Source organism: Nocardia cyriacigeorgica NBRC 100375 (assembly GCF_000308555.1).
Lineage (GTDB): Bacteria > Actinomycetota > Actinomycetes > Mycobacteriales > Mycobacteriaceae > Nocardia > Nocardia cyriacigeorgica.
This window is the reverse complement of sequence record NZ_BAFY01000132.1, coordinates 1-89,280: the sequence shown is the minus strand read 5'-3', so window position 1 is coordinate 89,280 and position 89,280 is coordinate 1. Positions and strand designations below refer to the sequence as shown.

Sequence of the window (89,280 nt, the reverse complement as noted above, 5' to 3'; positions counted from 1 at the left end):
CAGGTCGGCGATGGCGGCGTCGACGGCGTCGGCGGCCATGACGCGGTAGGTGGTGTATTTGCCGCCGGCGACGAGGACGAGTCCGGGGACGGGGGTGACCACGGCGTGTTCGCGCGAGAGTGCGGTGGTCTGGTCGGTGTTGCCTGCGAGCAGCGGGCGGAGTCCGGTGTAGACGCCGACGATGTCGTCGTGGCCGATGGGGGTTTCCAGCAGCCGGTTGACCTGGCCGAGGATGTAGTCGATGTCGGCGCGGGTGGCGGCGGGATGGGCCAGGTCGTGGTCCCAGGGGGTGTCGGTGGTGCCGATGACCCAGTGCTGGTCGCTCCACGGGCAGGGGATGACGAACAGCAGGCTTTTCTCGGTTTCGGTGATGAGTCCGGTGGTGGCGTCGATGCGGTCGCGCGGGACGACGATGTGGACGCCTTTGGAGGTGCGGATCCGGAACTGCGGGGTGGCGTCGAGCATGGCTTGGATTTCATCGGTCCAGGGGCCTGCGGCGTTGATGACGCGGGTGGCGCGGATGTCGAAGCGGTGGCCGGTTTCGAGGTCTTCGACGGTGGCGCCGGTGATGCGCTCGCCGTCGCGGAGGAAGCCGATGACGCGGGTGCTGGAGGCGCAGAGGGCGCCGTGGGTGGCGGCGGTGCGGGCCAGCATCATGGTGTGACGGGCGTCGTCGATCTGGCCTTCGTAGAAGCTGACGCCGCCGCGGATGCGGTCGCGTTTGGCGCCGGGGAATCGGTCGAGGGTGGCGCGGCGGCCGAGGTGGCGGTGGTGGGCGGGGACGCCGCGGCCGGCGCCGAGGAGGTCGTAGACGCCGATACCGGCTCCGGCCCAGGCACGATCCAGCAGCGGACGTTCGAGCGGGTAGACGAATTCGACGGGTGTGGCCAGGTGCGGGGCGAGGGTGTCGAGGATGAGGGAGCGTTCCCGCAGCGCTTCGAAGACCAGGCCGAAGTCGAGTTGTTTGAGGTAGCGCAGGCCGCCGTGGATGAGTTTGGAGGAGCGGCTCGAGGTTCCGGAGGCGTAGTCGCGGGCTTCGACGAGGCCGACGCGCAGGCCGCGGGTGACGGCGTCGAGGGCGGTGCCCGCGCCGACGACGCCCGCGCCGATGACCAGGACGTCGAGTTCGGTGGTGGCCATGGTGTGCAGGGCGTGGGCGCGGGAGGTGGGGTTGAGCGGCAGTGGTGCGGTCAGCGTGCGGCCGGTCATGCGGTGTCCTTGTGATCGGAGGTGGGTGGTCAGGCGGTGGCCCAGTCGAGGGTGCGGCCGAGAGCTTTGGTCCAGCCGGTGTAGCCGTGGGCGCGTTGGTGTTCGGTCCAGGTGGGGTGCCAGCGGGTGTCTTCGCGCCAGTGGCGGCGCAGTTCGTCGGTCGTGCCAGTAGCCGGTGGCCAGGCCGGCGGCGTAGGCGGCGCCGAGGGCGGTGGTTTCGGTGATGACGGGGCGGCTGACGGGGACGCCGAGGATGTCGGCCTGGATCTGCATGCACAGGTTGTTGGCGGTGACGCCGCCGTCGACGCGCAGCACGTGCAGGTCGACGCCGGAGTCGCTGATCATGGCGTCGATGACGTCGCGGGTTTGATAGCAGATGGCTTCGAGGGTGGCGCGGGCGATGTGGGCGTTGGTGGTGTAGCGGGTGAGGCCGACGATGGCGCCGCGGGCGTCGGAGCGCCAGTGCGGTGCGAACAGCCCGGAGAAGGCGGGCACGAAGTAGACGCCGCCGTTGTCGCTGACTTCGGCGGCCAGGGTTTCGCTGTGGGCGGCGCCGGAGATGATGCCGAGTTGGTCGCGCAGCCATTGGACGGCGGATCCGGTGACGGCGATGGAGCCTTCGAGGGCGTAGACGGGTGGTTGGTCGCCGAGCCGATAGCAGACGGTGGTGAGTAGGCCGTTGGCGGAGCGCACGGGGGTGGTGCCGGTGTTGAGGAGCAGGAAGTTGCCGGTGCCGTAGGTGTTTTTGGCTTGGCCGGGGTCGAAGCAGACCTGGCCGATCATGGCGGCTTGCTGGTCTCCCACTGCCGCGGTGATGGGGACGGCGGCGGCGAAGGGGCCTTCGGCGCTGGTGTGGCCGTAGTGGGTGGGGTGGGCGGAGGCGGTGATGGCGGGCAGCATGGCGCGTGGGATGTCGAACAGGGTGAGCAGTTCGTCGTCCCAGTCGAGGGTGTCGAGGTCCATGAGCATGGTGCGGGCGGCGTTGGTGACGTCGGTGCGGTGGATGCCGCCGCGGGTGCCGCCGGTGAGGTTCCACAGCAGCCAGGTGTCGATGGTGCCGAACAGGGCGTCGCCGCGTTCGGCGGCGGCGCGCAGCCCGGGTTGGTTGTCGAGCAGCCAGCGGATTTTGCCGCCGGCGAAGTAGGTGGCCGGTGGGAGTCCGGTGCGGTGGCGGATGAGCGGGCCCGCGGTGGCGTCGAGGTCGGCGGCGATGCGGTCGGTGCGGGTGTCTTGCCAGACGATGGCGTTGTGGTGTGGGCGGCCGGTGTGGCGGTCCCAGATGACGGTGGTTTCGCGCTGGTTGGTGAGGCCGATGGCGGCGAGGTCGCGGGCGCGCAGGCCATGGCGGCCGAGGGCGGTCTGGATGACCGCGCAGCTGCGTTCCCAGATCTCGACGGGGTTGTGTTCGACCCAGCCGGGGCGCGGCAGGATCTGCTGGTGTTCGAGCTGGTGGCCGGCGACGACGGCTCCGGTGTGGTCGAAGACCAGGAATCGGGTGCTGGTGGTGCCTTGGTCGAGGGCACCGATGAGGTCGGTCATCTGTTTCTCCGCGGTCGGGGCTCGCTGCCCCGTCGCAGGAGCGGCCACTGCCGAACCTAGGAACCGTCGCGGCCGCCGACAACGGGGTGCGTTCGACAATGTCGAACGGTTTCCGGCGTACCGTGGTGCGGTGCCCGGAGCGATTCAGTCGATCGAACGTGCCGCCGCGATCATGGCGTTGGTGGCGCAGGCGCCGTTCGGGATCGGGGTCAGCGAGGTGGCGGGCGCGTTGGGGCTGCCGAAAGCCACCGTGCACGGGTTGCTGCGCACGCTGCACGGGGTGGGATACGTGCGCCAGGATGCGCGCACCGGGAAGTACCGGATGGGCGAAGGGCCCTCCGGGGCGGGCATGGACACCAATGTGCTGCGCTCGTATGCGATGAACTGGGCCGACACCGTCGCGGCGCGGACAGGGGAATCGGTGCGCATGGGTGCGGTGCACGCCGACGGTGTGCAGATCGTGCATCACGTGTTCCGGCCCGATCGAACCCGGCAGCGGGTGCGGGTGGGTGTGGTGCTGCCGTTGCATGCGACTGCGCTGGGCAAAGTGCTGCTCGCCTACACTCCCGGCCTGGCCGAACGCGGTGGCGAACTACCCGCTTACACCCACCGCACGATCACCGCACCGCGCGCGCTGCACGCGCAGCTGACACAGGTGCGTGCACACGGGTTCGCCACCGATATCGGTGAATTCGCCGCCGAGCGGGCGTCGGTGGCGGCGCCGGTGCGTGATCCCGGCGGTCGCGTCGTCGGCGCCATCGCAGTGGTCGGGGCGGTGGACCGGGTGTGCGGTGCTGCGGCGGCGCGGGCGGGGCTGGTGGAGTCGGTGCGGTCGGCGGCGGCGGCGATTTCGGCCGATATCGCCGCGGACCGGGCGCGGGTGCGGCGATGAGAGCGGCCGGTCGGGCGAGCAATCGGTTCGTGCTGGCTATCGATCAGGGCACGACGTCGAGTCGCGCCATCGTCTACGACGCGGCCGGGCAGCTGGTGTCGGTGGTGCAGCGTGAGCATCGTCAGCTGTATCCGGCGGCCGGTCGGGTCGAACACGACGCGAACGAGGTGCGGCGCACTGTGGAAGCGCTGATCGGGCGGGCGATCACCGCGGCCGGGATCGACGCCGGGCAGGTGGTGGGGATCGGGATCGCCAACCAACGCGAGACCACGGTGCTGTGGGATCGCCGCACCGGCCGCCCGGTGGGCAACGCCATCGTCTGGCAGGACACCAGGACCGACGACCTCGTGGCCCGGTTGGCGGCGCGGCCGGAGGTCGAGCAGGTGGGTGAGCTCAGCGGGTTGCCGCTGCTCGGCTATTTCGCCGCCCCGCGTATCCGCTGGTTGCTCGACCGTGACGAACGCCTGCGTGCGGGTGCCGAACGCGGCGACATCCTGTTCGGCACCATGGACAGCTGGCTGATCTGGAACCTCACCGGCGGGGTGCACGTCACCGATGTCGGCAATGCCGGGCGCACCATGCTGATGAACCTGCACACCCTCGACTGGGATCGACGGCTGCTGGAGTTCTTCGATATCCCGCCTGCCATGCTGCCCGAAATCCGTTCCAGTGCCGAGGTTTACGGCCATACGGTCATCGAGCCGTCCGGTATTCCGATCGCGGCCGCGCTGGGTGATCAGCAGGCGGCGCTGTTCGGGCAGACGTGTTTCGCGGCCGGGGAAACCAAATGCACCTACGGCACCGGTGCGTTCCTGCTGTCGAACACCGGGACCGCGCCGGTCCGGTCGCGGCACGGGCTGCTCACCACCGTGGCTTTCCGGCTCGGCGACCAGCCGGCCCACTATGCGCTGGAAGGGTCCATCGCCGCCACCGGTTCGCTGGTGCAGTGGCTGCGCGACCGCCTCGGACTCATCGATTCCGCGCCCGAGATCGAAACCCTCGCCGACACCGTCACCGATAACGGCGGATGTTCGGTGGTGCCCGCGTTTTCCGGCTTGTTCGCGCCGCGCTGGCAGGCCGAAGCACGCGGCGTGATCGCCGGCCTGACCTCCTACATCACCCGTGGGCATCTGGCGCGGGCAGTGCTCGAGGCCACGGCGTGGCAGACCCGGGAAGTGGTCGACGCGCTCGACGCCGACACCGGGCATCGGTTGTCCGAGTTGCGTGTCGACGGCGGCATGACCTCGAACAATCTGCTGATGCAGCAGATCTCCGATGCGCTCGGGGTGCCGGTGCAGCGGCCGCTGTTCGCCGAAACCGTGTCCCTGGGCGCGGCGTACGCGGCCGGGCTGGCGGTCGGGATGTGGCCGGATATGGAAGGGCTGCGCCGCAACCGCCACATCGCCGGCCGCTGGGAGCCCTCCGTCTCGGCCGCCGACCGCGACCGCGGGTACCGGCAGTGGAGCCGGGCGGCGGCGATGAGCTACGACTTGGCCGGTGGCCGGTGAGGGCTGCCGGCAGGCGCGGTCGCAGTCATTGGCCGCACTGTGCCGTCCATGGATCGACTGTGCGCGGTTGACACACCCCACCCACGGCAATATCTTTGCTTGCAAAGCTATATCGGTGAGCGGGGCCTGCCGCCCCGAGCAGACAGGTGATCGCACCCTTCACGGAGGTATCGACGAATGTCCGAACCACACCCACGCCTGCGGGCCTTGACCATCGGATTGCATCCGCATGCCTTGGACTACGGTCGTTTCCCCGACCTGGACGAGCAACAACTCACGGCCAGAGTCGACGCCGCCAACGCCGGCCTGCGCGACACCGAATTCGATATCACCACGTGCATGGTCCAGGCCTCGCCCGCGCACGCCGAAGCCGAAATCCGCGCAGTGCTGGCCGGCCAATCGTTCGACCTGGTCATGGTGGGCGGTGCGGTGCGGGCCTTCCCCGAGCACACGGAGCTGTTCGAACGCATCGTCAACGCCATCGCCGACGCGGCACCGGGAATCCGGTTCTGCTTCAACACCTCACCCGAGACCACCCTCGACGCCCTCCGCAGAGCAGCCGCGTTCGCCTGACCACCACAGTCGCCGGTCGCGCTCGGTCAGAGGCTGCCGCCACCGCCGACCAGCCAGGGATTGAACGCGCACACCAGCTCCGGATATGCGGCGGGATCGAGGGCGCGCAACACCATCGACGCCGCGCGCGGGGAGTACATCATCGTCAGATGATCGGACAGATCCTGTTCACAGCCATCTTGCAAGGTCAGGTTGGTGACGGTGGCGTCCGGGCCGGGCCGCAGGAACGTCAGATCGTAGGGGTTGACGATTTCGTCCCAGCGCGAGCCGATGACGGTGTAGTCGACACCGGCGACGGTGTCGCCGCCGGCATTGAGCGCGGTCAGAAACGGTGACCCGATGACCTGTTCGATATTGGCGGGGCCGACGAACAGCTGATTGAACCCGAGGATGTCCAGGCCCAAATTGTTGATGGCGCGCCCCAGCGCGGCGATGCCGAGCAGGCTGGTGCCGTGGTGGGTGGCGCCGAGCGTGACCAGCTGCGACACCTTCGCGTCGCCGCCGTCGAATTTCAGGTAGTGGTTCGACACGGTGCCGCCTTGGGAGTGGGCGACGATATCGACCGATTCCGCACCCGTCTCCGCCAGCACCCGGTCCACGAAATCGGCGAGCTGGCGCGAGGATTGCGCCATCGGCCCGACGGCGTTGCGGCCCGGCAGCAGCGGCCCGAGACCGCCACCGTCGAGCACACCGGCCTGACCGTAATTGAGGGCGAATACGCAGAAACCCGCGCGCGTCAACCGCGGTGACAGATAGGCGAAATTGTCGTAGGCGTTCATCCACGACCCGTGCATCAACACCACAGGACGCGGATGCTGCGGTGTGGGACGGCAATTCCAGTCATTGGCGCCGGGCGGTGCGGCATTCGGATGCAGCAGACCGTAGGCGAATGCGGCGAGCGCGGCCGTCATCTCCGGGCCGGGCCCGGCCGCGACCGTCGAACGGCTGGCCGGGGCACCCGCGCTTCCGGACGACACCGCGGTGGCCTGCGATGCGCGCGGGTGCGCTGCGTTGATCTGATCGGCCAGCTGCTGTTCGGTCACCGCTGTCTCCGGTGCCGCGCTCACCTGGGGTGGTGCTCCCCCGGCCGCCATGATGGCCGATCCCGCAAGCACCGCCGCGGCACGTCGTATTGCCCAACCCATCCTCGGTCCTCTCACACACTCCGGCGAGCCGGCGCGCAAGGTTCGCGCCCACCGCACCGGTTCTGATTCGAAATTCGAAATTCGTGGCGACGCTATGAGTTCCGGTGACCGGTGCGGACCGCATCGACGGTGAAACCGAGCATTCCCACCGCAACACGGGGCGCCGATTGGAGAAATACACAACCGCGCCCGGCCCGGCGCGGAAGTCCGGGGCGCGGGCCACGCGGGGCCGGTAGCCTCGGCGGAGGAAGCGTTGTCACGACGAACCAGGGGGCGTGCATGAGCGCGGACACGGCACACATCGTCGGCAAAGTCTTGCTGAAGCTCGCCGAGCCCGACGGCCGCGCCGACCCCTACCCGCTCTATGAGCAGCTGCGCGCCTGTGGGCCCGCGGTTGCCGCTCCCGACGGAACGATCGTGGTCACCGGATACCGCCTGGTGTCGGCGCTGGCCCGGGACCATCGACTGCGCAAACGGCCGGAAACGTCGCTTGCCGCCAACGGGTTCCCGCACTGGCGTCAGCGGCCCGGGCTGCGGTTGATCTTCGGCAGCATGCTGGTGGCCAACCCACCCGAACACACCCGGCTGCGGCGGCTGGTGTCCGGCGCGTTCACCAGCCGCCGGGTGGCCGGGATGCGGGCGGCGATCGAGGGCCTGGTCACCGGGTTACTCGACCGAATGGAAGCCGCGGGCGCGCACGGCCCGATCGACTTCATCGACGAATTCGCATTCCCGTTGCCGGTCACCGTGATCGGTGAACTGCTCGGCATCCCCGACACCGACCGCATGCGCTTCCAGCCGCTGGTCCGGGACTGGACCGCGGTCCTGGACCGGCTCGACGAACCCACCGTCGCCGCCGCCGACACCGCGGCCGACACCATCATCGACTACCTCGGCGAACTGATCGCGCGCCGCCGCCGCGCGCCCGCCGACGACCTGCTGTCGGCGCTGGCCACCCCCGGCGACGGGCTGCCCGACGACGAACTGATCACCATGGCCGCGCTGCTGTTCGCCGCTGGCTTCGAAACCACCACCGGCCTGCTCGCCAACGGCCTTCACGCCCTGCTCGACCATCCCGGCCAAGCCGACCAGCTGCGGCAACGGTCCGAACTCGCCGGCCCCGCGGTCGAAGAACTACTGCGCTACAACTCCCCGGTGCAACTGCTCACCTCACGCACCGCGCCCGAAGCGATGACCGTCGGAGGGCTGGAATTGGCCGCCGGGCAACGCGTCATCATGCTGCTCGGCGCCGCCAACCACGACCCCGAAGTTTTCGACGACCCCGCCCGCCTCCGCCTCGACCGCGACGGCGAACCGCCCCTGTCCTTCGGCGGCGGCATCCATTACTGCCTCGGCGCTCCCCTGGCCCGCCTCGAAGCCCAGATCGCCGTCCCCGCGCTGCTGCGCCGCTTCCCCGGACTGGCCCGCGCCGCCGACCCCGTCCCGCGCGACGGGCTGGCCCTGCACGGGCTGGTGCACATGCCGATTCAGCTGCACTAGCCGTTGCGTCGCCCAGGCTGTTTCGGCCGAGTTTCGGCGTCCGTCGTTCGGCCGGCGCAGGCGAGCCCGCATGTCTGCTGCGGCAACCAGGCGCGGCGATAGCTGCACCACTCGCGGCCGGACCGGCGATCACCGCGTTCGCCTCCGCAGGCCCGCGGCAGCTACGCCGGCCTGCGCGGTGCACCGTCGCTGGGGCGGGTAAGCCTGCCGAGTGCGTTATCGGGTGAGGGTTTTCTCCACCAGGTCCAAGAAGGCGTCGACTTCGCGTTCGTCGTATCCGCGGTGACCGAAGCGTGGACGCCGGAACGCGATGTCGCGCACGTCGGTCGCGGTCAGCCGGTCGGCGCCGCGCAGGGTCGCTTCGACCCGGTCGAGGAATTGGTCGACGTCGTCTTCGCGATAGCCGCGCGCACCGAATGGCGGGCTGCTGAACGTGACCGCGCGTACGTCGTCTGCGCTGAGACCCATCGTTGCCTCCTCGACCCGCTGATCGGTCCATTGTCCTCGCACCAGCGCTGGTGCGCGGCGCGAACGAGATGATCGGCCCTGCCCTGAGCCGGCGGCGGGGCGAACGGGTGATCGGCGCTGCTATCGCGCACCGGCCGGTCGGCCGGATCAATCGAAGACGATCTCGGCCCCTGCCGGGCCCGCGGCGTCGGTCACCACCTCGGCGGCATGTTCGATCCGCCGCCGCAGGCCGGCCCCCAGCACCTCGAACCCGGTCACCGTGACCAGGTTCTCGCCACGTCGATAACGCCAGATGCCCACCACCTCACCGGCGTCGAGGACCGCACCCGGCGCCGACACCGGTCGCCAGATCAGCTTGCGCCGCTCCGCATCCGGGACCAGCAGCACGCGGTCGGTGTGGCGCAGATACGGGTCGTGCGCCGGCACGAGGACCGTGCCGGCGGCCGCCGGTGCGGCGAGCAGGCCATCGACCACGGCGGCGGGCAGACTATAGCGGCGGTCCTCGACATGCACCGGCACCGGATCGGCGGCCTGCCACACCGAGGCGATATCCGCGGGCTCGACGCCCAGCCATTCGGCGAACAAGGGCCGGGTGATCGGTCCGTTCACGCGGAAGAACGTGTCGAGCACGGTGGCGCGGGGCCGACGTGGACGTTCGCGCGGGTGTGCGGGAGCCGGGTACAGCAGGGTGCCGCGCCGCTCGTCGGAACCCACCAGGATCTGGGCACGGCAACCCGCGGTCCGGAACAACCCGTCCGGGACGTGGTGGGCGCGGCAGCGTTCACACCACGACACCAACTCGCCCGGGGCCCGGTGGGTGACAGCGCTACTGGCCTCGGATTTGGTGATCGGGCCGGTCACCACCGCGCGCAGGGCCTCGGCGACGGTGTCGACCGCGCGCACTCTGGCTGTCCCACCGGAATCGGCCGGGATCGGGGTGTTGGCCGCGGTGACGAAGTCGAGCCGATCGAGGCGATGCGCATGCGGGGCGCCGCGCACCGACCACATGGTCACCAGCGGCTCGTCGGGGCCGATCTGCGCGGATACCGACCGGGCCCGCAGTGACCGCAGCGCGCCGTCGGGCCTGCCGTCCTGGATCCCGAGCAGCAGCAGCCGGTCCAGCCAGCCGTCGGCGGCATCGCCGAAACCGTGGTTGTGCCAGCGGTGACCGAGCCACCGCCTCCGGTCGACGACGAGCGTGCCCGCCATGACCCCACTTTACGAGCCGGCACCCACCCGGCGGGCGTGGGTGTAGATGAGGCGGGCGTATTCGGTGAGCAGCCGGTCCAGCCCGATGGGTTGTTCACCGGTGGCGGTCTGCTGGAAGCCGATCAACATCGCCATCCCCAGTTCGGTGACCACGGCCGCGGTCTCGTCATCACCGACTACCCCCTTGATCGCCTTGTGCACGGTGCGCCTGCGGGATTCGTCAACCCGCTTGACGGCGAGATTCACCGACTCGTCGTTGGCCGCCCACGCGCGGATGGCGGCTTCGGCGGCATGATGCAGGCCGAGCGCCAGATCCGACATGGCGCGAATGTCGTCGTCGGGATGGCCCTGGTTGAAGTTGAGGGTGCGCAGGATCAGGACCTGGCGGTTCTCCCAATGGTCGAGCAGGGCGTCGACGAAACCCTGCCAACTGCCGAAATGATGGTAGAAAGAGCCGCTGGTGACACCGAGGCGCCGGCACAGCACACCGATGTTGAGGTTTTTGAAGCCGAGTTCGGCCAGCACTTCCAGTCCGGTGTGAAAGTACTGCTCCTTGGTGACCACTCGTGACATACGGCACCGTTCTTCTGGTGTGGGCTGGGTGGAAGGACCGAACGGTACCCCATCGTGTCGTCGGCTGGCCCGAGGGTAGCCGAGTCACGACGCCGATTACAGAGTGTCATCCGGTATCAGTTACCCACTGAAACATTCAGTGCGGGAACTAAACAGGACACCGCGTGCCCGATGGCTGTGCAGGATTCGGCAGCGTATCGACCGCGACACCCGCACGCGCCCACCTGTACGTCGGCTTCACTGCCGCTGGCCACCAGGCTCGTATAACAGAGCACTTGCTCTGTTATAGTGGCCGCATGCCTCGCCCGCGCATCCACGACCTCGACGCCGTCCTCGACGCCGCCGAACACCTGGCCGCGCGTTCCGGCCCCGCCGCGGTCACCATCCGGGCCGTCGCCGCCGCCACCGGCGTCTCCAACGGCGCGATCTACCACAGCTTCGGCTCCCGGGCCGAACTGCTGGCACGGGCGTGGTTGCGAGCGGCGCACCGGTTTCTGGAACTGCAGACCATCCACATCGACGCCGCCCTCCCGGCCGCACCACAGCCCGGTTCCCCCGCATGCGTGGACGCGGTGGTCGCGGCCGCCCGCACACCTGCGGTCTTCGCCCGCGCGCACCCGGACTCCTCGGCCCTGCTGCTGACCATCTCGCGCGAACAACTGCTCGGCCACGACCTGCCCGAAACCCTCGCCACCGAACTCACCGGCACCGACCGGGCCCTGGTGGGATTGATGATTCGGCTGGCGCAGGTGATGTGGGATCGCCGCGACGGGCCCGCCGTCGCCGTCATCACCACCTGCCTGGTCGATCTACCCACAGCAATTCTGTTGCGCCGCAACCAGATCAGGGCGCCCCATGCCCAACGCCAACTGGAGGCGGCGGTACGCGCCGTCCTCGACGTCGGACCCCCCGACTGATCCCGGCAAAACCCCGAAAACAACCCGAAAACAAGGAGCCCCATGCCCACCCTCGACTACCACGATAAGATCGCCGTCCTCGACCTCGGCGACGGCGAGAACCGGTTCTCCCCCGCCTTCCTCGACGAGCTGAACACCCACCTCGACACCGTCACGGCCGACGGCGCGCACGCCCTCATCACCACCGCGAGCGGCAAGTTCTACTCCAATGGCCTCGACCTGGAATGGCTTTCGGCCAACGGCGAGCGCGCCGACTGGTACGTCGGCCGGGTCCAGGGCCTCTTCGCGCGCGTGCTCACCCTCGGTGTGCCCACCGTCGCGGCCATGCCGGGCCACGCCTTCGGCGCCGGTGCGATGCTCGCCATCGCCCACGACTACCGCATCATGCGCGCCGACCGCGGCTACTTCTGCTTCCCCGAAGTCGACATCCGCATCCCGTTCACCCCCGGAATGGCAGCGCTCATCCAGGCCAAGCTCACCCCGCAGGCCGCGGTCGCCTCGATGACCACCGGCCGCCGCTACGGCGGCGTCGACGCAGCCGCGGCCGGCATCGTCGACGCCACCGCACCCGAAGGCGAACTCGTCTCCGCCGCGACCCAGCTGCTGGCCCCGCTGGGCGCCAAGGACCCGGGCACCCTGGCCGCCATCAAGCAGACGATGTTCGCCACCGCCATCGACGCGCTCACCTGATCGCGGACGGGGCCGTCAGCAGATACCGGCCTCACTCACGGCCTGTCCCGGCGCGCGTGCCGGCCACAAGTGTTGCGGTGAACCCTTTGCCGCCGCGTGGCACCCGGCTAGGGTGAGGCGATGACGCAGTCGACGAGACCCCCTGGGGTCCTGGGCTTTTGGAAGCTGTCCGGGCCCGGCGCGCGATTGCTGGCCCCGATCGTGCCGTTCTGGGTGGTGCTGGAAACCACCGGCCGGCAGTCCGGGCAGCCGCGGCGCAAACCGCTGGCGCGCGGCATCACCGAAGGCACGCAGATGTTGCTGGTGTCGGTGCATGGGCGGCGCGCGGACTGGGTGCGCAACATCGAGGCCGATCCGCGGGTTCGGCTGCGGACCGGGCTGCGCTGGCGAAGCGGGATCGCCTCCATCGAACCACTGACTCCACAGCAGCTGGCCCGCTTCAGCAGCTATATCCGCTCGGTGGCCGGCCGATTCGCGATGGACGGCACCGAACAGGTACTGGTGCGCATCGACACCGCGGCCTCATCACGCTGACATGACGCCGGTTCGGGGAGATCACCCGATTCGCGCGCGGCTCCGCCGCACCGGCGACCACCGATAGGTCAGCACCGCGACAGGCCCGAGTGCCGGATCGGCGCCGACGCGATCGGGCCCGCGGTTTCCCGGACCGGCATCGCACGTTCCGGCCCGGGACAGGTGGGTTCAGCGGTTCACAGCCGCACGCCGAGCAGGGCGTCCACCGCGGTCGCGATCGCGGCCGGCGCATCGGTGTCGGTGCCGCCGTAGGTGAGCGCTTCATCGGCCCAGTTGTCGACCGCGGCCAGCGCCTTCGGGGTGTCGAGATCGTCGGCCAGGTGCTGGCGCAGGCGGGCGATGGTGTCGGTGGCGGCGCCGGCGGCGGGCAGGGCCGTGGCGCAGCGCCAGCGATCCAGCCGGGCACCAGCCTCGTCGAGTACGGCGTCGGTCCACATGCGGTCCTGGCGGTAGTGCCCGGCCAGCAGGCCCAGCCGGATCGCGGCCGGATCCACCCCGGCGCGGCGCAGCGTCGACACCAGCACCAGGTTGCCCTTGGATTTCGACATCTTCTCCCCGTCCAAACCGATCAGCCCCGCATGGACGTAGTGGCGGGCGAAGCGGCGTCCGGCGACCAGCGCCTCGGCGTGTGCGGCGGAGTACTCGTGGTGCGGGTAGATCAGGTCGCTGCCGCCGCCCTGGATGTCGAACTCGGTGCCGAGCCGGTTCACCGCGATCGCGGCGCATTCGATATGCCAGCCCGGGCGTCCCGGCCCGAACGGCGACGGCCACGACGGTTCGCCGGGGCGGGCAGCGCGCCACAGCAGCGCGTCGATGGTGTCGCGTTTGCCGGGACGGTCGGGGTCGCCGCCGCGTTCGGCGAACAACCGCTCCATGGTCGCCCGGTCGTAGCCGGATTCGTAGCCGAACTGTTCGGTAGCGTCGGCGCGGAAGTAGATGTCGGGGAATTCGGCATCGTCGACGGTGTAGGCGGCGCCGGAAGCGACGAGTTTGCCGACGAACTCCACCACCTCGTCGACCGATTCGATGGCGCCGATGTAGTCGCGCGGCGGGACGATCCGCAGTGCGGCCATGTCCTCGCGGTACAGCTCGATCTCGCTGGTGCCCAGCTCGCGCCAGTCGACGCCGTCGCGGGCGGCGCGCTCGAACAGCGGATCGTCGACGTCGGTGACGTTCTGCACGTAGTGCACCTCATGGCCGCCGTCGCGCCAGATCCGGTTGATCAGATCGAAGGTGAGGTAGGTCGCGGCGTGGCCGAGGTGGGTGGCGTCGTAGGGGGTGATGCCACACACGTACATGCTGGCGGTGGCGCCGGCAGTCACGGGGCGCACCTGCCGGTCGGCGGTGTCGTACAACCGCAACGGGGGTCCTGCTCCGGGGACCGTCGGGATCGGGGTATCGGACCAGGACTGCATTCTTCGAGGGTAAAGGTGTCGTGGAGACCGTCGGCGCCCACCCCGGCACACACGCCTGACACGGCATGCGATACGCGGGCGCGGACCTGCACGGAACCGGCGTCGCCGTGGTGTCAAGGGTTTGGCTCAGGCAGAACCGATGACCGGCGCAGGGCTCAGAACGCCGGCCACGGAATGGGGCGTGCGGTGGACGGCAGCGGCATCGTCGGCTCGTCGAGCAGCCGTTTGGCGCGGTCGAGCAACGCGTCGATCTCGGCATCGGCGATATGCGCGGACAGGGTGTCGGCCAGCTCGCCCGGCAGCGCGTTGGTGAACGATTCGATATCGGCGAGCAGGGTGGCATCGATGGGCCGACCGGCCCACCCCCACAGCACGGTGCGCAATTTGTGCTCGCTGTGCAGGCAGATGCCGTGGTCGACGCCGTACACCTGGCCGTCGATGCCTTCCAAGGCGTGCCCGCCCTTGCGGTCGGCGTTGTTGAGCAGCACATCCAGCACCGCCATCCGGTGCAGGCGAGGGTCGTCGGCGTGGATGAGCGAGACCTCGTTGCCTTCGGGATCCAGCGCGCGCAGCACCTCGCAGAACCCCTCCGGAACCGCGCCCGGCGGGCACAGGTCGACCAGGTCGAGGCGGTGGCCGCGGTCGGTGTGGTTGTCGGCTGCGGTGATCCAGCGTTGCACCATGCCCGGCCCGAACGGGCCGTCGCGCAGGATCGTCTCGGGGATCACCGACCAGCCCAGTGCCTCGGAGATCAGATAGGAGGCGACTTCGCGGCCGGCGAGGGTGCCGTCGGGGAAATCCCACAGCGGCTGTTCCCCGCGCACCGGCTTGTACACCACCCGCAGTGGTGCTTCGCCGTCGCCGATATCGCAGACCAGGGTGAGGTTGCTCGCGGTGGTCACGCGCCCGATCACCGTCAGCTCGCCGGTGGTGAACTCGTCACCTGCCGCGGGCACCGCTCACTCCTCCAGCTCGGTGGCGCCGAAGATGTCACCGCGCTTGTAGCCGTTGGTGCGCACGCACATGTGCCCGCGCGCCGACAGCGGCTCCCCGCACAGCGGGCACGGTGGGCGTCCGGCCGCGATCACCCGCGCCGAGCGCAGCGCGAACTCGCGAGCCTGCATCGGGGTGAGAAACACCCGCACCGCATCGGGGCCTTCTTCGGTGTCGTCGAGCACCACCGATTCGTCGACCTCGGTTTCGGTGATCGCCAGCAGTTCCACCACAACCGCGCCGGCGTCGGCGTCCCAGCCCAGGCCCATGGTGCCCACCCGGAATTCGGCGTCGATCGGGGTGAGCAGCGGTGCGTTGTCGCTGACGTCGTCGGCTTGCGGCGGCACCTCGGCGCCGAAGCGGCGCGCCACCTCGTCCAGCAGCAGACCCATCCGGTCGGCGAGCACCTTCACCTGCTGCTTTTCCAGCAGCACGCTCACCACCCGGGGCTCTTGCACGGCCTGCAGGTAGAACGCGCGATCGCCCGGTTCACCGACAGTTCCGGCGACGAAACGTTCGGGGGTGCGAAATACATGGATTGCTCGTGACACATGCACCTCCTGATACGTGATCATGTTCGGCCCGCGGCGCCCGTATCGGGGTCGACGCGGCCGCGATTGCCCGGTTCGGCCGACTACTCATGACAAGGAATCGCTGGGCCGCGTATTCCCATTATCCGTGTTCCCGGCCGCACCGATCTCACCCCCGGGCACCGGACCCGACTGGGCGGAGCTTTGTGCGGGCGCGGGGACCAGGCCGTCGAGATCGGGGCCGGTGTCGTTGATCCGGGTGACATACGGGGCGGTCGGGGTGTAGCGGACCACGCTGATGGAGGCCGGTTCGACCACGATGCGCTGGAAGCCGTCCAGGTGCAGGCCGAGCGCGTCGGCGAGGACCGATTTGATGACGTCGCCGTGGGTGCACGCCACCCACAGCACATCACCGCCGTGCTTCTCGGCCAGCGTGCGGTCGTGTTCGCGGACCGCCGCGACCGCGCGCGTCTGCACGTCGGCGAGGCCTTCGCCGCTGGGGAACACCGCGCCGGAGGCATGCCGTTGCACGACCTTCCACAGCGGTTCTTTCAGCAGTTCGGAGATGGCGCGGCCGGTCCAGTCGCCGTAGTCGACTTCGGCCAGCCGCGCCTCCACGACCGGTTCGAGGCCGGTTTTCTCCGCCAGTGGGGCGACGGTGCGCTGGCAGCGCAGCATGGGTGAGATGACGATCTGCTGGATCGGCAGCCCGCCCAGGCGTTCGGCGACCGAGCGGGCTTGTTCGGCGCCGCGGTCGGTGAGTTCGACGCCGGGGCTGCGGCCGGCCAGTGTGTGCGCGGTGTTGGAGGTCGACACACCGTGGCGCAGCAGGATCACCGTCATGGCGCCAGCCTAGCGATCATGTCGCCGACACCACCCCGCCCGCGAGCAGGCCCATCACAACCACGCCGAGCACGATGCGGTAGCCGACGAACCAGTAGAGGCTGTGATTGCTGACGAAACGCAGCAGCCAGGCGACCGAGGCGTACCCGGCCGCGAACGCGATCAGCGTGGCCACCAGCAGCTGCGGGCCACTGGCATTGAGGCCCTCACCTGCGGGTTCGAAGGCGTCGGGAAGGCTGAACAGGCCCGAGGCGGTCACGGCGGGGATGGCCAGCAGGAACGAGAACCGCACCGCGGCCTCGCGTTCGAGCCCGAGGAACAGGCCCGCGCTGGACGTGGCGCCGGACCGGGAGACGCCCGGGATCAGCGCCAGGCACTGGGCGAAGCCCATGACCAGGCCGTCACGGGTGGTGAGCTGGTCGATCGGGCGGGTCTTGCGGCCGTAGTACTCGGCGGCCGCGATCACCAGCGCGAACGCGATCAACATGAACGACACCAGCCACAGGTTGCGGGCACCGGTGCGGATGACGTCCTTGAACAGGAAACCCAGCACCCCGATCGGGATGGTGGCGATGATCACATACCAGCCGATGCGGTAGTCGAGTTCGCGTTGCGCGTCGGCGCCCGGGTCGTAACCGACGGGCCCGGATCCGGTGACGACGGGCAGTTTCGTGGTCACCTGCTCGCTGAGCGGCACCGTCTCCCGGGAGCGCTGGGTCAGCTTCTCGAACACCGTGGCACACCACACCTGCACGATGCGCCAGATGTCCTTGGCGAAGAACACCAGTACCGCGGCCTCGGTGCCGAGCTGGGTGACGGCGGTGAAGGAGGCGCCGGCGTCGTCGCCGAAGAACACCGACGACACGATCCGCAGATGTCCGGAGGAGGAGATCGGCAGGAATTCGGTCAGCCCCTGCACCAGGCCGAGCACTATCGCCTGGAGCCAGGTCATCGACTCGCCTATCACTCACCCTCCTGTACTGCCGCCGAAATATCCGTTCCGAGAAGATGATTGGTTCATCGGCGGGTGACCCCGGCGTTCGGACCGCTATCTCGCAGCGACAGTACCGTGTTGACCTCGGCGGCGCCGGTCGGGGTTGGGTGGGGTGCGGTGTGGCCCACACGACGCGCGACCCGGCGCGCGAGAAGGACCGCACCGGCGGATCAGGCTCTACGCTTGGCGCCGTGACGAATGCGCGGACACGGTGATGGAACAGCGGACAGTCGGTCGCAGCGGCCTGCGGGTGTCGCGGATCGGGTTGGCCACCCACACCTGGGGCAGCCGCACCGATGCCGACCAGGCAGCGGTGCAGTTGATGGCGTTCGTCGAGGCCGGCGGCACTCTCGTCGACACCTCCCCGGTCTACGCCGGTGGCGCGGCCCAGCGGATCCTGGCCGACCTGCTCGGCGATCTGGTCTCCCGCGACGATCTGGTGCTCAGCGGGTGCGCGGGCCTGCACCCGCGACCCGCCCCGCCCGCCGCCGACGGCACGCCTCCGCTACCGCAGGCACCGGGTATCGGGGTGGACACCTCACGCCGCACGCTGCTGCGGCAACTGGATCGCACTCTGCTCGAACTGGGCACCGATCATCTCGACATCTGGCATATCGCGGCCTGGGATCCGCGCACCCCGCTCGAGGAGGTCGCCGCCACCGTGGAATTGGCGCTGCGTTCGGGGCGGGTGCGATATGCGGGGGTCCGCGGGTTCACCGCGTGGCAGTTGGCGAGCCTGGCCGCGATGGCGCCGATCACCGTCGCCCAGACGCCCTATTCGCTGCTGGCGCGCGGCGCCGAGGACGACACCGTGCCCGCCGCGGCCCACCACGGGGTCGGCATGATCGCCACCGCCCCGCTGGCCGGCGGCATCCTCACCGGCAAATACCGCGACGGGGTCCCCGCCGATTCCCGCGGTGCCGACGAAGCCACCGCCGCCGAGATCCGCGGCAGGCTCGACGACCGCGCCACCCGTGTGGTCGACGCACTGGTCACCGCCGCCGACGGGTTGGCGACCTCGCCGCTGGCGGTAGCGCTGGCCTGGATCCGGGACCGGCCGGGAGTGGCGAGCATGTTCGTCGGCGCCCGCGACATCGGCCAGCTGACCGGTGTGCTGGCCGCCGAGACGCTCGAGCTGCCGCGTGCCATCGCCGCCGCGCTCGACGATGTGAGCGCGCGCACCGACTAGCCGTGGTGGATTGCCGGTGCGCCAGGGGATTCGAACGTGATATGCCGGACCGAGGCCGCACCGCAGGCGGAGCCGCCGTTAGGCTTGCCTACATGAGGTATGACCGTGTCCGATCCGGGTGGGTCCGAGCCCTGCTCGTGGTGCTCGCGCTCGGTGTGCTGGTGGTGTCGACCGGGTGCGGCGCCGGCAGTCAGGGTGCCGTCGACGGCCGCCGCGGACCGGCCACCGCGCAGCTGGCCGACGCCGCGCCGGTCCCGATCGGCCCGGAACCGACCCCGGCCCTGCCCGCTACGGTGCGCTCCTTCGACGGCACCGAGGTCACCGTCACCTCCGCCGACCGCATCATCGCCGCCGACCGCTACGGCACCCTCATGCAGACGGTGTGGGCGCTCGGGCTCGGCGACAACCTCGTCGGCCGCTCCACCGCCGGCGTGTTCCCCGAAGTCGCCGATCTGCCCAACGTCACCGGCGGCAACGGTTCACTGAACGTGGAATCGATCCTGGCGTTGCGCCCGACGGTGTTCCTCACCGACACCACCAGCGCCTCGCCCGCGGTGCGGGAACAGTTGCGCGCCACCGGCGTCACCGTCGTCTACTTCGATCCGCAACGCACCATGGACGGCGTCGTCCCGCAGATCGAAGCTGTCGCCGCCGCGCTCGGTGTCCCGGATCGCGGCCAGGCGCTGGCCCAGCGCACCCGCGACGAGATCGCCGCCGCCTCCGCCGCGGTACCCGCGCAGAATCCGCCACTCAAGATCGCGTTCCTGTACTTGCGCTCCACCGCCATCACCATGCTCGCCGGGCCCGGTTCGGGTGCCGACGCGTTGATCGCCGCCATCGGTGCCCGCGACGCCGGCACCGAAGCCGGGGTGAGCGAACCGTTCACCGCGATCACCAGCGAAGCCATGATCACCGCGGCCCCGGATGTGCTGCTGGTGATGACCGACGGGCTGAAATCGGTGGGCGGGGTCGAGGGTGTGGCCAAGATTCCGGGGATCGCGCAGACCCCGGCCGGGCGCAACCAGCGCATCGTGGACATGTCGGATGCGGTGCTGCTGAGCTTCGGCCCCAACACCGGCCGCGTCATCGAGGCGCTCAGCGAAGCCGTCTACGGTCCGGCAGGAGCATGAGCGGCATCCCCGGACGCCGCGGACTGTGCGGCGCGCCCCGCAGAAGCGAACGAGCCGTCGACGCCGCCGCGACGGCCGCGCTCACCGGCACCGCGCCGCGCCCTGCCCAACCGGCCGCACGCGGGGCGGGCGCATGAGCGAACAGATCGAGCTCGCCGAACGGCGTCCCACGACACCGCGCTGGTCCCGTACGACGCTCGTGTTCGCCGCAGCCATCGCGGCGTTGATCGTGCTGGCGTTGGCGTCCGCGGCGATCGGGCAGGTACCGACGAGCATCGCCGAAGTGACCGGATCGGTGTTGCACCGCATCGGCCTCGACTGGGGGCCGATGCCCGCACACCCGGCCGGTGAGGTGACGCTGTGGGAGGTGCGGTTCCCGCGGGTGATGCTGGCGATCCTGGTGGGCGCGGCGCTGGCGACAGCCGGTGCGTTGTTGCAGGGCGTGTTCGCCAACCCGCTGGCCGAACCGGGCGTGATCGGGGTGTCGGCCGGCGCGGCGGTCGGCGCGGGCACCGTCATCGTGGTGGGCGGGGCGTTCGTGGCGGCCTGGTCGGTGGCCGCCGCCGCGTTCGTGGCCGGTCTGGCGACCACAGCGCTGGTATATCTGCTGGCCCGGTCCAACGGCCGCACCGAAGTGGTGACACTGGTGCTCACCGGTGTCGCCATCAACGCCTTCGCCAGCGGGCTCATCGCGTTCCTGCTGTTCGTCGCCTCACCCGCCGCCCGGGATCAGATCGTGTTCTGGCAGTTGGGCAGTCTCAACGGCGCCACCTGGTCGGCGGTATGGGTGGTGGCCGCGCTCACCGTCGTCGGGGTGGGCGCGGCGATCGTGGTGGCGCCGAAATTGGACCTGCTGTCGCTGGGTGAGTCGGCGGCCCGCCATCTGGGTGTCGACGTGGAGCGGTTGCGGCGCAATGTGATCGTGATGGTGGCGATCCTGACCACCGCCGGGGTCGCGTTCAGCGGCATCATCTTGTTCGTCGGGCTGATCGTGCCGCACCTGGTGCGGATGCTGGTCGGGCCCGGGCATCGGGTGCTGATCCCGCTCAGCGCCGTGCTCGGGGCGGTGGTGTTGCTGGCCGCCGACGTCGCCGCACGCTCACTGGTCGACAACGCCGACCTACCGCTGGGCATGCTGACCTCGCTGATCGGCGGGCCGTTCTTCTTCTGGCTGCTGCGCCGCACCCGCGCGCGCTCGGGAGGATGGGCATGAACGAACCGCACGCGGGCCGATCCGCCACGCCGCCCCGCCACTGGAATGCGCCCAACGCCATGCACGTTCGGCTTGCGGTGATCTCGGCGCCGAGCATGTCATCGACGGTGGTGAGCGCGTGACGGGACTCAAGACGGGCTTGGAAGCCGTCCTCGCCCGGGCGCACGAGCTGCCGTCCCCACCTGCCCGCGGTGCGGTGACGCTGCGTGCGCGCGGGGTGAGCGTGGACCGGCGCGGTGGCGGCGCGAAGCCGCGGCGGGTGCTGGCCGAGGTCGACTTCGAGGTCGCCGCAGGCGAAGTGGTGGCGCTGGTCGGTCCGAACGGTGCCGGCAAATCGACGCTGCTGGCCGTGCTTGCCGGTGAACTGGACCCCACCGAAGGCAGCGTCGAACTCGACGGCCGCCCGCTCACCCAGTGGACGCCGCTCGATATGGCGCGCCGCCGCGCCGTCCTGCCGCAAAGCCACACCGTCGGATTCCCGTTCTCCGCGGGCGCGGTGGTGGCGATGGGCCGCGCCCCCTGGCAGCGCACCTCGCTGCGCGAACGCGACCAGGAGATCATCGCCGCGTCCATGGCCGCCACCGACGTCACGCACCTGGCCGAGCAGGCGTTCCCCACCCTGTCCGGTGGCGAACGCGCCCGCGTCGCCCTGGCCCGCGTCCTGGCCCAGGACACCGCCACCCTGCTGCTGGACGAACCGACCGCCGCCCTCGACCTCGGCCACCAGGAAACCGTGCTGCGCCTGGCCGACGAACGCGCCGCAGCCGGCGCCGCGGTCGTCGTCGTCCTGCACGACCTCGGCGTCGCCGCCGCCTACGCCGACCGCGTCGCCGTCCTCGATGCCGGCCGCATCGCCGCCGACGGCCCACCCCGCGACGTCCTCACCACCGAACTACTCACCAGCGTCTACCAATACCCGGTCGAGGTCCTCGACCACCCGGTAACCGGTGCGCAGCTGGTGCTGCCGGTGCGGGGCGGGGGCGGCGAGTAGGAGCCGCGCCCCTCGGTGACGGCTCCGGCACGCCGCTCAACCGACAGCAGGGGGTTCCGGTAGTAACCGCCGAAAAACCAACGGATACGGCGTCACTGCTGGTCAGCGTCGACGTTCGGCTCCCGGGCCCAGGATCGAGGTCAGCTCGCGCATCGCCTGTGGGGACGGTTTGAAGTAGCGGCGCAGGTTCCCGGCTTTGCGGTGCCGGACTTGGCCGTGAGTTCGAGCAGGCTGGCGCCGGATTCGCCGAGGTGTGTCAGGCCGGAATGGCGTAGTTGGTGCAGGTCCCAGCCGGTGCCGGGCCCGTCGGTGCCGGTGGCGGCGTCGAGTAGGTCGCGGGCCTGGTCGTAGGACAGCCGGGCGAGGCCGGTGTCGGGGCAGACGTCGCGGTCGGCGAGGTACTTGCCGGGTCCCGGTCGGCGGTGGGTCACGAACACGGGGCCGCGGGTGCGGTCGCGGATGAGCCGGGGAAGCAGGCGGGCGGTGCCGGCGTCCCAGTACACGTTGTCGAGGACGTGTTCGTGGTGGGTGGCGCCGCGTCGGCGGATAGCGCAGGGTGCGCAGCGCTGCGGTGCGCAGCCAGGTCACCTTCGCGGCCATCGGATCCCTGCTCCGTCTTGCCCCGGATAACGGGGTCGCTTCGTGTACGCGGCGGAGCGGGTCCGCCGCAGTCACTGATGCCCACGCCACCGGATGACAGAGTCGGCAGAGTCTCTCGGGGCCCGCGCCATGAGCAATGCCGTCCTGCCTGCCGGTGCCTCCACCCGGCCGGGTGGAGGCACCTTTGTCGTTCCCGGGTAGCGCCGAGTCCGCCGCGATCATGGAATATCGTGCCGGTCATGACCACGGATGACTGGTTGGCCGACACCCGAACCTCTTATGACACGGTCGCGGTCAGCTATGCCGACCAAGTGCGCGGCGCCCTCGCCGGACACCAGTACCTTCGCGCGGCTCTGGCGTTGTTCGCCGACAGCGTGCGGACCGCTGGCGGCGGACCGGTCGCGGACGTCGGCTGCGGCCCCGGTGAAGTCACCGCCCACCTGCATGAGCTCGGTGTCGACGCCTTCGGTATCGACCTCTCCCCGGCGATGATCGACGTGGCCCGGCGCGACCACCCCGGCCTGCGGTTCGAGGTGGGCTCGATGACGGAGCTGAACCTGCCCGTCGCTTCGGTGGCCGGCCTGCTCGCCTGGCAGTCGTTGATCCACATCCCCGACGACGAGGTGCCGACTGTGTTCGGGCGCTTCCACCGAGCGCTGCGTCCCGGCGGACCGTTGCAACTGCTGTTTCACGTCGGCGACGAGTCGCTGTTGAAGACGGAGGGCTACGGCGGTCACCCGATGAAGGTCCATGTCCACCACCGTCAGCCGAACCAGGTGGCATCCTGGCTGCACGATGCCGGATTCGTGGTCGAGGCCCAGATTCTGCTCGACCCGGATGCGAAAGCTCAGCAAGCGATTCTTTTCGCACGCAGTAAGTCCTAACCTCTGCATATGCCGGGCTCGCCACTGACCGGGTGTGGCGGGTGATCACTGGCACTCCGGACGCCAGTGGGCGGGCATCACCGCCGACAAGCTGCGGATCGGAGTCGAGGGCGCCCCTACTCCTTCGGCTTCGTCGCCGGACCGCACTACCCGCGAGCCTGGGACCACGACTGGACACAGGACGGACGATTTTGCGCGGACCTGATCCCCGATATGACGACCACCGAATGGCTCGGCCGCGAGCACACGAACCGGGCCCTGGGGTAGCGCCGGGACCGGTCAGAACAGGGTGTCACGCACCCGCAGCGGCCGGTAGCCCGTCGGGCCGGGCGCGGCGAGTTCGGCGTCGATGTCGACTTCGATCGTGCCGAAGAAGTTGATGTTGGCGCTGTGCGCGGGTGAGATGTGGGCCAGGACCTCGTCGTCGATGCGGTGGCCGGCCCGGCGCATCTGCTCGACCGCGAGGCCGTAGTACTCGGTGGTCCAGGCGATCACGGTGTTGGTGGCAGGGTCGGACACCACGCCTGCTCCGTCTGGTCGGCGAGCTGGCGGGCCCGGATCATGCCCTCGTGGGCGTAGAGCAGATGCCGGCGCAGCGCGTGCAGGGATTCGCCTTTGTTGAGCTGGCGGGGATCTTGCGCCGGTAGTCCGGATCGGCCAGGTACTTCGCGGCGTAGATGGTGCGCCGCAACGCCTCGTACTCCTCGAGCGCCGCGGCCAGGGTGTTCTGGCGACCCGACGCCGAGAGCTTGCCGACCAGCAGGGACGCGGTGGCGTGCCCGAACTTCAACGATCCGGCCAACCGCAGCAGATCGTCCCAGTGCTCGGCGACCAAATCCAGGTTGGCCTTACGGGTCATCAACGGGCCCGCGTGCGGGAACTGATCCTCGGCGGCCGCGCGCGGGCCCGGCCGGTACAAGGTGATGCGGCCCAGGTCCCGGATCGGTGGCGTGTTCGGTGATCAGCAGATCGGTGGCATTACCGCGGAGCATTGCGCGACTATCCGCGCGCAGGTACCGGATCCGATGTTCGGCACTGTCGTTCTCGGCGACGCGGGCACCGCCCCGGGGCAGACCCACGAATTCCGGATCGGCGACATCGAGGTGACGGCGGTGCGGCATCTGCATTCCGGGCCGACGGCACCCGAACCGGTGAACGGTTCGCTGCCGTTCTTCCCGGTGCCGGATCTGTGCGCGATCGCTCAGCACCCGCCGACGCTCGACGACCTGCGCACCGGCCTGCCGCGGCTGCGCGACGAAGAGGGTGGGTGCCTGCTGTATCAGCTACGCGCACAGGGTTTCTCACTGGTTTGGCATGATTCGGCGGGCCCGCTCACCGAGAAAGCACCGCACGTGTTCGACGTGTTCGCCGGACTCGCGCCAACCGACGTCCAGATCGGCGCCATCCAAGGCTTCAACCAGCTCACCAACGGCCTGCGAGACCCCCGCACCTACATCGAAGCCATCCGCCCCAAGATCTTCGTCCCGGCCCACCACGACAATTGGCTGCCGGGCTTCACCGCACCGGCCGCCACCTACGACCGCCCGTTGCGCGCCGAACTGGATCGGATACCGGCCGACCATCGACCCGAGTTGCGCGCACTGCTCGACCCCGCCGACTACATCTCCCCTGGGCGGCTTACCTTCACGATCTGAGCCGTCGACCGTGCCCGGCACGCCGCTAGGGCTGAAACCCTAGCTCACGCCCCGGCTGGTTCAGCGGTGTCCACCCGAGTGGTCGTGGGAGCAGGTATCGGTACGGCGGCCATGTGTGCCGGCGGCTTGTCCGGCGCCATGGCCTTCCAGGGCCGCGAACGGCCCGCAGTGGTGGGCGGTGATCCACACGTGCACCATCGGGTCGCCCGCGCCCGGGTTCATCGAGTTCGGCGGGCAGTTGCCTGCTTCGTCGGTGACGCCGGCGACGACCGGACCGTTGTCGCCGCGCTTCCAGCACAGGTTGTCGTGGACGTGCCACTGCATCAGCGGGCCGCCGAAATCCACCAGTTCGGGGTCGTCGATCTTCTTGTCGTTGGCGATGTACATCGCCGAGACGAGCGTGCGTTGATCGCCGTCGACCCGGTAGACCAGCGATTCCGGGTAGGCGGGATCGAGGAAGCGGTCGTCGCGGATGTAGGCGGTGTTGATGTAGTGCTCATGGCCGGTGGAGGCGTCGCCGATGGAGCGGAATCCCAAGGCGCCGATCGTGTTGACGTCAGCGAAGGCCGGCAGCTGGGCCAGGGTGCTGCGGATGAGTTCGGTGGCGCGCTGCTCCTGCGCCGGCGTCACGCCGGGCACACCGGACACATCGATCGGGTCGGCCGGATCCCACGGGCGCGGCCATCCGGCGGCGGTGTCGTGGTCGTGGCCGGTGTGCTCGTCGCCGGCGGCGTGGGAGTGGGCGTGGTCTGCGCCGTCGCCGTGGCTGTGCACGTGCCCGGCACCGCCGAGCATCGCGGCGACGGCGAGGACACCTGCCAGACTCGCGGCCGTCGCGCTCGACACCGCGGGCAGCGTCGCGCCCGGCCGCACCAAGGCCACCGCGGCGCCGGCGATCGCGAGCATTCCCAGCGCCGCGCACACGGTGTCGAGCAGCTGCGGTGATTCGGCCGCCGACAACCCGTCCGGCCACGGCAGTCCGGCGAACCTCGTGTACCCCCAGACGGCGACGGCGACGAGATTCACGCCGATCACCGTGGCGGCCACGGTCTTTCGCGCGCTCAGCGCCGCCAGCAGCCCAGCCGCGCACTGTGCGGCGGCCAGCAGCACCATCAGCCGGGCCAGCGTCGCGTGCTCGGTGTGCAGCCCGGCCCCGAACAAGTGCAACGCACCCGCCGCCACCGACGCCACTCCCGCGGGCAACAGGAATCCGTTGCGCCCACCAACCATGTTCGATCTCCTCACCGTTCCCGGCGGACTCTACTGGGTACGGACGTGCTCGAACTCCCCTGTCGTGTGAGAGAACTCTGTGGATTTCACGGGCACGGCCGAACCCTCCCCGTCACCGCGCGACCACACATCGCGGGAGATGCCTGTGCCCAGTGATTGCCTTCGGTAGTCGTCGCGCGGGGGCTGTCACCGGGAAACCCGCTGGTGCTCTGCAGCATCAGCCGCGTTCGTCGGCGGCGTTGTGCGGCGCATCCTCCCGCTCGAAGTCCCCGCACGTCCGCCGTGACCGCCACCCGGGGATCGGATTGCTCAACGCCGAGTGTCGTCGATGCCCAATTCGCTCAGCACCCCCATGGCCTCGTGCTCGAGCCGTGCCAGATCGCCGAGCAGCCCGCCGGCCCGGTCCAGCAATTGCTGCTCCCCGGAGAGGCCGGCCTCGGTGATCAGCCTCGCAACCTCGGTCCACCCGCTGGCGGCTTCGGCGTAGAGCCGGTGGCCGGTGCGCAGCCGAGCGCTGTCGAGCAGCTCGGCGCATTCGCCGAGGAAGTCGCGGTACAGATTGCGGAACAACGCGCCGCCGGTGCCGGCTTTCTCCATCAGCAGCGCAGCCTGCGCGAGATCGTGTCGCGGGTCGTCGGTCCGGTCGAGCCAGGTGCGGATCAGCTTGCCTGCCTTGGCGATTCCGCGATAGCCGAGGTTGGCGATCGGCGGGTGCAGGAAGGAGTTCGCGCAGGCGGTGATGGCTGGGGCGATCGAGGTGCGCACATCGGGCAGATCGCCGGAGATGGTCAGGGTGAAGCAGCGGTGTCGGGCCGTCATCGGTCCGCGTGCTGCCCTGGCCTGGGCGAGGCTACTCAGGCTGGTGGTGACAGCTCCGCCTTGCTGGCCGGTATCGATCAGATAGGCGTTGTCGGCGTCGTAGCCGTACATCGCGACGACGTGACCGCCGAAGTGCACCCGGGACCCGAAATAGTCCAGGTAGAAGCTGTCGAGCTGCAAGCCGACCGGCCGGCCGGAGTGGAGGCAGTCCACCACGTTCTCCCACGCCCGCCGCCGCGAGCTGGTTTCGCGCACCTCGAGGCCGAACCCGAGTGTGCCCGCCAGGTTCCTGGTCAGCTCGAACGGTTTGACCCGTCCGCCGAGGAACGGGAAATCCAGCGTCTTGCTGTCCCAGTAGATGAACGACAGCCCGGCACCGAGTCCGAAGAGCATCGGCTCGGACAGATCCAGCCCCTGATGCCGCAACAGCACACCCAGTGCGGTGGTCTCACAGTGCTGCATCCCGCGTGCCTCGACGCCGTCGACGATCATGTCCTGATCATGATCCCTCCGGTAGCAGGAGGGTCCAGCGGCTCACACCCGGAAACCTGCGCCGTGTCTGTCGCGATCGCGGCGGTCTATGGCGTTTCGGGCATCCAGGTGCCCGCCGATATCCACCGAGGACGGATCAGGCCGGGTCCGAGGCCTTTTCGGCCGCAACCGCTGGCGCAACCGGCCGAGCACGGCCTGGCCGTCGGCGATCGCGCCAGATGATTTTCAACAGCGCGGGCGTGAGCAGCATCCGCACCACGGTCGCGTCCAGGATCAGGGCCGCGATCATGCCGTAGGCGATGTATTTCATCAGCACCAGATCGGAGAATCCGAACGCGCCGGTGACGACGATGAGGATCGCGGCCGCCGAGGTGATCACCCCGCCGGTGTGGGCAATGCCGTAGCGGATGGCTTCGGGTGGATCGGCGCCCTCGGCGCGCGCCTCCGACATCCGCGACAACAGAAACACCTCGTAGTCGGTGGACAGGCCGAATACCACCGTCACGATCAGCACCAGCACCGCGAACATGAGTGGGCCCGGCGTGAAATCGAACAGTTGCGCGCCGTGCCCTTCGACGAAGATCCAGGTCAGGATGCCGAGCGTGGCGCCGAGGCTCAGCGCCGACATCGCCACCGCCTTGACCGCGAGCACCATCGACCGGAACGCCAGATACATCAGCGCCAGCGCCGCGGCCACCAGCAGCGCGGCCAGCAGCGGCAGTCCCTCGATGAGACCGTTGATGCTGTCGCGTTCGAGCGCGGGCACCCCGGCCACCATCACCTGCACACCCGGTGGGGCGTCGATGGCGCGCAGTGTGGCGATGGCGGTGTCGGCGGCTCGTTCGTCGACCAGGCCGGCGTTGAGGACGTTGATGCCGTCCTTGGTGGGTGCGGCCGGTTCGAACGGTCCCGTCAGACCGGGAGTGTGGTTGGCCTGAAAGCGGATATCGCTGAGCTGCTGCGGATCCGCACCGACCACCACCAGTTTCAGCGGTTCGGTGCGGAATCCGGGAAACAGCTCGTCGAACTGTTCCTGGGCGACGCGCGCCGGGTTGTCGTCGGCGAGATAGCGTTCACTCAATCCACCGAATTCGATATGGCGGAACGGCACGATCAAGGCCAGCAGCGCCAGCACGATCGGCACGATCACCAGCCACGGCCGCTTCATCGCCAGAGTCGCCAGCCGGGAGAAGAATCCGGCATCGATCTCTTCGGCGGTCTTGGATTTGGCGAACCGATGCCAGCCCCACAGGTCGATGCGGTGCCCGATGATGGCCAGTACCGCGGGCAGCGCCGTCACCGACAGCACCGCCGCGAGCAGCACCGAGCTGATACCGCCGTAGGGCACCGACCGCAGTACGCCGTTCGGGTAGATGAGCAGCGCGCCGAGGCTGACGGCGATGATCGCCGCCGAGAACAGCACCGTGCGCCCGGCCGTGGCGACGGTGCGCGCCACCGCGTCCTCGACGCTGCGCCCGGCCGCCAGCTCTTCCCGGAACCGGGTGACGGTGAACAGCCCGTAGTCGATGGCCAGGCCCAGACTCACCAATGTCACCACCGCACTGGCGAATACGTTGACCTCGATGTGGTCGGTGAGCAGCCGCATGATGCCCTGGGTACCCAGGATCGTCATCCCGCCGATCAGCACCGGCAGCAGCGCGGCGATGACGCCGCCGAACACGAAATACAGCAGGATCGCCACGATCGGCAGCGCGATCAATTCGGCGCGGTGGATGTCGTCCTGCATGCCGTGGTTGATGCCCTCCACCACCGGTTGCAGCCCGGCCAGCTGCACCGTCGTCCCCGCGGGACCGGCGCCCGGTTCACCGGCGCGCAGGTCGGATTTGATGGCGGTGTAGTTGTCGACGGTGGCGGTGCCTTCACCGCGCAAACCGACGCTGGCGAACGCGTGCGTGCGGGAGTCGTCGGCGAAGCCGCTGGTGAACGCGCTGTCCCAGTAGCTGTCGATCTTGAGGATGCGGTCGGGATGCTCGGCGATCAACCCGGCGAGTTGGGCGGTGACCGCGTCACGGACCTGCGGGTCGTCGACGGTGCGGCCCTCGGGAGCGGTGTAGAGCAGGATCAAATCGCTGTCGGTGTCGCGGCCGAAGGTGGCGTCGGCCAGCTTCGACGCGGCGACCGATTCGCTGGATTCGTCGAACCAGCCTTCCTGGGTCAACCGGCCCGACAGATCGCGGCCGTAGAAGCCGGACAGGGCGACCGCGAGCAGGAATACGGCGAAGACGAGGTAGCGGTGGCGGTAGACGAACCGCCCCCACCGTTGCGAGCCAGTGGAGATCATCGGTGTCGGTGAGGTCGCCGGGTCAGCCGCAGGCCGGGGTGCGGTAATCGGCCGAGCGCAGGATGCCGCACAGATCGGTGCGCGAAATCTTCCACTTGCCGTCCAGATACACGAAATGCACGACGGTGGTGCGGATCTGGGTGCCGGTGCCGTCCTTGTCCAGGCGCATGGTCGCGGTCAGCGTGCCGTCGTGATTGTCGAAGACCGGATCGGTGACCCCGTAGACGGCATGCGGGTTGTCCTGCAACGCCTTGTACATGTCGGGGATGGCGTCGCGGAAGGCCTCACCGTCTTCGATGAGCGCGGTGCGTTCGTCGTCGGGCAGCGCCGGGTCGAGCGCCCGCCTGATCTGGGCGTCGAGTTCGGCGGCGGTCGGCAGGACCCGCGCGGCGACCGAGGAGGAGGTGGCGGCGGCCGAGGACGACAGGGCCGCGTTCGCCGCGGAGCGGGCGGCGGCGACGGCATCGTCGTCGACTCCCGAACCGCAGGCCGAGGTGGCGGCCAGCGCGACCAGCGCCGCGGCCGCCAGTGCGGCGCGGACAGGTCGGACGGCGCGGGAGAAGGGTGTGTAACGCATCACTACCTACATACCATCGATCACGGAGCTGATTCGGCCGAGCAGCGCCCGGACGGTGGTGACATCGCGGTCGGCGACGGTGGGTGCGGCCTCGGGGACCAGGTCACGCACCAGCGCGATCACGCTGCGTTCGTCGTCGAGGTCGATATCGGTGACCTTCACCTCGGCGACGGCGACGAGGTCTTCGGGTGCGGGTACCTCGGTGTCGAGGTCGGGGCGGTAGATCTCGAGGCGCAGCGTGGAGCGGACCGTGCGGAAGGCGAACGGCCGGCCGTCCTCGGTCGTCCCGAAACCATGAGCAAACGGACCAATCGTTAAGTCATCGATCGAAAATCCCGAAGGATGTTCTGATTTCAACCGGAACTCCTGACATTGGACGCTGTGCTGGCTCAACCGTAACTCCCCGCCACAATTATCCGTCGGAAGCGGTCGCCAAACCCCTCCCGCATGCTCACCGCAGCGCACGTGGTCAGATGGTGTGGTTCGCGGTTGTGTCACAAGGTAGAGGAGTTCGTGGATGCGCCCACGCGGCTCGGTCCCCGCAATACTGGCAGGTGTGACGGTGCTGGCGTTGCTCGCGGGCTGTTCGTCCGACACCGACTCGGACAAGGTGCCCACCCGAGATCCCGCCACCGCCGCCGTCTCCCCCGGCCAGGCCACCACACCCGCGGGGACGGTGCTGAGCGCGCCGGCGCCGATCGGCGCGCTGGTCGCCGAGGCGCGGACAGGCCGGATCGCGGCCCTCGACGCGCGCGCAGGCACCGCCGCGGTCTACCTCATCGACCCCGCCGACCCCTCGCCCGAGACAGGCACGCGCACGGTCGCGTTGGTGGCGCCCGGTGCCACGGTGGTCCAGGGCGCACCCGGCGAGGTGTTGATTCCGGCGTCGGGGCGGGTGCTGCGTGTCGACGTCACCAGCGGTGCGGTCACCGACGTCCCCGTCGACGCCGATGCGCGATCGGTGCATCCGGGCGCCGACGGCGGGCTCGTCGTCGGCACCGCCGATGGCCGGGTGCTCTGGCTCGATGCGCACGGCAACGTCACCGACAGCGTGGACGGCCTGATCTCGGCGGACGCACTGACGGTGGCCGGGGACCGGGTGGCGGTGCTGGATCGCCACCAGACCTCGATCACCGAGATCGACCCCGCCGAAGACCACCTCGGGCTGGCGTTGCGCGCCGGCGACGGGGCCACCAACATGATCGGCGACCGCTTCGGGCGCATCGTCGTCACCGACACCGCGGGCGGGGAACTGCTGGTGTACACGACCGGACCGCTCGTCCTGCATCAGCGTTTCCCGGTAAGATCGTCGCCTTACGCACTCGCCTATGACCAGGAGTCGGACACCGTCTGGGTGACGTGCACGCAGAGCAACGAAGTCGTCGGTTTCGATCTGTCGACGGGTATACCGGAGGAAGTGGGCCGCTACCCCACCGTCGGGCAACCGAACTCGGTGACCGTCGATGAGCGCAGCGGCGATCTGTTCGTCGGGTCCGCGACCGGTGACGGTCTGCAGCGGATTCGCGCGGACGAGCGGAAGAGAGGGCAGTGATGGCAGCGAGCCGGCGCGCGGCGCTACCGGCCGGCTGGGAAACCAGCACCGACGATTACGAATACGTGCCGCTGCGGCTGCCCCCGGATGTGACCAGGGTGACCGCATCGATGCGGCTGGCGATCCAGGCCGAATACGGCGGCTGGGAGCTGTCGCGGGTGCGCGCCTACACCGACGGCAGCCGTCGGGTGTTGTTGCGCCGCCGCCGCACCCCGCTGAGCAGCCCGGTCTCCGCCGAGCCGGGGATGTGAGTTCGATGCTGTACCGATTATTGCTGCGGGTGATGTTCCTGGTTCCCCCGGAGCGCATCCATCATCTCGTCTTCGCGGTCCTGCGTGCGGCGACCGCGTTCCCGCCCTCGCGTGCGGTATTGAACCGGCTGCTGGTCAGCCACGATCCGATCCTGCGCAGCACCGTGTTCGGGGTCGAGTTCCCGGCGCCGCTGGGGTTGGCGGCCGGTTTCGACAAGAACGCCACCGGCGCCGACGCGTGGGGTCCGATGGGGTTCGGGTTCGCCGAGATCGGCACCGTCACCGCGCAGGCCCAGCCCGGCAATCCGGCGCCGCGGCTGTTTCGGCTACCGGCCGACCGCGCGCTGATCAACCGGATGGGCTTCAACAACGAGGGCGCGGCGGCGGCGGCCGCGCGGCTGCACGCCCGGCGCCGCCCGACGGTGCCGATCGGGGCGAACATCGGCAAGACCAAGATCGTCGAACCCGAGCGCGCCGCCGAGGATTACGCCACCAGCGCCCGGCTGCTGGGTCCGCTCGCCGATTTCGTCGTCGTCAATGTCAGCTCCCCCAACACCCCGGGGTTGCGTGATCTGCAGGCCGTCGAGTCGCTGCGTCCGCTGCTGCGCGCGGTGCTCGACACCGTCGAGGTGCCGGTGCTGGTGAAGATCGCACCGGATCTGTCCGACGACGACATCGACGCCGTCGCCGATCTGGCGGTGGAGTTGGGGCTGGCCGGAATCGTGGCCACCAACACCACCATCGGGCGAACCGGCCTGGCCAGCGATCCGGCGGCGGTCGAGCAGATCGGGGCGGGCGGCCTGTCGGGTCCCCCGGTGGCCGATCGCTCGCTCGAGGTGCTGCGCAGGCTGTACGCGCGGGTCGGCGACCGGCTGGTGCTGGTGTCGGTGGGCGGCATCGAAACCGTCGATCAGGCGTGGGAACGCATTCGGGCCGGTGCGAGCCTGCTGCAGGGCTACACCGGGTTCATCTACGGCGGTCTGCTGTGGACGCGCCGCATTCATCGCGGGCTGGCGCAGAAGTTGCGCGAGAACGGTTACGCGAGCCTGGCCGAGGCCGTGGGCTCCGAGCACACCGCACGCGCCTGACGGCCGCGGCGCGATCAGCTCAGCACGCATGGCGGGTCGCCCGCGAACCGGAGGTCCTCATCCAGGTCCGCGGGCACCGTCGCACCGTCGCGCATCCGGGCGCTGAGCCGCTTGGACAGCAGCACGATCGCGTGTTCCCACAGCAGCCCGAGCATGCCGGCGCAGTGCGCGCCGCGAGCGAGGGCGGCCTGGTCGTACACCAGGGCCGGGTCGCTGACGATTTCGTCGAGCTCCATGCCCGCGCGGGCCTGCTCGGCGCTCAGCCGCCGGTCCGGTAACCAGCTCAGCCGCCAGGCCAGGGTGAAGTCACCGGGTACCCGATGGGCTGTTTCGGGTGTGATATCGCTGGTCATCGACCAGTCGGTGGCGTAGATGGTCACAGCTGCCTCCTGACGAACTCCGGCACCGAGACCGGGCCGGGTCTGCCCCGGCGCGGCGTCGCTACCGTCGTGTGGAGCGGGATGATCGGGCGTTACCGCGCGATGCGGATGCGTCCGGGTCCGTCCCGATGTGGCCGTCGGGCGCTGTGTGCCTGCGGCGGCGGCTGCACAACCTCAGCGTCGTTGTCATCACCAGGGCCTCCCGTCCGTCTGGTGCGGCGCTTTCTCACCACCCAGTGTGTCATTTGCCGGGAATGGCGGTCAATTGCCGTTGCGATATGGTAATTGCCGAAACGTCCGGTCGTTAAACCTCGTTCGCAACCGGGAAACGCCGAAAGGTGGGACGCCATGGTCCAGCAGGACTCGGGCATGGTCGCCGTGCGCAATATCCTCACGCGGCTGTGCAAACGGTCCGGCCTGAGCCCGGAACGCTTGCGCACCACCGAAATCGACGTCGGCCCGTTGCTGGACCTGCCCGCGGTGCGCCGACACGCCCACCGCAGCGGACTCACGCCCGAGGAGGCGGTGCTGCCGGTGGTCCGCGATCTCGCCCGCCATCTGCCCGCGACCCATCGCCTGATCACCGATGCCGAATTGTCACTGGGCCTGTACCGAGACGACACGCCCGAGGGCATCGATGCCGACCGCCTCTACGCCCAGGATCTCGGCGAGCGCCGCGAATACCTGACCCAGCAGTGGCAGCGGCTGCACGAGATCGCCGGCGCCGAACAGATCCCGCCCACGCCGACCGTGCGCTCGTTGCGGGCCACCCCGGAACGCCGCGCGTTCAGCGCGCTGGCGGGACTGCTGACGACCGGCCCGGTGTTCGGCACCCCCGTCGACACGGGCATCAGCGTGGACACCACGGGGGCGCACGAGCCGGCACCCGGTGTGTTGACGGTGATCGGCGACGCCGTGATCGATCACATCTACCGCGTCGATCACGTCCCCGCCGCGGGCACATCCACCCGCGGCAGTTTCGAAGCCCATCCCGGCGGCAAGGGCCTCAACCGCGCGGTGGCCGCCGCCCGGCTGGGCCTGGATGTGCGATTGGTGGCCGCCGTCGGCGACGACGAGGCCGGACGGCAGATCCTGGACTATCTCCGCGCGGAGAATGTCGATACCGAGCTGGTGACCGTCGTGCGCGATGCCGCCACGCCGGTGACGTCGGTGATGATCACCGCCACCGGCGTGGCGGCCAGCATCGGCTGCAAGGACGACCGCATCCGGCTGGGTGAACGCGAACTCACCGGTCCCGCGCTGCACGCGGCGCTCGCGGCCTCCGACGCGATCCTGCTGACCTTCGAGCAGCCGCTACCGGTGATCGAGCAGGTGATGGCGCACGTACGGCAGATGCGCCCGCGACCGCTGCTGTTGGTGCATCCGGCTCCGCCGGTGGAGGCACCCCAGCATCTGTATCAGCATCTGGGGGCGGTCGATTATCTGATCGGCGCCACCTGGGAACTGGACGAAATGGTGCCGGAGGTCAAGGCCAGTTCCGGTGATCACATCGCCCGTCATCTGCGTGCGCTCGGCGTCCGAACCGTCTGTGTCATCGACGATTTCGCGTGCACGGTGCGTTCGGAGGATCTCGATCTCGACGTCGGCCGCTTCCCCGCCGCGCTCAGCGATTCCCCGGGCGCCCGGGCCGCGTTCGCGGGGGCGCTGGCGTATAGGCTCCTGTCGGCGCGCCGTCCGGCACAGGAGCAGGACTATGTGTGGGCGACCGCTGCGATGGTGGCGACCCAATCGTTCGGCGATATCCCGGGCGCCATGCCGCTGGCAGGCGAGATCGACCGACTCGTCCGGCTCGGCCCGGAAGAGCGGTAACCACACCACTCGAGAATCGGTTCGGCCGTGATCGCCCAGCACGCGCCGAACCGGCGGGGGCACCACCCCGTTCGACACAGGAGGCGCGTTGACCATAGTTGCGGTACCGACCGGCGACACCGGTCACCGGTTCACCCGCGGCGGGCGCGATATCAGGGTCCGGGTCCACGAAGTGGCCGGCGGCGCCGACGACGGGCATGTGCTCGTCTTCGGTGAGCCCGCCAACGGCTGCCTGGTCCGGGTGCATTCGCGCTGCCTCTACGGCGAGGCTCTCGGTTCCCAGGATTGCGACTGCGGTCCCGAACTCGCCAAGTCGCTCGACCACATCCAGGACGAGGGCGCCGGCGTACTGGTGTATCTGGAGCAGGAAGGCCGCGGTTGCGGGCTGGTCGCCAAGGCACACGGCTATCGGGAAAGCGAACGCTCCGGCGCCGACACGTTCACCAGTTACGAGCGCCTGGGTCTGCCCGCCGACGCCCGCACCTACACCCATGCCGCGACCAGCCTGCTCGCACTGGGATTGACCCGGGTGCGGCTGCTCACCAACAACCCCGACAAGGTCGCCGCCCTCACCGACGCCGGAATCGCGGTCACCGCGGTACCCCTGGCCACGACCCCGCTCAGCGACCGGGCGGCGCAATATCTGGAAGCCAAGCGGCAGCGGCGCGGACACTGGATTCCCGCCGACACCAGCGCGTGGGAGTCGCAAGCCGCCCTGCTGGATCGGTCCGAACCGCAGCACCAGGGCCACAACTAGCGCGGACGCGCCGGTCCGGGCGCCGTCGCGGCCCCTGGGCCGGTCTGTCGTTACCCAGGTCACAATGTCCGATTTCCGGCTACCATGAGTGAGCCGCGTCACTCGGTGCCGCCTCGGTGAGCCGGTGTGCCGGCACAGACCGACGCGCCCACCGGCGAGGCAGCCGGCCCGGACGCTCGGTTCCTGCAGCGACATCGGGAACGGAACATGACCACAACAGAAATCGGCTACGCCCATCCCAGCGGCAGCACCGTCTATACGGTGCCGCAAGCCTTCCAGCAGACCCTCACCCTGCGTCCGGATCAGGTCGCGTTGCGCACGGTCGGCGGCACCCAGGAGATCACCTGGCGGGAGTACGGCGAACGGGTGCGCGCGCTGGCCGCGGGACTGGCCGGGCTGGGCGTCGGGCGCGGCGACACCGTCGGCATCATGCTCACCAACCGGCCCGAGTTCAACCTGATCGACACCGCCGCCCTGCATCTGGGTGCCACGCCCTTCTCGATCTACAACACCAGCTCCGCCGAGCAGATCACCCACCTGTTCACCAATGCCGCCAACACGGTGGTGGTCACCGAGCAGAAGTTCCTCGACGTCATCAAAGGTTCCGGAGTGCCGGTCGAGCATCTGATCGTCGTGGACGGCCCCGTCACCGGCGCGCTCACCTTGACCGACGTCGAAGCCGCCGCCGGCGAGGATTTCGACTTCGACGCCGCCTGGCAGGCGGTGCAGCCCGACGATCTGGCCACTCTCATCTACACCTCCGGAACCACCGGCCCGTCCAAGGGTGTGGAGATCACCCACCGCAATGTGCTCGCGCAGGTGATCGCGCTGGTCAACGGCCCGCTGTCGGTGGGGATCGACGATCGGGGTGTGTCGTATCTACCTGCCGCGCATGTCGCGGACCGGATTTCGGCGCATGCGATGAATCTGCTCACCGGCATCCAGCTCACCACCGTGCCCGACCCGCGTGAGGTCGCCGCGGCGCTGCCCGATGCCCCGCCCACGGTGTTCTTCGGGGTGCCGCGGGTGTGGCAGAAGATCAAGGCCGGTATCGAAGCCAAGCTCGCCGCCGAAACCGGGGTGAAGAAGTCGCTGGCCCAGTGGGCGATCAGTACCGGTGTCGCCGCCGCGCGCGCCGATCTGGCCGGCAGCGGACGCCCGCTGGCGCTGCGTCTGCAGCATCCGATCGCCGACACACTGGTGCTGTCGAAGCTGCGGGCCGCGCTCGGATTGGATCAGTTGAAGGTGGCGTCCTCAGGTGCGGCGCCCATTCCGGCGGAGACCCTCGAGTACTTCCTGGGCCTCGGGTTCACCGTGTCGGAGGTGTGGGGCATGTCCGAAACCACCGGTGTCGGCACCTACACCGAACTCGACAAGCCGCGCCCCGGCACGGTCGGGCGTCCGGTCGACGGCCTGGAGTTGCGGTTGGACGCCGATGGCGAGGTGCTGGTGCGCGGGCCGATCGTCACCCGCGGCTACCGCAATATGCCCGACAAGACCGCCGAGGCCTTCGATGACGACGGCTGGTTGCGCACCGGCGATGTCGGCACCCTCGACGGCGACGGCTACCTGCGCATCGTGGACCGCAAGAAGGAACTGATCATCAACGAGGCGGGCAAGAACATCGCCCCCAGCAATATCGAGAACTCGGTCAAGGCGGCCTCGTCGCTGATCGGGCAGGTCGTGGCCATCGGCGACGCCAAGCCCTACATTTCGGCGCTGATCGTGCTCGACCCCGATATCGCGGCGGTGCGGGCCAAGGAGCTCGATGCCACCGACACCGATATCGCGGGCCTGGCCACGCGCCGCGAAATCCTCGACGAGGTGCTGGCCGCGGTGCAGGCGGGCAACAAGAAGCTCTCGCGAGTGGAGCAGATCAAACGGTTCACCGTGCTGGGCGCGGTGTGGGAACCCGGCGGCGACGAGTTGACTCCGAAGATGTCGTTGAAACGTCAGCCGATCGCGGCGAAGTACGCCGATCGGATCGCTTCCCTCTACGCCGATCCGGCGCCCGAGGGCGTGATCAACGTCGACTAGCGGAAGGACCTGCCGATGGCGCTGTGGCCCTGAGCGAGCACGCTCAGGGCCACAGCCGTATCCGGGTCAGTTCTGTTCGTAGGTGGCGACCAGGGTGGCGCGGGCGAGGGTGTGGGAGAAGAGGTTGAAGCCGAGGAAGGCCGGGCTGGCGTCGGCGGGGATATCGAGGGAGTCGACGTCGACGGCGTGCACGACGATGAAGTAGCGGTGCGGTCCGTGTCCCGGCGGCGGGGCGGCGCCGACGTAGCCGGCGAACCCGCCGTCATTGCGCAATTGCACTGCGCCGTCGGGCAATTCGCCGCCCTGGCTGCCCGCACCGGCGGGCAGGCCGGTCACCGACGCCGGAAGGTCGGCGACGGCCCAATGCCAGAAGCCGGAGGCCGTCGGCGCGTCCGGGTCGAACACCGTCACCGCGAAGCTCTTGGTTTCGGCGGGGAACCCCGACCACGACAGCTGCGGCGACACGTCTTTGCCTCCGGCGCCGAACACGCCGCTGACCTGGTCGTTGCCGAACCTTTGGCCGTCGGCCACGTCGTCGGAGGTCACGGTGAAGGACGGGACCTGCGGGAGAGCGTCATAGGGGTTGTAGCTCATTGGCTCCTCATCTCGGATCGGTTCAGCTGTGCAGCAGGAAGTGTTCCAGCACCTGGGTGCCGAATTCGAGGGCATCGACCGGGACGCGTTCGTCGACGCCGTGGAACAGGGCGGCGAAGTCCAGTTCCGGCGGCAGTCGCAGTGGGGCGAAGCCGAAGCAGCGGATTCCCAGGCGGGCGAACGCTTTCGCGTCGGTACCCCCGGAGAGCATGTAGGGCACGGTGCGGCCGTGCGGGTCGTGGGCCAGGATCGCCTCGTTCATGGCGTCGACGAGGTGGCCGTCGAAGGTGGTTTCGTAGGAGTCGAGTTTGGTGATCCACTCCCGCTCCACATCCGGGCCGATGAGTTCGTCGACCTCGCGTTCGAAGGCGGCCTGCCGCCCCGGCACCACCCGGCAGTCGACCACCGCTTCCGCGGTCTGCGGGATGACGTTGGCCTTGTAGCCGGCCTCGAGCATTGTCGGGTTCGCGGTATCGCGCAGGGTGGCGCCGATGATGCGCGCGATGGATCCCAGCTTGGCGAGGGTGCCCTCGATGTCGGGGCTGTGCGGGTCGAAATCGAGGCCTGACTCCTGCGACACCGCGGCAAGGAATTCCGCCACCGAATCCGAGATCACCAGCGGGAAGGTGTGGGTGCCCAGGCGTGCGACCGCACCGGCGAGGATGGTGACGGCATTGTCTTCGTGCAGGAACGAGCCGTGCCCGGCGCGGGCCTTGGCCCGCAACCGCATCCACCCCAACCCCTTCTCCGCGGTCTCCACCAGATACAGCCGTCGCTCCCCGCCGTCGGGGCGCGGCACCGTCAGCGAGAAGCCGCCCACCTCCCCGACCGCTTCGGTGATGCCGGCGAACAGGTCGGGGCGATTGTCGACCAGCCAGTGCGAGCCCCACTTGCCGCCGTTTTCCTCATCGGCGAGGAAGGCGAACACCAGATCGCGCGGCGGGACGGTGCCTTCGATCTTGAACTGGCGCGCCACCGCCAGCATCATCCCGACCATGTCCTTCATATCGACCGCGCCGCGGCCCCACACATAGCCGTCGCGGACCGCGCCGGAGAACGGGTGCACGCTCCAGTCCTCGGCCCGGGCGGGCACCACATCCAGGTGGCCGTGCATGAGCAGCGCGCCCCGGGAGGAGTCGGCACCGGGGAGACGGGCGAAGACGTTGCCGCGGCCCGGTGCACCGGATTCGACGTATTCGGTGGTGTAGCCGACCTCGCGTAGTTTCTCGGCCACCCATTCGGCGCATTCCTGTTCGCCTTTGGTGGTGGCCAGCTCCCCGGTATTGGAGGTGTCGAACCGGATCAGCGCACTGACCAGCTCCACCACCTCCGACACCGCGCGAGAACGTTGCTGTGAACCCGGTACTCCGCCAGTTGCCGACACGTACCCTTTCCTACCATCCGCGCACCGGGTTGCCAGCGGTTCGGTCGGTCACCCGGCGCGCGAATAGCAACCGATCCGCAGGTCGGGGCGGTCGGCACGGCCTGGCGGATTCGAGTCGCGGTGAGCCGAATCCGGCCTGCGCGCGCCTCGGGGAGGTCGAATGCGGGCTTGATAGCCGCAGGGTCGGTCGAGCGGATACTGCGGCGCTGCCCGATCCCGCGCACGACACCTGAGCCGATTCCGGTAACCGCAGGTCGTTCGCCTCGTACGCTGTCCACACCGAAGCCGGCACCGACGGAGCGGAGAGCGGGTGAGCGAGAGTCCGGCCGAGATCAAGCGGCACGGCAAGCACTACACGCCCACCGATCTCGCGCGGTTCCTCGCCGAACGGGTCGTCGAACACCTCGACGGCGCACGCGGCGAACTGCGCATCGTCGACCCGGCCTGTGGTGACGGCGAGTTGCTGTTGGCCGCCCACCGGGTGCTGAGCGAGCGCCGACCGGGCGTCGCGGTGACGCTGACCGGCTACGACCTGGACCAGGACGCACTGGAGGTGGCGCGGGTGCGGGCCGCGGGCCTCGGTGTCACCGTCGAACTGCATGCCGGCGATTTCCTCGACGCACGAACCGAACTCGATACCGCCCGCTTCGATGCGGTGATCACCAATCCGCCGTATGTGCGGGTCCAGCAGCTCGGGCAGGCAACCGCGCAACTGCTGGCCGCCCGGTTCGGGCTGCGCGGTCGCATCGATCTCACGCACCCGTTCGTGGCGTTGCTGCCTGCGCTGCTGCGCCCGGACGGGGTGGTGGGGTTGCTGTGTTCGAACCGGTTCCTCACCACCCGCGCAGGCGCCAATGTGCGCGCGGTGTTGCAGCAGTCGCTGCAGCCCGTCGAGCTCTACGACCTCGGCGACACCAAACTGTTCGCCGCCGCGGTGCTCCCCGCGATCGTCATCGCCCGCAACCAGGCCCCCGATGCGGCGTTCCGGTGCGTGTACGCCTCGGCCTACCAGGACACGGAGGCGGCGCCGACCAGTGCGATCGGCCTGTACGAGGCGCTGACCAAGGGTGGTGACACGGTCATCGGCCACGGCGGGCGCACCATCGCGATCCGGTCCGGGCATCTCGCGCCGCCCGAGGAGGCGCGCAGGCCCTGGCGGTTGTCGCATGCGGCAGGCGATGCGTGGTTGCAGCGGGTGCACGCAGGCACCTGGGCCAGTTTCGGTGAGGTGGCGCGCATCCGGGTGGGCATCAAGACCACCGCGGATCCGGTGTTCATCTCCGAGCGCTGGCACGAACGCGACCCCCGCCCGGAGGATGCGCTGTTGCGGCCGCTGCTGACCCAGCATGATCTGCTGCCGTGGCGGGTGTCGCCGACCCCGGCGAGCCGGGTGCTGTATCCGTATGTGCTCGATCACGCCAAGCGGACCGTGGTCGATCTGGACGACTACCCGGATACCCGCGCCTACCTCGAGGCGCATGCCGAGCGGTTGCGCAGCCGCCGCTATGTCGCCGAGGGTGGGCGCGAATGGTTCGAGATCTGGGTACCGCAGCAGCCTGCCCGGTGGGCGCAACCGAAGATCGTGTTCCCCGATATCAGTGCCACCGCGCGGTTCGCGCTCGATCGGTCCGGTGCGATCGTCAACGGCAATTGCTACTGGATGTCGCTGCCCGATATCGGCGGCGACGAGCTGGCCTATCTGATGCTGGCCGTCGCCAATTCCCGGCTGGGCCTGCGCTTCTACGACGAAGTATGCGGCAACCGGCTCTATTCCGGGCGCCGCCGCTGGATGACGCAGTACGTGGCCCAGTTGCCGCTGCCTGTCCCGGAGTGCGGCCCGGCCCGCGAAATCGTCGCTTTGGTCGCCGAGGTCCTCGGCGCGGGCGCGGTGCCGTCCCCGCACCAGTGCGCGGTGATCGACACGTTGGTCGACGCGGCGTTCGGACTGTAGGTGTGGTGTCTCATTCACTGGGAGTATCACCGACCGCGGGACGCCACCGCAGGCGGTGGTGCGATGATGGCGGCGTGACTGCGTGGCTGCCCCTCATCAGTTCGGTTGTTGTCGTCGTTGCGCTGTCGTTGACGATCTTCGCGACGAATCGCTCCCATCGTCGCGCGATCGACGCCGCCGACGAGCGCGCGGCCGCGGCCGTGGAAGCAGCGCAACGCACCACCGAAGCCACCCACGGCGCCGCCGCGAGCCGTGACCACGACCGGTGGCGACGGGAGAAGGTGCTCGACGCGGTCTCCGACATCCTCGCCATCTCCGAGGAGGTCACCGATGCGCTCGATCGGCGCGCGGAGTGGAGCGCCGACACCGTCGACGACGCCGAGGCCCAGATCCTGCAGACGTTGGACCGGCTTCCGGTGCTGTTCAATGTGATTCGCCTGCTCGCCGATGACGCTCTGCTCGAGGAATGCGACCGGCTCGGCCAGGCCCTGCACTCGGTGACCAAGGCCGCCGCGGCGACCGTCGCTCGCGAACCGATCGGTTTCGACGAACACAAGACGCTGATCGAGCACTACATCGCCAGCTACCGCGCGATCGCGGCCATCGAAGTCGACCTGGTGGCCGCGGCCCGATCCGAATTGGGCGCCACCGCCTTGGTGCGGGTGGGGTGAAACGCACCGATCGCGTGACCGGTCGGGCCCGCTCGCTCGCTGTGATCGGCCCGGACGACACCAGACACACGACCTGACGCCCCACCCGGCCACGCCGGCGGCAAACCCGCAGCTGCCGAGGCCACTTCGCGCCGACCCGTCGGCATCGGGACGGCGCGAAGCCTGTTGCGCGGGTGACGGTCACCCCGTGGCTATTGGGCCGCGTCGAACAGCTCGCGCGTCCGCACGACGGCCTCGCGCAAACGCCGCGGCTCGGCAGCCAGGCCCGCGACGATGTCGTCGACGCCGCGCAGTCCCGCCCGGTTCAGCATCCGCTTCTCGTTGACCACCCAGGTGCCGCGGGCGGCGAGCACCGCGTGCGCGGTCTGCACCGCCGCCGTCGCCAGCGCACCTGCCACCTCGGTGAGCTGTCCGCGTGCGGCGTAGGCGTTCTCGGCGTAGGTGAGGGTGAGTGCGGCGCGTTCCCGCCACACCGGGGGCGCGGATTCGCGCAGCGCTCGCGGGTAGTGCGGGCGCGGCAGCTCACCGTGCAGGACGGTGTTGATCGCGAGTTCGGCGAGCAGCAGGTAGCTGGGTATGCCCGCCAGATGGAACATCAACGGTTCCCAATGGAATCGGCCAGCCTCGGCTTCGGCGAGTTCGCGGTCGACGGCGGCGAGGTCGCGGTAGTGGATGTCGACGCGGCGGCCGTCGATGGTGAGCCAGGCGCCGCCGTTGAACACCCCGCCGCCCCAGGCGCCGAGGTCGAACACCTCGCCGGGCCAGCCGACGGCGCGCAGGTCGGCCGGGTCGAAGCCGTCGCGGTAGTAGACGGCCAGATCCCAGTCGCTGTCGGCGGTGTGGGTGCCTTCGGCGCGGGACCCGCCGAGGGTGACCGCTCGCACCGCGGGCAACGCGGCCAATCGGTCGGTGAGGTGGGCGAGAAACTGCTCGTCGGTCATGAGTGTCCTCTGGATAGCAGTGATGAAAAGACCCTGCGGGCAGCACCATCCATCGCGTCCGGGTCACCGGGACGCGATCAGGGCTGCCGTGCGGTCATCACTCCACGACCGGCGATGCTACCCAGCATCGTCACGGTGCGCGCGGCATTATCCGCGCCGGTCCGTCGCCGGCTGCTAGGAGGCGACCCGGATCTTGTCCGCGCCGATCCGCGCGATCCGCTCGCGCCCCCACTCCCCCAGCGGGCCCAGCGCGGTGTTGAGGGCGGCACCGAGCTCGGTGAGCCGGTATTCCACTCGCGGCGGCACCTCGGCGTAGACAGTGCGCTCGACGATCTCGTCTTCTTCGAGTTCGCGCAGCTGCTGGATGAGCATCTTCTCCGAGATGCCGGGCAGGCCGCGGCGCAATTCGCCGAAGCGGCGCATGCCGTGGTTGTGCAGCTCCCACAGGATCAGCGATTTCCATTTCCCGCCGACGACATCCATGGCGGCGTCGATGCCGCAGAAATATGGTCCGGATCTCTTCACACCCATGGCCGACCTCGCTACCTGTTCACATACAGTTTGGTAAGTACCCGACAAAATAGTAGGTACTTGTCGAGATATCCGGTACACCGCAGGGTTGGTGCATGCGGCGCGAACGAGCGCGCTGCCGAACCCAGGAGATGTCTTCCATGCCCGACACCACCCCTGCACCGGTCACCGTCCTCGGCCTCGGCGCCATGGGCCGAGCCTTCGTCGCCACGCTGCTGAAGGGCGGCCGATCCGTCACGGTCTGGAACCGCACCCCCGGCAAGGACGCCGAGCTCGTCGCCGCCGGCGCGAGCAGTGCCGCTTCGCTCACCGACGCCATCGCCGCGAGTCCGGTGATCATCGTGCTGCTGCTCGACCACGCCTCGGTGCACGCCACCCTCGACCCGGTCGCCGACCAACTGTCCGGGCGCGCGGTGATCAACCTGACCAGCACCACGCCCGAGGAGTCCCGCGCCTCGGCGCGGTGGGCCGAAGCGCACGGCATCGACTACCTCGACGGCGGCATCATGGCGGTCCCGCCGATGATCGGGCAGCCCGGCGCGTCGATCCTCTACAGCGGCGCTCAGACGGTTTTCGACGAGCACCGCGTGACACTGGAACTGCTAGCCTCGGCCGAATACTTCGGCGCCGACGCCGGTCTGGCCTCGACGTTGGATTTCTCGCTGCTGTCGGCGATGTACGGCATGTTCGGTGGTTTCTTCAACGGTGTGGCGATGACTCGCTCGGTGGGGGTGTCGGCCCAGGCCTATGCCGAACGGGCGGCCGCGTGGGTGACGGCGATGGCGCAGCTGCTGCCCGACTACGGAAAGCTCATCGACGCCGGTGACTACCGCGATGGCGTCCAGGATGTCGCATTCCACAAGCCTGCCGTCGACGCGATCGTGCGTGCCACCCGCGATGCCGGCGCGGCCCCGGATTTCCTGGCGCCCATGCAGCACCTGATCGACCGTCAGATCGCCGAGGGCAACGGTGGGCTGGCGTTCGAGCGCACGGTCGAAGAAATCGCCTGACCTCGCCCCGGGCCACGGGTCGTTGCGGCCGCCGATGGCGGCTGACCGGGACGTGTGGTCCGGGCCTCGCCGGTGCGGTTAGCGTGTGAGGTTCGGCCGGTGCTCTGCGGTGGCGACCGCGAGGGCGGTCCGGCCGAGCAGGCAACGACGACGACAAGGAGTCCGCGGGTGGCTGTCCTGGACGCGAAGCTGAGCGACATCTACGACGAGGTGTTGCGCCGCAACCCCGGCGAAACCGAGTTCCACCAGGCCGTGCACGAGGTGCTCGACAGCCTCGGCCCCGTGGTGGCCAAGCATCCGCACTACGCCGACGCCGCGGTGATCCGCCGGTTGTGCGAACCCGAACGCCAGATCATCTTCCGGGTGCCGTGGGTCGACGATTCCGGCGCGGTGCAGATCAACCGCGGGTTCCGGGTCGAGTTCAACTCCGCGCTCGGCCCCTACAAGGGTGGGTTGCGGTTTCATCCGTCGGTGTATCTGGGGATCGTGAAGTTCCTCGGCTTCGAGCAGATCTTCAAGAACTCGCTGACCGGTCTGCCCATCGGCGGCGGCAAGGGCGGTTCGGATTTCGACCCGAAAGGCCGCTCCGAGGGTGAGGTGATGCGGTTTTGTCAGGCGTTCATGACCGAGCTGTATCGCCATCTCGGTGAGCACACCGACGTCCCGGCGGGCGATACCGGCGTGGGCGGTCGCGAAATCGGTTACCTGTTCGGCCAATACAAGCGCATCACCAACCGCTACGAGTCCGGCGTGCTCACCGGAAAGGGTTTGACCTGGGGCGGATCGCAGGTGCGCCGGGAAGCCACCGGTTACGGCGCGGTATTCTTCGTCAACGAGATCCTCACCGCGGCAGGCCGTTCCCTGGACGGCCAGCGGGTGGTGGTGTCCGGTTCGGGCAATGTCGCGATCTACGCCATCGAAAAGATCCACGAACTGGGCGGCATCGTGGTGGCGTGCTCGGATTCGAGTGGTTACGTCGTCGACGAGCAGGGCATCGATCTGGAGTTGCTCAAGGAGATCAAGGAGGTACGCCGGGCCAGGATCGCCGATTACGCCGCCGGCCGCGCCGATTCGGCGCACTTCGTGGCGGGCGGCTCCTTGTGGGAGGTGCCCTGCGATATCGCGTTGCCGTGCGCCACGCAGAACGAGCTCGACGGTGTCGCCGCGGGCAAGCTCATCGCCAACGGCTGCCGCATCGTCGCCGAGGGCGCCAATATGCCGTGCACGCCGGAGGCGGTGAAGCTGTTCGGCGCGGCCGGGGTGACCTTCGCGCCGGGGAAGGCCGCCAATGCGGGCGGTGTGGCCACCAGCGCGCTGGAGATGCAGCAGAACGCCTCGCGCGATTCGTGGAGTTTCGAGCACACCGAGCAGCGGCTGGCCGAGATCATGCGCGGCATCCACGACCGTTGCCTGGCGACCGCCGACGAATACGGCATGCCGGGCAACTATGTGGCCGGCGCCAATATCGGCGGTTTCATCCAGGTCGCCGACGCGATGCTGGCGCTCGGGGTGATCTGAGCGCCGGCATCGGCAGCAGGTGACGATGGTGGGCGGCGGTGCGTCCGTACCCTGGGTGCATGCCCGATCACACCGCCGGGCGGGCCGAGATCGAGCGGCTCGCGCAGATGATCACCGGGCGCCGGGTCGCGGTGCTGACCGGGGCCGGAATGTCCACCGACAGCGGGATCCCGGACTATCGCGGCCCCGGCTCCCCACCCCGCACCCCGATGACCTTCCAGCAGTTCATCGGCGACGCCGCGTTCCGGCAACGGTATTGGGCGCGCAACCATGTGGGCTGGCGGCGCATGGACGCCGCGCGCCCCAACGCCGGTCATCGGGCGCTGGCCGCGCTCGAACGCCTCGGTGTGGTGCGCGGGCTGATCACCCAGAACGTCGACCTGCTGCACACCAAGGCCGGCCATCGCCGGGTGATCGACCTGCACGGCACCTACGCGCGGGTGCGCTGCCTGAGCTGCGATCATCTGGTGTCGCGGATGTCGCTGGCCGAGCGGCTCGAGGCCGCCAATCCGGGCTTCGCCGACGCTGTCGAAGTCACCGGCGTGGAGGTCGCGCCCGACGCGGACGCGGTGATCGCCGATACCGCCGCGTTCTGCATGGTGGGGTGCGTGCGGTGCGGCGGCATCCTCAAACCCGACATCGTCTATTTCGGGGAGAATGTGCCGAAGGACAGGGTGCGCGCGGCCTATGACGTCGTCGATGATGCCGAGGTGCTGCTGGTGGCCGGTTCGTCGCTGACGGTGATGTCGGGTCTGCGATTCGTGCGCCACGCCGCCAAATCGGGGACGCCGGTGATCATCGTCAACCGCGGCCGCACCCGCGGCGACGAATTCGCCACCCACACCGTCGACGCCGGATGTTCGCCGACGCTGAGCGCACTCGCCGACCACCTCGGGGCACAGGTCGCGGTGTGAGCGGGTGCGTCACCGGCCCGTAGGCGGGTACGCCCCGGGTATGACGTTGTTGGTGGGCACCTCCGGGTGGCAGTACCGCGACTGGCGCGGGGTGCTGTATCCGCAGGGTGTGCCGCAACGGCTGTGGCTCGAGCAGTACGCGCAGTCTTTCGCCACGGTCGAACTCAACAATGCGTTCTACCGGCTGCCCAGCGCCGAGACCTTTGCCTCCTGGCGGGCTCGCACGCCGCCGGGTTTCCGGATCGCGGTCAAGGCCAGCCGGTTCCTCACCCACATCAAACGGCTGCGCGACCCCGAGGAACCGGTGGCGCGGCTGATGGGCCGGGCCGCGAGCCTGGGTGAGCGACTCGGGCCCATCCTGCTGCAACTGCCGCCGACGCTGCGCGCCGATCCCGCACTGCTCGAGCAGTGCCTGCGGTGCTTTCCGGCCGGCACGCGGGTGGCGGTCGAACCGCGCCACGAGTCCTGGTGGACAGATGAGACCAGGCAGGTGCTCGAACGCCGAGGGGCGGCGCTGTGCTGGGCGGATGCGGGCGAGCAGCCGGTGACACCGCTGTGGCGCACCACCGATTGGGGCTATCTGCGCCTGCACCACGGCACCGCCGATCCCTGGCCGCGCTACCACCCCGGCACCTTGACCGAGTGGGCCCGCCGCCTCACCCGAACATGGCCGCAATCGGCTGAGGTGGAGGTGTATTTCAACAACGACCCGGGCGGCGCGGCGATCTACGATGCGGCCGTTTTCGCCCGTTCAGCGGGCACGCTGGGCGCCGAGGTCACCCGCACACCCGACATCTCGCCCACGACCGCACCGCCCGCCGTCGGTGGGTCGTGAGACGCGCGGTCGTTTCGGCCGCCGCGATCGGTCGGCGGAGCAGTCGATGGTGGGGCAGACGGGTGCCGCCGAGGCCCGGGACGCGCTGTGCGTCATCCGGACGCGCGGTGCCGTCGGTCTGTCAGTCTTCGGTCGGGAAGAACGATTCTCCGTCCTCGGGGGCGCCGTCGATTTGCCCGCGGTGTTCGCCGAAGGTCTCGTCGGTGGCCTCGGCGGGTAGTTGGTCGATATCGTCGCCTTCGTCGATGGTGCCGGGTTGTCCGGCGGCCGGTTCGCCCGGCTCGGCGGCGCCGAGGTCGGGTTCTTCTTCGGCCAGTCGCTGTCCGAGGGATTCGCCGGCGCGCTGTTCGGCGGGTGTCATGCCGAATTTGTCGGCGCCGGTCCAGTCCTCGGGCGGGTCGACCACGATGTCACCGTCGTCGTTGCGGACCTCGTCGGAGTCGAGGCTCTCGGTGGGGCCCAAGGTGTCGCCTGGTCCGGTTTCTGTCGCCATATGCGCGGGATGCCCGCGCCCCGGCCGGGCAAACAGCCCATCCGCACGACAACAGATTCGGGGCGTGCCCACCTCGACGAGTCCGGCCGCGCGCGGTGACCGTGCAGGTGGGCCGGGCCGAGCGCGGGCCGCAGTCCCCGGCGCGGGCAAGGACCCACGCGCGCCTATCTCCGACGGGTGTCAGCGGTGGGCGCGCAGGAGGGCGGCGATCTCGGACTGTCCGCGTGCGAGGGCGTTGTCGAGGGCGGTGTTGCCGTCGCTGTCGCGGATCTCGGGGTCGGCGCCGGCGGCGAGCAGGTCGGTGATGACCTGCTGGTAGCGGCTGCTGCCGTCGCCGTAGACGATCGCTTCCTGCAGCGCGGTCCAGCCCGGGGTGTTGACGTGGTTCACGTCCACGCCGGCGTCGATGAGCCGTCGCACCGTGCTGACCGAGCCGTGTTCGGCCGCGGGGATGAGCGCGGTGCCGCCGTAGCGGTTGACACTGGTGAGGTCGGCGCCGTGGGTGAGGGTGAGGTCGAGGATGGTGTCGAGTCCTTCGGCACCGGCATACAGGTAGGCCGAATCCTGCAGGGCGTCTTCGGCGTTGACGTCGGCCCCGGCCTCGGTCAGCGCACGGGCGGCGTCGGTGGCGCGGTTCTTGGTGGCTTCGATGAGCGGGGTGCGCTGGTGTGGTCCGCGGGCTTCGATATCGGCTCCGCGGGCGAGCAGATCGCGCACTGTGGCCGCGTCGTCGGCTGCGGCCGCGGCGAGCAAGTCGTCGTCGAGGGCGGGATCGTGCGATGGCGTCGCCGGCGCGGTGGCCGGGGACTGCTGCTCGACCGCTGCCGGTGCGCCAGCGGATGTGGTGACCGTCGGCGGGGCCGAGGTCGTCGCGGGCTCGGCCGTGCACGCCACGGTCGCTGCCAGGATGGCCGCCGACGCGGCGACAGTGGCGCCGGTCAGCAGTCTGCGGTTTGCGCTTGTTCTGCTTCGGGGTTGACGGCTCGTCATCATCGACTCTCCTTTTGGTATACCAACTATCGTGGAGGGGGACGGAGCGTTTGTCCAAGATCTGGAGGAAACTGTGGTGGCAGACACCGCCAACTGGGTTTGCCGGTATACCAAACTTGCTATCGTGTCGGCATGAGCGAATCCGGCGAGCGCTACCTCCTCACCGACCGCGACCGGCAGTATCTGCGCCGGTGTGTGGATCTGGCCCGCACCGCGCTGAACGACGGTGACGAACCTTTCGGATCGATCCTGGTCGACGCCGAGGGCTCGGTCCTGTTCGAAGCCCGCAACCGCATCGTCACCGGCGACCCGACCCAGCATCCGGAATTCGAGATCGCCCGCTGGGCCGGGATCCACCTGCCGCCCCCACAGCGCGCGGCCGCGGTCGTCTACACCTCCGGCGAACACTGCCCGATGTGCAGCGCCGCGCACGCCTGGGCCGGCCTCGGCCGCATCGTGTATGCGGTGAGCTCCGAGCAGCTCGGCCGCTGGCAGCGGGAATGGGGCTTGCCGCCGGGGCCGGTCGCCGCGCTCCCCATCACCGCCGTCGCGCCGTCGGTCGCGGTGGCCGGTCCCGAGCCCGGCCTCGAAGCCGAGATCAAGTCGCTGCACCAACAGTTGGCCGCCCGGCTGCTCGGGTGAGCCCGGCACTGTCCAGCATGAATCGCCGCGGCCCGACGTCCGTGGCCAGGCTCGAGTGCCGACCCACGGTTGGTCGGCCTCGGTGATCCGGTCGGGCCGAGCTCAGCGGCTCACCGGTTCAGTTCTCGGTGACGCTCTCGCCTGCTTCGGCGGCGGCGCGTCGGACTGCGAGAGCACGGCTGGTGTCGATGTGCGCGACGGCCAGCTCCTCCACGCGTGCGAGGTCACGGTTGGCGATGGCGTCATAGAGCTGTTGGTGTTCGCGCGCCACGGTGATCAGGTCGTCGTGGCGGCCCAGTAACCAGCGCATCCGGCTGCGCAGGGTGGCGTGCATTTCGCCGAGCAGCTCGTTGCCGGTGAGCCGGATGACGGTTTCGTGGAAATCGGCGGCCGCCCGGCGCGCGGCGACGGCATCACCGGAACGGGCGGCATCCCATTCGGCGTCCAGGTCGCGGCGCAGTTCGTCGAGTCCGGCGCGGGTGGCGCGTTGTGCGGCGAGCCGGAAGGCCAGCACTTCGACCGCAGAGCGCACTTCGATCAGGTCGGCGATATCGGTGGCGCTGAACTGGCGCACCACCGCCCAGCTGCGCGGGCGCGGGGTCACCAATCCTTCGGTCACCAGCATTTTCAGCGCTTCGCGCACGGGCAGCCTGGAGACGCCGAGTTCGGCGGCGAGTTCGCGTTCGACCAGTTTGGACCCCGGTGCGCGCACGCCGTCGAGGATCTGGTCGCGCAGGATGCGGGTGACTCGTTCGGATTCGGAGGCGAACCCCGGCGACGCGCTCATCACCGCATTCTCGCACCCATCCCGCTGTATTTGGTATCCCAGCTGCGGCGAGTGCGTCAGGCATCGGGGCGGCCGAGCTGTTGCAGGCGGGCTTCGTCGAGGTCGAGCATGTGCTGGCATCGGGCCAGCGCCTTGGCGCCGAAGCGTTCCCGATCGCGTGCGCGCAGCAGCGCGGCCCGCTGCGCGGCCACTACCCGCAACCGCAGCTGCCGGTACTGTTCGCGCGGGTCGGGACCCGCGGCCGGCAGATCCCGTTGCGCCGCCGATCCTTTGCGGACGGTGTCGTCGCGGACCATCCCCACCAGGGTCTCCGGGTACGGGTTGCCGTCGTCGTCGACCAGCCCCGGGGTGTCGAGGACGTCTTCGGCGGCCTCGGACAGCAGCGTCCTCAGCTCGACGACGTCGTCGTGCAACCGCTCGGGATCATCGCCGGGCACCCGGACGACGCGGATCACTGTCGGCAGGCTCAGCCCCTGCACCAGCAACGTGGTGATGGCCACGACGAAGGCGATCAGCACGAGTTCCGAGCGCATGGGTGTCTCGGCGGGCAGGGTTTGCGCCGCCGCGACGGTGACCGCGCCACGCATCCCCGACCAGGCCAGTACCGCGCCGCCGCGGGCGCCGACGGTTTCGGTGAGCCGGAATTCGACGGTGGCCGAGACCTTGCCGAGCCGGCGCAGCATCATCCGCAGGCGTTTGCTCTCCGGCGGCAGCCCGGTGTCGGCGATGCGCGCGCTGATCTGCTCGAGTCGCGGTTTGGCTTCGGCGGCGCGGCGCTGGTCCAGGCGCAGGGACGCCACCAGCGGGACGATGAACACCGCACGGATCACCATCACCACCAGCGCGGCCAGCAAACCGATCCCGAATGCTTGTGCGGCGCTGAGCTGTTCGCCGTGCACATCGTCGATCAGCCCGGACAGGCTCAGGCCCATGAGCAGGAAGATCGCGCTTTCCAGCAGGAAGGCGACGGTGCGCCAGTTGGTGGCGTCGACGAGCCGGTCCTGGGCGCCGAGATGTCGCGGGCTCAGATGGCCACTCACCAGGCCTGCGACGACGACCGCCAGCACCCCCGATCCGTGGAACTCCTCGGCGGGCAGATACGCCAGGAACGGGATCACGAACGACACCGCGGTGGTGGCGACCGGGTCGTCGAGCATGGCCCGCGCCCGCACCCCGACCCAGCCCACCAGCAGCCCGGCGATCACCGCGACCACCACCGCGACCACGAAATCACCGAGTACCTGCCACAGCGACACCGTCGCCGCCAGCGCGGCCACCGCCGAGCGCAGCAGCACCAGTGCGGTCGCGTCGTTGACCAGCCCCTCCCCCTCCAGCATCGTCAGCAACCGCGACGGCAACCCGAGCCGCTTGCCCACCGAGGTGGCCGCGATCGGGTCGGTCGGGCTGATCACCGCACCCAGCGCGAACGCCGCCGGCCAGCCGATATCGGGCAGCAGCTGATGAAACAGCCAGCCCGTTCCGAGGGTGGTGACCACGACCAACAGCACCGCCAGACCGGCGATCGGTTTGAGGTTGCGCCGGAAATCGACCGCGGGCATGTTCACCGCCGCCGAATACAGCAGCGGCGGCAGCACCACGGTCAGGATGAGTTCGGGCTCGACCTGCGGGTGCGGGATGCCCGGCACGAAACTCAGTGCGATACCGACCACGGCCAGACTCAGCGGCGCGGCCACGCCGAGGGTGTCGGAGAACGCCGCGACCACCACGATCGCGACGATGCCGACGACCACGACCAGAGTGATCTCCACGAACCCTCCTCAGCGCTGACGGCGTGTCCCGGTAGCACCGTACGACGGAGGCGGCGATCGTGATTCGATGTCGGTGCAGCGTTTCCCTGACCGCGGCGACTGATCGGAGCTGACGATGACGGCATCTACGGATATCAGCGACCTGTCCCTGGCCGAGAAGGCCGCCCTCGGCAGCGGCGCGGATTTCTGGACCACCAAGGCGGTGGGCCCGGTGCCGTCGATCCTGCTGACCGACGGCCCGCACGGGGTGCGCAGGCAGGCCGGCGCCACCGATCATCTGGGGCTGGCCGAGAGCCGACCGGCCACCTGTTTCCCGCCGGCGGTCGGGCTCGGGCAGAGCTGGGATGCCGATCTGGTGCGCCGGGTCGGCGAAGCGCTCGGTCGTGAAGCACGTGACCTCGAGGTGGATGTGCTGCTGGGGCCGGGAATCAACATCAAACGGGATCCGCGGTGCGGGCGCGTGTTCGAGTACTACTCCGAGGATCCGCTGCTCACCGGTGTGCTGGGGGCGGCGTGGGTGCGGGGCGTGCAGAGCACCGGGGTGGGTGCCTCGCTCAAGCATTTCGCGGTCAACAATGCCGAACACGACCGGATGCGGTCGAGTTCGGATGTGGACGCGCGGCCGTTGCGGGAGATCTATCTGCGCGCCTTCGCCCATATCGTGCGTACCGCCCGGCCGTGGACGGTGATGTGTTCCTACAACCGGATCAACGGCGTCTACGCCGCGCACAACCGCTGGCTGCTCACCGACGTGCTGCGCGGGCAATGGGGTTTCGACGGGCTGGTGGTCAGCGACTGGGGTGCCGTCTCCGACCGGGTGGCCTCGGTCGCTGCGGGCCTGGATTTGCAGATGCCCGGCGGCAGCGGTGATCCCGACGCCCAGGTGGTGGCGGCGGTGGAATCGGGCGCGCTCGATGTCGGTGCGGTGGACCGGGCCGCGCAGAAGGTGGCCGAGCTGGCGGCGAAGGTGGTCGCCGGCCGAGCGGCGGCCCCGGCAGCGCCGGACCCGGACGCCCATCATCGGCTCGCGCGTGAGGTCGCCGCGCGCTGTGTGGTGTTGTTGCGCAACGACGGTGCGCTGCTGCCGTTGCGGGCGGGTCAGTCGCTGGCGGTGATCGGTGAGTTCGCGCAGACCCCGCGCTATCAGGGCGGCGGCAGCTCGCATGTGAATCCGACCCGCCTGGATGTGCCCGTCGACGAGATCCGCGCCGCGGCCGAACCCGGGCAGGTGCGCTATGCGCGCGGTTTCCGCACCGACTCCACCGGCCGTGATCCCGTGCTGGTGGCCGAAGCGGTTGCCGCGGCGCGTGAGGCCGAGGTGGCGGTGGTGTTTCTCGGGTTGGGCGCGGGCCAGGAATCGGAGGGCTTCGACCGCGACGATATCGAGCTACCCGCTGATCAGCTCGCGCTGCTGGCTGAGGTCGTCGCGGTGCAGCCGAAGACCGTGGTGGTGCTCTCTCACGGTGGCGTGCTGCGGCTGGCGCCGGTGACCGATCTCGTGCCGGCCATCGTCGATGGCGCCCTGCTCGGTCAGGCCGGTGGTGGTGCACTGGCGGATGTGCTGTTCGGGCAGGTCAATCCGTCGGGCCGGCTCACCGAGACGGTGCCGCTGCGGCTTCAGGATGTGCCCGCCTACCTGAACTTCCCCGGCGAGAACTCCCATATCCGTTACGGCGAAGGGATTTTCGTCGGCTACCGCTGGTATGACGCCCGCGAGATGGCGGTGAGCTTCCCGTTCGGGCACGGCCTGTCCTACACCAGCTTCGCCTACTCGGATCTGTCGGTGCAGGCGAGCGCGGACGGGCTCACCGTGCAGGTCACGGTCACCAACACCGGTGACCGTCGCGGCCGCGAGGTCGTGCAGATCTACACCACGTTGCCCGCATCGGCGATCACCCGTCCGCCACGCGAGCTCAAGGGCCATGCGCTGACCGATGAGCTGGCACCCGGTGCCAGCCAACGGGTCTCGCTCCCGATCGAGCGTGACTGGCTGGCCTACTGGGAGACCCGCACCGAGGCCTGGGTGGTGGAGGGCGGCACGTACCGGGTGATGGCCGGTGCGTCCAGCCGCGATATCCGCGCCACGGTCGACGTCGAGGTGCCCGGCGACGAGCTGCGCCTGCCGATCACCCGCCAGTCCACTCTCGGCGAGGTACTGGCCGACCCGGCCGCCGCCGCGGTGCTGTCACAGATGTTCGCCGCGATGACCGGCGACGGCGACGGCCACGGCCTCGGCGTCGACATGATGCGCATGCTGGCATCCATCCCACTGGACCGGCTCACCGGTTTCGGCATGCCGGCCGCCGACCTCGACGCCCTGCTGTCGGCCACCGATGACCGCCGCTGACCGCAAGCCGCGTTCCCGCGACACCCGGTCGGTCGAGGAGCACTGTCTGGGCACCCGAGAGGTACCCGGTGCAGCAGGCGAGCCTGCCGCGCCGGGCGGTGGTGGTGGTCCGCTATCGCTGCGCAGCGACGACGAACATCGGCACTGCGACGAAGATCCGGTTGGTGCGGGCCCGTTCGGCTTGTTCGGCGAGCCAGCTCTGCTGGTCGGTGATCCGGCGCAGCAGGGCCAGCGCGGTGTCGTCGGTGAACACACTGGTGTGCACCTCGACGACCGGGTCGGTGAAACCGGCGTCCAGTAGCAGGTTGCGGTAACGGCGGGCGATGCGCGGCGACGGGAGTGCGTCCGCCTTGGCGTGGATCAGCCGGCGGGTGGTCTCCGGGTCGTCGGAGTCGATGACGACGGTGTCCCAGTCCTGGCCGAGCAGCACCGCCCGGCCGCCTGGTGCGAGCACCCGGCGGGCCTCGGCCACGGCTCGCACCGGATCGGCGAGGGTGTGCAGCACCTTGTCTGCGCGGTAGCCGGCCACCGAACCGTTCTCCAACGGCAGCTCGCAGGCATCGCCGACGCGGAACTCACCGGTCGACCAGCGTCGCAGTGCCGCGGCGATCATGTCGGGGTCGTGGTCGACGCCGATGGCGCGGACCCCGCGCTCGGCCAATTCGGCGACCGCACGGCCACCGCCGCAACCGACGTCGACCACTGTTCGGCCGGTGAGGTCGCCGAGCAACTCGTAGGAACGTCGGCGTAGCTCGACCGACAGCGGCTGCGCGTCGATGGCGTCTAGGACAGCAAGCAAAGTGGACATGTCTGCCATGGTTCGACTTAATGTCGACATGAAGTCAAGTGCGCTGACAATCGGCCAGGTGGCCGACCGCTTCGGCCTGCCGGCACACGTCCTGCGGCACTGGGAGTCGGTCGGCCTGCTGCGCCCCACTCGCGTCGCCGGTGACCGCCGCCGCTACACCCACGACGACCTTGTCCGGGTGGCGTCGATCGTGATCGCGAAGCAAGCGGGCCTGCCGCTCAAGGACATCGGGACGTTCCTCGCCGCCGGCGACCCGTCCGCCCGGAAGGAAGTCCTGCACCGCAACCATCGCGCCCTGCAGGCCAGGATGGCCGCGCTGCGCGCGGCGCTGGATCTACTCGAAGCCGGCATGAACTGCTCACACGAGGACATCACGACCTGCCCGAACTACCGCGCCCACCTCGCGCAGGTGCGCCGGCAGGGGCCGACGAGCGAGTGATCGGTGTTGCCGCCGGCCCGGTCTGCAATAGGTATGCCGACTCGACGCCGAACACCGATCGCTCACTCATCCAGCCGAATCCGGATGCCCGCCATGCGCCCGGAGCCCCCGCGCAGCCTGCTGCCCGGCAGCCCGGCCCGAGCGACCAGCCCATACGTGCGCTTCATCAGATCGATGTAGTGCGCACGTGCCTGCGGCGGCAGGACCTCGGCGAATCCGGGCACTGAGTCGCCGAGCGGCCTGCCGCAGGAGCCGACCGTCACCCGGCCACCGTTGCCGATGCGCTTCACCTACACCCCGACCACCTTCCCGAATACGCGGGACGAATCTTGGACTACTGCCGACAGCACCCCGAGGTCATCCGGCTCGCCGACGGTACTGAGCCGGGCGGCAGAGGTGAGGAGACGACGCGGGCTTCGGCGTCGGCCCTCGACATCAGGGGCGTCAGTCGATGTGTCCGCCCGGGATAGCGGCGACGCCCGGCGCGGTGGCGAGGTGGGCGTTGATACGGCCGAGCAGGGCGAACAGCTGGGCGCGTTCGGCGCGGTCGAGGGGGGTCATGATGTGGTCGTTGACCTCGTCGAGGACGCGGTCGAGTTCGGCGAGACGGCGTCGGCCCGGTTCGGTGATGGTGATGACGTTGCGGCGTTTGTCGGCCTCGTCGGGGGCGCGGCGTACCCATCCGCCCTCTTCGAGGTCGTTGAGGACGGCGACGAGATCGCTTTTGTAGACGCTGGTTCGCTGCGACAGCGCCGCCTGGCTGGCCGGTCCGAATTCGGCGAGCGCGGCCAGCACCACGAAGTGGTCTTTGCGGGCTCCGACGGCGCGCAGCGCCTCCCGTGACAGGCGCGTCATCTGGGCGGCGGTCATCGAGGTCAGGCGTGAGAGTTGTTTCTTCAGCCGCGCCGGGGTGCGCGCGCCGTGGTCGAAGCGCATCTCCTCATCGGTGTCCATGCGCAGAGCCTACCTGCTTGCGTTAGTGCTACTAACGATCTAGATTCGTTTATGGCACTAACGTTAGTGTCACGAACAGATTGTAGGAGTTCTCCATGACCACCACCGACGCCCTGATCCGTGAGCTCGCCGACCGCGCGGAACTGTCCGATCTCGTTGCCCGCCACAGCCTGTGGGTCGACGAGGGGGCCACCGGCACCGACCGCCTCTTCACCGACGACGTCGTGGTGAGCTCCCCGCGTGGACAAGCCCACGGCATCGCCGCCCTCGAAGCGCTCATGCGCAGCGGCCACGGCACCTACACCCAGACCCTGCACAACAAGTCCAACGTCGTCGTCGACATCGACGGCGACACCGCGACCGTGCGCGCCCACGACCTGGCGGTCTTCGTCATCGACGACAGCGCCGAAGCCGTCGCCGCGGGCATCCACCACTATCGGGCTCGCCGCACCCCGGCAGGCTGGCGCTTCGACTCACTCGACGTCGTCCCGGTCGCACTGACCGAACCGCTGGCCCGCGCCCCGCAACCGGGCACCACCGCCTGACCGAATATCTCGATTTTGTGGCCGCCAGTCCTTGCTGTCGATGTCGTGCGCCGCTCTACGCTCGAACAACAGTCAACGGTGATGGAGGACACAAGCAGATGGCGTTCGACTACGACGTGCTGGTGATCGGTTCGGGCTTCGGCGGCAGCGTGTCCGCGCTGCGGCTGACCGAGAAGGGCTACCGGGTCGGCGTGCTCGAGGCCGGACGCCGCTTCGCCGATGACGAATTCGCCGCGACCTCGTGGCGGGCGCGGCAGTTCCTGTGGGCGCCGCGATTGGGGTGCTTCGGCATTCAGCGGCTGACGTTGCTGAAGAACACCTTCATCATGAGCGGCGCCGGTGTGGGCGGCGGTTCGCTGGTCTATGCCAACACCCTCTACGAGCCGCCCGCCGCGTTCTACGCCGACAAACAGTGGGCCGCCATCACCGACTGGCGCGCCGAACTGGCCCCGCACTACGACCAGGCCAAACGCATGCTCGGAGTCACCACCAACCCGGCCACCACCCCCAGCGACCGCATCCTGCGCGAAGTCGCCGACGAACTCGGCGTCGGCCACACCTACCGCCAGACCCCGGTGGGTGTGCTGTTCGGTGGTGCCGGGGCACGGCCGGGCCAGCAGGTGCCCGATCCGTTCTTCGGCGGTGTCGGCCCGGCGCGGCGCACCTGCACCCACTGCGGCGAATGCATGACCGGATGCCGCCACAACGCCAAGAACACCTTGGTCAAGAACTACCTGTATCTGGCCGAGCAGGCAGGCGCACAGGTACATCCGCTGACCACGGTGGTGGATGTGCGGCCCCGCCCCGGCGGCGGATACACCGTGCACACCCGGCGCACCGGCCGTTGGGTCCGCGCGGACGCGCGTGTCTTCACCGCCGAACAGGTGGTGTTCTCCGCCGCCGCGCTCGGCACCCAGAAACTGCTGCACCGGCTGCGTGATCGCGGGTCGCTGCCCAACATCTCGCCGCGGCTGGGCTATCTGTCGCGCACGAATTCCGAGGAGCTGCTGTCGGTGCGCAGCCGACGCCGCGACGCCGATTTCACCAAGGGTGTCGCCATCACCTCCTCGATTCATCCCGACGAGCACACCCATATCGAACCGGTGCGCTACGGCAAGGGCAGCAACGCGCTGGCGTTGATCACCACCGCGATGGTCGGTGACGACGGCATCCGCCCGCGCTGGCGGCAATGGCTGCACCAACTGCGACGCAACCGCCGCGACCTGCTGCACATGCACAATCCGCACCGGTGGTCGCAGCAGATGATCGGGCTGCTGGTGATGCAGTCGGTGGACAACTCCATCACCACCTACACCACCCGAAGCATGTTCGGGCGGCGCAAGATGACGACCAAACAGGGCGAGGGCGAACCCAATCCCACGTGGATCCCCATCGGCCACGAGGTCGCCTGCCGTGTCGCCGACAAGATCGACGGCTTCCCCACCGGCGCCACCAGCAGCATCGTCAACATCCCGGCGACCGGTCATTTCATCGGCGGCTGCGCCATCGGCGACTCCCCCGCCACCGGTGTGGTCGACCCGTACCATCGCCTCTACGGCCATCCGGGCTTGCATGTCATCGATGGCTCCACCATCTCGGCCAATCTCGGGGTCAACCCGTCGCTGACCATCACCGCCCAGGCCGAACGCGCGATCGCCTTGTGGCCCAACAAGGGTGAGCCGGATCCGCGGCCCGAACTGGGGGCGCCGTATCGGCGGCTGGCACCCATTGCGCCGGTCGCCCCGGCGGTACCTGCCACCGCGCCGGCCGCGCTGCGTCTGCCGATCGTCGAGATTTCCGGCACACAGCAGCCGGTGGTGCACGACTGAGTTCTCGGTGCGGGCAACTGTCCGGCCCGCCGCGGCATTCTCACCGCCCCGACGTGCCCGCCCGGCCTCGCTCGGCTCCTTGTGACGCGAGATGCACCGGCCAGAGCTCGCCCGCTATCCGCTCATCCTGGGCGCCGCCGATACGCGGCGGGACCGGGCGCGACAGCGGCTACAGGCGCTGGCCTGCCACGCGACCCGGCCCGCGGCCGCGACGACGACAGCAGCCAGGAGCCGATCACGGGAACGCGCCGGTGCGGGGACCTGGTGCCGCCGCTGGGACCGAATGCGCCGTCCCACGCGGATCCGGGCCACGGCGTTCGCCACCGCGCGTCGGTGCCGTCGGCTGCCCGCCGCCCCCGGCACACTGATGCGGGTGAGCAATGTCCCGATCGCGGCGGTCGTGTGCGCGTTCGTTGCCGCGCTCGGGTTCGCGGTGGCGGCCGTCGCGCAGCAGCGGGCGGCGGCCGAGGTGCCCGAGGGCGAGGCTTTTCTGGCCGGGTTGGCGCGCAGCCCGCGCTGGTGGGCGGGGATCGTCGGGGACGGCGGCGCGTTCGTCTTCCAGATCGTGGCGCTGGCATTGGGGTCGATGCTGGTCGTGCAACCGATCCTGGTGACGTCGTTGATCTTCGCGTTGCCGCTGGCGGCCCGCTACAACCACGTCCCGGTGACGCGCACGGCATGGGCGCAGGCCATCGCCTTGTCGGTGGCGCTGGCGTGTTTTCTGGTGGTGGGCGATCCGGCGCCGGGTGTGCGGGATGCGCCGTGGTCGCACTGGTTCGGGCCGCTGACGCTGGTGTTCGGGCTTGTCGCCGCGGCGGTGGTGGCCGCGGTCGTGGTGCGCGCCACCGGGATCCGCGCGATGGTGCTGGGTGCGGCGGCCGGGCTGTTGTTCGGCGTGTCGGCGGCGGTGACCCAGCATGTGGTCGAGTTGTTCGGCGACGGTGTCGGTGTCGCGCTGCGTAGCTGGGAGCCCTACACGATGGTCGCGACGGGCCTGCTGGGGTTGTATATGCAACAGCGCGCGTATCAGGTCGGTGCGCTGTCGGCGTCGTTGCCTGCGTTCACCGTGGCCGAACCACTCGCGGCGATGTTCCTCGGCCTGACCGTCCTCGAGGAGAAGCTCGACACCGGTACTGCGGGCACGATGGTGGTCCTGGTGTCGGTGGTGGTGATGTGTGTTGCGGCCGTGTGGCTTTCTCGCGCCCAAGCCGAGGGCGCGGCGTCGCCACCGGAACGCGCCGAGTGATCACGGCGAATTCTGTCGTGCGGAGCCTCACCGGCCGAGTCGGGCGCTCGCCGCAGCACCCGATGATGGGTGGCTGCGACGGCTGCTGGAAATCGACACGGTCGACGTTCCCGGTGCGGGCACCCACGCGAGGGGCCAGCGGCCGCCGGAATGCGGAACGCTGACGGCAAACCGTTCCCGGCTGGCCACCACCGCAGGCTCCGACAAGCGCTGCAACTCGTAATTGCTTGTCGGACAGACCTTCCCGCGGCCACCGACAGCACGCCGGTGGCCGCGGCAAGTCATAGCCCCGCGGTCCGAGCACCCGCACGCACTCGACGCATGTGGCGGACATGGCGGGGACGACCGATCACATGCCAGATCACGCGCACCGGTGCCGGGAGGACGCCCAGCAGCAGCGCCCGTTCGCCGGGGTCGGCGTCCTCGAGCACGAGTCCGAACAGCGTGAGCAGGGTGAGTTTCGGTGTGTTGGCCACCAGATGCTCGCCAAGGGAAGCCCATTCGGCGTCGGTGATGTAGTCGGCCGCGACGGGAAGCAGCAGGTTCTCTTCGTCGTCGAGGTGTTCGATCAGCACCGCACGGTGGTCGGCGAGCGCCGCGACCAGGGTGTCACGTTCATCGGCTCCGGCAGTGGCCTCCCACGCCGGGACCGCGGTATCCAAGCTCGCCAGCGTAGCTTCCACGCGCTCGTGCTGGCGTTGCATCCGCAGGATGACCTCGGCCCCCAGGTCGACGCGCGAGAGCAGCGGCGGCCACAACAGCTCGTCCTCGCCCTCGTGGTGGTTCGTCAATCCCAGCCGGTAATCGCGGAAGTGGGCGGCGATCACCGCGGCACGTCGGGTATCGCCCGGTGCGACTGCGGCGACGAGTTCCATCAGCAACCGTGACTCGCGGCGGAAGGCGCGGTGCACGATCTTCATGTCCTGGGTGTCGACGCTCATGTGTTTCTTGCCTTTCACCGGTTGTGCGCAGGGCTGGAGGGCATCAGACGCCGACACGGGATGCCATGACGCGGGGACGGACCTGTCGTTTCGTGGCCGCGGATTCGGTGGTCTGCGGGCGCTCGGTCAGCAGCAGTGCCGCCGTCACCAGCACGACCGTCATCGCCGAGATGTGCACGATCAGCGCGGTCGCCACACTGCCGCCGTGGGTCACCACCGCCAGCGCGTCGCCGGCCGGGATGAAGGCGTTGATCAGCACAACCCAGCCCAGCACCCGACGTTGCCCGAGCCCGAGCAGCAGGAAGGTGACGGCGGCGACGGCGAGATCGCGCACACCCTTGACGATGAAATAGCCGTCGGCGTTGCCGGTCGGCCACGGTTCGATACCGAAGCCGGTGGGGGCTATACCGGGCGCGAACAGGAAGTTCAGCCCGAAGTACAGGGGTGCGACGGCGCAGAGCACGGCGAGCAGGGTGGTCAGGCGATACTTCGTCACGATGGTTCTCCTCGTTTCGCCGGCGGAGCGTTGCCGCCGGGGACTGCTGGATCGGTCTGCTCGAGACTGCGCGAGCGGATTTGGAACCCACCAGGAACCGACTTGGAGCGCTGGACATCGCCGTGCGTACGATGTGGCAGGTCATGGTCATGCTCCGGGTACTGGGTTCGTTCACGGCCGAATCCGACGCTGAACCCATTCCCCTCGGCGGCCCACGCCAGCGTGGTGTACTCGCCCTGCTGGTGGCCGCGCGCGGACAGGTCGTGCCGGTCGACCGGATGGTCGAGGACCTGTGGCGCGGCGAAGCGCCCGCCCGTGCCCTGGCGTCATTGCAGGCCTACATCTCCAACCTGCGCCGCCTGCTCGAACCGGGCCGTCCGCCACGCACTCCGGCCCGCCTGCTGGTGAGCGCCGCACCCGGCTACGCCCTGCGGCTGCCGCGGACAGCCGTGGACGCCTGGCGATTCGAGGAAATGATCGAGCAAGCCCGCACCCACACCGATTCCCACGCGGTGCGCGATCTGCTCGAGGATGCGCTGGCGCTGTGGCAGGGGCCGGCGTTCGCCGAGTTCGCCGACGAGCCGTGGGCCGTCACCGAAACCACCCGGCTCGGCGAGCTGCGTTTGGTCGCGCGTGAACTGCACATCGCGACCCGGCTGCGGCTCGACCACCCCGCCACGGTCGCCCCCGATACCCAGACCCTCACCCGCGAACATCCCCTGCGCGAGGAGGCTTGGCGCCTGCACGCCCTCGCGCTGTGGAGCAGCGGCCGCCAAGCCGACGCCCTCGCCGCCCTCCGCCGCGCCCGCGCCACCTTCGCCGACGAACTCGGCCTCGACCCCGGCCCCGACCTGGTGGCGCTGGAGGAAGCGATCCTCACCCAGCGCACCGACGTCCTCCGTGCGGCTGTCGTTGCGCCCCGGGCAGATACGAGCGCATTCCTCGCCGAATCCGGCTCGCTTCGCGCGGCCACAAGCGCCTCCCCCGCCGACGCGGGCATTTCGCGCGGAGAGAGGAGTCCGTCCCGCGCAGACGGCGTCCGGTCCAGCGAAGAACCGTCCCCGATGATGCAGGGCTTGCCCGGCGACGGAGTGGTGGCCACGGTGCCGGGTGTGGTCGCCGAGCGTAGCGCACCGGCGTTCGTCGGCCGCGACGCCGAACTCTCGGCGCTCCGGGCCGCCGCCGCCAAGGCCGAGGACGCGGGCGCACACCTCGCAGTGGTCACCGGCGAGGCGGGGCTCGGCAAATCGACACTGCTCGAACATCTCGCCATGCGACTCGAACACGACGGGTGGCTGGTGGCCACCGGTCGCTGCCCCGACCTCGACAGCGCACCACCGGCCTGGGCGTGGGTGCAGATTCTGCGGACCGTGGCCGCGGGTGTGCCGGCAGGCGAATTCGCCGACGATCTCGCGCCACTGCTGTCCGACGCCGCCGCGGCCACCGGCGATGCGGCGGCCGGGCGTTTCCGGCTGCGACAGGCCGTGTGGGCCTGGCTCACGGTGGCCGCCGCCGAGCGTCCGGTCGCCGTCCTCGTCGACGACCTGCATTGGGCCGACACCGCCACACTGGAACTGCTCGGCGGCTGCATCGACGTGCACGCCCCGATCCTGGTCGTCGCCGCCTACCGCGGCGACGAAAGCGACCGCCTCACCGCGACACTGGCATCGCTGGCCCGCATCGCGCCCCTGCGGCTCGACCTGCCCGGACTCGACCGCGACTCCGTCGCCGAACTGGTCCGCGCCGAATGCCCCGCCGACGACGACACGGTGACCGGGATCGCCGACCGCACCGGCGGCAACCCGTTCTACGTGCGGGAAAGCGCACGGCTACTGCATGGCGAGGGCGCGCTCATCGCACTGTCGGACGTTCCCGACGGCGTGCGCGATGTGCTGCGCCGGCGGCTGGCGCGGCTACCCGAAAGCGGGGTGTCGGTATTGCGGCTCGCCGCCGTGGCCGGTCGCGAAAGCTCGGTCGACGTCCTGGTCAAGGCCGCCGACACCGACGAGGACGGCGTCCTGGACGCACTGGACGCCGGCGTCATCGCCGGATTGCTCGACGAACCCGGACCCGGTCGCGTCCGGTTCGTGCACGCCCTGGTCCGAGACACCCTCATCACCGACGTCAGCCGACTGCGCATCACCCGGATGCACGCCAGGATCGCCGCGGCCCTGGAAGGCACCGGCGACGTCGCCGCGCTCGCCCACCACTACGCACGCGCCGGCTCACCGAAGGCCGTCGGCTACTGCGTGCGCGCCGCCGAACTGGCCGAGGCCCGCTACGCCCACGACGTCGCGGCCACACTGCTCACCGACGCCGTCACCCACTGCAACGACCCGGACGAGCGCGTCGACCTCTACGGCAGGCTGCTGCGCGCGCAGGTCAGAGCCGGCGACGTCGCCGCGGCCAGACAGACCCGCGAACGGGCCGTGACCTACGCCGAGTCACTGGGTCGCGAGGACCTGATGATCGCGGCGTTCACCGCCTGGACCGAACCCACGCCCTGGCTGGCCCGCACCTACGGCACGGTCGACCGTCCCATCGTCGAGCGCCTGCGCCGTCTGCTCGACCGCACCGACCTTGCCACCGAGGTGCGCGCCCACCTGCTCATCGCCTACACCCATGAGCTGGTCGGCGAGGCCGACCCGACGGTCCTGGTGGCCGGGCGCGAAGCGCTCGACCTCGCCTCCTCGCCGCGCCTGCGGGCCGGGGCGCTGCTGGTTCTCGCGCGCGATTCGGGACGACAGGATTACTCCCGTGAGCTGGTGCAGATCGGCATCGAGCACGACCTGCCGGTCTACCGGGTGACCGGGCTGCTCAACCTGGCCGCCAATGCCGCGGCGGCCAACGACCCGGCCGCCATGCGCGCGCTGATCGGGCAAGCGCTCGAGCTGGCCCGCACCTACCGGATGCCGGAGGCGATCGGCGCCGCCGAGATCGCGCTGGCGTCGCTGGTGCTCATCGAGGGCAGGTTCGCCGACGCCGAACGCCTCTACACCGAGGCCACCGAACGCCTGGAGCGGGCCGGATCCGTGCACGCCACCGGCTTTTTGCGGCTGGCGCTCGCGGCGACCTGGCTCAACGAGGGCACTCTCGGCGAGCACCTCGACGACATCCGCGATCTGCATGCCGCGCTCGGCCCGATGGTCGCCGATCTGCTCACCCTCGCCCTGCACGCCGCCGGCCGCGATGACGAAGCACACCGGTCCCGCACCGCACCGGCCCCGATCCGCCCGGACTTCTTCTTCACCTTCCTGACCAGCCTGCGCGCCATGGCGATCCTCGCCCTCGGCGACCGCGCCGCCGCCGAGCAGATCTACACCGACCTGCTCCCCCATCGAGACGGCCCACCGGCCGGCGCGGAGAGCTTGTCACTGGCCGTGCGCCCGGTCGCCCACACCCTCGGTGAACTCGCCCGCTTCCTCGACCGCGAGGACGAAGCCGCCGAACACTACGCCCGCGCCGCCGACATCGCCGCAGTGTGGGGCTGTCCGCCGCTGCAGGAATCTCGGCCAGGCCAAGACCCGTAATCAGTGCGCGCGCACTGGATTCGGCCGGCGTCGTGGCGTCGCCGGGCGCACCTTCCACGCCACGCTCAGCGGCAGTTTTTCGCCGACCGGGTCGCTCCCGGCGGCCTGGTGGTGGTCTGCCTCGAGCCGGTGCGGGCCGAGCGCGTCGGGCACCGGTCAGCCGACGAGGGCCGAACCGATTGTGGGCCGCCGCCCCGCGTTTCCAAGCCGGCTCCAAGCGCCTTCCAAAACGCCGGGAGCAGTCTCGAGCCATCAGAACCGAACTGATGGAGGAGCACATCGTGAGCAGCACAACCAGTTTCCGGGCCGCCGTCGTCCGCACGCCGAGCGGACCCGACTCGATCGAGATCATCGACGTACCCGTCACCGAACCAGGTCCGGGTGAGGTGCGTGTGGCGGTGGCGGCCGCACCGGTCAATCCCACCGATCTCGGTGTCGTCGGCGGCTTCTTCCATCAGCTCGGCATGATCGACCAACCCGCCCATACCGGGCTGGGCTGGGACTTCGCCGGCATCGTGCTCGCTGCCGGGCCTGGCGTTGGTCTGGTCGCCGGCACGCGAGTGGCCGGTGTGGTTCTCGGTTTCGACCGCGACTTCGGCACCTACGCCGAACAACTCGTCGTGCCCGCCGCCGAGGTGGCGGTGGTGCCCGAGGGGCTCGATCTGGTCGCGGCGGCGACGGTGCCGCTCAACGGGTTGGGGGCGGCGCAGATCGTCGACCTGCTCGGCGACGCACCCGCCGACGGCAATCGGCTGCTGGTGACCGGTGCGGCCGGTGCGATCGGAGCCAATGTGACCGCGCTGGCCCCCGAACGCGGCTGGCAGGTGACCGGTCTGGCCCGCACCGCCGACGAGGGGTTCGTGCGCGGTCTGGGCGCCGACTTCGTCACCGAGGCCGAACCGGGCTGGGACGCGGTCGTCGACACCACCTCACAGCAGGTGTGGGGCCTGACCCCGGTCCGCGACGGCGGTGTGTTCGTGGGTGTCCGGCCCAACCTGGCACCCGCCCCCGAACGCGGGATCACGGTGCACGCGTTGCTGACCCAGCCGGACCGCACTCGACTCGAGCAGCTGCTCACCCTCGCCGAGTCCGGTCGGCTGCCGGCCCGCGTTCACGCCGTCCTGCCGTTGGCACGGGCCGCCGACGCCCACCGGGCCATGGCCGAGACCGGAACGCGCGGACGCTACGTGCTCCAGCCCTGACCGACCCCGTCCGACCCGGTGTCGACCAGCGCCGCACGGGAACGCCTGCGCCACACTGATGCAACCACATCCGCACTGACCGGCGCTGGGTGCCCGGGCGACCGATTCGACCGCGCACCGGACCATCCCTGACGCGCCGGTCCCTCAAGCGATCAGCCCGTGCAATCGAAGGTCACCCACGTATTTGGTGATCAGTTCCGCACTCAGGTGCGGAATATCGGCGTCGGCACCGAGTTCCGCGGCGCGCACCGCGGCCCGGAACTCGGTGGCCGGGATGGCCGAACCCGCGATCGCCGGCGCCGGGCGGGCGAAGGCATGCAACAGTGGCAGCACCGAGGCGCTGCGCTGCGGCTCGGGCAGCGCGCGCAGCGCCGCCTCGAACCGAGCCAGCCACTCGGCGTAGTCGTCGACGCGTTCGATCGCGACACCGGCCGCGATCAGCCAGTCGACCACCGTATCGAGGGAGATCCCGTCATCGTGCGGGTTCACCACATGGAAGCTGTGATGGCCCTCGTCGACGGCGCCGCCGAGCACGGTGATCGCCTCGGCCGTGAAATCCGCGGGCAGCCCGTCATAGTGGGCGCGGACACCGCGCCCACCGCGATAGAACGAGGAGGGCGCCAGACCGGTGGCGGCCAACCCGATCAGCAGCCGGGTGAACATGTCCGGCACGTTGAGCTGCCCGCGGTAGTGCGGATGGGCCAGCACCATATCCGAGCGGAACACCGCCACCGGCAGCCCGCACAGATCGTGCGCTTCGCGCAGCAGCACTTCCCCGGCCCATTTGCTGTTGCCGTAACCGGTGGCGTACCCGGCGCCGTTGCCGCGCACCGGGCTACCGGCCCGGATATCGCCGCCCTCAGTGAACACCGCGCGGTCGACATCGGCGGCCACCGCGACCGTCGACAGATAGGTCACCGGCTTGAGCCGATGGGTCAGCGCCAACCGGATCATCTCGGCGGTGCCGACCACATTGGGCCCGAACAACTGCGCATACGGCAACACGTGATTCACCAGCGCGGCACAGTGCACGATCCGGTCCACCCGCCGCGCCAACTCCTGCCAGGCCGCCTCGCCCAGCCCGAGGCGGGGTGCGCTGATATCGCCGGCGATCACCTCGAGATGGTCGTGCGCCAATTCACGGTAGCGGCGCAGCAATTCCGGGTCTCCGGAGTCGAACGCCGCCTCCAGCCTGCGGCTGGCGCTGTCGATGTCCTTGCCGCGCACCACACACAGCACCCGCCCGCCGACGGCCGCCATCCGCTCCAACCACCGCAGGCACAGCCATCGCCCGAGGTAGCCGTTGGCGCCGGTGAGCAACACCGTCGACGTCGTCGCCGCCACCGGCAGCCCCGGCGCCGCCGCCAAGGTCTCGGCGTCGATGAACTTCTCCAGCTTCAGATCCGCGGCCGCCACCTGGTCGGGTCCGGCCCCGTGCACACCGGCGAACGACACCACTGCGGTGCCGGATTCCCGTGCGGTGGCGATGTATTCGGCCAGATCACCCAGCGTCGTCGCCGGGCTGGTCACCACACTGACCGGCACCTCGACCCCGAAGATCTCGGTCAGCAGATTCGCCAGCGACAGCGCCGAGAGTGAATCACCGCCGAGGTCGGCGAAATGCGCCTGCGGGCTCGACTGCTCGACCGTGCAATCGAGCACGGCACGTGCGGCTCGCACCACCGTTTCCACCACGGCGACCTCGCCCGCACCGGCACGCAAGGCCAGCAGTTGCGCCGAACGCCCCTCGGCGCGGTCGCGATACATCTGCTCGAGCCGCGGACCGTACCGTCGTTCCAGCGCCGGGCGCAGCAGCTTGCCGATGCCCGACAGCAGCCCGTTCTCGATCGTGAACGGTTCGGTCTCCACGATGAACTCGCGCGGAATCTCATACGGTTCCAGCCCGGCCTCGGCGGCCACCGCACGCACCGAGGCCGCGATCGAGGCCGTGAGCTCGCCGGTGTCGGCGGCCGCGGCGAGCGCGGCCTCGGTCGGCACCACCACCGCGAGCAGGTAGGCGCGCACACTGCTGCCGTAGACGAAGATCTGCCGGATCAGCGGACTGCCCGCGAACACCGCCTCCAGCTGCGCGACGGCGACGAACTCACCTTGGGACAGCTTCAGCACATTGTTGCGCCGATCCAGATAGCGCAGCCGATCCGGGCCGATCTCGGCGACGATGTCGCCGGTGCGGTAGAAACCGTCGGCGTCGAAGACCTGCGCGGTGATGTCGGGACGGCGGTAGTAGCCGGGGATCATCGTCGTGGTCTTGAGCAGCAGCTCACCACGCGGATAGGGCGCATCGGTGGTGCGGTAGCCGAGTTCGGGGACATCGACGAGCTTGTAGTCGATCACCACCGGCCTGCGCACCCGGTTGTCGACCACCAGGCCGCCGCCGGCCTCGGTGGACCCGTAGGCGTCGTGTACCTCGATCTCGAGCAGCGATTCCATGAACGTCTTCAGCTCCGGCGCCAGCGGCGCGCTACCGGTCGACGCCGAGATCAACCTGCCGCCGAGCAGCTCGCGACGCAGCTGCGCCCGCGCCTGCGCATCGGTCCGCCCGCCCGCCAACTCGCTCTGATACCGCTGGTAGATCATCTCGCTGACCCGCGGTACGAGCACCATCTCGGTGGGCCGGACCAGCGCGATGTCGTCGAACAGTGTCGACATGTCCGCCGCGGCCGTGAAATACGCGGTCCCGCCGCGCACCAGCACCCCCGCCAGCGCCAGCCGTCCGGCGAGATGACTCAACGGCATGTAGTTCACGCTGATGGCCGGCGGATTCGAGCCCGCCTTCCTGGCCAACCCCTGCAACCAGATCCCCGCGGCCAGCCGATCGGTATACATCGCCCCCTTGGGGGTACCGGTGCTGCCCGAGGTGTAGATCAGCATCGCCAGCGGGTCGGTGTCGGGCTCGGTGAAATACGGTGCGGGCCCGGGCATATCGCGGCCGGCCTCGATCACCTCGGCCAGGGTCTCGAGCGTGATCGACGTGCCCGCCAGTCGCTCAGCTGCCGCGGCGAGCGCCGACCGGTGCGCGTCCACCTCGGCGACATGATCGATCACCACCAGACGCCGCAGCGCCGGGCAGGCCAGCGCGCAATCGACCGCACGGTCGAGCAGTTCGGGCGTGGACACCAGCACCCGCGGTTCGGTCTCGGTGACGATCTGGGCCAGCGCCGGACCGGGCGCACCGGCTTGCAGCGGCACAACCACCGCCCCGAGACGTGCGCAGGTCAGATCGACGATGGTCAATTCGACGCCGGTCACTCCGAGAACCGCGATCATCGTGCCCGGCTCGACTCCGGCCGTGCCCCGCCACGCGGCGGCTACCGCCTCGACGCGATCGGCCACTTCGGCGTAGGTAATGGTGTCGAAGTGGTCCAGCCAGCGACGCTCATGGTGTCCGGTGACCGGATCGCGCACGATCTCGAACGCACGCCGGCCGAGCGCGGGACGTTCGGCGTAGCCGGTGAGCACACTGGCCACGATCTGTGCGACTCCGATGCCGGGTGTCCGTACCGCATCGAGCACCGCCTCATCCGGTGCGGCCGCGCGAGCCTGGTGATCATCGTTGTAGAGCAGAGCGATGCGCTGCCTGCGCCGAGCTGCCGGCGTCTCGATCGACATGTGTTGGTGCCTCCCCGGCCGGTCGAGCAAAGTCCCGAACGTTAGCGTGCCTAAGCAAGATGCCAGCCGAGGGGCCTCAACACAGCTCCAATCGGGTGTGATACCAGTCACAAACCCACTGATGTCTCAAATATGACAACAATCGCCGGCCATCCAGCCGGACCGGCAAGAGCTAGGCAGCAGCCGGCTCGGCCAGTGCCTGCTCCCGCAGGCTCGCCAGCGTGCGCGACAAGATCCGCGACACCTGCATCTGGGACACACCAAGCCGTTCGGCGATCTGGTTCTGGGTCATCGACCCGTAGAACCGCCATACCAGCACCTGACGTTCCCGCCGTGGCAGCGCGGCGATCAGCGGTCGCACCGCCATGGCGTCCTCGAGCAGTTCGTAGCAGGGCTCCTCACTGCCGAGCCTGCGCTGCACCGCACTGCCCGCGTCATCGTCATCACGGGCGATCGACTCCAGCGAATTGCTGGTGTGCCCATTCGCCGCGACCATCGCCTGGGTCAGCTGGGCCAGCTCCACCCCCAGCTCGGCGGCGACTTCACGGGCGGTCGGCACCCGTCCGAGCCGCTGCGACAGGGCTTCGGTGGCCGGACCGATGCGCAACTGGATGTCTTTCATCGTGCGCGGCACCCGCACCGCCCACGTGCGGTCGCGGAAGTGGCGGCGCACCTCACCCATCATGGTGGGCACCGCATAGGCAAGGAACGTGCTGCCGCGGCTGAGATCGAAACGGTCCACGGCCTGGATCAACCCCACCCTTGCCACCTGTTGCAGATCGTCGAAGGATTCACCGCGTCCACCGAAACGGCGCGCGATGTGCTCGGCCAAGGGAAGACACAACTCGATGATTTCGTCGCGGATGTGCGCGCGGTGCGGGTCGTCGGGGTCCAATGCTTCGAGCTTGTCGAACCACGGCTCGATGTTCTCGTAACTGTCCGAAGATTCTCCGTGTTTCCCCGCAGCGGTACCGACGGATCGGGCTGCCGATGCGGTTGTGGTGGTCTGAGCGTGCTTCAACTGGTTCATTGGGCCTCCTCGGTTCCCCAATCGGCTGACGTTCGGCTCGACCTGAATGAGGAGTACCCACTTCCCCGTAATCGAAAAGTGATCGCCCACGCCGACGTTCGCCGCACCGTGAACGGCCCCGACGTGTCGGCACCGAACACCCGGGTATGCCGGGAACGAGTCGCACGAACCCCGGCCGAAGAAGCCGAACACGGGCACCAGGCATCGAACGAAGGAGCGCGAGCATGGCAGGCACCGATCTCACCCAGCGCCGCATTCTGGCGATCGTCACCAATTACGGCGTCGAACAGGACGAACTCATGGTTCCCGTGCAGCATCTACGTGACGGGGGCGCCACCGTGGATATCGCCGCGGAATCCGGCGACACCATCCAGACCCTGGTGCACGACAAGAATCCCGGCACCACCGTTCAACCCACCGCCACCCTCGACGAGGTGAACCCCACCGACTACGACCTGCTGCTCATTCCCGGCGGTACCGTCAACGCCGATTCGCTGCGCCTCAACGACGCCGCGGTCGAGATCACCCGCCGGATCGCGGCCGCGGGCACACCCATCGCCGCGATCTGCCACGGACCGTGGATGCTCGTCGAAGCCGGCATCGTCGGCGACAAGACGCTCACCTCATACCCCTCCCTGAAGACCGACCTCCGCAATGCCGGCGCCGCCGACTGGGTGGACCGTTCGGTCGTCCTCGACGACACCCACGGCTATCCGCTGATCACCTCACGCTCCCCCAAAGACATCGGCGACTTCATCGAACGCATCGACCTCACCCTGGCCGGCCGAGCGGCCTGAACACCGGCTCAACTGTTGCTGCGGCGGCGTAGCCGCGCGAGGTCGGCGTGCAGAGCGGCGTTGGCGTCTTCGAGTTCGAGAATGCGGCCGATGCCCGCGAGGTTCACCCCCTCGGCGGCCAACGCCGCGATGCGATGCAGCCGCGCCAGATCGTCGCCGCTGTAGCGGCGGGTTCCGCCGTCGCTACGGGCCGGGGTGATCAGCCCGTGGCGTTCGTACAGGCGCAGGGTCTGCACCCCGATACCGGCCAGGTCGGCGGCCACCGAGATCGCGTAGACCGCCTGCGTCGAGTCGGGGAGACGAGGCTCGTGACTCTCCTGCGTCATCCGTGCTCCTCACTCCTGCCATTCCTTTCAGATTTTCTATCCTAAGCCCTTGCGCTCATCTAATTGCCGAGCTATAAAGAATCTATGTCAGATGACATAGGTTATCTGCTTACCACTACAGAGGATGGAGTGATCTGGAGGTGGCGACCATGCTGATGCGCACCGATCCGTTCCGTGATCTGGACCGACTGACGCAGCAGGTGTTCGGCACAGTGGCCCGCCCGGCCGTCATGCCGATGGACGCCTGGCGTGAGGGCGACGAATTCCTGGTCGAGTTCGACCTACCCGGCATCGACCCCGCATCGCTGGATCTCGATGTCGAACGCAACGTCGTGACAGTCCGCGCCACACGTCCGGAGTTGACGGGCGACCGCGAGATGATCGCCGCGGAACGCTCCCGTGGCGTCTTCAGCCGCCAGCTGTTCCTCGGCGAGGGCCTCGACACCGATCACATCCGCGCCGACTACACCGACGGCGTGCTGCGCCTGTCCATCCCGGTCGCGGAGAAGGCCAAACCCCGCAAGATCGCGGTCGAGCGGGCCGAACGGCGTCAGGCCATCAACGCCTGACTCGGCACGGCCCGGCACTCCTTCGAGGAGGCAGGGCAATGATCGGAACCGATTCGCGCGAGGAACTGTTCGACAACGGAATGCTCCTGCTCGACCCCGACATCGAGCAGCTCTTCGCCGAAATGGACGCCATTGTGGCCGAAGCGCTGGCCCATTGGCCCACACCACAGCACCCCCGCCAACGGGTCCGGCCCGAGCGACCGCCGCGCGCACCGGCGCATCCCGCGCTCGTCGCGACGCTACGGGGGCGTCGACCGCCCGGCGTGCAGCCGACCCAGCGCGGACCGCCCCAGCGCGCAGTGCCGCCGCGGCCAGCCGAGATCGACACGAGTGAGGTGATGCCCCTGTTCGACACCGACTCACAGCAACCATCTCGAACACAGTCACTCTTCGCGGGGCGACCCGGAACTCTCCGGGCCGCCCTCGGCCCGTCACCCGATCGCACGCAGGGAGGTAACGCGATGACCCCGTTCCCCACCGGCAGCGACGCCGACCGCAGCGACCAGCACACCCTCGCCTACGCCACCGACCTCGAAGCAGGCCTCGACACCACGGAACCTCCGCTGACGACCCGCATCCGCGAAGCCTTCGACCACGCCGACACCGTCGACCGCATCGATCAGGCCTGGATCACCCCGCTTCCCGACGACGACTACCCACTGGCGTACTGACCAGGCGCACCCGGCCTGCCTCAACGATTCCCGGTGCCGACGCCATGCGCGGCCAGGATCCGTTCCCGTTTGCGCGGCTCGATATTGGCCCGGGTGACATCCCCGTCGTAGTGCGCGAGCACCCGCGGATCCATCACCCGCCGCCACAACGGCGGAACAGCGGCGAGCAGGATCATGGTCGCGTAACCGGCGGGCAGCTGCGGGGATTCGCTGGAACTACGCAAGGTTTGATAGCGCCGACCGGGGTTCGCGTGATGGTCGCTGTGCCGCTGCAAATGGAACAGGAAGATATTGGTGACCAGCCTGTCGCTGTTCCAGCTGTCACGCGGCGAGCAGCGCTCGAACCGGCCGTTGGGGCGGCGCCTGCGCAGCAGACCGTAGTGCTCGACGTAGTTGACCGTCTCGAGCAGGGCTGCGCCGATCACCGCCTGCAACAGCAGCCACGGCAGGATCTCGAGACCGAACACCGCGAGCAAGGAACCGAACAACACCACCGTCATCGCCCAGGCCTGCAAGATGTGATTGTGCGGCGACCACCAGCCCTGACCGTGCCGCTGCAACCGCTCACGTTCGAGCGCGATGGCCGAACGGAACCCACCCGAGACAGTGCGCGGCAAGAACTCGTACAGCGACTCTCCCAGTCGGGCACTCGCCGGATCCTCCGGCGTCGCCACCCGCACGTGATGGCCGCGGTTGTGTTCGACGAAGAAGTGTCCGTAGCCGGATTGGGCCAAGGCGATCTTGGCCAGCCAGCGTTCCAGATGCTCGGCTCGATGCCCCAGCTCATGCGCCGCGTTGATGCCGATCCCGCTGACGAACCCCAGCGTCACCCCCAAGCCGAGCTTGTCGACGAAACTCAATTCGTCGCCGGCCCACATCGACGAGGCGATCACCAGGCCCAGCAACTGGATCGGCAGGAACATATACGTGCACCACCGGTAGTAGTGGTTGTTCGACAGAGCCTCGTAATCCTCATCGCGCGGGTTGGAGCCGTCCTCACCGACGATCAGATCCAGGATCGGAATCACGATCAGCACGATGATCGGACCGATCCACCAGAACACTTCGGATCCGGTGCGCAGCACCAATTGCGAAGGCAGCAGCGCACAGCCGGGCGCTATCAGCCCCAGCACCCACAGATATTGCTTCCGATCCCGAGGACCCCGCGATTCGCCCGCCGCTTGCACTGAGACCAACTCCGAATGTTGCCTTATGGATCCCCCACAACCGATAATCCGGATGCTCACCCGGCCCGTTACAGCCGGAGCAAATCTTTGGCTTTTCGATTCTGCCACCCGCCCACGCCATGATCAACGGTTCGCACGCGCCGCTGAATCGACCAAGCGACCATTCGGAAAGCGCATCCATTAAAAAGGACTCATCCACCCGCATAATGGGCTATCCGGCCGACCCGAGCATCGGGCCGAGCTCGGCAAACATACTGCCGCACAGCGACATCCGCCCTGCGCACACACATTGCGAAAAGGATCATCCCCACATCCTCCGACCTGGCCGAAACTGCCCCGAGAATCGAGCAGCACCGGTAACGCCGGGCCGGACGACAACAATTCTTCGCTCACGCACAAACCGGTTCCGCGCCGCGGATTCGAACCGCCACCCGCCACGGCAAACTACAGTTGAAGCCGACGATAACCAGGGGCGGAGGCAGATCGCCCACCCGACCGGCCGACACCTCCCCCAGAGGGAAGGCACACCATGCTCAGCGGCCGGACCAACACCAACGGGCGGACTCCCGGAGCCTGCCCATGACACGCTGGTTCACCGACACCATCGTCGACAACGGCCGCCTGCCGCTGTTCTTCCTCATGGTCGCCTTCGTACTGACGTTCCTCTTCATCCGGATGAGCACCCGGATGATCCGCGCCGAAGTCTCCTGGTGGCCGGGCAACGTCACCCCCGGCGGTCTGCACATCCACCACGTGATCTTCGGACTCGTCACCATGCTGGTGTCCGGCCTATTGCTGGTCGCACTCGCCGCGCACGAAACACCCGTCCTCAACTGCGTGCTGGCCACGTTCTTCGGCATCGGATCCGCACTCGTACTCGACGAATTCGCCCTCGTTCTGCACGTACGCGACGTCTACTGGAGCGAAGAAGGCCGCAGCAGCATCGACGCGGTCATGGTCGCCTTCGCCATCTCGGTGCTGTTCCTGCTGGGCATCCATCCACTCGGTCTCGCCGACGATTTCGACGAATACACCGACGACGGCGAAGTCGCCACCCTGATCGCCACCATCGCCGGCCTCACCATCCAATACGGCCTGGCCGCCATCACCCTGCTCAAAGGCAAATTCTGGACCGGCTTCCTCGGCCTGTTCTTCCCGCCACTGCTGATCGCCGGCGCCATCCGCCTCAGCCGGCCGACCGCGCCCTGGGCTCGATGGCGCTACCGCCCAGGCTCACCGAAACTCGCGAAAGCCGCAGCCCGCGAAACCCGCTACCGGGAACCGGTGGTCCGAGCGAAGATCGCCGCCCAAGAGTTCGTTTCGGGGAGGTTCACCGCACCAGAACCGGCGGTCGAACCGGAGACGAGCAGCGCCGGCCGGACCGGCGGCGGTCAGGAACTCTGACGCGGCGACCGCACCCGGCCTTCAAGGCATCGCGCGAACAGCCGAAAGGCAGCCGTCCACGCTTCGCGTCCTACTCCCCTCACTGCGCTGTACCGCCTGCTTCCGAGTTGTTGTTCCAGTACTGAACAAAGGAGTGAGCCCCTCGCGCTCCTTGTGTTTGTGGGGTGCGCTGGCGTGCGGGTCCAGTGTTGGGTTGTGGATTGCATGAATAGATGCGCATATCTACGTATCGCCAAGGTTTGAACACTCATGTAGGCGGTACCAGTCTTCGATCGTCCCAACCTTCAGCCTCTGCCTCCTACGGCAGCACCCGGTAGCCGGCCATGCCCTCAGACCGCACTCCCCTTGCCTACATCGCTCACCTGTACGCGCCCCTCCCCTGTCCTCCATGGAGGGAAGGCGGCCACGACGGTCAGCTCCCCCGGTCGAATGACCCGAGTCCGTCCTGGTCGAAGTACTCGAGCGTGAGCTCATCACCATCGAATGTCGCCTTGGAGACCGTGCCGGGGACAGCGTTCTCCCCAGTGGGTGTGAAGACGAAAATGTCCCCATCCCAGTGAGTCAGCGGGAAGGACATGTTCTCCGGGCCGAGCGTCAGGGTCAGCGCGCCGGCGGTTTCGGTGATGGTCGCGGGTCCGTAATACGGGTTGTCGTAGACGCCCGCGTAGTCCGTCAGCGGGCGGGCCGCGGCCGGGTCGGCGGGCGCAGTGGCGCCTGCCAATTCGCCGGTCGGTTCACTCATCGGCGCGAACGCCTGCCGGTAGAGGGCACGCCAGTCCTGAGTGATGTCGCCGAACTGCACCAGATCGGCGAACTCGGCGTTGAGCGTCTCGGGCACACCGATCGGCGCCGCATTGGTCAGGGTGACGATGCCGACGCCGGCCGAGGGAATCAGCGTGAAGGCGGTCGCTGCTCCGAGATCGAACGCGCCCGAATGGCTGAGTGTCACCCGGCCCGACGCTGATTCGCCGACGTTGAAACCGAACCCGTAGAAGCCGGCCCGTGCGTCGGCCGCCTGCGGCGGATGCGCCACCGATTGCGGCGAGATCGCGGGCAGCAAGTCGTCGGGTTCGATCAGCGCGCGCCCGTGCACCGAGCCGTTCGCGAGCACCATCGTCATCCATTTCGCCATGTCGCTGACCGAGGAACTGACTCCCCCGGCCGGCGATTGCGCGTCGGGTTGCCGCCCCGGATTGGCCACCTGGTATTCGCCGTCGACGAAGACGTGGCCGTCGGCTCGGTCCGCGCGGCCGGCGAAGTCGCTGTAGCGCGAACTGGTGGCATTCATGCCGAGCGGCTCGTACAGCTCTCGCGCCGACAGTGTCTCCCAGTCGGTGGCGCCGGCCCGCGCTACTGCCGTGGCGGCCGCGGTGACTCCGAAGTTGGTGTATTCATAGGAATCTCGGAACGGTCCCAGCGGCAGCAGGCGCAGCCGCTCGAGCACCTGATCGCGGTCGTAGCCGAGGTCTTCGAGCAGATCGCCGGCATGATCGGGGAGCCCGGACCGGTGGGCGTAGAGATCGCCGACAGTGACATGATCGGTGACGTAGGGGTCGCCCAGGGCGAAGGTGGGCATGAGCTGGTTGATGGGCGTATCCCAGGCGACTTTTCCAGCCGTCACCTGCTGCGCCACCACCGTCGCGCCGACCGATTTCGAGACCGAAGCGAGCTGGAACACCGTGTCGGGCCCGACCTCGCTCTTGCTGTCGACGTTGCCGACGCCGAAGCCCTCGCTGTAGACCACCCTGCCGTCGTGCACGATGGCCACCGCCATCCCGGGGATTCCGGAGGATGCCATCAGCTCCTCGGCCAGCCCACCGACCCGATCGACCGCCTCCATGACCCGGCCATCCGGAATCTCGACGCCTGCCACCTGGTTGGGCATGGCCGAGCCGGTCTCCGATGGGCCCGCGCTCCCTGGCTCCGCCTTGTCATCACCCCCGCAACTGCTCACGACCAGTCCCGCGGCGACGACCGCCGCGATGGCTCCGAGCTTCCTGCGCCGACGCATCACCACGTCGCCTCCTGGGTGCGATACGCCCCCATTCGACACTAATGCACGGCAGGTACTCGGCGGAAGATCACGAACTCAGACCGCAACCGCCTGTTTGTCGAACGGCTGCGGCCTCGAGTGAATGACGTCGCTCGTGGTGCGGCCCGGGGTCGCGAGCTTGTCCGGCACAGTGTCACGCGTCCGGCAGAGGTGGCCATCCTCAGGACGGCTGTGCGTACGAGCTGACCATGGTCGCGGCCCGTTCGTACAGCCGAGTGCGCAACCAGTGCGGGGCAAGGGCTTCCGCGTCCGTGGCGAGTTGCCACATCGCCCATTCGGCGTGCCGGGAATCTTGAAAGCTCACCTCGAGGCGCAACCAGCCATCCTCGTCGCAGGCCTCGGTGTGCACGGCGAGAGCGGTGCCGACCAGCTCTTCGCGGCGGGCGGGATCCACCCGCGCCAGCACGGTGATCTGGTCGCCGCCGGAGCGAAAGCGTGTGCTGCGCTCCTGCCAGACGCGATCGAGATCGACCCGGCTGGGCCGCTGGGCGGGCTCGGGAAGTTGCTCGGCGGCCAGCACCCGCGACAACCGGTAGGTGCGATCCGCACCGGCTCTGGTGGCCAGCAGATAGATATGCTCGCGCACGGTGACCAGGCCGATCGGGTCGACTGTTCGCCACGCCGGGGCCTGGTCCACGGCGGCGTAGTGAATGCGCAGCTTGTGCCCGGTGAACACCGCGCGCCGTACCTCGGCGGCCACGGCGTCGGACACCTCCTCGTCGACCAGCCGGCGCGAAAGCAGATCGGTCTCGGGCTCGATGAGCAGGCGCTCGGCCACCTCGTCGGCGGTGGCCCGATAGCTGTCCGGCAGCGCGTCGACCACCTTCAGCATCGCCGAAGCCAGTGCCGAACCGAGGCCGAATACCTGGGCCCCACGCCGCGATCCGGCGACCAGCAGGGCGAGCGCCTCCTCGTGGTTCAGTCCGGTGAGTTCGGTCTGGAACCCCGGCAGCAAGGCGAAACCGCCGTGCCGGCCGCGTTCGGCGTACACCGGTACACCTGCCGTGGACAACGCCTCGATGTCACGCAAGACCGTGCGTGTGGAGACCTCGAGCTCATCGGCCAGCTCTGCCGCCGTCAACCGTCCACGCCGGCGCAGCAGCAGCACCAGCGAGACCAATCGATCAGCACGCATACCGGAAATCTTCGCAGAAATACACGACACAAGATGTCGTGATTCGTTGGCAAGGTCGTCAGCACGGCGCCCGCACGGGCGACGGACAGATGTAGGACCTTCACCGAATCGAATGGAGCAGTTGTGGTAGCGCAACGAACGGCAGTGAACCCTGTGACGTGGTCGCTGGAGATGGGGTTCAACCAGGGCGAGCTCGTCGCCGGGCACACCCGGACGCTGTATTGCTCTGGCCAGACCACGATGAGCGCGGACGGCACACCCCAGCACGACGGCGACATGGCCGCGCAGTTGGCGCTGAGCCTCGACAACGTCGAGGCGGTACTCAGCAAGGCCGGCATGTCCCTGGCGAACCTCGTCCGGCTCAATGTCTACACCACCGACGTCGGCCTGCTGTTCCAGCATTACGGCGTGCTCGCGGCGCGTTTTGGCGCCGCCCAGGTCGCACCGGCCACCACGATGCTCGGCGTCACGCGGCTGGCGATTCCCGGCCAGATGGTCGAACTCGAGGCCACTGCTGTCGAGTGATGATGACCCCGCTGCCTCCGGCCCGGGTGCCGGAGGCAGCGGGCGCGGGGAGATGGGCCTGCGAAAAGCCGGCCGTGGCCCAGCGAGCGGGGAGAATCCCGCGCCGCGCTCAGTAATGCCCTGGCGGGTACTGACCACCGTGGGGCGGGTACTGGTGCGGATTGTAGGGCGGTCGCGGTGGTGGCGTGGCGTTGTTCGCGCGGATTACCAACATGATGATCAGGGCGATCACACCGATGACGACAAGAAGGCAGCACAGGCCCCCGACAATGGCGCCCAGGGACATGGCAGACCCGCCCGATTTCCTCGACACTTCCCGCGCCAGCTCCTGCTCCGACGCCGACGTCCAGACGTCGACTCTCGCCCACGTCGAAAAATCGACCCAGCCGGCGTTCATCAACAGGTCAAGGTAATGCACGACGCCCCCGTTCTCGAGATACCGGCCGCCTCTGCGCGCACCAGCGGATGTTCACCCTACTCGAGTAAGCGCGGGAACTGCTCGGACAGGTACGTGCGCAAGGATTCTCGTCGACGCCGGGCGGTCGCCTCCGCGATCACCCGTCGTACGACACGTGGGGCGTCCACTCCGCCTCGGAGCAGGACACCGCTGCCCACATGGCTTCGGCGATGGGCGGCGGGGAGAACGGACCCGTTTCGGCGAGCAGGCCGTTGATCTGGACGGCGACGGCCCTGATCCCTTCCGCGGCCAGGGTGGCGTCGATGCTGGTGACGAGATTGCGGACGCCGGCCTTCTGCACACCTAGCGACGCCGCGCCGTGCCACGGCTTGTCGGCGGCCGCGCTGCCCGTCACCAGAATGCGTGCGCCGCGCGACATGAAGCGGTGCGCGGCCTGGACCGCGGGCAGCAGCGCCGCGACTCCGAGAGTGACGTCGTCGAGCAATTCGGCCACAGTCAGGTGCAGGGGATCCTTCTCCCGCCACGCACTGGGGTTGAAGTGCAGCAGATCGATCCGGCCGTGGCGGGCGCCGATATCGCCGACCACGCGGCCGACGTCGTCCGCATCATGCAGATCGATGGCAGCGCCTTCGGCGGAAAAGCCCTCGGCAGCAAGCGTTTCGGCCAGACCCGCGGCATCGGCGGCAGTGCGGGCGGTGAGCGCGGCATGGTATCCGGCACGGGCGAAGCGGCGTGCGACCGCGACACCAAGGCCCGGGCCCGCGCCGATCGACAGGTGGACGGGAGTTGTCACCCATACAGGCTAAGCCGTCGGCCCGGCTCTACCGCCTTCGCCGGACGGATCCGAATGTCGCAGCCAGCTCGGAGTAGCCGCGCAGGCTGACGAGCCGTGGTCAACCGCGAGCCCGACAAGGCGAAGCTCAGGAAATCGCAAGAACAACGACCGAGGGGCGATCATGCCTTCCATTCACGCCAGGCTTGCCCCTGTCGCCGCACTCCGTCCCCCGCCCGAACCCGAGAACTCCGCGCCATGGCTAGGCTCACCCGACCGTCCATTCCCCAACAAACCCCAGGTCAAGGCGCGATTTGGCGCTTCCCCTCGGCATCCGATAATCTTGCTGGGCACACCGGTCCGGGTGGCGGAATGGCAGACGCGCTAGCTTGAGGTGCTAGTGCCCTTTATCGGGCGTGGGGGTTCAAGTCCCCCTCCGGACACAGACAGTACGCACACGGGTGGTTGTGGAGCAGTTTCTGCCACGACCACCCGTTTTTTGTGGTCGTATGTGAGTTTCAGGCCGAGTTTCCGGTAGACCTCGAGTTTGTCGGTGGGGTCAGCCGCCTTCAGTATGTGGACCAGCCCGCCCAGTGACGTCACAAGCTGGTGAACCTGCTCCATGTTCATGCACTGATCTGGGTGTTGCTCGGCTTCCTAGGCGGAAAGCTGCGCCGCAGTCGGCTGGCGTTCACGCTGCACCTGTTGGGTCCAGCCCGCCACGAGCGCCGGGTCGGTGCCCGCTTCCAGTGCTGCCCGGTACCGCGACAGTTTGCGGTCGTCTTCGGCAAGCGATCGCCGTGCACTCTCGATGGCGGGCATGTTGCCGGTCTGGGCGCCGTCGAGCATGGTCAGCGAATGCTCGATCCGGTCGGGGTGGAATTGCATCCGTCGCGGCAGAGCGCTTGATGGTCAGCGTCATCGTGTCGTCGCCGCGGATGGCGCCGAGGCGATCATCCAATTGCTGAACTCACACGCCAGATGCCACTGGTGTTGAACGATATTCCTGGTAGGCACGGTAGCGGGGAACTGCGCGGTCAGCAGTGCTTCGAGCGCGCCGTCACGGTCGCGGAACTGGTGGCGAACCCCGCCGATGACCAGGCCGTCGTCGAGCAGTGCGGTGCCGACGATCTGGATCGGGTAGGCCGGGTCGACCGGGACGGTGATGTCGTCTGGGCGCTGATAGTCGATGAGGAATCGGGTCGCAGCAGGCGATCCACCGGTGGTCTCGACGACTTCCTGGCGCCCATCGGGCAGCCCGCGCAGGAGGTAGTGATCCGGGCAGGCGGAGTTCATTTCGGCCTCGTCATCGAGGACGACCAGGTTCTCGAACCAGGCTGCGAAACGTTCGGCCGACAGGCCGGGGGCGCGCAGCCGGGTGACCGAGTATTTGGCCCGTCCCCTGCTCGTTGCGACCGCGAGCCGGGTGATCCGTTCCGAAATCGCGAGTTCGCGCTTGAGCATCGCGTAGGTACCCACGTGACCGAGCTGGGCCTTGAGCGAGAGCAATACAGACCGGCGCGTATCCAGGGAGGCAGCGCGTAGTTCGCTGACTGTGTGGTCGTGCAGGATCTCGCCCATGCCGAGCGCGCCGAGGCGGGCGGCGAATTTGCTGAGCACGGCGTCGGCGCGGCGAGACTCCCAGGCAAGTACCTGATCCCGCGTTGCCTCGCGCGGCCCGATGGTCGCGCGGATGTCGTTCGGATCGACCATGAACTGTCCGGCCTTTCACGAAAGGGGTGGTCGCGGGATTGTGACCCTAGATCTTTAACGCAATCAAAACTTGCATTAAGGATGCCTCTCTGGGGCATGTTGCGCAACCCCGGCGCGACGCGCCATCGACCGCACGCACGCCGACAGCCCCTCGACCGAGCAGATAAAGGCCACCTTTTCAGGCATTAATCATGCGCACACCATTGACAGCGTGACGCGGATAACCCATGCTGCGCTAACGCAGGACAAACTTGCGTTACGTATGCCGCGATAGCCGTCGCGATGACAACCAAAGCTCGAGAGGAAATGGTCGATGCTGACCAGGAGAACCTTCATGATCCGCGCCGCCGGGACGACCGCCGCTACGGTGGCGGCGGCAGGTCTCGGTACCGGTACCACCTTCGCGTCTCCACCGGATCGGCAGGTCAGCCCCGGGTTACGCACCTTCATCGACGGGAAGATGCTGGATCAGAGGCAGATCGTCGAGTGGGAACGACGGCGGCTGTCGGTGGCCGCGGCGCGCTTGCGCAAGGACTACGCCGGTGCGCTGGTCGGCGAACTCGACTCGCTGCTGGCCCGCCTGGAAGTCGCTGTCGACGACATCTCCACTGCACGCTCTGCGCTGGCCCGAGCACGGATGGTGATCGGGCCGGATGGCTTGCGAGAACTACTCACCGGCGAGCTCATCGCGTCCGAAGTCGCGGCGAGGACCGCAGTGGCGGCCTCGGACGGGCACTGGCAGTACTCGATCACCGAGATCACCAGCGATCGGGGCACAGCTCAGGGCTTTCTCGACTGGCTCGACCGCGCCCGGCTGACCGACGACCGCGCCGTGTGGACCGACGCCTGCCCAGACCACTACATCATCGCTACGCTGCCCGATGGTCGTCAGGAGGTTATCGAGGTAACCGGCGGCGCGGTACTGGCCAGCCAGTTCTTCATCGACTACACCGACACCGCACGGGTAATGGTGCCTTCGGACCCGGCGTTCCCACTCGCCGTCTCCGGTGTCGCCTCATTGTCCGACGGATTCGTCATCGGCGGTGTTCGCCATCAGTTCCGCGACGAGCCCGGCGGCGGGTTCCGCAGCCGGCTCCAAGTCGCCTTCCCGGCTGCGCTGCCGCAACTGTATGTGGCCGAGCATCAGTGGCATTTGGCGTGCGAGTTCGGCAACTGGATCTCGGCCTATCTGCGCTGAGTAAGCCTAGTCCGCCACGGCCCGCACATTCGCCACCCGCGTTGCTGATCGAGTAGAACTTGGACCATGGATCAGCAAGGGCGTGAGGTCGATGAGCAGACGCAACCGACCCCCGGTCCGCGCAGGCGGACCGGGGGCCGTTCGGCTCGGGTGCGTCACGCTGTGCTCACCGCCACCCTCGAGCAGGTCGCCGAGCACGGCATCGAGGGCCTGACCATCGGTGACGTTGCGGCGCGGGCCGGTGTTGCCGAGACCACGATCTACCGTCGCTGGGGAACCCGTACCGCCCTGATCGCCGCGGCTGTTACCGAAATGGCTGCCGCGGGCAATCCCCTGCCGGACACCGGCGCACTGCGCACCGATCTGCAGGTTCTCGCTGAACAGATCACGCACCTGATCGAGCTACCGGGTGTCACCCGGTTGGTGGGCACGACGATGGCGCTGTCGGCTGATCCCGAAGTAGATGCCGCGCGACGCCGGTTCTGGAGCGATCGGTTCGAGCTGAGCTCGCAGGTGATCAGCAAGGCCATCGAGCGCGGCGAACTCCCGCAGGACACAGACCCCCGCGCGGTGCTCGAAACTCTTTCGGCTCCGCTGTATTTCCGCATCATTGTGGGTGACAGGCCGATCGATGGATCATTCATCGCTCGCTGTATCGAGGACACACTCACCCTGCACGGTCATTCGCGGTGAATGCGGCCGGGCCGGTCATGCCGCGGGATCGATGAGAACTTTTCCTTCGACATGACCGGCCGCGAGGCGGTCGAGGCTGTTACCGAGCTCGGCCAAACCGACCGGTGCCTCGACGAACTCCACCCCCACAACGATCACCACGTCGGGCCTTGCTCCGCCGAGGGCTTCGGCGATGTCTTCAGCCAGCGATGACGACGCGACCAGTGTCATATCGGTGCCGAGGCGTTCGGCCCGCGCCAGCCGCGAGGCGAAGATGTCCACCACTACTTCGACTCGGCCCAATCCTTCGGCATGATCCGCGGCGGCTGCGTCGACGTCGCCGTCCTCGGCGCCATGCAAGTGAGCGCCCACGGGGACCTGGCCAACTGGATGATCCCAGGCAAGATGGTCAAAGGCATGGGTGGCGCGATGGACCTCGTCCACGGCGCGAAACGGGTCATCGTGATGATGGAACACTGCACGCGCAGCGGCCAACCCAAGATCGTCGAACCAGTGCAGCCTGCCCCTGACCGGAACGGGCTGTGTGCACCGGATCATCACCGACCTGGCCGTCTTCGATATTCGCCCTGCCGGGCTGGTCCTCGTAGAAACCGCCCCCGGCGTCAGCGAATCCGACGTCAGAGAAGCAACCGGCGCCGATTTCACGGTTGCCCTGGAAACAGCCGTCCGATAATGCAGGTCGCGCACTGACCATCGGAACGGTCTGGCCCACAGGTAACTTTCCAAGACAAATCGCTGGTGTTCGGCCGCTCGTGCGCGTCGGCCCGGCGCCCGGTTGTACTCAGCCAGCACCTCTGTCGAGCACGGTGCACAGCATCCGTCCCGTCGATGCCAACGGCCGTGTGGTCGACGAGTCCGTCGTTCAGGCACCGGGCTGAAGCCCCGGCGATCTGCCGCGCTCACGCAATGGGCTTCACGCCAACGACTTCGCCCGAATGCGCCCGTCCTTGGGACCTACTGGTTCTGGGGATACGTGTTGGCAAAGGCTGCAACCCGGTCGGTGCCGGTTGCTCGATCCGCCGAATCATCCTGGAGGTCGATGCCGCCGGCCAGCCACCCGCCGTCGATGGTGAACACACTGCCGGTGATGAACGAGGCACTGTCACTGGCGAGAAACGCGACCAAGTCGGCAACTTCCTCGCTACGCCCCGGCCTACGCAGTGGAAAACGGCTGCCGACGTGGAGCTCTTCGCCCATCTTTCGGGTGAGTTCGTTGCTGGCGATATATCCGGGGCAGATGGTGTTGACCCGAATACCGACGGGCCCCAGCTCGAGGGCAGCCGATTTCCCAAGACCGATCACACCGTGCTTCGAGGCCGAATACGCCGAGGACATCCGCACCCCGGTAAGCCCAGCCGCCGATGAGGTGACCACAATCGAGCCACCACCCGCATCACGCATGGCCCGGCCTGCCGACTGCAGACCGAGCAGCACACCGCGCAGGTTCACCGCCATCGTGCGGTCCCACTCCTCCAACGGGTAGTCCAGAACACCGGCCCAGTGCCCTGTCGCGGCATTGAGATGGGCGAAATGCAGGGCGCCGTACCGTGCGACCGTCTCGCCGACCATCGCTTCGTTGTCCTCCGGCGACGCCACGTCGACCCGCAAGCCGAACGCCTCACCACCCGCGGCCACGATCTGCTCGGCAGTCCGCTCGACGCGTTCGAGGGTGCGTCCGGCGCAGCACACCCGCGCTCCCCTGGCCGCCAGCGTGACCGCCGTCGCCGCGCCGATTCCTGACCCCGCGCCGGTAACGACCGCGACCTTCCCTGCCAGCGAAACGGCTCCGTGCTCGGTGATAGCCATCAATTGCTTCCCTTCTCGATCGATGGACATGCCGTCGGTTCGAGATAAGACGCCGGTGATGCGGTCCCCGTGACACCCGCGGCTGGGTGATGCGCGCCACAACCAGGTGAGCGGTACCCACTCATTGCTCCTCATGGCGACGACCGGGTCGGTCGGCAGCTTCATACGGCTCCCCACGCTGCAGCCCGCCTACTCGCCGGCACGCCGCCGAAGACCAGGTCCGTTGAGCGGCGCCCGGTTCGACACCGTGAACGCGCACATTCCTCGGATTCAGCGGGCGGGTGCCCAGGTGTCCGGGTCGTCGATGGCGGTGCCGTACCCAGGGCGGCCCGATTGGTCGATGCCGTGCTCCGCCCAGGTGTACATGTGGATCTCCAGGCCGTCCGGATCGTTGAACACCTGGATCCAGCCGACCGAGGCGTCCATGACAGGTGAGTGCGGGATGCCGAGACCGTCCAGATGCGCGGCCCACTGCTCCAGGTCGGGGCGGTCGTTCACCGCGTAGCACACCGGGTCGAACCCCTTGCAACCCGCGGCCGCTTCGGGATTTTCCCGCAGGGCGACAAAGCCCACGCCGGGGATGTCGCCGGCCGCGCCGCGGACCACGCCGTCACTACTGTCAGCGAACTGCATGGTCGGGCGGAAACCGAAGACTTCGCGATACCAGCGCACCGAACGGGGCAGGTCGGAGACCGGAATCTTGACGTGATGGATGCCAGCGAGGTCGGGCATCGGATCCACCTCCTCAATTTGACCGCAGTGCCACTGCGGTGAATATTGTTAGAATCCTCCTTGTGAGCGAAACCGTCAAGAGGCAATACCGGGCCGGCAAACGCGCCGAGACGGCGGCGGCCACCAGGGCCGCGATCCGGCGGGCGGCCGGCGAGTTGTTCGTCGAACGCGGATACGCGGCCACGCCGATGCGGGAGATCGCGCGCCGGGCCGGGATCGGGGAACGCACGCTCTACGACGCCTTCCCGAACAAACTCGCACTGTTTCGACACGTACTCGATGTGGCGACGGTGGGTGATGAGGAGCCGGTCGCCGTGGCGGAACGTCCCGAGGTCCTGGCCGCCCTGGCCGAATCCGATCCGAGGGCGGCCGTCGCCATCATCGTCGACTACAACGCCGGCCTGCTCGAGCGCGCCGGGGATCTCATCATGGTCGGCGTGGACGCCGCATCCGCCGATCCAGCCATGAAATCCTGGTCCGAAGCCGGAGCCGCCGCCACCCGCTCCTTCTGGGCGACCTTCGTGCGCAGCCTCGCCGAGCACGGCACCTTGCGGCCGGACATCGATGCCGATACCGCCGCCGACAGCTTGTTCGCCCTCGCCTCACCACACGTGTTCCGGCTGCTGCGTCGCGAGAGTGGCTGGCCGGCAACGAAATACCGTGACTGGCTGACAGATGCGGTGACAGCGCACCTGCTCACGCGGTAACCATCTCTTCGGGCGCCGCTCGGCGCACTGATGCCGGT

Annotated in this window: 85 protein-coding genes, 1 tRNA gene and 3 pseudogenes; 44 read left to right on the top strand and 45 right to left on the bottom strand. The window is 68.9% G+C overall.

The window, feature by feature from the left end:
• Together RJ05_RS13290 and glpK (RJ05_RS13285) are read right to left on the bottom strand one after the other, a co-directional pair.
• Positions 1 to 1,140 (bottom strand): glycerol-3-phosphate dehydrogenase/oxidase (locus RJ05_RS13290; protein ID WP_255220934.1); only part of this gene is annotated, 1,140 nt, incomplete at its 3' end.
• 98 nt (positions 1,141 to 1,238) lie between these two features.
• Positions 1,239 to 2,748, bottom strand: a pseudogene (gene glpK / locus RJ05_RS13285) (glycerol kinase GlpK).
• A 130-nt stretch (positions 2,749 to 2,878) separates the two neighbouring features.
• Between glpK (RJ05_RS13285) and RJ05_RS13280 the strand changes: the two are divergent.
• The 3 genes from RJ05_RS13280 (at position 2,879) to RJ05_RS13270 (ending at position 5,721) form a co-directional block, all read left to right on the top strand.
• On the top strand, positions 2,879 to 3,640 hold the full coding sequence (locus RJ05_RS13280; protein WP_036537357.1) for an IclR family transcriptional regulator: 762 nt from the start codon (positions 2,879 to 2,881) through the stop codon (positions 3,638 to 3,640).
• Entirely contained in the window at positions 3,637 to 5,148 is a 1,512-nt protein-coding gene (glpK, locus tag RJ05_RS13275) for a glycerol kinase GlpK (RefSeq protein WP_036537394.1), read from the top strand. The genes RJ05_RS13280 and glpK (RJ05_RS13275) overlap by 4 nt, the downstream gene beginning before the upstream one ends.
• 177 nt (positions 5,149 to 5,325) lie before the next feature.
• A complete protein-coding gene (locus RJ05_RS13270) occupies positions 5,326 to 5,721 on the top strand; it encodes a hypothetical protein (protein ID WP_036537355.1) in 396 nt (131 codons plus the stop codon).
• Between the two features lie 26 nt (positions 5,722 to 5,747).
• Here the strand turns inward: RJ05_RS13270 and RJ05_RS13265 are convergent, their stop codons facing one another.
• A complete protein-coding gene (locus RJ05_RS13265; protein WP_036537353.1) occupies positions 5,748 to 6,866 on the bottom strand; it encodes an esterase/lipase family protein in 1,119 nt (372 codons plus the stop codon).
• 279 nt (positions 6,867 to 7,145) lie between these two features.
• Between RJ05_RS13265 and RJ05_RS13260 the strand changes: the two genes are divergently transcribed.
• Complete coding sequence (locus RJ05_RS13260; protein WP_051016530.1) at positions 7,146 to 8,366, top strand: cytochrome P450; 1,221 nt, start codon at positions 7,146 to 7,148, stop codon at positions 8,364 to 8,366.
• Positions 8,367 to 8,582: 216 nt separating this feature from the next.
• Here the strand turns inward: RJ05_RS13260 and RJ05_RS32740 are convergent, their stop codons facing one another.
• The 3 genes from RJ05_RS32740 to RJ05_RS13245 all read right to left on the bottom strand — a co-directional run bounded on the left by RJ05_RS32740 (position 8,583) and on the right by RJ05_RS13245 (position 10,616).
• Positions 8,583 to 8,834: a DivIVA domain-containing protein gene (locus tag RJ05_RS32740; protein WP_036537351.1), complete on the bottom strand. Its 252-nt coding sequence runs from the start codon at positions 8,832 to 8,834 to the stop codon at positions 8,583 to 8,585.
• 147 nt (positions 8,835 to 8,981) lie between these two features.
• On the bottom strand, positions 8,982 to 10,043 hold the full coding sequence (locus RJ05_RS13250) for a DNA glycosylase AlkZ-like family protein (RefSeq protein ID WP_036537349.1): 1,062 nt from the start codon (positions 10,041 to 10,043) through the stop codon (positions 8,982 to 8,984).
• A 9-nt stretch (positions 10,044 to 10,052) separates the two neighbouring features.
• On the bottom strand, positions 10,053 to 10,616 hold the full coding sequence (locus RJ05_RS13245; RefSeq protein ID WP_036537348.1) for a TetR/AcrR family transcriptional regulator: 564 nt from the start codon (positions 10,614 to 10,616) through the stop codon (positions 10,053 to 10,055).
• A gap of 296 nt (positions 10,617 to 10,912) precedes the next feature.
• Between RJ05_RS13245 and RJ05_RS13240 the strand changes: the two genes are divergently transcribed.
• The 3 genes from RJ05_RS13240 (at position 10,913) to RJ05_RS13230 (ending at position 12,757) form a co-directional block, all read left to right on the top strand.
• Positions 10,913 to 11,533 (top strand): TetR/AcrR family transcriptional regulator, encoded by a 621-nt coding sequence (locus tag RJ05_RS13240; protein ID WP_036537346.1) that lies wholly within the window; start codon positions 10,913 to 10,915, stop codon positions 11,531 to 11,533.
• A 42-nt stretch (positions 11,534 to 11,575) separates the two neighbouring features.
• On the top strand, positions 11,576 to 12,223 hold the full coding sequence (locus RJ05_RS13235) for an enoyl-CoA hydratase-related protein (RefSeq protein WP_036537345.1): 648 nt from the start codon (positions 11,576 to 11,578) through the stop codon (positions 12,221 to 12,223).
• Positions 12,224 to 12,343: 120 nt separating this feature from the next.
• Positions 12,344 to 12,757 carry a nitroreductase/quinone reductase family protein gene (locus RJ05_RS13230; RefSeq protein WP_036537343.1) on the top strand — a complete coding sequence of 138 codons (414 nt, stop codon included), beginning with the start codon at positions 12,344 to 12,346 and terminating at the stop codon, positions 12,755 to 12,757.
• A gap of 176 nt (positions 12,758 to 12,933) precedes the next feature.
• On the opposite strand, the gene mshC is transcribed toward RJ05_RS13230, so the two are convergent.
• The 5 genes from mshC to RJ05_RS13205 all read right to left on the bottom strand — a co-directional run bounded on the left by mshC (position 12,934) and on the right by RJ05_RS13205 (position 17,490).
• Positions 12,934 to 14,172, bottom strand: a complete 1,239-nt coding sequence (mshC, locus tag RJ05_RS13225) for a cysteine--1-D-myo-inosityl 2-amino-2-deoxy-alpha-D-glucopyranoside ligase (RefSeq protein WP_036537342.1) — start codon at positions 14,170 to 14,172, stop codon at positions 12,934 to 12,936.
• A 155-nt stretch (positions 14,173 to 14,327) separates the two neighbouring features.
• Positions 14,328 to 15,128, bottom strand: a complete 801-nt coding sequence (locus RJ05_RS13220) for an SCO1664 family protein (protein WP_036537340.1) — start codon at positions 15,126 to 15,128, stop codon at positions 14,328 to 14,330.
• 3 nt (positions 15,129 to 15,131) lie between these two features.
• Positions 15,132 to 15,716, bottom strand: a complete 585-nt coding sequence (locus tag RJ05_RS13215; RefSeq protein ID WP_036537392.1) for a DUF3090 domain-containing protein — start codon at positions 15,714 to 15,716, stop codon at positions 15,132 to 15,134.
• A gap of 87 nt (positions 15,717 to 15,803) precedes the next feature.
• Complete coding sequence (locus tag RJ05_RS13210; protein ID WP_036537339.1) at positions 15,804 to 16,538, bottom strand: histidine phosphatase family protein; 735 nt, start codon at positions 16,536 to 16,538, stop codon at positions 15,804 to 15,806.
• 16 nt (positions 16,539 to 16,554) lie between these two features.
• Entirely contained in the window at positions 16,555 to 17,490 is a 936-nt protein-coding gene (locus RJ05_RS13205) for an undecaprenyl-diphosphate phosphatase (protein WP_036537337.1), read from the bottom strand.
• A 256-nt stretch (positions 17,491 to 17,746) separates the two neighbouring features.
• Between RJ05_RS13205 and RJ05_RS13200 the strand changes: the two genes are divergently transcribed.
• From RJ05_RS13200 to RJ05_RS13185, 5 genes are all read left to right on the top strand, one after another.
• Positions 17,747 to 18,721, top strand: coding sequence for an aldo/keto reductase (locus RJ05_RS13200; RefSeq protein WP_036537336.1), 975 nt, complete (start codon positions 17,747 to 17,749; stop codon positions 18,719 to 18,721).
• Positions 18,722 to 18,813: 92 nt separating this feature from the next.
• Positions 18,814 to 19,851 carry a heme/hemin ABC transporter substrate-binding protein gene (locus RJ05_RS13195; RefSeq protein WP_081597303.1) on the top strand — a complete coding sequence of 346 codons (1,038 nt, stop codon included), beginning with the start codon at positions 18,814 to 18,816 and terminating at the stop codon, positions 19,849 to 19,851.
• A gap of 133 nt (positions 19,852 to 19,984) precedes the next feature.
• Positions 19,985 to 21,064 (top strand): FecCD family ABC transporter permease, encoded by a 1,080-nt coding sequence (locus tag RJ05_RS13190; protein WP_036537334.1) that lies wholly within the window; start codon positions 19,985 to 19,987, stop codon positions 21,062 to 21,064.
• Positions 21,061 to 21,186 carry a hypothetical protein gene (locus RJ05_RS32275; RefSeq protein ID WP_255220933.1) on the top strand — a complete coding sequence of 42 codons (126 nt, stop codon included), beginning with the start codon at positions 21,061 to 21,063 and terminating at the stop codon, positions 21,184 to 21,186. The genes RJ05_RS13190 and RJ05_RS32275 overlap by 4 nt, the downstream gene beginning before the upstream one ends.
• The gene (locus tag RJ05_RS13185; protein ID WP_036537333.1) at positions 21,183 to 22,055 is read left to right on the top strand and encodes a heme ABC transporter ATP-binding protein; all 873 of its coding nucleotides are present in this window, start codon (positions 21,183 to 21,185) and stop codon (positions 22,053 to 22,055) included. Before RJ05_RS32275 ends, RJ05_RS13185 begins: the two co-directional genes overlap by 4 nt.
• Positions 22,056 to 22,195: 140 nt before the next feature.
• Here RJ05_RS13185 and RJ05_RS13180 read toward each other — a convergent pair whose 3' ends face one another.
• A complete protein-coding gene (locus tag RJ05_RS13180) occupies positions 22,196 to 22,558 on the bottom strand; it encodes a site-specific integrase (protein ID WP_234012257.1) in 363 nt (120 codons plus the stop codon).
• Positions 22,559 to 22,894: 336 nt separating this feature from the next.
• Between RJ05_RS13180 and RJ05_RS13175 the strand changes: the two genes are divergently transcribed.
• Complete coding sequence (locus tag RJ05_RS13175) at positions 22,895 to 23,539, top strand: class I SAM-dependent methyltransferase (protein WP_036537331.1); 645 nt, start codon at positions 22,895 to 22,897, stop codon at positions 23,537 to 23,539.
• A 279-nt stretch (positions 23,540 to 23,818) separates the two neighbouring features.
• On the opposite strand, the pseudogene RJ05_RS32815 reads toward RJ05_RS13175, so the two are convergent.
• Positions 23,819 to 24,491: pseudogene (locus tag RJ05_RS32815) on the bottom strand (Tn3 family transposase); the annotation flags it as partial.
• On the opposite strand from RJ05_RS32815, the gene RJ05_RS13160 reads away from it, so the two are divergent.
• Positions 24,463 to 25,194, top strand: coding sequence for a hypothetical protein (locus RJ05_RS13160; protein WP_234012256.1), 732 nt, complete (start codon positions 24,463 to 24,465; stop codon positions 25,192 to 25,194). The pseudogene RJ05_RS32815 and the gene RJ05_RS13160 overlap by 29 nt on opposite strands.
• Positions 25,195 to 25,254: 60 nt before the next feature.
• On the opposite strand, the gene RJ05_RS13155 is transcribed toward RJ05_RS13160, so the two are convergent.
• From RJ05_RS13155 to RJ05_RS13135, 5 genes are all read right to left on the bottom strand, one after another.
• Positions 25,255 to 26,424, bottom strand: a complete 1,170-nt coding sequence (locus RJ05_RS13155; protein ID WP_036537326.1) for a membrane protein — start codon at positions 26,422 to 26,424, stop codon at positions 25,255 to 25,257.
• Between the two features lie 309 nt (positions 26,425 to 26,733).
• Entirely contained in the window at positions 26,734 to 27,735 is a 1,002-nt protein-coding gene (locus RJ05_RS13150) for a BtrH N-terminal domain-containing protein (RefSeq protein WP_036537324.1), read from the bottom strand.
• A gap of 136 nt (positions 27,736 to 27,871) precedes the next feature.
• Positions 27,872 to 30,037, bottom strand: coding sequence for an MMPL family transporter (locus tag RJ05_RS13145; protein ID WP_036537323.1), 2,166 nt, complete (start codon positions 30,035 to 30,037; stop codon positions 27,872 to 27,874).
• Positions 30,038 to 30,059: 22 nt separating this feature from the next.
• Positions 30,060 to 30,614 (bottom strand): WKL family lipoprotein, encoded by a 555-nt coding sequence (locus RJ05_RS13140; RefSeq protein ID WP_036537321.1) that lies wholly within the window; start codon positions 30,612 to 30,614, stop codon positions 30,060 to 30,062.
• Between the two features lie 6 nt (positions 30,615 to 30,620).
• A complete protein-coding gene (locus RJ05_RS13135; protein ID WP_036537388.1) occupies positions 30,621 to 30,971 on the bottom strand; it encodes a hypothetical protein in 351 nt (116 codons plus the stop codon).
• A 160-nt stretch (positions 30,972 to 31,131) separates the two neighbouring features.
• Between RJ05_RS13135 and RJ05_RS13130 the strand changes: the two genes are divergently transcribed.
• The 3 genes from RJ05_RS13130 to RJ05_RS13120 are packed head-to-tail and all read left to right on the top strand — an operon-like array spanning position 31,132 to position 33,505.
• A complete protein-coding gene (locus tag RJ05_RS13130; RefSeq protein ID WP_051016528.1) occupies positions 31,132 to 32,166 on the top strand; it encodes an NHL repeat-containing protein in 1,035 nt (344 codons plus the stop codon).
• Positions 32,166 to 32,417, top strand: coding sequence for a DUF5703 family protein (locus RJ05_RS13125; protein ID WP_036537320.1), 252 nt, complete (start codon positions 32,166 to 32,168; stop codon positions 32,415 to 32,417). Before RJ05_RS13130 ends, RJ05_RS13125 begins: the two co-directional genes overlap by 1 nt.
• An 8-nt stretch (positions 32,418 to 32,425) precedes the next feature.
• Entirely contained in the window at positions 32,426 to 33,505 is a 1,080-nt protein-coding gene (locus RJ05_RS13120; protein ID WP_036537384.1) for a quinone-dependent dihydroorotate dehydrogenase, read from the top strand.
• 14 nt (positions 33,506 to 33,519) lie between these two features.
• Here RJ05_RS13120 and RJ05_RS13115 read toward each other — a convergent pair whose 3' ends face one another.
• On the bottom strand, positions 33,520 to 33,885 hold the full coding sequence (locus RJ05_RS13115) for a hypothetical protein (protein WP_174343932.1): 366 nt from the start codon (positions 33,883 to 33,885) through the stop codon (positions 33,520 to 33,522).
• 348 nt (positions 33,886 to 34,233) lie between these two features.
• Between RJ05_RS13115 and RJ05_RS29365 the strand changes: the two genes are divergently transcribed.
• From RJ05_RS29365 to RJ05_RS13100, 3 genes are all read left to right on the top strand, one after another.
• Positions 34,234 to 35,715: a PfkB family carbohydrate kinase gene (locus RJ05_RS29365; protein WP_051016527.1), complete on the top strand. Its 1,482-nt coding sequence runs from the start codon at positions 34,234 to 34,236 to the stop codon at positions 35,713 to 35,715.
• Between the two features lie 88 nt (positions 35,716 to 35,803).
• Positions 35,804 to 36,472: a GTP cyclohydrolase II gene (locus tag RJ05_RS13105; protein ID WP_036537318.1), complete on the top strand. Its 669-nt coding sequence runs from the start codon at positions 35,804 to 35,806 to the stop codon at positions 36,470 to 36,472.
• Positions 36,473 to 36,679: 207 nt separating this feature from the next.
• Positions 36,680 to 38,509 (top strand): AMP-dependent synthetase/ligase, encoded by a 1,830-nt coding sequence (locus tag RJ05_RS13100; protein WP_036537380.1) that lies wholly within the window; start codon positions 36,680 to 36,682, stop codon positions 38,507 to 38,509.
• 66 nt (positions 38,510 to 38,575) lie between these two features.
• Here RJ05_RS13100 and RJ05_RS13095 read toward each other — a convergent pair whose 3' ends face one another.
• On the bottom strand, positions 38,576 to 39,103 hold the full coding sequence (locus RJ05_RS13095) for a YbhB/YbcL family Raf kinase inhibitor-like protein (RefSeq protein ID WP_036537316.1): 528 nt from the start codon (positions 39,101 to 39,103) through the stop codon (positions 38,576 to 38,578).
• A gap of 22 nt (positions 39,104 to 39,125) precedes the next feature.
• Positions 39,126 to 40,487, bottom strand: a complete 1,362-nt coding sequence (locus RJ05_RS13090; protein WP_081597302.1) for a M20/M25/M40 family metallo-hydrolase — start codon at positions 40,485 to 40,487, stop codon at positions 39,126 to 39,128.
• 310 nt (positions 40,488 to 40,797) lie between these two features.
• On the opposite strand from RJ05_RS13090, the gene RJ05_RS13085 reads away from it, so the two are divergent.
• Entirely contained in the window at positions 40,798 to 42,438 is a 1,641-nt protein-coding gene (locus tag RJ05_RS13085; protein WP_036537309.1) for an Eco57I restriction-modification methylase domain-containing protein, read from the top strand.
• Between the two features lie 74 nt (positions 42,439 to 42,512).
• A complete protein-coding gene (locus RJ05_RS13080) occupies positions 42,513 to 43,109 on the top strand; it encodes a hypothetical protein (protein WP_138445682.1) in 597 nt (198 codons plus the stop codon).
• A gap of 191 nt (positions 43,110 to 43,300) precedes the next feature.
• On the opposite strand, the gene RJ05_RS13075 is transcribed toward RJ05_RS13080, so the two are convergent.
• Both RJ05_RS13075 and RJ05_RS13070 read right to left on the bottom strand, forming a co-directional pair.
• The gene (locus tag RJ05_RS13075) at positions 43,301 to 44,050 is read right to left on the bottom strand and encodes a nucleotidyltransferase domain-containing protein (RefSeq protein ID WP_036537306.1); all 750 of its coding nucleotides are present in this window, start codon (positions 44,048 to 44,050) and stop codon (positions 43,301 to 43,303) included.
• 174 nt (positions 44,051 to 44,224) lie between these two features.
• Complete coding sequence (locus tag RJ05_RS13070; RefSeq protein WP_036537304.1) at positions 44,225 to 44,581, bottom strand: winged helix-turn-helix transcriptional regulator; 357 nt, start codon at positions 44,579 to 44,581, stop codon at positions 44,225 to 44,227.
• A gap of 140 nt (positions 44,582 to 44,721) precedes the next feature.
• On the opposite strand from RJ05_RS13070, the gene RJ05_RS13065 reads away from it, so the two are divergent.
• From RJ05_RS13065 to RJ05_RS13050, 4 genes are all read left to right on the top strand, one after another.
• Positions 44,722 to 45,591 (top strand): NAD(P)-dependent oxidoreductase, encoded by an 870-nt coding sequence (locus RJ05_RS13065; protein WP_036537302.1) that lies wholly within the window; start codon positions 44,722 to 44,724, stop codon positions 45,589 to 45,591.
• A gap of 168 nt (positions 45,592 to 45,759) precedes the next feature.
• Positions 45,760 to 47,109 (top strand): NADP-specific glutamate dehydrogenase, encoded by a 1,350-nt coding sequence (gene gdhA, locus RJ05_RS13060; RefSeq protein WP_036537301.1) that lies wholly within the window; start codon positions 45,760 to 45,762, stop codon positions 47,107 to 47,109.
• A 59-nt stretch (positions 47,110 to 47,168) separates the two neighbouring features.
• A complete protein-coding gene (locus RJ05_RS13055) occupies positions 47,169 to 48,023 on the top strand; it encodes an NAD-dependent protein deacetylase (protein WP_036537299.1) in 855 nt (284 codons plus the stop codon).
• A 40-nt stretch (positions 48,024 to 48,063) separates the two neighbouring features.
• Positions 48,064 to 48,858, top strand: a complete 795-nt coding sequence (locus RJ05_RS13050; RefSeq protein ID WP_036537297.1) for a DUF72 domain-containing protein — start codon at positions 48,064 to 48,066, stop codon at positions 48,856 to 48,858.
• Between the two features lie 121 nt (positions 48,859 to 48,979).
• On the opposite strand, the gene RJ05_RS13045 is transcribed toward RJ05_RS13050, so the two are convergent.
• Entirely contained in the window at positions 48,980 to 49,351 is a 372-nt protein-coding gene (locus RJ05_RS13045; protein WP_036537296.1) for a hypothetical protein, read from the bottom strand.
• Positions 49,352 to 49,531: 180 nt separating this feature from the next.
• Positions 49,532 to 50,341, bottom strand: a complete 810-nt coding sequence (locus RJ05_RS13040) for an ankyrin repeat domain-containing protein (RefSeq protein WP_255220932.1) — start codon at positions 50,339 to 50,341, stop codon at positions 49,532 to 49,534.
• 132 nt (positions 50,342 to 50,473) lie between these two features.
• On the opposite strand from RJ05_RS13040, the gene RJ05_RS13035 reads away from it, so the two are divergent.
• On the top strand, positions 50,474 to 50,983 hold the full coding sequence (locus RJ05_RS13035; protein WP_036537294.1) for a nucleoside deaminase: 510 nt from the start codon (positions 50,474 to 50,476) through the stop codon (positions 50,981 to 50,983).
• A 118-nt stretch (positions 50,984 to 51,101) separates the two neighbouring features.
• Here the strand turns inward: RJ05_RS13035 and RJ05_RS13030 are convergent, their stop codons facing one another.
• Positions 51,102 to 51,770, bottom strand: coding sequence for a GntR family transcriptional regulator (locus tag RJ05_RS13030; protein WP_036537292.1), 669 nt, complete (start codon positions 51,768 to 51,770; stop codon positions 51,102 to 51,104).
• 56 nt (positions 51,771 to 51,826) lie between these two features.
• On the bottom strand, positions 51,827 to 53,539 hold the full coding sequence (locus RJ05_RS13025; RefSeq protein WP_036537291.1) for a cation:proton antiporter: 1,713 nt from the start codon (positions 53,537 to 53,539) through the stop codon (positions 51,827 to 51,829).
• A 115-nt stretch (positions 53,540 to 53,654) separates the two neighbouring features.
• On the opposite strand from RJ05_RS13025, the gene RJ05_RS13020 reads away from it, so the two are divergent.
• A complete protein-coding gene (locus tag RJ05_RS13020; RefSeq protein ID WP_036537289.1) occupies positions 53,655 to 55,886 on the top strand; it encodes a glycoside hydrolase family 3 C-terminal domain-containing protein in 2,232 nt (743 codons plus the stop codon).
• A 112-nt stretch (positions 55,887 to 55,998) separates the two neighbouring features.
• Here the strand turns inward: RJ05_RS13020 and RJ05_RS13015 are convergent, their stop codons facing one another.
• Positions 55,999 to 56,694, bottom strand: a complete 696-nt coding sequence (locus tag RJ05_RS13015) for a methyltransferase domain-containing protein (protein ID WP_036537287.1) — start codon at positions 56,692 to 56,694, stop codon at positions 55,999 to 56,001.
• Positions 56,695 to 56,752: 58 nt separating this feature from the next.
• Here RJ05_RS13015 and RJ05_RS13010 point away from each other — a divergent pair, with 58 nt between their 5' ends.
• A complete protein-coding gene (locus tag RJ05_RS13010; protein ID WP_249040544.1) occupies positions 56,753 to 57,133 on the top strand; it encodes a MerR family transcriptional regulator in 381 nt (126 codons plus the stop codon).
• 62 nt (positions 57,134 to 57,195) lie between these two features.
• Here the strand turns inward: RJ05_RS13010 and RJ05_RS13005 are convergent, their stop codons facing one another.
• Together RJ05_RS13005 and RJ05_RS13000 are read right to left on the bottom strand one after the other, a co-directional pair.
• Positions 57,196 to 57,423 (bottom strand): PNPOx family protein, encoded by a 228-nt coding sequence (locus RJ05_RS13005; protein WP_051016526.1) that lies wholly within the window; start codon positions 57,421 to 57,423, stop codon positions 57,196 to 57,198.
• Between the two features lie 154 nt (positions 57,424 to 57,577).
• Positions 57,578 to 58,087 (bottom strand): MarR family winged helix-turn-helix transcriptional regulator, encoded by a 510-nt coding sequence (locus tag RJ05_RS13000; RefSeq protein ID WP_036537282.1) that lies wholly within the window; start codon positions 58,085 to 58,087, stop codon positions 57,578 to 57,580.
• 95 nt (positions 58,088 to 58,182) lie between these two features.
• Between RJ05_RS13000 and RJ05_RS12995 the strand changes: the two genes are divergently transcribed.
• From RJ05_RS12995 to RJ05_RS12985, 3 genes are all read left to right on the top strand, one after another.
• On the top strand, positions 58,183 to 58,632 hold the full coding sequence (locus tag RJ05_RS12995) for a nuclear transport factor 2 family protein (RefSeq protein WP_036537280.1): 450 nt from the start codon (positions 58,183 to 58,185) through the stop codon (positions 58,630 to 58,632).
• A 98-nt stretch (positions 58,633 to 58,730) separates the two neighbouring features.
• Complete coding sequence (locus RJ05_RS12990; protein ID WP_036537279.1) at positions 58,731 to 60,461, top strand: FAD-dependent oxidoreductase; 1,731 nt, start codon at positions 58,731 to 58,733, stop codon at positions 60,459 to 60,461.
• Between the two features lie 367 nt (positions 60,462 to 60,828).
• Positions 60,829 to 61,707, top strand: a complete 879-nt coding sequence (locus RJ05_RS12985) for a DMT family transporter (RefSeq protein WP_036537377.1) — start codon at positions 60,829 to 60,831, stop codon at positions 61,705 to 61,707.
• Positions 61,708 to 61,988: 281 nt separating this feature from the next.
• Here RJ05_RS12985 and RJ05_RS12980 read toward each other — a convergent pair whose 3' ends face one another.
• Together RJ05_RS12980 and RJ05_RS12975 are read right to left on the bottom strand one after the other, a co-directional pair.
• The gene (locus RJ05_RS12980) at positions 61,989 to 62,648 is read right to left on the bottom strand and encodes a hemerythrin domain-containing protein (RefSeq protein WP_036537277.1); all 660 of its coding nucleotides are present in this window, start codon (positions 62,646 to 62,648) and stop codon (positions 61,989 to 61,991) included.
• Between the two features lie 43 nt (positions 62,649 to 62,691).
• Positions 62,692 to 63,144, bottom strand: coding sequence for a DUF4267 domain-containing protein (locus tag RJ05_RS12975; protein WP_081597300.1), 453 nt, complete (start codon positions 63,142 to 63,144; stop codon positions 62,692 to 62,694).
• A gap of 143 nt (positions 63,145 to 63,287) precedes the next feature.
• On the opposite strand from RJ05_RS12975, the gene RJ05_RS12970 reads away from it, so the two are divergent.
• Together RJ05_RS12970 and RJ05_RS12965 are read left to right on the top strand one after the other, a co-directional pair.
• Positions 63,288 to 66,674, top strand: coding sequence for an ATP-binding protein (locus RJ05_RS12970; RefSeq protein ID WP_051016535.1), 3,387 nt, complete (start codon positions 63,288 to 63,290; stop codon positions 66,672 to 66,674).
• Between the two features lie 266 nt (positions 66,675 to 66,940).
• Positions 66,941 to 67,876 (top strand): zinc-binding dehydrogenase, encoded by a 936-nt coding sequence (locus tag RJ05_RS12965; protein ID WP_036537276.1) that lies wholly within the window; start codon positions 66,941 to 66,943, stop codon positions 67,874 to 67,876.
• Between the two features lie 144 nt (positions 67,877 to 68,020).
• On the opposite strand, the gene car is transcribed toward RJ05_RS12965, so the two are convergent.
• The gene (gene car, locus RJ05_RS12960; RefSeq protein ID WP_051016525.1) at positions 68,021 to 71,506 is read right to left on the bottom strand and encodes a carboxylic acid reductase; all 3,486 of its coding nucleotides are present in this window, start codon (positions 71,504 to 71,506) and stop codon (positions 68,021 to 68,023) included.
• 172 nt (positions 71,507 to 71,678) lie between these two features.
• Complete coding sequence (locus RJ05_RS12955) at positions 71,679 to 72,401, bottom strand: RNA polymerase sigma factor SigF (protein WP_036537371.1); 723 nt, start codon at positions 72,399 to 72,401, stop codon at positions 71,679 to 71,681.
• 359 nt (positions 72,402 to 72,760) lie between these two features.
• On the opposite strand from RJ05_RS12955, the gene RJ05_RS12950 reads away from it, so the two are divergent.
• Complete coding sequence (locus RJ05_RS12950; protein WP_036537274.1) at positions 72,761 to 73,333, top strand: type 1 glutamine amidotransferase domain-containing protein; 573 nt, start codon at positions 72,761 to 72,763, stop codon at positions 73,331 to 73,333.
• 8 nt (positions 73,334 to 73,341) lie between these two features.
• On the opposite strand, the gene RJ05_RS12945 is transcribed toward RJ05_RS12950, so the two are convergent.
• Positions 73,342 to 73,659: a MerR family transcriptional regulator gene (locus RJ05_RS12945; protein ID WP_036537273.1), complete on the bottom strand. Its 318-nt coding sequence runs from the start codon at positions 73,657 to 73,659 to the stop codon at positions 73,342 to 73,344.
• Positions 73,660 to 73,808: 149 nt separating this feature from the next.
• Between RJ05_RS12945 and RJ05_RS12940 the strand changes: the two genes are divergently transcribed.
• Positions 73,809 to 74,228: an Hsp20/alpha crystallin family protein gene (locus RJ05_RS12940; protein WP_036537272.1), complete on the top strand. Its 420-nt coding sequence runs from the start codon at positions 73,809 to 73,811 to the stop codon at positions 74,226 to 74,228.
• On the opposite strand, the gene RJ05_RS30875 is transcribed toward RJ05_RS12940, so the two are convergent.
• Complete coding sequence (locus RJ05_RS30875) at positions 74,210 to 74,383, bottom strand: hypothetical protein (protein WP_156090821.1); 174 nt, start codon at positions 74,381 to 74,383, stop codon at positions 74,210 to 74,212. The genes RJ05_RS12940 and RJ05_RS30875 overlap by 19 nt on opposite strands.
• A 306-nt stretch (positions 74,384 to 74,689) precedes the next feature.
• Between RJ05_RS30875 and RJ05_RS30870 the strand changes: the two genes are divergently transcribed.
• The gene (locus tag RJ05_RS30870) at positions 74,690 to 74,899 is read left to right on the top strand and encodes an Rv3202a family protein (RefSeq protein ID WP_138445681.1); all 210 of its coding nucleotides are present in this window, start codon (positions 74,690 to 74,692) and stop codon (positions 74,897 to 74,899) included.
• A 20-nt stretch (positions 74,900 to 74,919) separates the two neighbouring features.
• On the opposite strand, the gene RJ05_RS12930 is transcribed toward RJ05_RS30870, so the two are convergent.
• Positions 74,920 to 76,032 carry an alkane 1-monooxygenase gene (locus tag RJ05_RS12930; protein ID WP_234012251.1) on the bottom strand — a complete coding sequence of 371 codons (1,113 nt, stop codon included), beginning with the start codon at positions 76,030 to 76,032 and terminating at the stop codon, positions 74,920 to 74,922.
• A 633-nt stretch (positions 76,033 to 76,665) separates the two neighbouring features.
• On the opposite strand from RJ05_RS12930, the gene RJ05_RS12925 reads away from it, so the two are divergent.
• Positions 76,666 to 77,490 carry a hypothetical protein gene (locus RJ05_RS12925; RefSeq protein ID WP_036537269.1) on the top strand — a complete coding sequence of 275 codons (825 nt, stop codon included), beginning with the start codon at positions 76,666 to 76,668 and terminating at the stop codon, positions 77,488 to 77,490.
• Between the two features lie 412 nt (positions 77,491 to 77,902).
• Here RJ05_RS12925 and RJ05_RS12920 read toward each other — a convergent pair whose 3' ends face one another.
• Together RJ05_RS12920 and RJ05_RS12915 are read right to left on the bottom strand one after the other, a co-directional pair.
• Positions 77,903 to 79,501 carry a serine hydrolase gene (locus tag RJ05_RS12920; RefSeq protein ID WP_036537368.1) on the bottom strand — a complete coding sequence of 533 codons (1,599 nt, stop codon included), beginning with the start codon at positions 79,499 to 79,501 and terminating at the stop codon, positions 77,903 to 77,905.
• A 202-nt stretch (positions 79,502 to 79,703) separates the two neighbouring features.
• On the bottom strand, positions 79,704 to 80,678 hold the full coding sequence (locus RJ05_RS12915) for a helix-turn-helix transcriptional regulator (protein WP_036537366.1): 975 nt from the start codon (positions 80,676 to 80,678) through the stop codon (positions 79,704 to 79,706).
• Positions 80,679 to 80,849: 171 nt separating this feature from the next.
• On the opposite strand from RJ05_RS12915, the gene RJ05_RS12910 reads away from it, so the two are divergent.
• Entirely contained in the window at positions 80,850 to 81,203 is a 354-nt protein-coding gene (locus RJ05_RS12910; RefSeq protein WP_051016533.1) for a RidA family protein, read from the top strand.
• A 109-nt stretch (positions 81,204 to 81,312) separates the two neighbouring features.
• On the opposite strand, the gene RJ05_RS30865 is transcribed toward RJ05_RS12910, so the two are convergent.
• Both RJ05_RS30865 and RJ05_RS12900 read right to left on the bottom strand, forming a co-directional pair.
• Positions 81,313 to 81,621 carry a hypothetical protein gene (locus RJ05_RS30865; protein WP_138445680.1) on the bottom strand — a complete coding sequence of 103 codons (309 nt, stop codon included), beginning with the start codon at positions 81,619 to 81,621 and terminating at the stop codon, positions 81,313 to 81,315.
• Positions 81,622 to 81,757: 136 nt separating this feature from the next.
• The gene (locus tag RJ05_RS12900) at positions 81,758 to 82,414 is read right to left on the bottom strand and encodes an SDR family oxidoreductase (RefSeq protein ID WP_036537267.1); all 657 of its coding nucleotides are present in this window, start codon (positions 82,412 to 82,414) and stop codon (positions 81,758 to 81,760) included.
• A 337-nt stretch (positions 82,415 to 82,751) separates the two neighbouring features.
• Here RJ05_RS12900 and RJ05_RS12895 point away from each other — a divergent pair.
• Positions 82,752 to 82,836, top strand: a tRNA-Leu gene (locus RJ05_RS12895).
• 214 nt (positions 82,837 to 83,050) lie between these two features.
• Here RJ05_RS12895 and RJ05_RS12890 read toward each other — a convergent pair.
• Together RJ05_RS12890 and RJ05_RS12885 are read right to left on the bottom strand one after the other, a co-directional pair.
• Positions 83,051 to 83,281: a hypothetical protein gene (locus RJ05_RS12890; RefSeq protein WP_036537265.1), complete on the bottom strand. Its 231-nt coding sequence runs from the start codon at positions 83,279 to 83,281 to the stop codon at positions 83,051 to 83,053.
• A gap of 30 nt (positions 83,282 to 83,311) precedes the next feature.
• The gene (locus RJ05_RS12885) at positions 83,312 to 84,106 is read right to left on the bottom strand and encodes a hypothetical protein (protein WP_036537263.1); all 795 of its coding nucleotides are present in this window, start codon (positions 84,104 to 84,106) and stop codon (positions 83,312 to 83,314) included.
• Positions 84,107 to 84,419: 313 nt separating this feature from the next.
• Between RJ05_RS12885 and RJ05_RS12880 the strand changes: the two genes are divergently transcribed.
• From RJ05_RS12880 to RJ05_RS12865, 3 genes and pseudogenes are all read left to right on the top strand, one after another.
• Positions 84,420 to 85,304, top strand: a complete 885-nt coding sequence (locus tag RJ05_RS12880) for a hypothetical protein (RefSeq protein WP_138445679.1) — start codon at positions 84,420 to 84,422, stop codon at positions 85,302 to 85,304.
• A gap of 66 nt (positions 85,305 to 85,370) precedes the next feature.
• Entirely contained in the window at positions 85,371 to 85,997 is a 627-nt protein-coding gene (locus tag RJ05_RS12875; protein WP_036537262.1) for a TetR/AcrR family transcriptional regulator, read from the top strand.
• A gap of 264 nt (positions 85,998 to 86,261) precedes the next feature.
• A pseudogene (locus RJ05_RS12865) lies at positions 86,262 to 86,670 on the top strand (CoA-transferase); the annotation flags it as partial.
• A 281-nt stretch (positions 86,671 to 86,951) separates the two neighbouring features.
• Here the strand turns inward: RJ05_RS12865 and RJ05_RS12860 are convergent.
• Complete coding sequence (locus tag RJ05_RS12860; RefSeq protein WP_051016523.1) at positions 86,952 to 87,803, bottom strand: SDR family NAD(P)-dependent oxidoreductase; 852 nt, start codon at positions 87,801 to 87,803, stop codon at positions 86,952 to 86,954.
• Positions 87,804 to 88,073: 270 nt separating this feature from the next.
• Complete coding sequence (locus RJ05_RS12855) at positions 88,074 to 88,535, bottom strand: VOC family protein (RefSeq protein WP_051016532.1); 462 nt, start codon at positions 88,533 to 88,535, stop codon at positions 88,074 to 88,076.
• 62 nt (positions 88,536 to 88,597) lie between these two features.
• On the opposite strand from RJ05_RS12855, the gene RJ05_RS12850 reads away from it, so the two are divergent.
• Positions 88,598 to 89,242: a TetR/AcrR family transcriptional regulator gene (locus tag RJ05_RS12850; RefSeq protein WP_036537259.1), complete on the top strand. Its 645-nt coding sequence runs from the start codon at positions 88,598 to 88,600 to the stop codon at positions 89,240 to 89,242.
• Positions 89,243 to 89,280 lie beyond the last annotated feature (38 nt).

Bases quoted from the DNA above. Each gene is read 5' to 3' on its own strand.
- glpK (WP_036537394.1), top strand. From the start codon at position 3,637: ATGAGAGCGGCCGGTCGGGCGAGCAATCGGTTCGTGCTGGCTATCGAT.
- RJ05_RS13270 (WP_036537355.1), top strand. From the start codon at position 5,326: ATGTCCGAACCACACCCACGCCTGCGGGCCTTGACCATCGGATTGCAT.
- RJ05_RS13265 (WP_036537353.1), bottom strand. From the start codon at position 6,866: ATGGGTTGGGCAATACGACGTGCCGCGGCGGTGCTTGCGGGATCGGCC.
- RJ05_RS13260 (WP_051016530.1), top strand. From the start codon at position 7,146: ATGAGCGCGGACACGGCACACATCGTCGGCAAAGTCTTGCTGAAGCTC.
- RJ05_RS32740 (WP_036537351.1), bottom strand. From the start codon at position 8,834: ATGGGTCTCAGCGCAGACGACGTACGCGCGGTCACGTTCAGCAGCCCG.
- RJ05_RS13250 (WP_036537349.1), bottom strand. From the start codon at position 10,043: ATGGCGGGCACGCTCGTCGTCGACCGGAGGCGGTGGCTCGGTCACCGC.
- RJ05_RS13245 (WP_036537348.1), bottom strand. From the start codon at position 10,616: ATGTCACGAGTGGTCACCAAGGAGCAGTACTTTCACACCGGACTGGAA.
- RJ05_RS13240 (WP_036537346.1), top strand. From the start codon at position 10,913: ATGCCTCGCCCGCGCATCCACGACCTCGACGCCGTCCTCGACGCCGCC.
- RJ05_RS13235 (WP_036537345.1), top strand. From the start codon at position 11,576: ATGCCCACCCTCGACTACCACGATAAGATCGCCGTCCTCGACCTCGGC.
- RJ05_RS13230 (WP_036537343.1), top strand. From the start codon at position 12,344: ATGACGCAGTCGACGAGACCCCCTGGGGTCCTGGGCTTTTGGAAGCTG.
- mshC (WP_036537342.1), bottom strand. From the start codon at position 14,172: ATGCAGTCCTGGTCCGATACCCCGATCCCGACGGTCCCCGGAGCAGGA.
- RJ05_RS13210 (WP_036537339.1), bottom strand. From the start codon at position 16,538: ATGACGGTGATCCTGCTGCGCCACGGTGTGTCGACCTCCAACACCGCG.
- RJ05_RS13205 (WP_036537337.1), bottom strand. From the start codon at position 17,490: ATGACCTGGCTCCAGGCGATAGTGCTCGGCCTGGTGCAGGGGCTGACC.
- RJ05_RS13200 (WP_036537336.1), top strand. From the start codon at position 17,747: ATGGAACAGCGGACAGTCGGTCGCAGCGGCCTGCGGGTGTCGCGGATC.
- RJ05_RS13195 (WP_081597303.1), top strand. From the start codon at position 18,814: ATGAGGTATGACCGTGTCCGATCCGGGTGGGTCCGAGCCCTGCTCGTG.
- RJ05_RS13190 (WP_036537334.1), top strand. From the start codon at position 19,985: ATGAGCGAACAGATCGAGCTCGCCGAACGGCGTCCCACGACACCGCGC.
- RJ05_RS32275 (WP_255220933.1), top strand. From the start codon at position 21,061: ATGAACGAACCGCACGCGGGCCGATCCGCCACGCCGCCCCGCCACTGG.
- RJ05_RS13175 (WP_036537331.1), top strand. From the start codon at position 22,895: ATGACCACGGATGACTGGTTGGCCGACACCCGAACCTCTTATGACACG.
- RJ05_RS13160 (WP_234012256.1), top strand. From the start codon at position 24,463: ATGCGGCCCAGGTCCCGGATCGGTGGCGTGTTCGGTGATCAGCAGATC.
- RJ05_RS13155 (WP_036537326.1), bottom strand. From the start codon at position 26,424: ATGGTTGGTGGGCGCAACGGATTCCTGTTGCCCGCGGGAGTGGCGTCG.
- RJ05_RS13150 (WP_036537324.1), bottom strand. From the start codon at position 27,735: ATGATCGTCGACGGCGTCGAGGCACGCGGGATGCAGCACTGTGAGACC.
- RJ05_RS13145 (WP_036537323.1), bottom strand. From the start codon at position 30,037: ATGATCTCCACTGGCTCGCAACGGTGGGGGCGGTTCGTCTACCGCCAC.
- RJ05_RS13140 (WP_036537321.1), bottom strand. From the start codon at position 30,614: ATGCGTTACACACCCTTCTCCCGCGCCGTCCGACCTGTCCGCGCCGCA.
- RJ05_RS13130 (WP_051016528.1), top strand. From the start codon at position 31,132: ATGCGCCCACGCGGCTCGGTCCCCGCAATACTGGCAGGTGTGACGGTG.
- RJ05_RS13125 (WP_036537320.1), top strand. From the start codon at position 32,166: ATGGCAGCGAGCCGGCGCGCGGCGCTACCGGCCGGCTGGGAAACCAGC.
- RJ05_RS29365 (WP_051016527.1), top strand. From the start codon at position 34,234: ATGGTCCAGCAGGACTCGGGCATGGTCGCCGTGCGCAATATCCTCACG.
- RJ05_RS13100 (WP_036537380.1), top strand. From the start codon at position 36,680: ATGACCACAACAGAAATCGGCTACGCCCATCCCAGCGGCAGCACCGTC.
- RJ05_RS13095 (WP_036537316.1), bottom strand. From the start codon at position 39,103: ATGAGCTACAACCCCTATGACGCTCTCCCGCAGGTCCCGTCCTTCACC.
- RJ05_RS13075 (WP_036537306.1), bottom strand. From the start codon at position 44,050: ATGACCGACGAGCAGTTTCTCGCCCACCTCACCGACCGATTGGCCGCG.
- RJ05_RS13070 (WP_036537304.1), bottom strand. From the start codon at position 44,581: ATGGGTGTGAAGAGATCCGGACCATATTTCTGCGGCATCGACGCCGCC.
- RJ05_RS13065 (WP_036537302.1), top strand. From the start codon at position 44,722: ATGCCCGACACCACCCCTGCACCGGTCACCGTCCTCGGCCTCGGCGCC.
- RJ05_RS13055 (WP_036537299.1), top strand. From the start codon at position 47,169: ATGCCCGATCACACCGCCGGGCGGGCCGAGATCGAGCGGCTCGCGCAG.
- RJ05_RS13050 (WP_036537297.1), top strand. From the start codon at position 48,064: ATGACGTTGTTGGTGGGCACCTCCGGGTGGCAGTACCGCGACTGGCGC.
- RJ05_RS13045 (WP_036537296.1), bottom strand. From the start codon at position 49,351: ATGGCGACAGAAACCGGACCAGGCGACACCTTGGGCCCCACCGAGAGC.
- RJ05_RS13040 (WP_255220932.1), bottom strand. From the start codon at position 50,341: ATGACGAGCCGTCAACCCCGAAGCAGAACAAGCGCAAACCGCAGACTG.
- RJ05_RS13035 (WP_036537294.1), top strand. From the start codon at position 50,474: ATGAGCGAATCCGGCGAGCGCTACCTCCTCACCGACCGCGACCGGCAG.
- RJ05_RS13030 (WP_036537292.1), bottom strand. From the start codon at position 51,770: ATGAGCGCGTCGCCGGGGTTCGCCTCCGAATCCGAACGAGTCACCCGC.
- RJ05_RS13020 (WP_036537289.1), top strand. From the start codon at position 53,655: ATGACGGCATCTACGGATATCAGCGACCTGTCCCTGGCCGAGAAGGCC.
- RJ05_RS13015 (WP_036537287.1), bottom strand. From the start codon at position 56,694: ATGTCCACTTTGCTTGCTGTCCTAGACGCCATCGACGCGCAGCCGCTG.
- RJ05_RS13000 (WP_036537282.1), bottom strand. From the start codon at position 58,087: ATGGACACCGATGAGGAGATGCGCTTCGACCACGGCGCGCGCACCCCG.
- RJ05_RS12995 (WP_036537280.1), top strand. From the start codon at position 58,183: ATGACCACCACCGACGCCCTGATCCGTGAGCTCGCCGACCGCGCGGAA.
- RJ05_RS12990 (WP_036537279.1), top strand. From the start codon at position 58,731: ATGGCGTTCGACTACGACGTGCTGGTGATCGGTTCGGGCTTCGGCGGC.
- RJ05_RS12985 (WP_036537377.1), top strand. From the start codon at position 60,829: ATGCGGGTGAGCAATGTCCCGATCGCGGCGGTCGTGTGCGCGTTCGTT.
- RJ05_RS12980 (WP_036537277.1), bottom strand. From the start codon at position 62,648: ATGAGCGTCGACACCCAGGACATGAAGATCGTGCACCGCGCCTTCCGC.
- RJ05_RS12970 (WP_051016535.1), top strand. From the start codon at position 63,288: ATGGTCATGCTCCGGGTACTGGGTTCGTTCACGGCCGAATCCGACGCT.
- RJ05_RS12965 (WP_036537276.1), top strand. From the start codon at position 66,941: ATGGAGGAGCACATCGTGAGCAGCACAACCAGTTTCCGGGCCGCCGTC.
- car (WP_051016525.1), bottom strand. From the start codon at position 71,506: ATGTCGATCGAGACGCCGGCAGCTCGGCGCAGGCAGCGCATCGCTCTG.
- RJ05_RS12950 (WP_036537274.1), top strand. From the start codon at position 72,761: ATGGCAGGCACCGATCTCACCCAGCGCCGCATTCTGGCGATCGTCACC.
- RJ05_RS12945 (WP_036537273.1), bottom strand. From the start codon at position 73,659: ATGACGCAGGAGAGTCACGAGCCTCGTCTCCCCGACTCGACGCAGGCG.
- RJ05_RS12940 (WP_036537272.1), top strand. From the start codon at position 73,809: ATGCTGATGCGCACCGATCCGTTCCGTGATCTGGACCGACTGACGCAG.
- RJ05_RS30875 (WP_156090821.1), bottom strand. From the start codon at position 74,383: ATGGGCCAGCGCTTCGGCCACAATGGCGTCCATTTCGGCGAAGAGCTG.
- RJ05_RS30870 (WP_138445681.1), top strand. From the start codon at position 74,690: ATGACCCCGTTCCCCACCGGCAGCGACGCCGACCGCAGCGACCAGCAC.
- RJ05_RS12925 (WP_036537269.1), top strand. From the start codon at position 76,666: ATGACACGCTGGTTCACCGACACCATCGTCGACAACGGCCGCCTGCCG.
- RJ05_RS12920 (WP_036537368.1), bottom strand. From the start codon at position 79,501: ATGCGTCGGCGCAGGAAGCTCGGAGCCATCGCGGCGGTCGTCGCCGCG.
- RJ05_RS12915 (WP_036537366.1), bottom strand. From the start codon at position 80,678: ATGCGTGCTGATCGATTGGTCTCGCTGGTGCTGCTGCTGCGCCGGCGT.
- RJ05_RS12910 (WP_051016533.1), top strand. From the start codon at position 80,850: ATGGGGTTCAACCAGGGCGAGCTCGTCGCCGGGCACACCCGGACGCTG.
- RJ05_RS12890 (WP_036537265.1), bottom strand. From the start codon at position 83,281: ATGCAATTCCACCCCGACCGGATCGAGCATTCGCTGACCATGCTCGAC.
- RJ05_RS12885 (WP_036537263.1), bottom strand. From the start codon at position 84,106: ATGGTCGATCCGAACGACATCCGCGCGACCATCGGGCCGCGCGAGGCA.
- RJ05_RS12880 (WP_138445679.1), top strand. From the start codon at position 84,420: ATGCTGACCAGGAGAACCTTCATGATCCGCGCCGCCGGGACGACCGCC.
- RJ05_RS12875 (WP_036537262.1), top strand. From the start codon at position 85,371: ATGGATCAGCAAGGGCGTGAGGTCGATGAGCAGACGCAACCGACCCCC.
- RJ05_RS12860 (WP_051016523.1), bottom strand. From the start codon at position 87,803: ATGGCTATCACCGAGCACGGAGCCGTTTCGCTGGCAGGGAAGGTCGCG.
- RJ05_RS12855 (WP_051016532.1), bottom strand. From the start codon at position 88,535: ATGCCCGACCTCGCTGGCATCCATCACGTCAAGATTCCGGTCTCCGAC.